At 36.2% G+C, this 105437-nt stretch carries 97 protein-coding genes, 14 tRNA genes, 1 riboswitch and 3 other annotated features; of the genes, 84 read left to right on the top strand and 27 right to left on the bottom strand.

The features are described from left to right. Positions 1-8 precede the first annotated feature (8 nt). The 14 genes from P2Q73_RS16230 (at position 9) to P2Q73_RS16165 (ending at position 1517) form a co-directional block, all read left to right on the top strand. Positions 9-85 (top strand) — tRNA-Arg (locus P2Q73_RS16230). 6 nt (positions 86-91) lie between these two features. Further along, positions 92-168 (top strand) — tRNA-Pro (locus P2Q73_RS16225). A 14-nt stretch (positions 169-182) separates the two neighbouring features. Next, positions 183-258 (top strand) — tRNA-Ala (locus P2Q73_RS16220). A 23-nt stretch (positions 259-281) separates the two neighbouring features. Further along, positions 282-355: transfer RNA gene (locus tag P2Q73_RS16215), tRNA-Met, on the top strand. Positions 356-361: 6 nt separating this feature from the next. Next, a tRNA-Ile gene (locus tag P2Q73_RS16210) sits at positions 362-438 on the top strand. Between the two features lie 10 nt (positions 439-448). Beyond that, a tRNA-Ser gene (locus P2Q73_RS16205) sits at positions 449-541 on the top strand. 63 nt (positions 542-604) lie between these two features. Then, positions 605-681, top strand: a tRNA-Met gene (locus P2Q73_RS16200). Between the two features lie 3 nt (positions 682-684). Then, a tRNA-Asp gene (locus tag P2Q73_RS16195) sits at positions 685-760 on the top strand. Positions 761-1024: 264 nt separating this feature from the next. Then, positions 1025-1100 (top strand) — tRNA-Phe (locus tag P2Q73_RS16190). Positions 1101-1106: 6 nt separating this feature from the next. Then, positions 1107-1180, top strand: a tRNA-Gly gene (locus P2Q73_RS16185). Positions 1181-1185: 5 nt separating this feature from the next. Beyond that, positions 1186-1262: transfer RNA gene (locus P2Q73_RS16180), tRNA-Ile, on the top strand. A gap of 4 nt (positions 1263-1266) precedes the next feature. Then, positions 1267-1341, top strand: a tRNA-Asn gene (locus P2Q73_RS16175). A 6-nt stretch (positions 1342-1347) separates the two neighbouring features. Continuing rightward, a tRNA-Ser gene (locus P2Q73_RS16170) sits at positions 1348-1438 on the top strand. Between the two features lie 7 nt (positions 1439-1445). After that, a tRNA-Glu gene (locus tag P2Q73_RS16165) sits at positions 1446-1517 on the top strand. A gap of 190 nt (positions 1518-1707) precedes the next feature. Here P2Q73_RS16165 and P2Q73_RS16160 read toward each other — a convergent pair. After that, positions 1708-2619: a 1,4-dihydroxy-2-naphthoate polyprenyltransferase gene (locus tag P2Q73_RS16160; protein WP_056832866.1), complete on the bottom strand. Its 912-nt coding sequence runs from the start codon at positions 2617-2619 to the stop codon at positions 1708-1710. Between the two features lie 154 nt (positions 2620-2773). Between P2Q73_RS16160 and P2Q73_RS16155 the strand changes: the two genes are divergently transcribed. The 5 genes from P2Q73_RS16155 to P2Q73_RS16135 all read left to right on the top strand — a co-directional run bounded on the left by P2Q73_RS16155 (position 2774) and on the right by P2Q73_RS16135 (position 8979). Further along, a complete protein-coding gene (locus tag P2Q73_RS16155; protein ID WP_275789101.1) occupies positions 2774-4135 on the top strand; it encodes an isochorismate synthase in 1362 nt (453 codons plus the stop codon). After that, complete coding sequence (gene menD / locus P2Q73_RS16150; RefSeq protein ID WP_275789099.1) at positions 4128-5837, top strand: 2-succinyl-5-enolpyruvyl-6-hydroxy-3-cyclohexene-1-carboxylic-acid synthase; 1710 nt, start codon at positions 4128-4130, stop codon at positions 5835-5837. The genes P2Q73_RS16155 and menD overlap by 8 nt, the downstream gene beginning before the upstream one ends. Further along, positions 5828-6649: a 2-succinyl-6-hydroxy-2,4-cyclohexadiene-1-carboxylate synthase gene (gene menH / locus P2Q73_RS16145; RefSeq protein ID WP_053588544.1), complete on the top strand. Its 822-nt coding sequence runs from the start codon at positions 5828-5830 to the stop codon at positions 6647-6649. The genes menD and menH overlap by 10 nt, the downstream gene beginning before the upstream one ends. 2 nt (positions 6650-6651) lie before the next feature. Beyond that, positions 6652-7470, top strand: a complete 819-nt coding sequence (menB, locus tag P2Q73_RS16140) for a 1,4-dihydroxy-2-naphthoyl-CoA synthase (RefSeq protein ID WP_053588545.1) — start codon at positions 6652-6654, stop codon at positions 7468-7470. Positions 7471-7551: 81 nt separating this feature from the next. After that, positions 7552-8979 (top strand): o-succinylbenzoate--CoA ligase, encoded by a 1428-nt coding sequence (locus tag P2Q73_RS16135; protein WP_275789096.1) that lies wholly within the window; start codon positions 7552-7554, stop codon positions 8977-8979. Positions 8980-9057: 78 nt separating this feature from the next. Here P2Q73_RS16135 and P2Q73_RS16130 read toward each other — a convergent pair whose 3' ends face one another. The 3 genes from P2Q73_RS16130 to P2Q73_RS16120 all read right to left on the bottom strand — a co-directional run bounded on the left by P2Q73_RS16130 (position 9058) and on the right by P2Q73_RS16120 (position 10537). Next, positions 9058-10077 carry a metal ABC transporter solute-binding protein, Zn/Mn family gene (locus tag P2Q73_RS16130; protein ID WP_275789094.1) on the bottom strand — a complete coding sequence of 340 codons (1020 nt, stop codon included), beginning with the start codon at positions 10075-10077 and terminating at the stop codon, positions 9058-9060. 100 nt (positions 10078-10177) lie between these two features. Further along, positions 10178-10411 carry a membrane protein insertion efficiency factor YidD gene (gene yidD / locus P2Q73_RS16125; protein WP_056832875.1) on the bottom strand — a complete coding sequence of 78 codons (234 nt, stop codon included), beginning with the start codon at positions 10409-10411 and terminating at the stop codon, positions 10178-10180. Positions 10412-10414: 3 nt separating this feature from the next. Further along, positions 10415-10537, bottom strand: coding sequence for a hypothetical protein (locus P2Q73_RS16120; protein WP_275789092.1), 123 nt, complete (start codon positions 10535-10537; stop codon positions 10415-10417). Between the two features lie 102 nt (positions 10538-10639). On the opposite strand from P2Q73_RS16120, the gene P2Q73_RS16115 reads away from it, so the two are divergent. The 8 genes from P2Q73_RS16115 (at position 10640) to P2Q73_RS16080 (ending at position 14529) form a co-directional block, all read left to right on the top strand. Continuing rightward, positions 10640-11089: a Dps family protein gene (locus P2Q73_RS16115; RefSeq protein WP_053588549.1), complete on the top strand. Its 450-nt coding sequence runs from the start codon at positions 10640-10642 to the stop codon at positions 11087-11089. A 50-nt stretch (positions 11090-11139) separates the two neighbouring features. Next, positions 11140-11319, top strand: coding sequence for a YjfB family protein (locus P2Q73_RS16110; protein ID WP_053588550.1), 180 nt, complete (start codon positions 11140-11142; stop codon positions 11317-11319). Between the two features lie 73 nt (positions 11320-11392). After that, a complete protein-coding gene (locus P2Q73_RS16105; protein ID WP_231687515.1) occupies positions 11393-11725 on the top strand; it encodes a transposase in 333 nt (110 codons plus the stop codon). Beyond that, positions 11718-11888 carry a hypothetical protein gene (locus tag P2Q73_RS16100; RefSeq protein ID WP_156316728.1) on the top strand — a complete coding sequence of 57 codons (171 nt, stop codon included), beginning with the start codon at positions 11718-11720 and terminating at the stop codon, positions 11886-11888. Before P2Q73_RS16105 ends, P2Q73_RS16100 begins: the two co-directional genes overlap by 8 nt. Before the next feature lie 83 nt (positions 11889-11971). Continuing rightward, a complete protein-coding gene (locus P2Q73_RS16095; RefSeq protein WP_231687516.1) occupies positions 11972-12616 on the top strand; it encodes a CPBP family intramembrane glutamic endopeptidase in 645 nt (214 codons plus the stop codon). A 202-nt stretch (positions 12617-12818) separates the two neighbouring features. Next, positions 12819-13319, top strand: a complete 501-nt coding sequence (locus tag P2Q73_RS16090) for an NUDIX domain-containing protein (protein WP_345798854.1) — start codon at positions 12819-12821, stop codon at positions 13317-13319. Continuing rightward, on the top strand, positions 13288-14076 hold the full coding sequence (locus P2Q73_RS16085) for an alpha/beta hydrolase family protein (protein ID WP_275789088.1): 789 nt from the start codon (positions 13288-13290) through the stop codon (positions 14074-14076). The genes P2Q73_RS16090 and P2Q73_RS16085 overlap by 32 nt, the downstream gene beginning before the upstream one ends. 3 nt (positions 14077-14079) lie before the next feature. Beyond that, complete coding sequence (locus P2Q73_RS16080) at positions 14080-14529, top strand: hypothetical protein (RefSeq protein WP_275789086.1); 450 nt, start codon at positions 14080-14082, stop codon at positions 14527-14529. 79 nt (positions 14530-14608) lie between these two features. Here the strand turns inward: P2Q73_RS16080 and pckA are convergent, their stop codons facing one another. Next, positions 14609-16195, bottom strand: a complete 1587-nt coding sequence (pckA, locus tag P2Q73_RS16075) for a phosphoenolpyruvate carboxykinase (ATP) (protein ID WP_275789084.1) — start codon at positions 16193-16195, stop codon at positions 14609-14611. Between the two features lie 195 nt (positions 16196-16390). Continuing rightward, a riboswitch (SAM riboswitch) is annotated at positions 16391-16504 on the top strand. 206 nt (positions 16505-16710) lie between these two features. Here pckA and metK point away from each other — a divergent pair. Continuing rightward, on the top strand, positions 16711-17907 hold the full coding sequence (metK, locus tag P2Q73_RS16070) for a methionine adenosyltransferase (protein WP_053588554.1): 1197 nt from the start codon (positions 16711-16713) through the stop codon (positions 17905-17907). A gap of 60 nt (positions 17908-17967) precedes the next feature. On the opposite strand, the gene P2Q73_RS16065 is transcribed toward metK, so the two are convergent. After that, positions 17968-18480: a gamma carbonic anhydrase gene (locus P2Q73_RS16065; RefSeq protein ID WP_053588555.1), complete on the bottom strand. Its 513-nt coding sequence runs from the start codon at positions 18478-18480 to the stop codon at positions 17968-17970. Positions 18481-18592: 112 nt separating this feature from the next. Between P2Q73_RS16065 and P2Q73_RS16060 the strand changes: the two genes are divergently transcribed. Next, positions 18593-19384 carry an alpha/beta hydrolase gene (locus P2Q73_RS16060; protein ID WP_056832883.1) on the top strand — a complete coding sequence of 264 codons (792 nt, stop codon included), beginning with the start codon at positions 18593-18595 and terminating at the stop codon, positions 19382-19384. Positions 19385-19572: 188 nt separating this feature from the next. Then, complete coding sequence (locus P2Q73_RS16055) at positions 19573-20895, top strand: NAD-dependent malic enzyme (protein ID WP_053588557.1); 1323 nt, start codon at positions 19573-19575, stop codon at positions 20893-20895. 19 nt (positions 20896-20914) lie between these two features. Here P2Q73_RS16055 and P2Q73_RS16050 read toward each other — a convergent pair whose 3' ends face one another. From P2Q73_RS16050 to mnmL, 4 genes are all read right to left on the bottom strand, one after another. Continuing rightward, positions 20915-21460: an isoprenylcysteine carboxyl methyltransferase family protein gene (locus tag P2Q73_RS16050; protein ID WP_371256580.1), complete on the bottom strand. Its 546-nt coding sequence runs from the start codon at positions 21458-21460 to the stop codon at positions 20915-20917. Between the two features lie 4 nt (positions 21461-21464). Beyond that, positions 21465-22547, bottom strand: a complete 1083-nt coding sequence (locus P2Q73_RS16045; RefSeq protein ID WP_275789081.1) for a type III polyketide synthase — start codon at positions 22545-22547, stop codon at positions 21465-21467. Between the two features lie 121 nt (positions 22548-22668). Continuing rightward, a complete protein-coding gene (gene mnmM, locus P2Q73_RS16040; RefSeq protein ID WP_275789079.1) occupies positions 22669-23238 on the bottom strand; it encodes a tRNA 5-(aminomethyl)-2-thiouridylate-methyltransferase MnmM in 570 nt (189 codons plus the stop codon). Further along, a complete protein-coding gene (mnmL, locus tag P2Q73_RS16035; RefSeq protein ID WP_275789077.1) occupies positions 23235-24194 on the bottom strand; it encodes a tRNA modification radical SAM protein MnmL/YtqA in 960 nt (319 codons plus the stop codon). Before mnmL ends, mnmM begins: the two co-directional genes overlap by 4 nt. Before the next feature lie 120 nt (positions 24195-24314). On the opposite strand from mnmL, the gene P2Q73_RS16030 reads away from it, so the two are divergent. The 7 genes from P2Q73_RS16030 (at position 24315) to leuS (ending at position 34193) form a co-directional block, all read left to right on the top strand. Next, the gene (locus P2Q73_RS16030) at positions 24315-25490 is read left to right on the top strand and encodes an MDR family MFS transporter (RefSeq protein WP_056833072.1); all 1176 of its coding nucleotides are present in this window, start codon (positions 24315-24317) and stop codon (positions 25488-25490) included. A gap of 868 nt (positions 25491-26358) precedes the next feature. Beyond that, the gene (locus tag P2Q73_RS16025) at positions 26359-27702 is read left to right on the top strand and encodes a sigma-54 interaction domain-containing protein (protein ID WP_275789074.1); all 1344 of its coding nucleotides are present in this window, start codon (positions 26359-26361) and stop codon (positions 27700-27702) included. 230 nt (positions 27703-27932) lie between these two features. Next, complete coding sequence (locus P2Q73_RS16020; RefSeq protein ID WP_056832894.1) at positions 27933-28622, top strand: CoA transferase subunit A; 690 nt, start codon at positions 27933-27935, stop codon at positions 28620-28622. A gap of 16 nt (positions 28623-28638) precedes the next feature. Next, positions 28639-29301: a 3-oxoacid CoA-transferase subunit B gene (locus P2Q73_RS16015; RefSeq protein WP_056832897.1), complete on the top strand. Its 663-nt coding sequence runs from the start codon at positions 28639-28641 to the stop codon at positions 29299-29301. A 35-nt stretch (positions 29302-29336) separates the two neighbouring features. Continuing rightward, positions 29337-30665 (top strand): GntP family permease, encoded by a 1329-nt coding sequence (locus tag P2Q73_RS16010; protein WP_056832899.1) that lies wholly within the window; start codon positions 29337-29339, stop codon positions 30663-30665. A 46-nt stretch (positions 30666-30711) separates the two neighbouring features. Continuing rightward, positions 30712-31479, top strand: a complete 768-nt coding sequence (locus tag P2Q73_RS16005) for a 3-hydroxybutyrate dehydrogenase (protein WP_275789070.1) — start codon at positions 30712-30714, stop codon at positions 31477-31479. Between the two features lie 43 nt (positions 31480-31522). Next, positions 31523-31737 (top strand) — a binding site (T-box leader). Positions 31738-31781: 44 nt separating this feature from the next. Next, positions 31782-34193, top strand: a complete 2412-nt coding sequence (gene leuS, locus P2Q73_RS16000; RefSeq protein WP_275789068.1) for a leucine--tRNA ligase — start codon at positions 31782-31784, stop codon at positions 34191-34193. Between the two features lie 374 nt (positions 34194-34567). On the opposite strand, the gene P2Q73_RS15995 is transcribed toward leuS, so the two are convergent. The 3 genes from P2Q73_RS15995 to P2Q73_RS15985 all read right to left on the bottom strand — a co-directional run bounded on the left by P2Q73_RS15995 (position 34568) and on the right by P2Q73_RS15985 (position 38084). Further along, positions 34568-35140: an anthranilate synthase component II gene (locus P2Q73_RS15995; protein WP_275789066.1), complete on the bottom strand. Its 573-nt coding sequence runs from the start codon at positions 35138-35140 to the stop codon at positions 34568-34570. Continuing rightward, the gene (gene trpE, locus P2Q73_RS15990) at positions 35137-36525 is read right to left on the bottom strand and encodes an anthranilate synthase component I (protein WP_275789064.1); all 1389 of its coding nucleotides are present in this window, start codon (positions 36523-36525) and stop codon (positions 35137-35139) included. The genes P2Q73_RS15995 and trpE overlap by 4 nt, the downstream gene beginning before the upstream one ends. A gap of 46 nt (positions 36526-36571) precedes the next feature. Continuing rightward, positions 36572-36797 (bottom strand) — a binding site (T-box leader). Positions 36798-36821: 24 nt separating this feature from the next. Continuing rightward, a complete protein-coding gene (locus tag P2Q73_RS15985; RefSeq protein ID WP_053588569.1) occupies positions 36822-38084 on the bottom strand; it encodes a BaiN/RdsA family NAD(P)/FAD-dependent oxidoreductase in 1263 nt (420 codons plus the stop codon). A 104-nt stretch (positions 38085-38188) separates the two neighbouring features. On the opposite strand from P2Q73_RS15985, the gene P2Q73_RS15980 reads away from it, so the two are divergent. Both P2Q73_RS15980 and P2Q73_RS15975 read left to right on the top strand, forming a co-directional pair. Further along, positions 38189-39802 carry a putative polysaccharide biosynthesis protein gene (locus P2Q73_RS15980; RefSeq protein WP_053588570.1) on the top strand — a complete coding sequence of 538 codons (1614 nt, stop codon included), beginning with the start codon at positions 38189-38191 and terminating at the stop codon, positions 39800-39802. Between the two features lie 9 nt (positions 39803-39811). After that, positions 39812-40534, top strand: a complete 723-nt coding sequence (locus tag P2Q73_RS15975) for a pseudouridine synthase (protein ID WP_275789061.1) — start codon at positions 39812-39814, stop codon at positions 40532-40534. Positions 40535-40563: 29 nt separating this feature from the next. On the opposite strand, the gene P2Q73_RS15970 is transcribed toward P2Q73_RS15975, so the two are convergent. Then, positions 40564-40785 carry a DeoR family transcriptional regulator gene (locus P2Q73_RS15970; RefSeq protein WP_053588572.1) on the bottom strand — a complete coding sequence of 74 codons (222 nt, stop codon included), beginning with the start codon at positions 40783-40785 and terminating at the stop codon, positions 40564-40566. Between the two features lie 408 nt (positions 40786-41193). On the opposite strand from P2Q73_RS15970, the gene pepV reads away from it, so the two are divergent. Genes pepV through P2Q73_RS15935 form a run of 7 tightly spaced genes read left to right on the top strand, consistent with a single transcriptional unit; the run spans position 41194 to position 47441 of the window. Continuing rightward, a complete protein-coding gene (gene pepV / locus P2Q73_RS15965; protein WP_275789059.1) occupies positions 41194-42609 on the top strand; it encodes a dipeptidase PepV in 1416 nt (471 codons plus the stop codon). Then, positions 42602-43453: a D-amino-acid transaminase gene (gene dat / locus P2Q73_RS15960; protein WP_275789057.1), complete on the top strand. Its 852-nt coding sequence runs from the start codon at positions 42602-42604 to the stop codon at positions 43451-43453. Before pepV ends, dat begins: the two co-directional genes overlap by 8 nt. After that, complete coding sequence (gene thpR / locus P2Q73_RS15955) at positions 43450-43992, top strand: RNA 2',3'-cyclic phosphodiesterase (RefSeq protein WP_275789055.1); 543 nt, start codon at positions 43450-43452, stop codon at positions 43990-43992. The genes dat and thpR overlap by 4 nt, the downstream gene beginning before the upstream one ends. A 4-nt stretch (positions 43993-43996) precedes the next feature. Continuing rightward, positions 43997-44977, top strand: coding sequence for a nuclease-related domain-containing protein (locus P2Q73_RS15950; protein WP_275789053.1), 981 nt, complete (start codon positions 43997-43999; stop codon positions 44975-44977). Beyond that, positions 44970-45929 carry a diacylglycerol/lipid kinase family protein gene (locus P2Q73_RS15945; protein ID WP_275789052.1) on the top strand — a complete coding sequence of 320 codons (960 nt, stop codon included), beginning with the start codon at positions 44970-44972 and terminating at the stop codon, positions 45927-45929. The genes P2Q73_RS15950 and P2Q73_RS15945 overlap by 8 nt, the downstream gene beginning before the upstream one ends. Continuing rightward, positions 45913-46554, top strand: coding sequence for a tRNA (guanosine(46)-N7)-methyltransferase TrmB (gene trmB / locus P2Q73_RS15940; RefSeq protein WP_056832927.1), 642 nt, complete (start codon positions 45913-45915; stop codon positions 46552-46554). The genes P2Q73_RS15945 and trmB overlap by 17 nt, the downstream gene beginning before the upstream one ends. A gap of 41 nt (positions 46555-46595) precedes the next feature. After that, positions 46596-47441, top strand: coding sequence for a YtnP family quorum-quenching lactonase (locus P2Q73_RS15935; protein WP_275789049.1), 846 nt, complete (start codon positions 46596-46598; stop codon positions 47439-47441). Between the two features lie 161 nt (positions 47442-47602). Here P2Q73_RS15935 and P2Q73_RS15930 read toward each other — a convergent pair whose 3' ends face one another. After that, complete coding sequence (locus tag P2Q73_RS15930) at positions 47603-47917, bottom strand: hypothetical protein (protein ID WP_056832930.1); 315 nt, start codon at positions 47915-47917, stop codon at positions 47603-47605. 172 nt (positions 47918-48089) lie between these two features. Here P2Q73_RS15930 and P2Q73_RS15925 point away from each other — a divergent pair, with 172 nt between their 5' ends. Then, entirely contained in the window at positions 48090-49163 is a 1074-nt protein-coding gene (locus tag P2Q73_RS15925) for a M42 family metallopeptidase (RefSeq protein WP_275789046.1), read from the top strand. Between the two features lie 102 nt (positions 49164-49265). Here P2Q73_RS15925 and P2Q73_RS15920 read toward each other — a convergent pair whose 3' ends face one another. Beyond that, positions 49266-49589, bottom strand: coding sequence for a hypothetical protein (locus P2Q73_RS15920; RefSeq protein ID WP_275789044.1), 324 nt, complete (start codon positions 49587-49589; stop codon positions 49266-49268). Between the two features lie 196 nt (positions 49590-49785). Here P2Q73_RS15920 and P2Q73_RS15915 point away from each other — a divergent pair, with 196 nt between their 5' ends. The 9 genes from P2Q73_RS15915 (at position 49786) to P2Q73_RS15875 (ending at position 58238) form a co-directional block, all read left to right on the top strand. Beyond that, a complete protein-coding gene (locus P2Q73_RS15915; RefSeq protein ID WP_275789041.1) occupies positions 49786-50307 on the top strand; it encodes a DUF84 family protein in 522 nt (173 codons plus the stop codon). Between the two features lie 128 nt (positions 50308-50435). Beyond that, positions 50436-50948, top strand: coding sequence for a hypothetical protein (locus P2Q73_RS15910; protein ID WP_053588584.1), 513 nt, complete (start codon positions 50436-50438; stop codon positions 50946-50948). 13 nt (positions 50949-50961) lie between these two features. Next, positions 50962-51273, top strand: a complete 312-nt coding sequence (locus P2Q73_RS15905; protein ID WP_053588585.1) for a thioredoxin family protein — start codon at positions 50962-50964, stop codon at positions 51271-51273. A 60-nt stretch (positions 51274-51333) separates the two neighbouring features. Further along, positions 51334-52149: a DUF1444 family protein gene (locus tag P2Q73_RS15900; protein ID WP_275789038.1), complete on the top strand. Its 816-nt coding sequence runs from the start codon at positions 51334-51336 to the stop codon at positions 52147-52149. Then, positions 52146-52751: a YtpR family tRNA-binding protein gene (gene ytpR, locus P2Q73_RS15895; protein ID WP_275789036.1), complete on the top strand. Its 606-nt coding sequence runs from the start codon at positions 52146-52148 to the stop codon at positions 52749-52751. Before P2Q73_RS15900 ends, ytpR begins: the two co-directional genes overlap by 4 nt. Before the next feature lie 228 nt (positions 52752-52979). Beyond that, positions 52980-55454, top strand: coding sequence for a DNA translocase FtsK (locus P2Q73_RS15890; protein ID WP_481747164.1), 2475 nt, complete (start codon positions 52980-52982; stop codon positions 55452-55454). A gap of 125 nt (positions 55455-55579) precedes the next feature. Then, a complete protein-coding gene (murC, locus tag P2Q73_RS15885; RefSeq protein WP_275789032.1) occupies positions 55580-56884 on the top strand; it encodes a UDP-N-acetylmuramate--L-alanine ligase in 1305 nt (434 codons plus the stop codon). Between the two features lie 290 nt (positions 56885-57174). After that, positions 57175-57633, top strand: a complete 459-nt coding sequence (locus tag P2Q73_RS15880; RefSeq protein WP_056832944.1) for a DUF948 domain-containing protein — start codon at positions 57175-57177, stop codon at positions 57631-57633. 17 nt (positions 57634-57650) lie between these two features. Next, positions 57651-58238, top strand: a complete 588-nt coding sequence (locus tag P2Q73_RS15875) for a YtxH domain-containing protein (RefSeq protein WP_053588591.1) — start codon at positions 57651-57653, stop codon at positions 58236-58238. A 302-nt stretch (positions 58239-58540) separates the two neighbouring features. On the opposite strand, the gene P2Q73_RS15870 is transcribed toward P2Q73_RS15875, so the two are convergent. Beyond that, complete coding sequence (locus tag P2Q73_RS15870) at positions 58541-60679, bottom strand: cell division protein FtsA (protein ID WP_056832946.1); 2139 nt, start codon at positions 60677-60679, stop codon at positions 58541-58543. A 164-nt stretch (positions 60680-60843) separates the two neighbouring features. Between P2Q73_RS15870 and P2Q73_RS15865 the strand changes: the two genes are divergently transcribed. Both P2Q73_RS15865 and ccpA read left to right on the top strand, forming a co-directional pair. After that, on the top strand, positions 60844-61929 hold the full coding sequence (locus P2Q73_RS15865; protein ID WP_053588593.1) for a bifunctional 3-deoxy-7-phosphoheptulonate synthase/chorismate mutase: 1086 nt from the start codon (positions 60844-60846) through the stop codon (positions 61927-61929). 143 nt (positions 61930-62072) lie between these two features. Continuing rightward, positions 62073-63071, top strand: a complete 999-nt coding sequence (gene ccpA / locus P2Q73_RS15860) for a catabolite control protein A (RefSeq protein ID WP_056832949.1) — start codon at positions 62073-62075, stop codon at positions 63069-63071. 62 nt (positions 63072-63133) lie between these two features. Here ccpA and P2Q73_RS15855 read toward each other — a convergent pair whose 3' ends face one another. The 3 genes from P2Q73_RS15855 to P2Q73_RS15845 are packed head-to-tail and all read right to left on the bottom strand — an operon-like array spanning position 63134 to position 65623. Beyond that, positions 63134-64336, bottom strand: coding sequence for an acetoin utilization protein AcuC (locus P2Q73_RS15855; RefSeq protein ID WP_275789027.1), 1203 nt, complete (start codon positions 64334-64336; stop codon positions 63134-63136). Next, positions 64306-64953: an acetoin utilization AcuB family protein gene (locus tag P2Q73_RS15850; protein WP_056832953.1), complete on the bottom strand. Its 648-nt coding sequence runs from the start codon at positions 64951-64953 to the stop codon at positions 64306-64308. Before P2Q73_RS15850 ends, P2Q73_RS15855 begins: the two co-directional genes overlap by 31 nt. A 37-nt stretch (positions 64954-64990) precedes the next feature. Beyond that, positions 64991-65623 (bottom strand): GNAT family N-acetyltransferase, encoded by a 633-nt coding sequence (locus P2Q73_RS15845; RefSeq protein WP_275789025.1) that lies wholly within the window; start codon positions 65621-65623, stop codon positions 64991-64993. Between the two features lie 165 nt (positions 65624-65788). Here P2Q73_RS15845 and acsA point away from each other — a divergent pair, with 165 nt between their 5' ends. Further along, positions 65789-67507, top strand: a complete 1719-nt coding sequence (gene acsA / locus P2Q73_RS15840; RefSeq protein WP_275789023.1) for an acetate--CoA ligase — start codon at positions 65789-65791, stop codon at positions 67505-67507. Between the two features lie 544 nt (positions 67508-68051). Here the strand turns inward: acsA and P2Q73_RS15835 are convergent. Further along, positions 68052-70955 (bottom strand): transglycosylase domain-containing protein, encoded by a 2904-nt coding sequence (locus tag P2Q73_RS15835; protein WP_275789021.1) that lies wholly within the window; start codon positions 70953-70955, stop codon positions 68052-68054. 100 nt (positions 70956-71055) lie between these two features. Next, positions 71056-71251, top strand: a binding site (T-box leader). A gap of 50 nt (positions 71252-71301) precedes the next feature. Between P2Q73_RS15835 and tyrS the strand changes: the two genes are divergently transcribed. After that, positions 71302-72567 (top strand): tyrosine--tRNA ligase, encoded by a 1266-nt coding sequence (tyrS, locus tag P2Q73_RS15830; RefSeq protein ID WP_275789018.1) that lies wholly within the window; start codon positions 71302-71304, stop codon positions 72565-72567. Between the two features lie 49 nt (positions 72568-72616). Here tyrS and P2Q73_RS15825 read toward each other — a convergent pair whose 3' ends face one another. After that, entirely contained in the window at positions 72617-72781 is a 165-nt protein-coding gene (locus P2Q73_RS15825) for a hypothetical protein (RefSeq protein WP_156316730.1), read from the bottom strand. A 222-nt stretch (positions 72782-73003) separates the two neighbouring features. Here P2Q73_RS15825 and P2Q73_RS15820 point away from each other — a divergent pair, with 222 nt between their 5' ends. The 8 genes from P2Q73_RS15820 (at position 73004) to xylF (ending at position 82596) form a co-directional block, all read left to right on the top strand. Beyond that, complete coding sequence (locus tag P2Q73_RS15820) at positions 73004-73258, top strand: DUF3006 domain-containing protein (RefSeq protein WP_056832960.1); 255 nt, start codon at positions 73004-73006, stop codon at positions 73256-73258. A 293-nt stretch (positions 73259-73551) separates the two neighbouring features. Continuing rightward, positions 73552-74619, top strand: coding sequence for a sugar ABC transporter substrate-binding protein (locus P2Q73_RS15815; protein WP_481747165.1), 1068 nt, complete (start codon positions 73552-73554; stop codon positions 74617-74619). Between the two features lie 87 nt (positions 74620-74706). Next, the gene (locus tag P2Q73_RS15810) at positions 74707-76227 is read left to right on the top strand and encodes a sugar ABC transporter ATP-binding protein (protein WP_275789013.1); all 1521 of its coding nucleotides are present in this window, start codon (positions 74707-74709) and stop codon (positions 76225-76227) included. Between the two features lie 13 nt (positions 76228-76240). Then, on the top strand, positions 76241-77416 hold the full coding sequence (locus P2Q73_RS15805) for a sugar ABC transporter permease (protein WP_275789011.1): 1176 nt from the start codon (positions 76241-76243) through the stop codon (positions 77414-77416). 123 nt (positions 77417-77539) lie between these two features. Next, positions 77540-78520, top strand: coding sequence for a substrate-binding domain-containing protein (locus tag P2Q73_RS15800; RefSeq protein WP_275789009.1), 981 nt, complete (start codon positions 77540-77542; stop codon positions 78518-78520). Continuing rightward, the gene (locus tag P2Q73_RS15795) at positions 78517-79986 is read left to right on the top strand and encodes a sensor histidine kinase (protein ID WP_056832971.1); all 1470 of its coding nucleotides are present in this window, start codon (positions 78517-78519) and stop codon (positions 79984-79986) included. The genes P2Q73_RS15800 and P2Q73_RS15795 overlap by 4 nt, the downstream gene beginning before the upstream one ends. Beyond that, positions 79964-81514 carry a response regulator gene (locus tag P2Q73_RS15790; protein ID WP_275789007.1) on the top strand — a complete coding sequence of 517 codons (1551 nt, stop codon included), beginning with the start codon at positions 79964-79966 and terminating at the stop codon, positions 81512-81514. The genes P2Q73_RS15795 and P2Q73_RS15790 overlap by 23 nt, the downstream gene beginning before the upstream one ends. Positions 81515-81525: 11 nt before the next feature. Beyond that, positions 81526-82596 (top strand): D-xylose ABC transporter substrate-binding protein, encoded by a 1071-nt coding sequence (xylF, locus tag P2Q73_RS15785; RefSeq protein WP_056832975.1) that lies wholly within the window; start codon positions 81526-81528, stop codon positions 82594-82596. A gap of 604 nt (positions 82597-83200) precedes the next feature. Here the strand turns inward: xylF and rpsD are convergent. Then, positions 83201-83803 (bottom strand): 30S ribosomal protein S4, encoded by a 603-nt coding sequence (rpsD, locus tag P2Q73_RS15780; RefSeq protein ID WP_053588607.1) that lies wholly within the window; start codon positions 83801-83803, stop codon positions 83201-83203. A gap of 392 nt (positions 83804-84195) precedes the next feature. On the opposite strand from rpsD, the gene P2Q73_RS15775 reads away from it, so the two are divergent. Beyond that, entirely contained in the window at positions 84196-86052 is a 1857-nt protein-coding gene (locus tag P2Q73_RS15775; RefSeq protein ID WP_082461095.1) for a sensor domain-containing diguanylate cyclase, read from the top strand. A 304-nt stretch (positions 86053-86356) separates the two neighbouring features. Beyond that, on the top strand, positions 86357-87550 hold the full coding sequence (gene megL, locus P2Q73_RS15770; RefSeq protein ID WP_056832977.1) for a methionine gamma-lyase: 1194 nt from the start codon (positions 86357-86359) through the stop codon (positions 87548-87550). A 655-nt stretch (positions 87551-88205) separates the two neighbouring features. Here megL and P2Q73_RS15765 read toward each other — a convergent pair. Next, positions 88206-88685 carry a GAF domain-containing protein gene (locus P2Q73_RS15765; protein ID WP_056832979.1) on the bottom strand — a complete coding sequence of 160 codons (480 nt, stop codon included), beginning with the start codon at positions 88683-88685 and terminating at the stop codon, positions 88206-88208. A 2-nt stretch (positions 88686-88687) separates the two neighbouring features. Then, the gene (gene hisJ / locus P2Q73_RS15760) at positions 88688-89497 is read right to left on the bottom strand and encodes a histidinol-phosphatase HisJ (RefSeq protein ID WP_056832981.1); all 810 of its coding nucleotides are present in this window, start codon (positions 89495-89497) and stop codon (positions 88688-88690) included. 147 nt (positions 89498-89644) lie between these two features. Between hisJ and ezrA the strand changes: the two genes are divergently transcribed. The 6 genes from ezrA (at position 89645) to rarD (ending at position 96937) form a co-directional block, all read left to right on the top strand. Further along, positions 89645-91345 (top strand): septation ring formation regulator EzrA, encoded by a 1701-nt coding sequence (ezrA, locus tag P2Q73_RS15755; protein WP_275789000.1) that lies wholly within the window; start codon positions 89645-89647, stop codon positions 91343-91345. Between the two features lie 197 nt (positions 91346-91542). Continuing rightward, positions 91543-92685, top strand: coding sequence for a cysteine desulfurase family protein (locus P2Q73_RS15750; RefSeq protein ID WP_275788998.1), 1143 nt, complete (start codon positions 91543-91545; stop codon positions 92683-92685). Then, a complete protein-coding gene (gene thiI, locus P2Q73_RS15745; RefSeq protein WP_056832987.1) occupies positions 92682-93884 on the top strand; it encodes a tRNA uracil 4-sulfurtransferase ThiI in 1203 nt (400 codons plus the stop codon). The genes P2Q73_RS15750 and thiI overlap by 4 nt, the downstream gene beginning before the upstream one ends. An 81-nt stretch (positions 93885-93965) precedes the next feature. Continuing rightward, complete coding sequence (locus tag P2Q73_RS15740) at positions 93966-94169, top strand: alpha/beta-type small acid-soluble spore protein (protein WP_053588614.1); 204 nt, start codon at positions 93966-93968, stop codon at positions 94167-94169. Between the two features lie 144 nt (positions 94170-94313). Then, a complete protein-coding gene (mbcS, locus tag P2Q73_RS15735; protein ID WP_275788995.1) occupies positions 94314-95897 on the top strand; it encodes an acyl-CoA synthetase MbcS in 1584 nt (527 codons plus the stop codon). A gap of 134 nt (positions 95898-96031) precedes the next feature. Further along, positions 96032-96937 (top strand): EamA family transporter RarD, encoded by a 906-nt coding sequence (rarD, locus tag P2Q73_RS15730; RefSeq protein ID WP_275788993.1) that lies wholly within the window; start codon positions 96032-96034, stop codon positions 96935-96937. A gap of 334 nt (positions 96938-97271) precedes the next feature. Here rarD and P2Q73_RS15725 read toward each other — a convergent pair whose 3' ends face one another. Beyond that, a complete protein-coding gene (locus P2Q73_RS15725; protein WP_053588616.1) occupies positions 97272-98072 on the bottom strand; it encodes an NAD kinase in 801 nt (266 codons plus the stop codon). A gap of 154 nt (positions 98073-98226) precedes the next feature. On the opposite strand from P2Q73_RS15725, the gene sppA reads away from it, so the two are divergent. From sppA to P2Q73_RS15700, 5 genes are all read left to right on the top strand, one after another. Beyond that, positions 98227-99237, top strand: a complete 1011-nt coding sequence (gene sppA / locus P2Q73_RS15720; protein ID WP_056832991.1) for a signal peptide peptidase SppA — start codon at positions 98227-98229, stop codon at positions 99235-99237. 15 nt (positions 99238-99252) lie between these two features. After that, positions 99253-99831, top strand: a complete 579-nt coding sequence (locus P2Q73_RS15715) for an RDD family protein (protein ID WP_275788990.1) — start codon at positions 99253-99255, stop codon at positions 99829-99831. 36 nt (positions 99832-99867) lie between these two features. Further along, the gene (gene tpx, locus P2Q73_RS15710; protein ID WP_053588618.1) at positions 99868-100377 is read left to right on the top strand and encodes a thiol peroxidase; all 510 of its coding nucleotides are present in this window, start codon (positions 99868-99870) and stop codon (positions 100375-100377) included. Between the two features lie 47 nt (positions 100378-100424). After that, positions 100425-101354 carry a class I SAM-dependent methyltransferase gene (locus tag P2Q73_RS15705; protein WP_275788987.1) on the top strand — a complete coding sequence of 310 codons (930 nt, stop codon included), beginning with the start codon at positions 100425-100427 and terminating at the stop codon, positions 101352-101354. Between the two features lie 68 nt (positions 101355-101422). Next, on the top strand, positions 101423-102613 hold the full coding sequence (locus tag P2Q73_RS15700; protein ID WP_275788985.1) for an acetate kinase: 1191 nt from the start codon (positions 101423-101425) through the stop codon (positions 102611-102613). A 31-nt stretch (positions 102614-102644) separates the two neighbouring features. Here P2Q73_RS15700 and P2Q73_RS15695 read toward each other — a convergent pair whose 3' ends face one another. Next, positions 102645-103097 carry a universal stress protein gene (locus P2Q73_RS15695; RefSeq protein WP_053588625.1) on the bottom strand — a complete coding sequence of 151 codons (453 nt, stop codon included), beginning with the start codon at positions 103095-103097 and terminating at the stop codon, positions 102645-102647. Between the two features lie 213 nt (positions 103098-103310). On the opposite strand from P2Q73_RS15695, the gene ald reads away from it, so the two are divergent. The 3 genes from ald (at position 103311) to P2Q73_RS15680 (ending at position 105215) form a co-directional block, all read left to right on the top strand. After that, positions 103311-104426: an alanine dehydrogenase gene (gene ald / locus P2Q73_RS15690; RefSeq protein WP_056832996.1), complete on the top strand. Its 1116-nt coding sequence runs from the start codon at positions 103311-103313 to the stop codon at positions 104424-104426. Positions 104427-104505: 79 nt separating this feature from the next. Then, positions 104506-104871, top strand: a complete 366-nt coding sequence (gene crcB, locus P2Q73_RS15685) for a fluoride efflux transporter CrcB (RefSeq protein WP_275788982.1) — start codon at positions 104506-104508, stop codon at positions 104869-104871. Beyond that, on the top strand, positions 104868-105215 hold the full coding sequence (locus P2Q73_RS15680) for a fluoride efflux transporter FluC (RefSeq protein WP_275788980.1): 348 nt from the start codon (positions 104868-104870) through the stop codon (positions 105213-105215). The genes crcB and P2Q73_RS15680 overlap by 4 nt, the downstream gene beginning before the upstream one ends. Positions 105216-105437: the final 222 nt, after the last annotated feature.

Raw genomic sequence — 105437 nt, 5'->3', positions numbered from 1 at the left:
AGATACATGCGCCCGTAGCTCAATTGGATAGAGCGTCTGACTACGGATCAGAAGGTTGTGGGTTCGACTCCTGCCGGGCGCGCCATATAGACGGGAAGTAGCTCAGCTTGGTAGAGCACTTGGTTTGGGACCAAGGGGTCGCAGGTTCGAATCCTGTCTTCCCGACCAGTATTTATTAATATGGGGCCTTAGCTCAGCTGGGAGAGCGCCTGCCTTGCACGCAGGAGGTCAGCGGTTCGATCCCGCTAGGCTCCACCATATTATAAAAGATTTAAAAACTTGGCGGCGTAGCTCAGCTGGCTAGAGCATTCGGTTCATACCCGAAAGGTCGTGGGTTCGACTCCCTCTGCCGCCATCTTAAGGACCTTTAGCTCAGTTGGTTAGAGCAGACGGCTCATAACCGTCCGGTCGCAGGTTCGAGTCCTGCAAGGTCCACCAACAATATTTCGGAGGAATACCCAAGTCTGGCTGAAGGGATCGGTCTTGAAAACCGACAGGCGGGTCAAACCGCGCGGGGGTTCGAATCCCTCTTCCTCCTCCATTTCCAAATTGTTGATGAAAGAATTAATTTCTTCATTCTACAAAACTTAATATATATTATTATCGCGGGGTGGAGCAGTTCGGTAGCTCGTCGGGCTCATAACCCGAAGGTCACAGGTTCAAATCCTGTCCCCGCAACCAAATGGTCCCGTGGTGTAGCGGTTAACATGCCTGCCTGTCACGCAGGAGATCGCCGGTTCGATCCCGGTCGGGACCGCCATTTAATAATTAAACTTAAAGATTTGAAATAAGCAAGTAGGTCTAGAAAGCAATTGAGTGAAGATAGGAACGTACTAAAGTACATAACTGACTGAACAAATACAGCTGACGAAGAGATACTAGCTTAGTGCAAATCGAATAGAGATTTAGGATAAGCAAGCAAATCGAGGAAGCAATCGAACGAAAGAAGGAGCGTACTAAAGTACGTGACTGAATGAGTGAGTGAAGCTGACAAAGAGTTGCGCGGCTTAGCATAAATCGAAGAGGCTCAGTAGCTCAGTCGGTAGAGCAAAGGACTGAAAATCCTTGTGTCGGCGGTTCGATTCCGTCCTGAGCCACCATTTAATGCGGGTGTAGTTTAGTGGTAAAACCTCAGCCTTCCAAGCTGATGATGAGAGTTCGATTCTCTTCACCCGCTCCAATAATGGGCCTATAGCTCAGCTGGTTAGAGCGCACGCCTGATAAGCGTGAGGTCGATGGTTCGAGTCCATTTAGGCCCACCATTATTCCGAAGTAGCTCAGTGGTAGAGCAATCGGCTGTTAACCGATCGGTCGTAGGTTCGAGTCCTACCTTCGGAGCCATCATATGGGGAAGTACTCAAGTGGCTGAAGAGGCGCCCCTGCTAAGGGTGTAGGTCGGGCAACCGGCGCGAGGGTTCAAATCCCTCCTTCTCCGCCATATGTTTGGCCCCTTGGTCAAGCGGTTAAGACACCGCCCTTTCACGGCGGTAACACGGGTTCGAATCCCGTAGGGGTCATATTAAAAAGCATGTTTCCAATTCGGAATCATGCTTTTTTTTGTATATTTTTGTTTAATAACTATTTCTTTATTCTTTTCTAACTTACACAAAAGAAAATAGGATTCATTTATATCCTTTTTAATTATTTTGTAGTGGGCAATAAAAAAGCAAGGAAGTGTATAAACTTCCTTGCCTATTTTTGTTTTGCTTAGATGAAATAACCTATTAATAAGCCAATTCCAAGTAAGAAAACAAAAATTGTATTTGTAAGTGCTGTATCTTTCATTGCTAAACCAACTTCAAGTGGGTTTTCTTTCTCTCTAAAAAGTTTTATGGCATGTATTGGTTTCTTCAAACTTAATAGGACTAATAAAGCCCAAGGAGTAACATCTTGTAGAATAACTAACACAACAATCCAAAGGTAGGACACAAGAAAGAAAGATGTTAAAATAGTAATCGCATTTTTTCTTCCTACGAGGATAGCCATTGTTTTTCTGCCACCTTTTTTGTCTTCAACAATATCTCGAATATTGTTAGATAGCATAATTGCAGCTACAAGCAATGCACTTGGTATCGATAATAGGATCGCAGAGTTTGGTACAGAACCTACTTGAATGAAAGTAGATATTAGTACTATTAGCATTCCCATAACAATACCACTAAAAAGTTCTCCAAATGGGGTGTACGCTATCGGATAAGGTCCGCCAGTATATAAATATCCAATTAGCATACTGATTCCACCAACGACTAGTAACATCCAGGAAGATTCGTAGCATATATATATACCTAGTAAAGCTGCAAGTCCATATAACATTAATGCAAGTTGCAAAACAGTTTTAGGCTTTACACCATTTCGGACTATTGCTCCTCCAATCCCGATGGATTCCTCACTGTCTAATCCTCGTACAAAATCATAATATTCGTTAAACATATTGGTAGCAGCCTGTATAAAAAGACAAGCGAATAACATTGCTAAAAAAATAAGCCAGTTAATATTTGTGTAATAAAGTGCAATCATCGTTCCTAAAAATACAGGAGCAAATGAAGCTGTTAATGTATGGGGTCTTGTTAATTTCCACCAAATTCGCCAACCTCTATCGGCTTGAAGTTCATGAGACATAGGTTTTTCTCTCCTTTTAAAGAATCAACCTCAATTTTAGCATATATTCATTGCTAAATGTGTGCCGAAAACGGTAGAAAGTTGTATGATTAAGGGTAGAGTAATTTAATAGATAATGAATGCATCATAAGGTTATTTAACGGAGGTAATATTTATGCCGAACACCACCGGTCAACAGAAAACAACATTACGTTTTTATACAGAAACTATCGAAGTATCAAGATTGTCAGCTCATGCTTTTTTCGAGGCGGGAGATGAAAGCTATAAAGGAAAGCGATTTTTCTGGCAAAATAAAGAGAAGTCTTTTACATTAGTCGGTTTAGGACATGCTCATATACTTACTAATGAACTAGAAGATACTAGATATACGGATATCGCTACTAAATGGAAAGAGTTATGTGAGACTTCATTAAAAGAGAAAATTGACGTTTCTCCTATTCTATTTGGTGCTTTCTCTTTTGATCCTAAAAATAACATTTCATCTGAGTGGGATACATTCCCATCTAGTTTTTTTGCTGTTCCAACATTTCAGCTTGTAATTAAAAATGAACAAGCATTTGTAAGTGTTCATTATATTACAGAGGAAGAAGATAGTATGGAGCCCTTTGAGCAATTACGGATGGAACGTGATGCTTTGATTCATACTGCACAGGTAAAAGAACTAAAAGTTCATGAAAAGCCTCATTTAATTGGACGTGAAGACCGATTAAAAAATGAATATTTGCAAGCTGTAGAGAAAGTAACAAATCAAATTCGGAACAACGAAGTTAATAAGGTAGTAATAGGTCGTTCTCTAAAGCTTACCTTTGATAAAAACTTCTCCTCTTCCACAGCAATTTATAATGCATCATTAGAGCAACCAGAAAGTTATTTATTTGGATTAGAGAAGGATGATAAAATCTTTTTAGGAGCTACACCAGAGAGATTAGTAAAAGTAGAAAGTGGCCACGTATTATCAGCAGGACTTGCTGGTTCTGTTAGACGTGGTAAAAATTCGATGGAAGACAAACAACTAGGCGAAGGCTTATTGGCAGATAGCAAAAACCTTGGAGAACATCAATTTGTTGTTGAGATGATTCGAAAAGTGTTTAATCAATATTGTGAAGATGTTAGGATTCCATCAAGGCCAAAATTAATGAAAATTAGAGATATACAGCACTTATTTACTCCAATTGAAGGGAAAGTAAAAAAAGGAGTATCCCTATTTGAATTTGTTGAGGCGTTGCATCCTACACCTGCATTAGGTGGGGAACCTCGAAAAGAGGCAGTAGAAATTATTAGAGAAGCGGAAAAGATGAATCGTGGTTATTACGCAGCACCTATTGGATGGATCAATACAGATGGTGATGGAGAATTCGCGGTTGGTATCCGATCAGCATTAATAGAAAATGATCAGGCTTATCTATTTGCAGGCGGTGGAATTGTTGCAGAGTCATCTTCTATAGAGGAATTTGAAGAAACTCGTGTGAAGTTTCGACCAATGCTTCGAACACTTGGAGGAAACATGAATGAATAACAGCAACTATTTAACAGCTTATGTAAATCATTTTGTAGAAACAGTGAAACAGTCGGGTGTTAAAGACGTTGTTATTTGTCCCGGCTCTAGATCAACTCCGTTGGCATATGGCTTTGCGAAAAGTGAAGGATTTGAGTTCTATCGTCAAATTGATGAAAGATCTGCTGCATTCTTTGCTTTAGGAATTGCAAAAGCAAAGAAATCCCCAGTCGTATTACTTTGCACATCGGGAACTGCAGCAGCGAACTTCTTTCCAGCAATTGTGGAAGCTTATTATGCACGAATCCCTTTGTTAGTTATTACAGCTGACAGACCACATGAATTAAGAGAAGTTGGTGCTCCTCAAGCGATTGATCAAATCCATTTGTTTGGAAAGCATGTGAAATGGACAGTTGACTTTCCGATACCAGAGGCAGATGAAGAAAGTTTGCCCTTTATCGAACGTCATATTCAACGGGCGATTACTACTTCAAAAGCTTTTCCGATGGGTCCCGTGCATATTAATGTTCCATTTCGTGAGCCACTACTGATTAATATGGAGCAGCAACAACCCTTAACTCAGATTAGTCAGTCCGAGGTGGGGCAGCTTGTCCCTAGTCAACAATTTATTTCTTGGTATAAAGAGCAGTTGCAAAAAGAAGACAAAGGATTATTCATTGTTGGTGATTCACTTCCTACAACCGAAGGATTTTGGGAATTTGCTAGAACAGTTCAATGGCCAGTTTTAGCAGATCCGTTATCTAATTTACGAAGTTCAGTTCCAGAGGATTGTATGCATTTATGTATCGATCAATATGATGCGCTATTAAAGGATAATTCCTTTAAAAAATACGCGGCACCAAATATAGTCATTCGTTTTGGTGCACAGCCTGTTTCAAAACCATTGACACAATTTTTAAAGGCATGTAAACCAAACGTATTCATCGCAGTAGATGAAAGTTCTGTTTTCCGCGACTCCCTACATATTGTGACACAGCATGTGCAAGTCGGTGCAGCTACCTTATGGAATCCAATTGAAGAAAAACAAGCTTCTACTTACTTAAAAGATTGGTCAAAAGCAAATGACATTGCAACAAAACATGTACAAGCTTATTTGGAAACAGAAGAAGACGAAGGTGCACTCGCTGCCACATTGTTTGAAGTATTATCAGATGGCGATTTTTTATTTGCAAGTAGTAGCATGCCAATTCGAGATGTAGATACCTTTTACAATAAAACAACGAAGGATATTCAAATATATGCAAATAGAGGGACTAACGGGATAGACGGTGTAGTTTCTACTGCTTTAGGGGTATATGCAGCTACTAAACGTCCTGGATATTTGCTAATTGGCGATTTAGCTTTTTTACATGATGTAAATGGGTTAATCGTAAGTAGGTTCCAAAAAACGGATCTAACTGTTGTAGTGATGAACAATGATGGGGGAGGTATTTTCTCTTATTTGCCACAATCAACAGAAACAAATTATTTTGAGCACTTATTTGGAACACCTACGGGTCTTAAATTCTCACATATTGCAGCTATGTATGATGCACAATATGATGCTGTACATACAAAAGAAGACTTCCATAAGGTGTTAAGTGAGCAAAAACGAAAAGATATTCGGATTATTGAAGTATTTACAAATCGTCAAGTGAATACAGAAACACACAGAAAGCTATGGACTGCTATTTCGAAGGAGTTAGACTCAGTTTGGAATTAATAAACTTAACTATACGAAATATTAGCATGCAAATAAAACGGTATAATTCGGGAGCAAAAAATAAGGTAGTTTTTCTTCATGGGTTTACTGGCTCTAGTGATACTTGGGAAGAAGTAATTACTTGTCTGCCAACATCTATGGACATCCTTACAGTTGACCTAATAGGTCACGGTCAAACATCAAAGCCAACTGATTTTGAACGCTATTATGTGGAAGAACAAATAGAGGACTTACACAGCCTATTTAAACAAATAAATTGGACTCATTTTACACTCGTTGGCTACTCTATGGGTGGTCGTTTAGCGCTTGCGTATGCAGCTAAATATCCAGTGTATAAATTGATACTTGAAAGTAGCTCACCAGGATTAGAATCTAAGGAAGAACGAATAAAAAGAAAGCAGGCAGATGAGATACTTGCGGAAAGAATAATAAATGAAGGAATTAGATCTTTTGTTGATTATTGGGAGAGTATTCCTTTGTTTCATTCACAAAGGTCTTTGTCTCTTGGAAAACAGATGAAAATTCGCGAAGAGAGATTAGCAGGATCCAAAACAGGTCTCTCGAATAGTTTAAGGGGATTTAGTACAGGAGTGCAGCCTTCCTATTGGAATAAGTTAAAAGAGCTGAAAAATCCAACTGTGCTGCTTACTGGAGAGTTTGATCAAAAGTTTTATGAAATAGCAAAAAAAATGCAAAAAATACTTCCAAATAGTGCTCACAAGCAGGTTAATAATGTTGGACATGCAATTCATGTGGAAAAACCTGAATTGTTTGCTACAATAGTAAAGGATATTATTTTAAAGGAGGAATAAAAATGACTCGTGAATGGACAACATTACATACATATGAAGACATTAAGTATGAATTCTATAATGGAATCGCTAAAGTGACGATCAATCGTCCTGAAGTACGAAATGCGTTTCGACCAAAAACAGTTATGGAGCTTATTGATGCTTTCTCACGTGCTCGTGATGACAAAAATATTGGTGTTATTATTTTGACTGGTGAGGGTGAGCACGCGTTCTGTTCAGGTGGGGACCAAAAAGTCCGCGGACATGGCGGATACGTGGGAGAAGACGAAATTCCTCGTTTAAATGTTTTGGATTTACAGCGTTTAATTCGTGTCATTCCAAAGCCAGTAGTAGCAATGGTAGCGGGATATGCAATTGGTGGAGGTCATGTATTACACGTAGTTTGTGACTTGACTATTGCAGCTGACAATGCAAGATTTGGTCAAACAGGACCTAGAGTTGGTTCTTTTGATGCTGGTTATGGTTCTGGCTATTTAGCACGTATTGTTGGACATAAAAAGGCTCGTGAAATTTGGTATTTATGTCGTCAATACGATGCACAGCAAGCGCTTGATATGGGCTTAGTAAACACTGTAGTCCCATATGCACAATTAGAGGATGAAACGGTTCAATGGTGTGAGGAAATGCTTGAAATGAGTCCTACTGCACTTCGTTTCTTGAAAGCTGCTATGAATGCAGATACAGATGGTCTAGCAGGTCTGCAACAAATGGCAGGAGATGCTACACTTCTTTACTACACAACAGATGAAGCAAAAGAAGGTCGCGATGCTTTTAAAGAAAAACGTAAACCTGATTTTGGTCAATTCCCTCGTTTTCCATGATTTTTTAATGGAAAAAATGTTAGCAATGAAGCTGTCCTACTTTAGGGCAGCTTTTTTCTCTAAAGGAGATGAAGGTAAAAAATGTACCCAAATTTATTATTAAAACGTGCAAGCTTGACCCCAAATCGAATCGCACTAAGCTTTGGGGAGCAAGAATGGACATTTGCTCAATTGAATGAGGAGGCAACTTTATTTGCCAAACGACTACATTCTAAAGGTGTATTACCTGGAATGAGAGTAGCAATCTTAGCATCCTCTAGTGCTCAGTTAGTAATTGTTTTACATAGTTGTATGCAGCTTGGTTGTGAGCTAGTTCTGCTGAATGAACGTTTAACTGAGGAAGAATTAAGCTATCAATTACAAGATAGTAAAGCTGAATTTTTATTAGTTGATTCTTTTGACAAAAGAAATCTTTTTCATGTAAACAAGCTTTCCTTTACAGAGGTTGAAAGTGTAGAAGGAGTTTCGTTCAACTTAGAAACTGAGTGGCCAAAAGATCGCACCGTAACCATTATGTATACTTCAGGTACTACAGGCAAACCAAAAGGGGTACGACAATCGCTTGATAATCATGTAATGAGTGCTACTGGATCCGCATTAAATTTAGGTGTACAACCAAATGATTGTTGGTTATGTACAGTTCCATTATTTCATATTAGTGGCTTCTCTATTTTAATGAGATCAGTTTTGTATGGTATGACTGTCCGTCTTCATACTAAATTCGATGCAGAAAAAGCAGTAGAGGAAATCTTAGGTGGGATAGTTACGGGAATGTCTCTTGTAGCTGTAATGCTCGAAAGAATAATTACCGTACTAGAAGAGAAAGATTTATCTTTCCCAAGTACTTTTAAATCAATGCTTGTTGGTGGTGGACCAGTACCTTTAAATTATTTAGAAAGAGCAATTGAACGGAACATTCCAGTTCTTCAAACATATGGTATGACCGAAACAGCCTCTCAAACAACAACTCTTTCATGCGAGGATGCTATTCGTAAATTAGGATCAGCCGGTAAACCATTGTTCTTTGCGGACGTCCGAATAGATGGGGAAGAAAACATCGGTGAGATTTGTATTAAAGGCCCCCATGTAACAAGAGGATATGTCGGAGCTTCAGAATCGAAAAATCCATTAGTTAATGGGTGGCTTCATACTGGAGATGTTGGATATATTGATGATGAAGGATATTTGTTTGTTTTGGATCGTCGTTCTGATTTAATCATATCTGGTGGTGAAAATATATATCCAGCAGAAGTAGAGCAGGCTCTAATAGAACATCCAGCAGTAAGAGCAGCGGGTGTTACAGGAAAACGAGATGATAAATGGGGACAAGTTCCAATAGCATTTGTAGTTTTAAAAGAGAACGTGACTGAGGACGAATTAAAAGATTTCATGAAGACGCAAATTGCTTCCTATAAACAACCGGTGGATTACTACTTTGTCGAGCATTTACCTCGAAATGCCTCGAATAAGTTAATGCGTAGAGAGCTGATGAAGCTTATCATCGATTAAATAAAAAATGGAAACAAGCTCCTTGTCTTATTGAATTATAAAAGCCCAAAGAATTTTAAAATTTCTTTGGGCTTATTATTATTGTAAAGCAGTTCTCAATGTTTCTAGATTTTTGTTCATTAATGTGAAGTAGGTTTCCTTGTTTTTAATATCTTCTTTGGATAGTACACCTAAATTGTGTAATACTAAGCTTTTAGCTCCAACTTCTTGTTGAATTACTTCCGTTAGCTTGGATGAGACATTTTGTTCAAACAATATATACGATATGTTTTTAGCCTTTGCAATGTCAATTATTTCTGTAAGCTCTTTTTGAGAAGGTTCGTCTTGTGAATTAAGACCAGCAACTGCTACTTGCTCTAAATCATAGGTATTTGCAATATAACCAAATGCTGAGTGTGAAACGAAAAATGTCTTGTTCGGTGAATTTTGTGCCATTTCACTAAAATCTGCATCCAATTGTTGTAACTCTGCAATCAATTCCTCGTAATTATTTTCAAAAGCATCTTTTTGTGAAGGAGCAGCTTCTATAAGAGAATCTTTTATAGAAAGAGCAAGATTTTGACTTATTTTTGGAGAAATCCATACATGAGGATCTACCCCGCCATGATCGTGATCTTCGTGACCCTCTTCCGTATGCTCACTTGTTTCTTCCGATCCTTCGTCATGCTCGCTATGATGGTCTTCGTCCGTTGTTTCCTCATGCTCGCTATGAGATGCATCTAATTGATCGTCCGAAACTGCATCAATCGTTGCTACCATTTTAACATTCTCGTTTGCTAAAGTTTTTTTGGCATTCTCCACAAATCCTTCTAAACCTAGTCCTATATAGAAAAATAAGTCCGCATCCGCAAGTGACATCATATCTTGTTGAGTAGGTTCAAATGTATGTTCATTGGCACCAGCAGGATATATCGAGGACACAGAGACTGCATCTCCACCAATTCTTTCAGCAAAATATTGAAGAGGATAAACGGTCGTATAAATTTGTATTTCCTCGTTCTTTTCTTGAGTTGTTGCTTCTTCGACTTTATTATTACCGCAAGCTGCTGTAAATAAAATCAGTAGAACTATAAAAAATAGTAGAAGTGTCTTTTTCATTTGGTCATCTCCTAAATAGTAATGATTACGTTTTAATATTTTTGAACTTTTTAATCTTACAAGACAATATAAATAAAAGCAAGAAAAAAAACCTTTGAAGTTATTTTTTCTTCAAAGGCCATTCATCTGGAACAGGATCAATACCACCTTCATGAAATGGGTGACATTTAGATATTCTTTTTACAGTCAAGTATCCACCCTTAATTGCTCCATGCTTTTGTACAGCTTCTACACCATAATGAGAACATGTTGGATAAAATCGGCAATTTGGTCCTGTCATAGGAGAGATAAACTTTTGATAGAAACGAAAAATTCCAATGATAATATATTTCATGACTTATTCAGCATCCTTAGGTTGTGCATTAATACCAGTTGGCTTTTCATTCATCGCTATTTTATATAAAAAGATAAATCCGAATATACTCAATATAATTGCGCAACCTAAAATCCAAAATACCATATTATTTTCACTCCAATGTACTATTCATTATGTTTATTGTAAGTAATTGAGTGGTATATGAAAAGTGATTACAACTATTTGTCTAAGGAGAGTGTCGAAATTATGTCAGCAGCACTAAATAAAGAATTAAATAAACAAGTAGCAACTTGGTCGGTGATGTATACCAAATTACACAACTTTCATTGGTATGTAAAAGGGCCATCCTTTTTTACTTTACACGCAAAATTTGAAGAGCTTTACAATGAAGCAACGCTTAATATGGATGAAATTGCAGAGCGTCTTTTAACTCTAGGTGGTAATCCAGTTGCAACGTTAAAAGAACATTTAGAGCTTTCAGATGTAAAGGAAGCTACTAACCAGGAATCTGCCGATCAAATGGTAGAAGCAGTAGTAGCTGATTTTGATAAAATTATGAAGTCTCTAAAAAAAGGGATGGAAGAGGCAGCGAAAGATGAGGATGACATGACTGAAGATATTTTAAATGCTATTTACCAAAAAATCGAAAAACATCAATGGATGCTAAATGCATTTTTAGGTGATTCAAATAAATAAACTTTTTACTAAAGTTTCCGATATTAAACTTGTAAAAAGGAGGAATGATTATGGATATTAATTCCATTATGTCTTCACAGTTAATGGAGCTACAACAAACGGTTCAAATGAGCGTGTTGAAAAATGCTTTGAATATGGAAACAGTAGCTGCTGTAGGACTTTTAGAAAACATGCCTCAAACTTCTGCTCCACATCCTTATAAAGGGTCTGTTGTAGATATTCAAGTTTAATAAAAAAACATGTACCCAAGTGGTGCATGTTTTTTTTATTTGGAGACATACTTAACAAAAAGGATGTGTGCAAATGGATTTGAAGAAAGTGTATGTTTCAGTTTCACACCGGAAAGTTTATATTTATCCGGATGAATCTCCATGGGAATATGAAATAGTAGCGGATCGTGAAATAATTCCTGTATTTCAAAAGCTTTTTGAGCAATTAAGTGATGCAGAAATGAGTAACTTTTGGAGAGCACATATTCCAATAAGATTATATCATTTAGATAAAGAAAATGATGAGTATGATATAAGAATGAAGAAATTATATGCGCTGATTCATGAATTTAGCAATGAAGAATCAAGATCACTAATTGAGTCACTTCCATATTTTAATGAAAGTAGGAGAGTATTCGTTGAGTAGAAAAAGTGGTTATATCAAACGCAAAGGCAATGAAAATAATACGAACTATCGTAATGTGAGTTCCCTATTGAACCAATCGCCTCAACTTAAATCGAAACAAAATATTGCACAAAATAGAGAAGAAGGAAATGAACATTATAAACTAGACCAACAATCGGAATAAGAAGCGAAAAGACTTAGCAGGAAGCTAAGTCTTTTTTCATATTTATGCTAACATAGTTAAATAAGGATACACTGGGAGGGCCTATGATAAAACAAATAATATTATTGATTGCTCCAACGATTATGATTTTCCTTGGGCTTGCTGTATTAAATAATGTTTTAATCACTTTTTTTCTTTTTTATGGGTGGTTATTGTTTGTTCCTCTAATTATCAGATTTTGGGATAAAAAAAGCAGATATCGTGTAATGCTACCACTAACCAAAAAGAATATTGTAGTAGGGCTTATTAGCGGTTTAGTGTGTTTATTTTCCATCTATAGTTTTGTATCTTATTTTCCAGTTATCGATATTACACATTTGAAGAGTTTGTTGGAAAAATGGGACTTTGTAGGAGCAAAGGTTATTTTATTTGTGCTAGTGTTAGTACTAATCAATCCTTTTTTAGAAGAATTTTATTGGAGAGAATTTATCTATTCTCGATTATTGGATAGAGTAGGCAATATTATGTCTATATTCATTCCCTCCTTTTTCTACAGCTTATATCATTTAATCATTGTAATAGAAATTTTTACTTTTCCTTTTAATGTGTTAGCAATACTCCCCGTTTTTTTAGCAGGCTGTATGTGGGGAATATTTCGATTTAAATTAAATTCTTTAACAGCACCAATTATCAGTCATAGTTTAGCTGATATAGGAATCATGCTCGGATATTGGTCTATTATCAATTAATTATTACGGTTAAATAGAGAACATGGATGTAAGCTCGACATACGAAACGTATGTAAATTCAGAGAATCAGTAGGTTCCCGGTACCTATCCTTTTCATCAACATTACACGTTTGCGATGAGCTTTGCACAGTACCGTTTAATAGCTTGGCATATCAACAATGAAGAATAACTAGGCGTAAAAAAAGACTTAGTAGTGAGGGAAATGATGATAATTTCTTTTAAAGATTTAAATGGAATTCAAGTGGATTTGTCTTTTGAAAAAAATACTTTCTCTATTGAAGCTCGACATGTTTTAGTGTTAGCAAAACATCAAAAAAAATGGCTATTAACAAAGCATCCAAAGAGGGGTTTAGAGTTTCCTGGAGGAAAAGTGGAAGGGAACGAATCTATACTAGAAGCTGCTATAAGAGAAACTTGGGAAGAGACAAATGTGGAGATAATAAATGTAGAATGGTTGGCAGAATACCTTGTACATGATGAGAAACCATTTTGTAAGGCAGTGTTTATTGCAGAGGTTGGGTATATTGAAGAGAAGAGACCAAATTTCGAAACTGACGGTGCTCTTTGGTTAAGTACAGATGATTTTTTACATAATAATAATAATAATAATAATTTAAGCTTTCACATGAGAGATGCTGGTATGAAGGCGATATTAGAAAAGGTGAGCGCGCTTGAAGGAAAATGGAACAATCGAGAGAATTAAAAGTTATCCATCACCAAATCCGCGTATTAAGCTATCTGAAATTACTTATTGGTCCTGCGGGTATCGGGTAAAAGGAATGCTTGCGGAGCCTATAAAAAATGGTTCTTACGAGGGTATTTTATATTGTAGGGGCGGTATGCAAAGTATAGGAATGGTAAGACCAGCCAGAATTGCACAAATTGCCTCTGAAGGTTTTGTCGTATTCGCTCCTTATTACCGTGGAAACCGAGGAGGGGAAGGAAGAGATGAATTTGCTGGCGAGGATCGGTGGGATGCAGTTTATGCAGTAGATGTTTTAAAGCAGTTTTGTCTTATAAATCGAATTCACTTATTTGCCTTTTCAAGAGGTGGTATTATGGCTCTTTGGATTGCAATTTTACGAAATGATATTACTTCCCTTGTAACATGGTCTGGTGTTTCAGATATTTTTTTAACCTATGATGAACGAACCGACATGAGACGAATGATGAAGCGTGTTATAGGAGGTACACCGACTAAAAACGTAGAAGCATACGAAAATCGTAATGCCCTTGCACATATTAATGAAATAAAAGCAGCATCGCTAATCATTCACGGTAAAAAGGATTTGAATGTATCATTTGAACATGCGAAGGTTTTAGAAGAAGCGTTATTAGGGAATGATAAGGTTGTAGAGACATGGTATTTTCACGACTTCACGCATTTCTTTCCAAGTAAAGTCAATCGACAAGTGGTGAAGGATGCTTGTATGTGGATGAAAATGCAGAAAGGGGTTTAATAGATGGGGAACATTGTCGTATCTATTGAAACAACAAGTACAAATGATAAATCTTCGTTCGCAACTAATACGAGTTTTTGGACAGATCTTTGGGATAATTATACTTCGGATTTTCAGGAAGTTGTCATTCATTGTTGGAAAGAAGAATTAGCTTCGATTGAAGAACTAAGTGCCAGAGCTATTTCGGTAATGGATGAAGGATTAATGAAGGTATTAACAATTAATCTGAATGAGGATAATCGACTTTTTTTGAGAAGTCATTCAATTGATGTAAATGGCGGCTTGAAATGGTTTGCTATGTTCTTTCACGTAGACGGTGATGAACAGTTAGAGATAAGTCATTATGGATCAGAAATCATATTGTATAAGGTAGACGAAGAAGAGGCGAAGAATTTTATATCCATCTTTTCTCCTTCGGTTATAACGCATTATTATGATGATTATGCAGACTAAAAAAGAGGATGTCACCATATGAATGGGACATCCTCTTTATTCTTTGGAAAACTACATTAAGCAGCTTTGCACTTTTTTATTATGCTAAAGGTCCACCTTTTAGCGTGATATCTTCCGATACAGTTCCAAACTTTTTAAAGTTTTCACGGAACGCTTGAGCAAGCTCGCTAGCTTTTTGGTCGTATGCAGCTTTATCTTCCCATGCATTACGTGGTACTAATACTTCAGAAGGAACACCTTCTACTTGTGTAGGAATTGATAAGCCAAATACTGCGTCAGTTTCTGTTTCTACTTCATTTAGCTTACCTTCAATTGCAGCACGAACCATTGTACGTGTGTAAGAAAGCTTCATACGACTTCCAACACCGTATTCTCCACCAGTCCAGCCAGTGTTTACTAAAAATACTTGTGCACCGTGTTCATCGATTTTCTTCCCAAGCATTTCAGCATAAACAGTTGCATGCAATGGTAGGAATGGAGAACCGAAGCAAGTTGAGAAAGCTGGTTGTGGAGAAGTTATTCCACGCTCAGTACCTGCTAATTTAGACGTGAATCCACTTAGGAAGTGGTACATTGCTTGTTCTTTCGTTAATTTACTGATTGGAGGCAATACGCCGAAAGCATCAGCAGTTAAGAAAATAATTGTATTTGGGTGACCAGCTACAGATGGGTCTACTATATTTTCTATATTTTGGATTGGGTAAGCAGCACGTGTATTCTCAGTTAAAGAATTATCGGCATAATTAGCAATACGTGTTTCTGCATCTACTACGACGTTTTCTAAAACCGTTCCAAATGTAATCGCGTCAAAAATTTGAGGCTCATTTTCGCGAGTTAGGTCGATACATTTAGCGTAGCATCCACCTTCAATGTTAAATACTCCATTATCAGACCAACCGTGTTCGTCATCACCGATTAATTTACGTCCTGCATCTGCAGAAAGTGTTGTTTTTCCTGTTCCTGAAAGACCAAAGAATAATGCTACATCACCATCTTCACCAACGTTTGCAGAACAGTGCATAGGTAAAATGTTTGCTTCTGGCAGTAAATAGTTCATAATAGAGAATATAGATTTTTTCATTTCTCCAGCATATTCAGTACCACCGATTAATACAATGCGTTTTTCCATTGAAACGATAATAAATGTTTCTGATTTTGTACCGTCCACTGCTGGATTTGCTTTAAAGTTAGGTGCACTGACAATTGTGAAATCTGCTTTATGGGTTGTCAGTTCTTCTTCTGAAGGACGAATGAATAACTGATGGGCAAATAGATTGTGCCAAGCATATTCATTTATTACTTGAATTCCTATGCGTGAATCCTTATCCGCACCTGCAAATCCTTTGAACACAAATAGTTCATCTTGTGTTGCAAGGTAGTCTGTTACTTTTTTATAGAGTGACTCGAAAATTTCAGAAGAAATTGGTTGGTTTACAGGACCCCAATCGATTTTGTCTCTTGATATAGGTTCATCTACAATGTACTTATCTTGTGGAGAACGACCTGTATATTTACCTGTTTCTGCTTTCACTGCTCCTGTAGATGTTAAAACAGCCTCACCTCTTGATGTTGCTTTTTCCACAAGTTGCGGCACTGATAACTGAATGTGTACATTCTCTCCAGCTAACAATTCGTTCAGTTCACTCACAGTATCGATTGAATTCATATTGGTATACCATCCTTTTTATTGTTTTCCCTAAAAAAATAAAGGGATATAGCATTCATATGTGAATTAGTATAACACATTTAACTTAATAGTCTATACTAATGGATTGATTATTTTTTGTTTGTGAATAAATTGTCAACAAATAAATATTGACTTCTCGTTACAACTTACGTATGATGGTAAATTGAACGGATACTCTTATCCCGAGCTGGTGGAGGGGTCAGGCCCTATGAAACCCGGCAACCTGTAATTTTTTTATTGCAAAGGTGCCCAACCTGAGACAAGGTGAGATTCCTTGATTGATAAGAGTGAAAGGTGCTTATGATATTAATAGCCTTTCCTCATGTAATCAAACGTGAGTGAGAGGTTTTTTTTATAACATCGCCCTTTATCCTTGTGTGCCAAGTCCGAAACGGCTTCAAGTTTAATCTATTTGATTTGAAATGGCTTGACATGGGAATGAGTACCGTATCAATTCTTGAGAGAGATCTCGCAGGATATAGGAGGAATATTCTATGACACAACGCAGATTATTTACATCTGAATCAGTTACAGAAGGGCATCCAGATAAAATTTGTGATCAAATTTCTGATGCAATTCTAGATGCAATTCTTACGGAAGATCCAAACGCACGTGTTGCTTGTGAAACAACAGTGACTACAGGGTTAGTATTAGTTGCAGGGGAAATTACAACATCCACTTATGTTGATATTCCAAAAGTTGTACGTTCAACTATTAAAGAAATCGGCTATACTCGTGCAAAATATGGTTTTGACTCTGAAACTTCTGCAGTATTAACTTCTATAGATGAGCAATCAGCTGATATTGCTCAAGGGGTTGACCAAGCTTTAGAGGCACGTGAAGGATCTATGACAGATTCTGATATTGAAGCAATTGGAGCAGGAGACCAAGGTTTAATGTTTGGTTACGCGTGTAATGAAACACCTGAACTTATGCCACTTCCAATTAGTTTAGCTCATCAGTTGGCTCGTCGTTTAGCAGACGTTCGTAAAGACGAAACTTTAGACTATTTACGTCCAGATGGTAAAACACAAGTAACTGTGGAGTATGATGAAAATAACAATCCTGTTCATATAGATACAATTGTTATTTCGACTCAGCATCACCCAGAAGTAACGTTAGAACAAATTCAAAAAGATTTAAAAGAAGTAGTTATCAATCCAATTGTTCCTGCTAATTTAATTGATGAAAATACTAAATATTTCATTAACCCAACTGGTCGTTTCGTAATTGGTGGACCACAAGGGGATGCAGGTTTAACAGGTCGTAAAATTATTGTAGATACTTACGGTGGATATGCTCGTCATGGAGGCGGTGCGTTCTCTGGTAAAGATCCAACAAAAGTAGACCGTTCTGCAGCATATGCAGCTCGTTACGTTGCAAAAAATATTGTTGCAGCAGGACTTGCAGATCGTTGTGAAGTACAACTTGCCTATGCAATTGGTGTAGCACAACCTGTATCAATCGCAGTAGACACATTTGGTACTGGGAAAGTAGAAGAGGCAAAATTAGTTTCACATATTCGTGAATTGTTTGACCTTCGTCCAGCTGGTATTATTAAAATGCTAGACCTTCGTCGTCCTATTTACAAGCAAACAGCTGCGTATGGACATTTTGGTCGTACTGACATTGATGCACCATGGGAAAGAACAGATAAAGCAGATTTGTTAAGACAAAAAGCTGGTTTATAAGAAATAATAAAGAAGAGGCTTCCTGTTATAGGATAGCCTCTTTTTTAAAGAAAATTAGTTTTATTTTTGAAGTGATTTATAATACTGCCCTTTTTCTACGTATTCACGAATAATACGTTGCACATCTTCTTTGTCTTCCTCAGATAGCTCCCGAACAACTTTTGCAGGACTACCTATGGCAAGTGAATTAGGAGGAATTTTCTTACCTTGGGTTACTAAACTTCCAGCACCGATAAATGCACCTTCACCGATCTCAGCTCCATCCAAAATAATAGAGCCCATTCCAACCAAAGCACCTTTTCGAATAGTACAGCTATGTAACGTAACTTGGTGTCCAATTGTCACTTCATCTTCAATAACAAGAGGGTTATTAGGACTTTGATGCAAACAACATAAATCTTGGATACTCACTCTTCGTCCAATAATCGTAGGAGCAACGTCCCCTCTGATTACCGTATTAAACCAAATTGTAGACTCTTGTCCGATTGTCACATCGCCTGTAATTGTGACATAATCAGCAATAAATGCAGATTCATCTATTGTTGGATATTTGCCTTTAAATGGATAAATCAATATGCTCACGCTCCTTATGTAAATAGAATATAATTAATGTTATCAAATGAAGAAAAATAATCAAATAATTGAAGTAGACATTCGGTACAAAACAAAACAAGAGGTGATGTTCATGTGGAAATGGGAAGCAGAAGAAAAACCTAAAGCAGTAATTGTCATTGTTCATAGTGCATATGAACATCATAGAAGATATGCTTGGTTAATTGAAAAGTTTAGAAGTTCTAACTGTCATATTGTAATGGGAGACTTACCAGGACATGGTGAACAGACAAGAGGAAAAAAAATACATAATGAATCTTTTGAACAATATAAAGAATATATAACGCTTGCTTTACAAGTAGCCGTTACTTATAATTTACCAATTTTTATTCTTGGCCATGGACTTGGAGCAACCCTGCTTATTAAAGTGCTACACAAATTACAAATAGAATATGCTGGTGTCATTTTAACGTCTCCTTGGTTGCAATTAAAGAAACAGCCATCTAAATGGACAAATGCACTGGCAAAATTACCAGTACAACAAAAGATTAACCATGATATTCAGCTAAAGGAATTAACGAGAAACTATGATATTTATCAACAATTTATTGATGATCCTACTTACCATACGATCGTTTCGAATGATTGGTACATAGAACTCCAATTACTTATGAAAAGTATTTTACAATCAACGGAATCAGTACCGAATGTTCCGTTATTATTAATGACTGCTGAAAGAGATAAGATTGCAGATATCACATATACTGCAGCGTGGTTTAAAAAGCAAGAGCTATCTGAGTATCAATATAAGTCATGGAAAAATTGCTTTCATGATTTGCATCAAGAACCTGAAAGGGAAGAGATTTTTGAGTATTCTCATGCCTTTATAAATAATGTTCTAAGATCCATTGGTTATATTGTATGACTATAAATAATTCAATTTAACAGTAATATAATGAGAATTTTTAGGGTTTAGAAGTGTAATATAAAATTGGTTGAGATGCTATTACAAAGGAATATACTAATCAATGAAACCTTTCGTATATTTATTACGAATAAAAGATATTTATGTTATAATTTATGATTGAATGAGAGAAAGTAAGGAGAATTTACATGCAAAACCAACATATTATACGAAACTTCATTGTTGAAACATCTTCTAGACCGGGTAATTTTGCAAAAGTAGCAACTGCAATTGGAATGGCAGAAGGAGATATTGGTGATATTACGACGTTAAAGAGCGGTGCTTTAACAACTGTTCGTGATATTTCTATCACTTTTAAATCGGAAGAACAATTGCAACAAGTTATTTCTAATATTGAAGCCATTGGAAATGGTGTTAAGATACATGCTGTTACTGATGATGTACTGAAAGCTCATGAAGGCGGAAAAATCGCGATGAAGAGTCAGCTGGATGTACGATCATTAGGAGATTTACAAAGAATTTATACACCTGGTGTAGCGAGTGTTTGTATGGAAATTGTACATAATCCAGAGAAAGCAAATTATTTTACATCCATTGGAAGCTCAGTAGCTATCGTTACGGATGGTACAGCTATCTTAGGTCTAGGTAATATTGGTTCAGTAGCCGGTATGCCTGTAATGGAAGGGAAAGCCGTGTTATTAGATCAGTTTGTTGGTTTAAGTGGAATACCTATTCTATTAAATACAAGTGATCCAGATGAAATCGTTGAAACTGTAAAGCATATACATCAAGGATTTGGAGCAATATTACTAGAAGATATTGGTTCTCCTCATTGCTTCGAAATAGAAGAACGTCTTAAAGCGGAACTTCCTATTCCGGTAATGCATGATGATCAGCATGGTACTGCTGTTGTGGCACTTGCTGCAATATTATCTGCATGCAAAGCAACAGGAGTTGATCCTAAAACTGCGGTAATTGGTCAAGTTGGACTAGGTGCTGCAGGGTTGGCTATCTGTCGTATGCTAATGGCTTATGGTGTAGAAGAAGTGTACGGTTTAGATAGACAAGAAGAAGCTCAAAATCGATTGGTTAATTATGGTGGACAAACGATTGCTTCATTAGAAGAGATGATGGAGACTTGTGATATTATCATTGCAACTACTGGAGTTTCAGGATTGATTAAGCCAGAAATGGTAAGAAAGGGTCAAATAATTTTAGCTCTATCTAATCCAAATCCAGAGATCTTGCCATCTGCTGCAATAGCAGCAGGAGCAGCCTTCGCAGCAGACGGACGCTCAGTTAATAATGTTATTGGCTTCCCAGGGATATTTAAAGGAGCTTTAGATGCAGGTGCAAAGGAAATTACATACACGATGTTAATTGCAGCAGCACAAGCTATTGTGAGCCATACCAAACCTGGTGAGTTAATACCAAACCCTCTAGATCCTATGGTGCATCATTTAGTAGCTAGAGCAGTAGAAGAAGCAGCAAATAATGAAATGAATAGATAAATAAAAAGAAGATTTCAGTTTAAGACGCTGAAATCTTCTTTTTAAATTCTTCATTATAATTAGTAGCTTCACTTAAAGCTTTTTCTTCCAAAGGTATTCGAACGGATAGCATAGCAAGATTTAGAAGAGTAAAACAAAGAGCGGTCATATAAGCTTGAAACATTAGTGGTAGTAGCACAATTTCAATACACACAACCACATAATTTGGATGTTTGATAAAAAGATATGGACCCTTAGAAACAACACGTGCTCCAGGCAGAATAATGATTTTCGTATTCCAAAAAGTACCTAAAGTTGTTAAACACCAAATACGTAAACCTTGTACAAATAAAAAAATTAGAAGAAATAAAGGGAATAGAGGAGAAATGCCTCGCTCAAAAATTAGAACTTCTGCAATCAAGCTAACAAAAAAGCTGACGTGAAGAGCTACCATATATGGATAATGAGCAGCACCTACTTCATATGCACCTTGTGCAAGCATCTTTTTTTCATTTTGTTTAGCTATAAATACTTCCGTTATTCTTTGAATGATTACTAGTGAAATAATAATGTAAAATAACAGCATGTTGTTAATCACTCCAATTTAGTAAGACTGCTTCCCCACAAAAACCAGGTCCAAGAGCTACTAATAATCCCATTTCATCCTTCTGATGATCTTTTAACATAAATTGCTCTAAGACATAAAGCACAGTAGGAGAAGACATGTTACCGTGTTTTTTTAATACATCACGTGAAATAGCTGTTTGATTTTCCTCGAGTTGAAGTGTTTCCTCGTATGCATGCAATACCTTTTTTCCACCAGGATGAGCAATAAAGTTCTTAAGCTGGTCTACTGAAATTTGTTGTTCCTCCATAAATTCATGAATGAATGGACCGAGCCAGCTTGAAATGATAGAAGGTATACTCTTTGAGAAAACAACATGTAATCCATTATTTTTAATATCCCATCCCATTACATTTTCGGAATCAGGCATCCACTTAGAGGCAGTATATATAATAGAAGGTACTCGTTTCTGCGTGTTCAATAATACTTCATCACCACAAACTAATACACAAGCAGCTCCGTCAGCAAAAAGAGAAGCACCTATTAGATTACTTTTAGAATAATCATTAGGCTGAAAAGTGAGGCTACATAATTCCACACAAACAACTAGCACTTTTGCTTTAGGATGAGCTTTACAATAATCAAATGCTCTACTAACTCCTGAAGCTCCACCAGCACAACCTAGCCCCCATATCGGAATCCGTTTAGTTCGGTCAGAAAATGGAAGATGATTCATCACTCGAGCGTCGATACTTGGGGTAGATATGCCAGTACTACTTACAAATATGATTGCATCTATTTCATCTGGCTTAAGAGAATCTTTTAAAAAAGAAGTATTACTTAGGCAAGCTTGGATTACTTCAACACTATATTTTGTCGCTAGCTCAATATAAAGATTATTTCTTTCTTCAAAGGTGTGCTCTTTCTGATGCCATTCTAACGGTACACAAAAATAGCGGGTATCTATGTCTCCATTTTCAAAAACTTTTAATAATCTATCTAATTGTGCAATTTTATCTTGAAACAATTCTTTTGTTAATTGTTCAATATTGGATTGCTCCAAAGCATATGGAGGATTATATGTACTAATAGAAGCGATTTTAGGCATGGGATTCTCCTTTATAAATTGATCAGAAAAAACTATTAACAATATTCTTTCCGTACGCCTAGGCTTTTTCTAATTAGTTTCTCCATGCTCTTTCAAAATATGCAAAGTAATGACAGAGAATTTAAGATGTTTTCATCTTTTCTATAGCGATGATAAAAGGTGGGTTATTTTGTTGATTTAAAAACTGATAGCATAGCACATGGACGTAGGATTGAGGTAATTGTTTAACATAATTTGTAATTGCATCTTTTTCTTCTTTACCACCAGCATGTCCGTGATAAACAACTAATACAATTAAACCTCCTATTTTCAACAATTCTAAGAGAGATTCCATAGCTAGAATTGTGGAGTTTCCTTTTGTCACGATATGATGATTGCTGCCAGGTAAGTATCCGAGATTGAAAATGGCAGCTGAAACTTCCTTTTGAACATAGGTTGAAACATGTTCATGACCATCTAATATTAAAGTAGTTCTGGACTTTAAATTTGCTTCGACTAATTTCTGCTCTGTTGACTTTAAAGCCTCAGATTGTACATCAAATGCATAAACATGCCCAGTTTCTCCTACCAATTCTGCTAAATATAAAGTGTCATGCCCGTTTCCTGCAGTTGCATCTACTACGTAATCTCCGGGCTTAATGACAGATGCCAATAAATCTTTTGCAAATGGTAAAACTCTTTTTAATTTCATTTCATAACACCAGTCTCTTGATAATATTTTCCCTGATAACTTTCACGCTTAGCTAATTCTGCATCTATTCCATTTAAAACATCCCATTTGTTTACGCTCCACATCGGTCCAATCATTAAGTCAATAGGACCGTCACCAGTGATTCGCTGTACTACCATTTTAGGAGGTAAAATTTCTAATTGATCTGCTACGAGTTGAATATACGCATCTCGTTCCATAAATTCTAGTTTGCCTTTTTCGTATTGTTTCACCATAGGTGTTCCTTTAAGTAAATGTAATAAATGAATTTTTATACCTTGGACATCAAGCTTAGATACTGCTTTAGCAGTTTCCATCATCATATCTCTATCTTCCAAAGGTAATCCATTGATAATATGGGTACATATTTGAATGCCATGTTTTCTTAATTTATTTACCCCTTCTACATAAGTTGGATAATCGTGAGCTCGATTGACTAAATTAGCGGTTCTTTCATGTACAGTTTGAAGACCAAGTTCTATCCATAAAAAAGTGCGTTTATTTAGTTCAGCTAGATATTCGACAACATCATCAGGTAAGCAGTCTGGTCTTGTTGCAATGGAAATCCCAACAACGCCTTCTAAGGCAAGGGCAGCTTCAAATTTTTCTTTTAAAACAGGCAATGGAGCGTGGGTATTTGTATATGCTTGAAAATAAGCAATGTATTTTCCAGCTTTCCATTTTTCGTGCATTTTAGCTTTTATTTTTTCAAACTGCACAGGAATAGGATCGACTTTATTACCTGCAAAGTCACCACTACCTGCAACGCTACAAAACGTACAGCCGCCATATGCAACAGTGCCATCTCTATTTGGACAATCAAACCCTGCATCTAAAGCTACTTTGAAAATTTTCTGGTTAAATGTATTTCGTAAATAGCGATTCCATGTATAATATCTTTTCCCATCAGAAGGAAAAGGAAATTGATATTCGGTCATTTTGACTCCTCCTTAAAGGATTATTTTATCATGTCTTTGGTAAGTTTGTTGCAACATCTTGAAGTGCCATCTGAAAAGGAATACAATGTTCAGAGTGCAAGGAGAAATGAGGTGTTATTATTGCCAAAAGTAGTGTGGCTTTTAATTGTTGGAATGTTTATTAATACGACTGGAAATTCTTTTTTGTGGCCATTACATACGATTTATATGCATGATCATTTGGGGCAATCTTTAACTGTTGCTGGATTTGTTCTTATGATAAATGCTGGAACTGGTGTTATTGGTAATCTATTAGGAGGATACTTGTTTGATCGTATTGGTGGATATAAATCTATCGTTTTCGGTATTATATTATCCATTATTCCTTTAATACTATTAACATTTTGGCACGGTTGGCCAGAATATATTTGGTTCGTAGCCATTTTAGGTTTTAGTGGAGGTATTATATTTCCCAGCATGTATGCATTGGTTGGAAGTGTATGGCCAGAAGGGGGAAGAAAAGCGTTTAACGCAATTTATCTGGCTCAAAATTTAGGGGTCGCTATAGGACCGGCAATAGCGGGTTTAGTAGCAGATCGTAATATAAATAATATCTTTCTAGCTAATTTGCTAACATATGTATTATTTTTATTTATCGCTCTATTCTTTTATCGTAATATGTCAGCATCATCTAATAAGCATGTAGCTGTTTTGAATGAACAAAAGAAAATCAATCAAAAAGCGCCTTTTTATGCAATGATGATTATAACTGTTGGTTATATGTTAACATGGATTGTTTATGTTCAATGGACTTCGACGATTTCTACATATGTGCTCGATTTAGGTATAACATTAAAACAATATAGCTTATTATGGACAATAAATGGTGCGCTTATTATTGCGGGTCAACCTCTTATTAAACCAATTATTAAGAGATTGGAAAACAAGATTAAAGCACAAATGATTTTAGGAATAGTTATTTTCATGGGATCATTTGTAGTAGTTGCATTTGCTGAAAGCTACGCTATGTTTATTACTGCTATGGTTATATTGACTATTGGAGAAATGTTCGTTTGGCCAGCCGTACCAACACTTGCTGATAAGTTAGCTCCGAAAGGTAGAGAAGGTTTTTATCAAGGAATTGTTAATAGTATGGCGACAATAGGTAGAATGATAGGACCTTTCATCGGAGGTATTTTGGTAGAAGCTTATGGCACACCAGCGATGATTCTAATTCTAACGAGCTTGATGGTCTTTGCGATAGTTACAAGTCTACTTTATGATCTTCCTCTTAAAAAGGTAGCGGATAATGAATAAAGAAAAACACCGTTTCCACGGTGTTTTTTTATTTGATGATTCTTAAATTGCGGAACATATGTAGTAGTTAAATATATTATGTTTTAAAGCAAATGAAAGATTTCATACACGGATGTGCGCTAGCCGCACGCTACGCAAGAGCCTCCGCAGGATGAGTCGCTCCTTCGTCGCTCGCCCATCCTTTACGGGGTTTCATTCTTCGCGCTCCAGCGGCTTGTAAGGCGCACATCCTGGACATTATCCGATAAGATATACAAATCTATGAAAAAGTAAGCCTTCATTCTATTCTCAGATAATTGTTTATCAATGAAATAGAGTTTGAAACAATTTAAAGGATTATTAATTAATAAGATTATAAATAGAAACTTCTTTATTCATTGAATAGCAGACACTGGCCAGCGCGAATGCCAATAGATAAGTAGTATTCCCTTTTGACAAAAGTTAAATTAATCTTCTAATTACAGAGTAGAACTCGTATGTGCGCTAGCCGCACGCTACGCATGAGCCTCCGCAGGATGAGTCGCTCCTTCATTTAAAGTATTATTTTTTAACAATCTAATAATAAAATCTACATTTTTTATCTAGAGGATACACTGGCAATCGCGCCTTACCAGCCGCATGACGTGCCGTATGAGACAGATGGATGCGCTTGCGCATACAGCGGCTCATGCGGACGTGCGGCCAGCGTGAATGCCACTAGATAAGTAGTATTCCTAATTAAGCTTTGGGTGGAAAAGGGTTATGAATTTACAAGATGACTCTCTTCTTTTTCAATAGTGAGAATTAGATAATCAAGCAAGGGAATTGATTAATTGTCTAACTTTTGAGATTATAAGACAGAAGTTGTTTCCAAGAAGGAGGGGAAAAAATGGATAGTTTATTGGGAAAATTGTCAGTATCAGTGCTGGCACAAATATTAGAGAATGCATTCCAGTGGTTTGTTGTTGTCGATAAAGATTCAAACATACTTTATATGAATGAAGATTATTGCAGGTTTCTTGAAGTTACGAAAGAAAATGCAATTGGACAGCATGTTGCGGAAGTAATTGAAAATACAAAAATGCATGAAGTAATCAAGTCAGGGGTTGCAGATATAGCATCACCTCATTACATAAAGGGAACGTACATGCTGGCGAACCGTGTTCCACTTGTTGTCGATGGTGAAATTGTCGGTGCATTCGGTAGTGTTATATTTCGAGATATGTCAGATTGGAAAAAGCTAAGCTCGCACGTTCGTACAACGATGGAACGCATACAGTTAAATAAAGAAGATAATAGTTATAAAGAGTACCATTTAGTAGATATTAAAGGCACTTCTGTCGCAATGCGTAAAATAAAAGAAACAATTGAAATGATAGCTCCGAGTGATTTGCCGGTTTTAATCGAAGGAGAAAGTGGTACGGGAAAAGAAATGTTTGCACATAGTATTCATCAGCTTTCTGATCGATCAGATGAACTTTTTGTTAAGGTGAATTGTGCTGCAGTTCCTCCAGAACTATTAGAGGAGGAATTATTCGGTAAGCTCGATGTGATTACAGGACATTTACGAAAAGGAAGATATCAGCAAGCAGATAAAGGGACACTCTTTATAGATGAGATCAGCGCACTTCCTGTAACACTGCAAGCAAAGCTTTTACGGGCAATGCAAGACAAAGAAGTTGTATGTATGCACTCTGAGAAGGGGGAACAAGTAAACGTTCGAATTTTGGCAGCATCTAATGTGTCCCTATCTAAATTAGTGGAGGAAAAGAAGTTTCGAGAAGATTTATTTTATCGAATCCAAGCAATTACCCTATCCATCCCACCACTTCGAGAGCGTATGGAAGACTTCACAGAGCTATTGAACCATTTCTTGCAAAAATTTGTTGTTCAGGCAGGACGTCGTAAAGTAGTTTTAGCTACGAAGACAAGAGAAATACTACAATCCTATCATTGGCCAGGAAACGTTACCGAATTGCAAAATGTTCTTCAAGCTGCAGTATATTTAGCAGAGGATGATATTATTTTACCTAACGCATTACCAGCGCAAGTAAAGAAAAGGAATGCTTTATCTTTTCAAACTTCAGGTAAGCTAGCAAATATTTTACTAGATGTTGAAAAAAATGTGATTCGAGATTTACTAGAAGAAGAGCCTAATAAAGCGGTGATTGCTGAGCAATTAGGTATTAGCCGTTCCACACTTTATGAAAAAATAAAAAAATACAACTTATGACCTAAATTCCGACTTATCGGATTATATTCCGATTTACCGGAAAAAAATTTGTGTTGTAAAATGTGATTATAATTTATTTTAATGCAAAAGTTGTCCAGTTTTTCAGAATTATTATGTGATAAATTGACTAATAGTTGTCACAAATGGTATTGCGTGAAAATTTAGAATCTGTTTTAATTACATGTGAAAGCGCTTTTATTTCGCATCAAAAATGTAAGGAGGAAATGCAAATGAAGCCGATTTATTCTTCTGCAGAGGAAGCGGTAAAAGAAATACAAGATGGTGCAACATTGATGGTTGGAGGTTTCGGCTTAGTCGGAATTCCAGAAAAATTAATTCTTGCATTAGTTGAGAAAGGTGTTAAGGATTTAACGGTCATTTCTAACAATTGTGGAGTGGACGATTGGGGTTTAGGACTTTTATTAAATAATAAGCAAATTAAAAAAATGATAGGTTCATATGTTGGTGAGAACAAAGAATTTGAACGTCAAGTGCTAGCGGGGGAAATTGAAGTTGAGTTAACCCCTCAAGGAACACTTGCAGAAAAAATAAGAGCTGGTGGAGCAGGAATTCCAGCATTTTTCACACCGGCTGGAGTTGGTACTACAATAGCTGATGGAAAAGAAATTCGTATTTATGATGGAAAAGAATATGTTTTGGAAGAATCACTACGTGCAGACTTTTCTCTCATTCGAGCTTCAAAAGCAGATAAATTTGGAAATCTTATCTATAACAAAACGGCTCAAAACTTCAATCCTATGATGGCCGCAGCAGGAAAGATTACTATTGCAGAAGTTGAAGAAATCGTGGAAACAGGAGATTTAGACCCTGCCATTATTCATACACCAAGCATTTATGTACAAGGCCTGTTACAAGCCAATCAAGAAAAACGGATTGAAAGATTAATGACACGTTCATAGATGGGAGAGATTTCAAGTGACAAAATTATCAAGTAGAGAACTAATTGCTATTCGAGCAGAGAAGGAAATAGAAGATGGAAATTATGTGAATTTAGGTATTGGAATACCTACATTAGTTGCCAATTATATTTCTCCAAATAAAACAGTAGTATTACAATCAGAAAACGGACTACTTGGGATTGGACCGTATCCGACTCAAGAGGAAGTGGATCCAGACCTAATCAATGCAGGTAAAGAAACAGTTACGACTATTCCTGGTTCTGCTTTCTTTTCAAGTGCAGAATCATTTGCAATGATACGTGGTGGTCATGTGGATGTTGCAATCCTAGGTGGAATGGAGGTTTCTGAAAAAGGAGACCTTGCAAACTGGATGATTCCTGGGAAGATGATTAAAGGGATGGGCGGTGCTATGGATTTAGTGCATGGTGCCAAAAAAACGATTGTAATCATGGATCATGTTGCAAAAGATGGTTCTCCAAAAATTAAAAAAGAGTGCTCTCTTCCGTTAACAGGAAAGGGAGTAGTCGACAAAATTATTACAGACCGTGCCACTATAGAAGTGACACCAGAAGGACTTGTACTTAAAGAGGTGTACGAGGGGTACACCGTACAAGATATTATTGACTCAACAGAAGCTTCTTTAAATGTTGATAATGTAAAAGAAAATGTTGAGTTTTAATACTTCTTTATAAAACAATTCGGGGGGATTTGTTCATGGAAGCATTAAGTATGATCGGCCTTATAGGAGGCCTGGCTTTACTTATTATCTTGACGATGAAGGGTGTAAATATATTAATCGCTGGTCCTATATCAGCATTATTAGTGGCGTTGACGAGTGGAATGCCACTGTTTCCGCAATTGGCTGCTGAAGGGGAAGCAAATTTTGTAACAAGTTACATGACAGGTTTTACAGGATTTATTATGTCTTGGTATTTAATGTTCTTACTAGGAGCTGTCTTTGGGAAAGTTATGGAGGATAGCGGTGCGGCAGATTCCGTTTCAAAATGGATCGTCGATAAATTAGGAATGAAGTATGCAGTATTAGCTATCGTAATTGCCTGTGCAATCCTTACATATGGAGGCGTAAGTTTGTTCGTTGTTGCGTTCTCTGTATATCCAATGGCAATCTCATTGTTTAAGCAAGCAGACTTACCGCGTCGTTTTATACCAGCAACATTAGCGCTAGGCTCAGTTACGTTTACGATGACATCTGCAGGTTCACCTGAAATTCAAAACTGGATTCCAATTCAATTTTTAGGTACAGACGCTTATGCTGGTTGGGAAGTAAGTATTATTGTAGCAGCATTCATGGCGATTTTTGGGTATTGGTGGCTGAAACGTATTATCCAGAAAGCTGTTAATAAAGGGGAAAGATTTGAGGATCGTGAAAATGATCCAACATTTGATACGACAAGAAGTCTGCCTAATCCATTCTTAGCAATGCTTCCGTTAGCTGTAGTATTAGTGATCTCATTTATTTACCATGATAAGCTAGCGCAATCTGCATTGATCATAGCGTTACTTGGAGGAGTTATTGCTACTTACTTCGTAGGTAGAAAATATTCGAAAAATTTCTGGGAAGCGTTTTCGGCAGGAACTGTTGGGGCTATTATTGCAATCGGTAATACAGCTGCAGTTGTTGGTTTCGGTGGAGTTGCGAAAAATGTTCCAGCATTTACAACTGCTGTAGAAGCAATGACGAATATTCCTGGTTCGCCTTTAATCGGTGCAGCTATTGCGGTATCCGTAATTGCTGGTATGACTGGTTCTTCCTCTGGCGGCCAATCTATAGCATTACCATTATTGGCGCCACATTATATGGATATGGGTGTAAATGCTGAAGCGTTGCACAGGGTAGTAGCAATTTCTTCTGGTGCACTTGACTCATTGCCACACAATGGATATGTAGTAACTACTATTCAATCAATCTGTGGAGAAAAACATAGTGCCGCATATTGGTCCGTAGCAGCAACCACTGTAGTGGTACCAGCGATTGGAACAGCTATTGCAATTATATTATTCTCTCTAGGTCTAGGTATATAATTTTTCAGTCCAATGAGCTTAATGGCTGATTTTGGAGGTAAAACGTATGGTAAAAGATAGAGTACTTCTCATCACTGGAGCTGCACAAGGAATTGGGTTTCAAATTGCGCAGGAATTTTATCAGGCTGGTGCGAAGGTAGTATTAACTGATATTAATGAAGAGAAGGTTAAAGATGCTGCTGCTTCACTAGGTAGTGACGCTCTTGGTATTAAATGTGATGTGACAATCGAGGAAGATATTATTAATTCTATTGATTTAACTGTAAAAGAGTTTGGACAAATAGATATATTAATAAACAATGCAGGAATGCAGCATGTTTCTATGTTAGAAGATTTTCCTACGGAACGCTTTGAATTATTAGTGAAGATTATGCTAACTGCTCCGTTCATGGCGACTAAACATGTTCTTCCTCATATGCGAAAAAGAGGGTTCGGAAGAATTCTCAATATGGCTTCTATTAATGGTTTAGTAGGTTTTGCTGGTAAAGCAGCTTATAACTCTGCTAAGCATGGTGTAATTGGCCTAACAAAGGTTGCTGCATTAGAAACAGCAGCAGATGGCATTACAGTAAACGCGATCTGTCCAGGATATGTTGATACACCTTTAGTGAGAAACCAATTCCAAGACTTAGCAAATACACGTAATGTTCCTTTAGAGTCAGTACTGGAAGAAGTTATTTATCCATTAGTACCACAAAAAAGATTGTTAGATGTAAAAGAAATTGCTGATTTAGCATTGTTTTTAGCAAGTGATGCTGCAAAAGGTATGACGGGTCAAGCAGTTGTATTAGACGGTGGATATACTACTCAATAAAAACTTGCTATTTAAACGTATTTCCTCTAAAATACGAAGTAATAGCAAGACGCAGATAAGGATTAGTAAATAGATTGTATTTCTATAGAGAGCTAACGGTTGGTGAAAGTTAGTGGAATGCCCTATTGAACTCGCCTTTGAGTCTGTATGAGTGAACTGTCAGTAGCTTATACCGTTTTCCGCGTTAAGGAATCAAGTTGAGTGATGTTTTTCACTAATTTGGGTGGTACCGCGTGAGGTTAATCTCTCGTCCCTTAGTTTTTTTTAAGGGGCGAGTTTTTTTATTTTGAGGAGGAATTACAATGAGCTTTAATCATCAAGCAATTGAAAAAAAGTGGCAGAATTATTGGCAACAGAACAAGACATATAAGATGACTGATGATCCATCAAAACCTAAATTTTATGCACTTGATATGTTCCCTTATCCTTCTGGGGTTGGCCTACACGTTGGGCATCCACTTGGTTATATCGCTACAGATATTTTAAGTGCATTTAAACGTAAGCAAGGATATAACGTTCTTCATCCAATGGGATGGGATGCTTTTGGACTTCCTGCAGAGCAATATGCAATCGATACAGGTAATGACCCAGCAGAATTTACTGCAAAAAATATTGCTACATTCAAACGTCAAATGACGGATTTAGGTTTTTCATTTGATTGGGATAGAGAAGTCAACACAACGGATCCTTCTTATTATAAATGGACGCAATGGATTTTCATTCAACTATATAAAAAAGGCCTAGCATATGTAGATGAAGTGCCAGTAAACTGGTGTCCTGCATTAGGAACTGTTTTGGCAAATGAAGAAGTAATTGATGGAGTATCCGAACGTGGAGGGCACCCTGTTGAACGCCGTCCAATGCGTCAATGGGTGCTTCGTATAACTGCTTATGCAGATAGACTTTTAGAGGATTTAGATGATCTTGATTGGCCAGAAAGTTTAAAAGAAATGCAACGTAATTGGATTGGACGTTCAGAGGGTGCTGAGCTTACATTTGAAATAGATGGCATAAACGAATCATTCCGTGCTTTCACAACTCGTCCTGATACTATTTTTGGTGCCACTTATGCTGTATTAGCGCCAGAGCACAAGCTTGTGGATACAATTACGACAGCAGAACAACTAGAAGCAGTGCAAGCCTACAAAGATCAAGTAAAATTAAAAAGTGATTTAGAGCGTACAGATCTTGCAAAACATAAAACAGGTGTTTTTACCGGTGCCTACGCGATTAATCCGATTAGCGGCGAAAAAATGCCAATCTGGATTGCAGACTATGTATTGGCAACTTATGGAACAGGGGCTATTATGGCAGTTCCTGCACATGATGAGCGTGATTTTGAGTTCGCCAAACAATTTGATCTGCCAATCGTCGAAGTTGTGTCTGGTGGAGAGATTGAAAAAGAGGCTTATACAGCAGATGGAACGCTTATTAACTCTGACTTCTTAAATGGTTTAAACAAACAAGAAGCGATTGCGAAAGCGATTGAATGGTTTGAAGCAAACGGTAAAGGCGAAAAGAAAATTACGTATCGTCTTCGTGACTGGTTATTTAGTCGCCAACGTTATTGGGGGGAACCAATTCCAATCATCCATTGGGAAGATGGTACTTCTACTCCAGTAGATGAATCTGAATTACCTTTGATGCTTCCAGTAACAACAGATATTAAGCCAAGTGGTACAGGTGAATCTCCATTAGCGAATATTACGGAATGGGTAAATGTTGTAGATCCAGTAACAGGTAAAAAAGGTCGTCGGGAGACAAATACAATGCCTCAGTGGGCAGGTAGCTGTTGGTACTACTTACGCTATATTGATCCAAACAATGACGAAGCACTTGTGGATCCAGAATTAGCAAAACGTTGGCTTCCGGTTGACATTTACGTTGGTGGAGCAGAACATGCAGTACTGCATTTGTTGTACGCTAGATTCTGGCATAAGTTCCTTTATGATATTGGTGTAGTGACAACAAAAGAACCTTTCCAAAAACTATTTAACCAAGGCATGATCTTAGGTGAAGGTAACGAAAAAATGTCTAAGTCAAAAGGGAATGTTGTAAACCCCGATGATATCGTGATAAGTCATGGTGCAGATTCCCTTCGTCTTTATGAAATGTTCATGGGACCTCTTGATTCTTCAAAACCATGGTCTACAAACGGATTAGATGGTTCACGAAGATTCCTAGATCGTATATGGCGATTGTTAGTTGATGAAGATGGTAAATTGAGCTCTAAAGTTACAGACAGTTCTTCTGACAATATGGAAAAAGCCTATCACCAAACAGTGAAAAAAGTAACGGAAGATTTTGAAGCAATGCATTATAACACGGCCATTTCACAAATGATGGTATTTATTAACGAAGGATATAAAGCCGAAAAAATTTCAAAAGAATATGTAGAAGGATTTGTGAAGCTTATTTCTCCAATCGTTCCGCATATTGCTGAGGAACTTTGGAGTATTCTAGGACATGATGATACAATCGTTTACGAATCATGGCCAAATTTCGATGAATCTAAATTAGTAGACAATGAAGTAGAAATTCCTGTTCAAATTAAAGGGAAAGTTCGTGCGAAATTACTTGTTGCAAAAGATGCAACAAAAGATGAGCTTGAAGCATTGGCTCTTGCTTCTGAACAAGTGCAACAATGGTTGGAAGGGCAACAAGTGAAGAAAATCATTGCTATCCCAGGTAAAATGGTGAATATCGTTATTTAATAAAGCTCTATTTTTCGCTTCTTTACTTATCAACATTAAAGTTTAACTGAGCAAAAAATAAAAAATACTAACATTAGTAGTGCAAACCACGGCCATGGTTTGTGCTACTTTTTTTATTGTGAAAGTGAAGGAGTTGATTTTCGTTTCAGGCGGCGACTCCAGCCGGAATAGCAAATGTTTTCTGCACCGAAAGCGAAGCGGCAGGTGCATGAGCGAAAAGACCCTGGACTGAGCGTAGTGAGGGAAGCGGCTGAAGCCATGCCGGCGGAAAGCGTCCGTCCTGAACGGAAATCTATCGCACTTTTTAATAGAAGCTAAAAAGAAAGAGACTGCCCTTAAAAGTCATTCTTTATGACTTTCAGGACAGCAGTTTTTTATTGAATAATATCCAGAAAACCCTGTATCATTTGATCTCCTTGTATTGTCCCAATTGATTCGGGATGAAACTGAAGTCCATATAAGGGATAATCTCTATGCTTGATTGCCATGATTTCATTATCATCTTTTGCACGTGCAAGCACTTCTAATTCTTCGCTTAATGTTTGCTCATCAATTACAAGAGAATGATAACGCATGACCGAAATTGGTTCTTTAAATGGTTGGAATAAAGAATCAGCGGAATGCTCTACAATCGATAATTTCCCATGCATAATATTTTTCGCTTGAATAATCTTTGCGCCAAATGCAGCTCCAATGGATTGGTGACCTAGACATATTCCGAGAATTGGATATCTATTGTGTAGCCGTTGAACCAGTTCAATCGATATCCCTGCTTCCGAAGGGCTACCAGGGCCAGGAGATATAATTATCGCTTCTGGATGTAGTTCTTCAATTTGTTTGATAGTAATAGCGTCATTCCGAACGACCATAACTTCTTTGCCGAGCATACTTACTTGTTGATATAAGTTATACGTAAAAGAATCATAATTATCGATTAATAGGATCATCGTTGCACCTCCAAAAGAGCTTTTGCTTTATTTAGGGTTTCTTCGTATTCGCTTTTTGGAATAGAATCAAAAACTATCCCTGCTCCAGCTTGAACATGTGCGAGTTGATCCTTTACAACCATAGTGCGAATAGCAAGTGCCAAATCCATATTGCCTGTTATGGATATATAGCCTACTGCACCTGCATATACACCACGTTTAGATGTCTCAAGTTGATTTATAATCTGCATCGCTCTAATTTTAGGCGCACCAGAGACGGTTCCAGCTGGTAAGCATGCTGATAAAACATCTAATACATGTGTGTCCTTTTTTAGTAGACCAGTTACTTCTGAAACGATGTGCATCACGTATTTATAGTATTCTATCTTCATATATTTTTCGATTGAGACTGAACCAATTTCTGAGATGCGTCCAATATCATTACGTCCTAAATCTACAAGCATCCGATGTTCTGCAACTTCTTTTTCGTCGTTTAATAGATCCTTCGAAATTTGTTCATCCTCTTGTATGGATTGACCACGGGGTTTCGTTCCAGCTATTGGATTTGTAGTCACTAATCCATTTTGTACTTTTACAAGGCTTTCTGGTGAAGTTCCGAGTATAATATAATGCTCAAAGTCTAAATAAAACATATATGGAGATGGATTGGATGTACGTAGCTTACGATATAATGCAAATGGATTTCCTTCATAGGGAGAAGAAAATCGTTGGGACAATACAACCTGAAAAATATCGCCTTTTATAATATGTTCTTTTGCTTTTTGAACCATCTCTATAAATGTCTGCTCATCTATCATGGGCTGAAATGCAAGCTTTGCTTCATTTTCCTTGGATGAAATGGGACCTTTTTTTAAATCTGAGCAGATAGCTTCAATTGCTTCCGTCATTTTGTTATGGGTACGACCATTGTGGAATAAATCGATTGCAGCTATTGTAGCAGTTTGCTTTAAATGATCATAAATCACAAATGTATCGTAAAACATTAAATGAATATCTGGCATTTCTAAGTCATCGTGGAGAAACTCTCCAATTTTTTCACTGTAAAAAGCTGTCTCATATCCAAAATAGCCGATTGCACCGCCAAAAAATGAAAAAGGAAATGTTTCTTTGTGAATAGGCATCATCGATTTTAGTTTTTCGATGATGGATTCTGTTCCTTTTTCCTGGCTACCACTTTCATAAAGGAGTGAATATCCAGATTGATTTCCGGTTATTTCTGCAATGGGATTACATGCGATAAATGAATATCTACCACTTTCTTCATGTTTTGCGGATGACTCAAATAACGTCTTTTTCTTTCCATTTAAAGCATGATAAATGGATATAGGGGTCATCATATCCCCTTGGATTTCTTTCAATTCGTAACTTCTCGTCTCAACTGTCATAGCTCTGCTCTCCTTTTCTCAACTAAACACAAAAAGGCCCTCCATCACAAAGGACGGAGAGCCGTGGTGCCACCTTTTTTGATTACTATTGTAATCCACTTACTGCAAGATATATATTGCAAGTCCTGTAACGTAGACATACGCCAAAGCTTACTTATTGTTCAGCTTTGGAGCTCAGAAGCCCATTCACTAAATGTCATGCACTGATTTGCACCAACCATCAGCTCTCTAGAGCATTTCATAAAGTTACTATTCTTCCTCAATGCTTGTTACAAAACATTGTATAATAAATAGTTTCATAATTCAATCGATTTCGCAGCGCTCATTCCAGCTATTTTTCCAGTCACGAGTGCTGAAGTAATATTATAGCCACCTGTATAGCCATGAATATCAAGTATTTCTCCGCAAAAATACAGACCAGCTTTTTTCTTCGAAGCCATTGTTTTAGGTTCGATTTCTTTAATAGAAACACCGCCTCCCGTTACAAATGCTTTATCAAGGGGCTGTGTTCCATATACATTTACCGTAAATTGTTTCAACAAATGAGCAAATGAGCGAACCTTTTCGTGTGAAAGATTTTGCCCGTCTTCACTTTCTTGAATACCAGCTTGTTGTAATAAAAACAAAAGCCATCTTTCTGGTACAAGTCCTTTCCACACATTTTTTAAAGCTTTTTTTGGTTCCTCTTTAATAGAAGAGAGGAGAGATTGAAAAGTTTGTTCCTCGTTTTTGTCGGGTAGACTATCTATACGAATTTGGACAAGCTCACCACCATTCTTCTTTTGCTCTTTTACAACGAACTGGCTGCAACGTAATATAGCAGGACCACTTAATCCAAAATGAGTGAAAAGCATGTCCATTTGATGAGTAATAATTGCTTTACCTTTTTTATTTAAAACTGAAACTGCAACATCTCGTAATGCAAGCCCTTGAAGTTCTTTTGATTTTATAAATGACTCGTTGGATAGTAAAGGAACCTCTGTAGGATATAGATCAGTAACCGTATGTCCAGCCTTTTCTGCCCATGGATATCCATCACCCGTAGAGCCAGTTTGTGGTACTGCCTTTCCACCGACTGCAACAACTATAGCGCCGGCGGTAATTTCTTCACCAGTTTCAAGACGAACTCCAATAATTTTCTCATCATTCATTAATAATTTAGCAACTGGTGCGTTTAATTTAATTTCAACTTTTAACCGTTTTAATTCGTCCAGAAGAGCATTCACTACATCCATTGCTTTATTGGATACTGGAAACATTCTTCCATGATCTTCTTCTTTTAGTTGTACCCCAAGATTTTCGAAAAAGGCAATAATATCTTCATTATTAAAAACAGAAAAAGGGCTATATAAAAATCTTCCGTTTCCAGGAATATTTTTGACGATTTCTTCTTGAGGGAGTCGATTGGTCACATTACAACGACCGCCTCCTGATATTGCTAGCTTTTTGCCAAGCTTATTACCCTTTTCTATTAATAATACTTGTTTATTTTCTGCTCCAGCAGCAGCTGCTGCCATTAGGCCAGAGGGACCCCCGCCGATTACAATAACGTCATACATAATAAGTTCACACTTTCATTTTTTTCTTTAGTATACATCATTGTGGTTTTGTTTCGACAGATGTAAACTGTAAGATAGACATTTCTTAGGATTGGACGGTTTTTATGGCTTCGAATTTATTAAAAGGGACGATGATTTTAACAATTGGTCTCTTATTATCTAGAATATTAGGCGTTCTCTATGTAATTCCTTTTTATCAATTAATTGGGGAAGAGTATGTAGTACTCTATCAGTATGCATATGTTCCTTATTCAATTATGTTGGCAATAGCAGTATCGGGAGTACCTATTGCAGTTTCAAAATTTGTTTCGAAATATAATGCACTAGGGGATTACGCAACAGGACGAAAATTAGTCCAATCAAGTATGCTGCTTATGTGTGTTACAGGTGTACTAGGATTTCTTCTTCTTTATATATTGGCGGAACCTATCGCTCAACTTGTCATAAAAGACAAAGATGCTATCTTCTCCATTGAGGATGTTGCATCCGTTATTAGATATGTAAGTTTTGCGGTGATAGTTGTACCTGTTATGAGTTTAATTAGAGGCTTTTTTCAAGGGTATCAACATATGACCCCAACTGCTGTATCTCAGTTATTTGAGCAAGTTGTACGTATTTTGTTCGTTCTAGCTGGTGCTTTCGTTGTCATGAATGTATTTAAAGGCTCGGAGAAAACTGCTGTTTCTTTTGCAGTTTTTGCAGCATTTTTAGGAGCGATTGCTAGCTTAGTTGTGCTGTATTGGTATTGGAAAAAGTTAAAGCCAGAATATAATGCACTTCTAGAAAACAGCGGAAATTTAACATCAGATGTATCGTTAAAAAATATTTATAAAGAAATCTTAGTCTATACGGTTCCATTTGCTTTAGTAGGGGTAATCAATCCTCTCTTTCAATTTATCGATATGATTACTTTTAACCGTGCAATGACAATGATTGGGAAAGCATCAGTTTCTGATACATATTTAGGTATGTTGAACTTCACAACACATAAGCTTGTGATGATACCAGTAATGTTGGCTACAGGCTTTTCGATGACGCTCATTCCTCTTATTACTAGTTTTTATGCGAAACAGGATTTTATGAATGTTAGAAAATCTTTAGATCAGGCATTTCAAATTTTATTATTTTTAACTTTGCCGGCTGCATTAGGTATTTCAGTTTTAGCAGATGAATTTTATACAGTATTTTATGAGACAAGCGATGTAGGGGCTACAGTGCTTGCGCATTATGCACCTGTTGCGATACTGTTTGCTCTTTATCCAGTAACTACTTCTATTTTACAAGGAATCGATCGCCAAAAATTAATTATCCTCAATTTATTAATCGGAATTTTAACAAAGCTCGTATTAAATACCCCGTTTATTAAAATGTTTGAAACGGATGGTGCTATTTTGGCCACTTCTGCTGGTTACATTGTTGCTATTGCTTTAAATATGGTTGCTATAGGAAAAACATTGCATTATCAATCTACAATGGTAATTAGACGTATTTTCCTTATATCTATATTAACGGCAATTATGTTATGTATAGTATCCATCGTAAAATGGGGAATTGGGCAAGTATTTACGATTGATGGGAAAATAGAATCATTATTAGTTATCTTTGTTTGTGCTTCCATTGGAGCAGTTTTTTATGGATATGTCACGCTAAGATTAGGACTTGCACAAAAGCTTTTCGGCGAGAGAATTACACGTTTTACGAAAAAAATTGGTTTTTAGGAGTATGACATGCGATTAGATAAATTTCTAGCACATATGGGATTTGGTACGAGGAAAGAAGTAAAAGAATTAATTAAATCTAAAGCTATCCAAGTAAATGATGTCATAGTAAAAGATAGCTCTTTGCATGTGAACGAACATGTAGATAAAGTTTCTGTTTATGGAGAAGAAATTGAGTATAAAGAATTTATCTACTTAATGCTAAATAAGCCTGCAGGAGTCGTATCTGCCACAGAAGATACGAGAGATCGAACTGTGATTGACTTATTAGAGGATGATGTACGTCATTTTCAGCCATACCCAGTTGGTAGACTAGATAAGGATACTGTAGGGTTGCTATTATTAACAAATGACGGTGCTTTAACGCATCGTCTACTTTCTCCGAATAAGAATGTACCAAAATTATATTATGCAGAGGTTGAAGGCATAGTTGACGAGAGTGACGTACAGGCTTTTTTAGAAGGAGTAATATTAGATGATGGCTATAAAACAAAGCCGGGAATTTTGACAATTTTAAGTAGAGGACCAGTGTCCGAAGTAGAATTAACAATAACAGAAGGCAAATTTCATCAAGTAAAAAGAATGTTCGAATCCGTTGGAAAAAAAGTAGTTTTTCTTAAAAGGCTTTCAATGGGACAATTAAAATTAGATGAATCTCTTAAACAAGGAGATTATAGAGAACTTACTGAAGAAGAGTTAGAGGGGTTACAGCAAAAGAATGACCAAGCTTAGGCTAGGTCATTCTTTTCATATGGGGAAATCTAAGATGTCATTTTAACGCGTTTGTTCGTCGTGGTCCATTTGCCTCTTGTTGGGCTTATGACTAAGTCATTAAAGGCAAGTACATTCAAATCTCGTTGAATCGTGCGAGGAGTGATGCCAAATTCATCGACTAAATCTTGTGTAGTAACAGTTCCGTGATCACGGATGAACATATACATATCTTTAATTCGATTGAGCATCCGATCAGTAGTTGGTTTCATAAGTAACCACTCCTTCATCATCATATCTCGTGGCAAGACTAGCGGACGACATGGGTGAAAAGCAACAAATTAATTGCAATTTACAGCCCCTTTACTATATTGGTAGTCAGTCATATATTTTCTGACAATTTAATTATAGTAGATTTTCGAGAAAATTTCTATAAAAAACAGCTAATTTACAAAAACTTCATATAAAGATTTATTAAAATGAATGAAAAAATAGATGTCCAAGCGAAAAAATTGATAGCAAACAAGTAGAAAAAATATAAAAAAAGGTTCGTTAGTACATGAAATATTAGAATTAAAAAAATCATCGAAAAAGAAGACTGAAAATGCCTTCTTTTTTGTGTTTTATACGCTGAAAAAAGTGTAGAATAACGTTAGAAGGATTGTGTAGGAGGGTTTATATTGAATTGGTTAGAACTTGCGGAACAAAAAAGAACTGAGATGATTGAAGAGCTTCAAAAATTAATTCAAATTCCTAGTGTTCTTGATGAAAAAGCTGCTACGGAAGAAATGCCTTTTGGGCCGAAACCTCTAGAAGCACTTAATCATATGTTAAGTGAAGGAAAAAATGAGGGTCTAGTTACTAAAAATATTGATAATATGGCTGGTCATATTGAAATGGGAGATGGAGAGGAAACTTTAGGTATTCTCTGTCACGTTGATGTGGTCCCAGTTGGAGAAGGCTGGACTTATCCTCCTTTTGAAGGCGTCGTAGCAGATGATAAAATTTACGGTCGTGGTGCAATAGATGATAAAGGTCCGACTATTGCAGCTTGGATGGCAATGAAGTTAGTAAAAGAATCTGGAATCCCTTTACATAAAAAAGTAAGACTAATCATTGGGACGGATGAAGAGAGCGGCTTTCGATGTGTAGAACGTTATTTTGAAAAAGAACCGATGCCTGAAATAGGCTTTGCACCTGATGCAGATTTCCCAATTATTAATGCAGAAAAAGGAATTGCAAACCTAATTTTTACGCAAACTGGATCAACTGAAACGGAAACTATTCAATTTTTTCAAGCAGGAAAGCGGACAAATATGGTTCCGGACGAAGCCTTTGCCCTTATTTTTGGTGGACTTCATTCCATAAAACAAAAGTTTAGTGAATTTTCTACTGAACATGGTTTTAATGGGGAAGTAACGCAAGAAGGTCCAATGGTTAAAGTGTTGGTAAGAGGAAAATCTGCACATGCTATGGAGCCAGATGAAGGGGTAAATGCAGCAATTTTACTTGCGAAGTTTTTACAAGTCGTTCCATTAACTCCTCACTCGAAAGCATTTGTAGACTTTTTAGTTATTGGCTTTGGTGATGACAGTAGAGGGCATGCATTATCTCTTAACTTTTCGGATGATGTATCAGGAGATACAACATTAAATCCGGGTGTTATTCATTATGCCCCAGCACAAGGGTCTTGTACACAAGTTAGTATGAGATATTCAGTTACTTACCCTTTTGAAGAAAAACTGAGTACATGTAGAGAGACTCTTCAAAATTTAGGGATCACGCTTGATCTTGGCTCTAATTCTAAGCCTCATTATGTCGATAAAGAAGATATACTTATTAAATCATTACAAAAAGTATATGAAAGACAAACGGGAGAAGAGGCAAAGCTGTTATCTATAGGTGGAGGTACTTATGCTAGGGTTCTGAAAAATGGGGTTGCATTTGGAATGCTATTCTCTGGAAGAAAGGACGTAGCGCACCAAGTAGATGAATATGTAGACATAGAAGATTTAGTTAAGGCAACAGCGATTTATGCAGATGCAATTGTGGAACTTGCAGGAAAAAATACTACAGAGGTGAAAATTGATGACTAAAATATTATGGAATGATCAAATCGTTAACGAAGAAGAAGTAAAAATAGGCTTTGAGGATCGTGGATACCAATTTGGTGATGGTATTTATGAAGTAATTAAAATTTATAACGGAGATGTATTTACTGCTAAAGAACATATTGACCGATTGTATGCAAGTGCTGATAAAATTCAGTTAGTCATTCCTTATACAAAAGATGTACTTTATAAAATGCTCTATGATTTAATCGAAACGAATGAAGTCCAAAACGGACATATTTATTTGCAAGTTACTCGTGGTACTAGCGCTAGACAGCATAACTTTCCGACTCCAGCTGTCGATTCTGTACTAACAGCATATACAAAAGAAACAAGTCGTCCTCACGCTCAACTTGAAAACGGAGTAAAAGCGTGTTTTGTTGAGGATATTCGTTGGCTTCGTTGTGATATAAAATCTCTGAACCTTTTAGGAAATGTATTGGCAAAACAAGAAGCTGTAAGCAAAGATTGCTATGAAGCTATTCAACATCGTGGGGAAGTAATAACCGAAGGGTCTTCATCCAATATATATGGCATTAAAGATGGTGTGCTTTATACACATCCAGTTAGTAATCTTATATTAAATGGAATAACAAGAAAAGTGATTTTAGATTGCTGTGAAGAAGTAGGGCTCCCGGTAGTAGAAGAAGCATTTACAAAAGCACAAGCTTTGGAAATGGATGAAATTATTATGTCTTCTACAAATGCTGAAGTAATGCCAATTGTTTCTGTCGACGAAAAACCAATTGGGAATGGTACACGTGGAGAATGGACTCAAAAATTACAACAAGCTTTTGAGAAAAAAATCCCTTCATCTATTGGCGTATGAACACACATTACTTTATAGGTATTAAAATTCCACCAACGCTCGGAACAGATATCATAGAAGCAAGAGATAAAACTAATTTACATGAGACGCATAAAACGTTGCCATTTAAAGAGGATTTGCACATTACTTTATTTTATATTGGGGCAATGGCGAGCGAACAAATAGAACATATCATCCAGTCGTTACGAAATATCGACTGGAGTTCTTTTAATCTAACAACGAATGGGCTCGCTCATTTTGGAAGCAATCGAACACCGAGAGTAGTTTATACTGACTTAGAAGAAAGTGACTCATTAAAGAGGTTACAAAAAGAAGTTGTGGAAACCTTGAGTGATTGTATAAAAACAGAACATACGAAGGATTTTAATGCTCATATTACGATTGCTAAAAAATGGGCGTCTAAGGGGTTACTGTCTATAGAAGATTTTCACTTGCCTAAATCGACATTTGAAGTAAGTTGTTTTAGTGTATTTAAGATAAACCCGAATAGTAAACCTCGTTATGAGGAGATTGCTTCTATTAGATGCAAAGGAGGGTAAGTGAATGGCTCAGTTAGTAAAACTACAGGACTATATTTCAAGATATCAAGTTGATTTAAAACGATATCCCACTCAATTTGTTCGATTAAAAAAACAGCAATGGGAACGTACAAAAGCTGAATGGGAAAGTGGATCATTTGACACCTCATGGATAGAAAAAGACGATGAGGTGGAAATACCTGAAAAGAAATCTATTTTCTCTAAGCTTTTCAACCGTAAACAGAACGAAGTTATAGAGGATTCTGTTTGGGAAGAATCAGAGTTGCAGGAAGAAGAGGTGATTCCGGAAGAATCTACGATGCTTAATTTTCAACCTAATATCGTTTACAATCCAAAATCAAAAGAAGAATTAAAGCGTCTGTATTTTAATCAGCTTTTTCATTTTCAACTGAAGTGGGCAAGCTCGACTTTACGAGAAAAATCTTATGTTGATCCAAAATTTTTGCGAGATACTTTACTACGAACGCTTACTTTACAGCTACCTGATAATTATTTTTTATTTTATTATCCTATTTTAAAACTTAAAAAAGCTCCAGTTGAATTAGAAATCATATTAATATTACCAACAGAGATTATATGCCTTGTTGTTTTAGAAAGAAAAGAATTGGATGCTTTTATAGGAAGTAGCGATCGTTTTTGGATTCAAAAAAGCGGTAAGGAAGAAAAGAAGGTATTGAGTCCAATGATAGGATTAAATCGAATGGAATCTATTTTAATGCAAATAATTAAAAAAGAAGAAATCGATTTGCCAATTAGGAAAGTAGTGCTTTCAAGAAATGGGTATATTGATTATCCAGGGACTTCTTTCAACACTCAATTTGTAGATACACGAAAGTTTCCGGAGTGGTTTAGATCATTAAAATCTTCTCCTTCCCCAATGAAGCATATGCAATTTAAAGCTGCACAAGCAATACTTGACTTAGCTCAAACAACGTCCTATTCAAGATCTGGTTGGGAAGTAGACAGTGAGGAAAGTGATGAGTAACGTAGTTTTTATTGTGAATGAACATGCTGGTCGTGGACGAGCAAAAAAAATATGGGCATCATGGAAAGAGAAAATTGATTTTCCTTATACTAGTTACGTGACTGAATATAGAGGACATGCTACGAATATAGCAAGAGATTGTGCACTATATAATGAGGAAGATTTGTTAATTGTAGCTATCGGCGGAGACGGTACTGTTCACGAAATTATTTCAGGAGTTACGCATTATAATCACGTTCGAGTCGGAGTTATTTCTGCAGGTAGTGGAAATGATTTTGGTCGGACTTTTTCTGTTTTCAAAACCGTAGAACAGTTACGGAATTATGCAAAGAACTACTATACATATGAAAAATTAGACTTTGGTATCTTATCAACGAAAGAAAAAGATTTTGGTTTTGTAAATAATGCAGGTTTTGGTTTTGATGCAAAAGTAGTTTATTCCGTAAATAATTCTTCATGGAAAAAGTGGTTAAATGTCTTGGGGTTAGGGAAAATAGCGTATATACTATATTTGGTTAAAGAGCTTATAACATTTACAAGATTTTCATTCACTTTACATACGGAGAAAGATGAGTTAAAGTTTGATGATGTTTGGTTCCTTGTTGTATGCAATCAGCCTTATTTTGGTGGAGGAATGAAAATATCTCCTAGTTCTCAACCAAATGATCAATTAATAGAAATGACAATCGTAAATAAATTAGCAAAATGGAAGCTTCTCTTTATTTTCGGTACGGTGTTTTTTGGGAAACATACAAAGTTTAAAGAAGTGAAACAGTTTCAAGCTAAAAATTTTAAGATTACGATGCATAATCAAGTATTTGGTCACGTGGATGGAGAATTCTCTTGCCTAACAGACCATAATCATCGTTATACTTTTTCGGTTCAATCAAAAGCTTGGAATTTAGCGAAACCAATAGTTAAAGGAGTTAAAAATAATGAGGTTAAGACATAAACCATGGGCAGAAGATTTTATCAATGCTCATCCTGAAATTATTATACAAAATCCGGAGGAATTGAAAGGCAAATGGGACTCTGAATTTAAAAATGCTCATCCCCTTCACATCGAGGTAGGAACGGGGAAAGGGCAATTTATAACAGGAATGGCCAAGCAAAATCCGGATATCAATTATATTGGAATAGAGCTATATGATAAAGTAATCGTTTCGGCACTTGAAAATGCGATAGCAGCACAGCCATTGCCAAATTTACGATTGCTAAAGGTAAACGGCGCAGATTTGGCAAAGTATTTTGAGAAAAATGATGTAGACCGTGTTTATTTGAATTTCTCTGATCCTTGGCCAAAAGTTAGACATGAGAAGAGACGTTTAACTCATGAAGGATTTTTGAAATTATACGAATCTATTTTAGTAGATAACGCCGAGATTCATTTTAAAACTGATAATCGAGGATTATTTGAATACTCTTTAGTAAGTATGTCTGCGTATGGTATGTTAATAAAAGATGTCTCACTAGATCTACATGTGAATATGCCAGAAGACAATATAATGACCGAGTATGAAGAAAAGTTTTCTGCAAAGGGACAACCAATCTATCGAGTAGAAGCAAAATACGTATAAATGTTTAAGTGTTGACGATATCGATTAGGGGGAGATGGGGAATGGATACGCTTCAATTTCACAATATGACATTAACTTGGCTTAAAGGCGGTACTACGTTCATGGATGGGGGAGCCATGTTCGGTGTTGTACCAAAGCCATTATGGGAAAAGAAATATCCAGTAAACGAATTAAATCAAATAGAGTTACCGTCAGATCCGCTATTTATCCAATACAATGGGCACAATATCTTAATGGAGGCGGGGCTTGGCTACGGTAAGTTTACAGAAAAACAAATAAGAAACTACGGTATAACTGATCAATCTCAAGTGGAGGACAACCTCGTTCAACTAGGTGTGTTACCAGAAGATATTGACATTATTATCATGACACATCTCCATTTTGATCATGCTTGTGGCCTAACAAAGTGGGAGAATGAGGAGCTAGTTTCAAGTTTTCCTAATGCGAAAATTTTCGTTTCAGATGTTGAGTGGAATGAAATGAGAAATCCAAATATCCGTTCACGAAATACTTACTGGAAAGAAAACTGGGAGCCAATTGAAGGACAGGTTATTTCATTTTCAGGTTCATTAGAAGTAGTGGATGGGATAGAGATAATCCATACGGGCGGACATAGTGATGGGCATAGTATTGTTTTATTGAAACAAAACGGAGAAACGATTATTCATATGGCTGATTTAATGCCAACCCATGCACACCAAAATCCATTGTGGGTGTTAGCGTACGACGATTATCCGATGACTTCCGTTTTTGCAAAAGAAAAATGGGTGAACGAAGCACTTAGTAATAATTATTGGTTTAGTTTTTACCATGATGCTTTTTATCGTATGATCAAATGGACAGCGGATGGAAAAGAAATAGTGGACAAATTAGACCGAACTCGATAAAAAATTAGCTGCACGTTTGTTTAGTGCAGCTGATTTTTTATATTTTGGCTTGCTTTATAAATTGTGTTTTTCAATTTAGATTGCAGAACATGGATGTGCGCTTGCCGCACGCTACACATTAGTCAACAATAATATTTAACAAATTCACTATTATATATCTATTAAACTTTTACTAACTCCACAACTGTTCCTGTTTTAGTATCTGCAGAAAATTCAAATTGCTCGAGCTCGCCATTTCGAACACGAGAAATACCACCTTTATATACATTCGTATGGATTGCCTCATTAGCAAAAGGCTCTGGGCTCATATAAATCCATGAACCATCTATTGGACCTTCTTGTTTAAATGAATTTTTTATTTCTCTTAAAACAAGCTCTGGTGATCGATTAATATTCAATTTATTAGTTGCCTGACTAGCAATCATCCCTATTACAATTCCTGATCCAAGACCCATCATATAGTCACGAAGTTTCAATGTTCTACTCCTCCTAACGTCTTTTTTTTAGTGTATCATATATTTTCAATCAAATAAATTTTTCGAATGTCGAAGTTTTTAAGTAGTAAACGATTCAAGCATTTATTACAATAGAAGAGGAATGTAAATTTTATTATTTAAATTTGACCAAAGCTTTAGGAGGCTTTTACAAATGAATGAAGAAACGCGCTCGCTTTTTAAAACTCTAACAGAATTACCAGGAGCACCAGGAAATGAACATGCAGTACGTTCTTTTATGCGAAGTGAACTTTCCAAGTATTCAGATGAAATCGTGCAAGATAATTTAGGAGGCATTTTCGGATTAAAAAAAGGGTCCGAAAATGGTCCGAAAATTTTAGTTGCTGGACATATGGACGAAGTTGGCTTTATGGTATCAGGTATCACAGATAATGGAATGATTCGATTTCAACCATTAGGCGGTTGGTGGAGTCAAGTATTACTTGCACAACGCGTAGATATCGTAACGAAAGAGAGAACAATTCCAGGAGTCATTGGATCTATTCCGCCTCATCTATTAAGTGATGAAATGAGAAACAAACCAATGGACGTTAAAAATATGTTAATTGATGTTGGTGCAGACGATCAAGAAGATGTGAAGCGTATGGGAATAAGACCAGGAGATCAAATAGTCCCTGTTTGTTCGTTCACACCGATGGCGAATGATAAAAAAATCATGGCTAAAGCTTGGGATAATCGATATGGTTGTGGACTTGCAATTGAGCTATTAAAAGAAGTACAAAATGAGCAATTGCCTAATATGCTTTATTCTGGTGCAAATGTTATGGAAGAAGTTGGTTTGCGTGGTGCACAAGCATCAGCAAATATGATTCAGCCAGATTTATTCTTTGCATTAGACGCTAGTCCTGCAAATGATGCTTCAGGTAATAAAAATGAGTTTGGGCAACTTGGAAAGGGAGCTCTTTTACGTATTTTTGACCGTACAATGGTAACACACCGCGGTATGAGAGAATTTGTATTAGATACGGCGGAAACAAATAAAATTCCTTACCAATATTTCATCTCACAAGGTGGTACAGATGCTGGACGAGTGCATACTTCCAACGAAGGTATACCTAGTGCAGTTATAGGAATCTGCTCTCGTTATATCCATACTTCTGCTTCAATTATTCATACCGATGACTACGCAGCAGCTAAGGAACTTATAACTAAATTAGTGAAAGCATGTGACCGAACAACTTTAGAAACAATTAAAGCAAACGTATAATAAAATAAAAAGAAGGAGCCGAAAAATTAATTTCGGCTCCTGATTTTTTAATTGTTGAAAATTAAAATTATCATCTAGTTATTATAAATCTACTAATTAATTCTATATAAAATAAGGATAATATGAAAGGATTGCAATAAAAAAACTAACTAGTGTAAATAGCAATAGACCTAATGTGATTGGTGATATGTTAAATCGAAATGGTTTAACACCATCATTATCTAATCTATTCCAACCTTTTATGTGTGCATTTAATTCATTAGTTGTTTGGTTCGTATATAATTGAAACAACCAAACAGATCCGAATATTACAAGACTACCTAAAAAAAGTGTATCGATCAATGCCCATCCAATAATAACTGAAGCTAGCGAGAGTATGATTGCTTCTATAGATACCGTAAGAAGTACAACATAACCTTTTTTCAAAAAAATACACCACCTAAAATTGTTTACACTTCATACGAATAAAACTTCCAAAAGTTTCAATAATTCTTTATTTTGGATAATATAACTCAAATTACTATTTATGAATAAGTCGAAATAGCACTTGAGGTATGAGTGCTATTTTTCAGATGAATCTGCCAACATCACGAGAACGTTTACAAGTTAGGAGAGAATATGTTTGAAAATATTAATCGGAACCAATAATAGAGCTAAAACCAAAGCAGTCATTACTATTTCAACGAAATATTATCCAAATGCCGAATTTGAAAATAAGGATGTCCCATCACTTGTATCCAATCAACCAATGGGTGATGAGGAAACAAGGCAAGGTGCTATTAACCGTGCAAAGCACTTAATGGTGGAGAATGTTGACGCTGAATTTGGAATAGGATTAGAAGGTGGCGTAAAAGAGATAGATGGGACGATGTATGTCTGCAATTGGGGTGCCCTTGTAACAAAAGATGGGAGAGTTTTTTCTGCAACAGGGGCAGGTGTACCTCTTCCAAATGAAATTGCTGTTTTGCTAAAGGCAGGTTCGGAACTTGGTCCTGTAATGGACGTCTTTACTAATAAGAATGATATTCGTCATGATGAAGGGGCAATCGGTGTATTTACGAATGGTCTTGTGTCTAGAAGCGACATGTTTGCGCATATTATGTTATTACTTATAGGTCAATACGAACTTTCTAAGAAGCTCTAAATAAGAATGAACTTGCCTCTTAGATTTCTAATTCTTCTATAAAGAAAATGGAAAGTATCCTGTAGTTGCAAGTGACTGAAATCATCTATAAAATATATAGCAGTTATGCTTTGAATGGAGGAAAGTAAATGGCTCGAAATTGGATGCGGTTATGTATCGCGTCACTAGCTGTCTTGTTATTAGTTGGCTGTTCTTCAGTTGAAGAACAAGCGGAAGATGGCATGGAAAATGCAAAAGAAGTGTTTCAAGGGGATGCGGAAAAGCCCAACAAAACAGTAGATAATTTGAAAATATTTTTGCCTAGTGGATTTTCTATTGAAGATGACTCTGATCAAACGAACATTATTTTATCTAAAGGCAATGATTCCTATATTTTATTTGTTAATCCCAATGAGCTTCCTGGAAGTCAATTATATTATGATTTAATGATGGATAATAAAAATTTAAAAATAGTTGAAAAAGATACATTTGAACAAAACGGAAGGTTTGGTTTTGCTGCAATTATTGAGAGTAGTGAAGAAAACTTTGAACTTATAGCAAGTATAGGCGGCATAAAGCTTACTACTATATCAAAACAACAAGATATCGCTTCTAATATAGAGAAAATGATGATGATTGTAAGGTCTATTTCAACTGACTAAGGAGGAAAGAAAAATGAAAAACCTAACTTCAGTGGAAGAATTCAATCAACTAATACAAGAAAGTAAGGTAGTGTTTAAATTTACTGCTGGCTGGTGTCCAGACTGTCATTTCATAGATCCATTTATGGATGAAGTAGAAGAAAAGTTTTCAGACTTTCAATTTGTTTCTGTGGATCGTGATAAATTTATTGATCTCTGTATTCAATTAGATGTTTTTGGAATTCCAAGCTTTATCGTATATGATAAAGGGGAAGAACAAGGACGTTTTGTTAGCAAAGATCGTAAAACAAGAGAAGAAATCGAATCATTTCTTCAAACAATCTAACAACAACAGAGCGGTTCACAATTAGTGGACCGTTTTATTTATGAGAAAGTAGGAATACGCATGAAAGCACAAGAACTAATACAGCTTATGAAAACAAATTTATCGGAAGATACATTTCTTTACGAATTTAATAGAGAAACGAATAAACTTAGATTAACTCATAAAGCACTTAATAAGGGTATAGATATTTCTATCCCACCAATTTTAGCGAAGGTTGAAACAAAAAAAGAATTGGCCGTTGAAGAAGTTGTGTATACCATTCATCAAACTTTTCAAGCGATGGAAAAAGAAATTTCTGGGGATATTGATCCTTCTTCTTCCGTATACCCGGTCATTCGTTCCTCCTCTTTCCCTGAAAAATCAAATGAAGGCAATCGATTTGTTACGAAAGAACATACAGCAGAAACAAGAATTTATTATGCATTAGATCTTGGAAAAACTTATCGGCTACTAGATGAGAAAATGCTGCAGAGTTGGGGTATACGGGAAACTGAAATACGTGAAAGAGCTCTATTTCAAGTACGAAATTTAGTAAATAATTTTAAAAAAGATGAAGTAGCAGGAAATGTATTTTACTTTTTTAATAATAACGATGGCTATGATGCAAGTAGAATACTCAATGAGTCTCTTTTAAAAGATATGAAAAAGTTAATTGTTGGAGATATGACTATTTCTGTACCCCATCAAGATGTTATGATAATTGGTGATATAAGAAATGAGACGGGGTATGATGTTTTGGCACAAATGACGATGCACTTTTTTACAGTTGGAACTGTACCTATTACCTCTTTATCATTTATATATGAAAATGGAGATTTAGAGCCAATATTTATTATGGCAAAAAATCGAGTAGCGAAGGAGAAAGAAGAAAAATGAATGTTTTTTACAACCTTAATGGAGTTGGAGATGTATTGTTACTTCAATTAACATCAGAAAAAATTGAAAAAGTAGTTACAGAATCCAAAGGTGATGTAACACTTATTAAAAATGCGAATACTAATGAGGTTTTAGCAATTAATATTTTCGAATTCAGTAAATATGCTGACATTCAGGAAAATGGAAATATAACTTTAACGGAAGAATTTGTAGCCAAACTAGAACAAGCTCTCCAATCGAATGAAGTAGATTATAAACTAAATGTAGACCTTTCACCAAAGTTTGTAGTAGGTTATGTAGAATCATTAGAACAACATCCAAACGCAGATAAATTAAAGGTTTGCCAAGTAAACATCGGTGGTAGCACGTTGCAAATTGTTTGTGGAGCACCGAACGTGGATGCGGGACAAAAAGTAGTTGTTGCAAAAGTAGGGGCTGTAATGCCATCTGGTATGGTTATTAAAGATGCAGAATTACGAGGAGTGGCGTCTAGTGGAATGCTATGTTCAGCAAGAGAACTAGATTTACCAAACGCTCCAGAAGTAAAAGGGATTCTCATCTTGGATGAACAATCAGAAATTGGAAGCTCATTTTTTCAATAAATAAGAGAAAATACACCTAATATGGTGTACTTAAGACTGTTGGCAAACGCTCGCACTGAAAAGCGGTTACAACACAGTCTAAGGAGAAATTTACCAAAAATGATTTTATCTACAATCAGAAGTACACCTATTATGGTGTACTTCTTTTCAAATTCATTTCAAATTCTTTAAAATAAGGACGCTAAGCGTTTTTATTGGTAAAATAAATGTATCTATTAGAAAGAGTTGATGAAATTGAATTGGTTAAAAAAACTATTTGCTAAAAATGAAGAAGAATATAGAGACATCGAACAATTGGTAGAACAGGATAGACCAGATTCTATCTCTAAATCGAAAACACCTTTTCGTTTTCCACTAATACCAGATGAAGAAAAAGATCAATTTCTATTTGGAGAGCCAAAAGAAGAACAAAATGTAGAACCAGTGATGAAAAAACATATAACAGAACAAGAAACTTATAGACCTCTTCATACACAAGAGCTGTGGCAACAAAGAAAACTACAACCTGTCGTCGTACACAGAGCTCCTAAAAAGGAAATTCCAGTTATACCACGAACTCCCAAAAAAGAAATAATAGAAGAGACCATTACTGAAACACGGAAAAAGGCGTTTACACCTACAGATGTTCCTTCACCAGTTTTTGGATTTTCGAAAAGACGTGGAAATAAAACGGAAGAGTCGATGGAATATAAAGATGCTGAGCAGAAAGCATCATATAAAGAAATAACAGTTTATCCTACACAAGTACCTTCACCAGTTTTTGGATTCTCCAATAGACGGGGAAATAAAGCGGAAGAGTCAATGGACCATATAAAAACTGACGAGGAGTCACCATATAAAGAAGAAACAGTTTCTTCTACTCAAGTGACTTCCCCAGATGTTGTTTTTACGAAAAAACTGGAAACTAAAATAGATGCAAGTACACCAATACAAGCTGAGCAAGAAATAGTTACGAAAGAAATTGCGGTAACTGTTGTTCCTCAGGAAGTAGAGGTTCTTGAAGTTGAAATAGATCCTATAGTTACAGAACCTATTGTTGAAGCAGAAGCAGAAGCTGAAGTAGAGGTTAAACATGAAATAATGGACAACCCAATAGAGTCAGTTGAAGAAACAAAAATAGTACCGAAAGAAAACATTCGACCATTTAATGTACTAATGCTTAAATCAGATAAGGAAAAAATGAATAAGCTAATAAAAGAACCGACTAAGAATGCTCCAGAAGTAAAAGCGGTGACTTTACAACCGATTCAAAGTCAAATTGATTTAAACACGCAATCTCAACCAGAGCATTCCAATTATGCAAGACCCGATCTTAGCTATTTATTACCTCCAGAAATGAAAAATGAAGATAGAGAGTGGATGGAGGAACAAGCATTTACACTTATAGAAGCATTATCCCATTTCCAAGTTTCAGGTGAAATTGTTCAAATGGTTCAAGGTCCTGCAGTAACTCAATTTGAGATAACAGTAGGTCATGGGACAAAAGTAAGTAAAATTCGTAATTTAGCGGATGATCTAAAACTTGCGCTTGCTGCAAAAGATATACGTATCCAAGCACCAATTCCAGGGAAAAGTTCAATTGGAATCGAAATCCCTAATAGAAAATCAAGAGCTGTACGATTATCAGAAGTGATTAATACAAATGTGTTTCTGGAATCAGATTCTCCTCTTGAAGCAGCATTAGGGTTAGATCTTACGGGAAAACCAGTAACGCTTGATTTGAGAAAAATGCCTCATGGCTTAATTGCAGGTGCAACAGGATCTGGTAAGTCAGTATTTATTAATTCGTTACTCGTAAGTCTTTTATATAAAGCAACTCCAGATGAAGTGAAACTTCTATTAATTGATCCCAAAATGGTAGAACTCGCGCCGTTTAATCATATTCCTCATCTTGTTAGCCCAGTTATTACAGATGTGAAAGCAGCAACTGCCGCATTGAAGTGGGCGGTAGAGGAGATGGAAAGACGCTACCAATTATTTGCCCATATTGGTGTAAGAGATATTAGTAGATACAATACATTGGCAACAGAAAAGAGACAATTTGCTCAGAAATTGCCTTATATCGTCATCGTAATAGATGAACTTGCAGATTTGATGATGATGGCCCCTACTGAAGTGGAAGATGCAATCTGTCGAATCGCCCAGAAAGCGAGAGCGTGTGGTATTCACTTAGTATTAGCGACCCAACGACCATCGGTAGATGTCATTACGGGGCTTATCAAAGCAAACATTCCAACCCGAATTGCTTTTTCTGTTTCTTCACAAATTGACTCTCGAACTATATTAGATCAACAAGGAGCAGAAAGATTACTAGGGAAAGGGGATATGCTTTACCAAGGAAATGGCATGTCCAGTCCAGTACGAATTCAAGGGACATTCGTAACGGATGATGAAATTGAAAATATCATTGATTATGCAAGAACTAAAGGAACTCCTGAGTACATGTTTGAGCAAGAAGAATTGCTTCAAAAGGCAGAGAATGTAACAGAACAGGATGAACTTTTTGAAGAAGCATGTCGATTTGTTGTAGAACAAGGTTCTGCATCTACCTCTTTATTACAAAGAAAGTTCCATTTAGGCTATAACAGAGCAGCTAGATTAATAGATGCTATGTATGAAAATGGATATATTACGGAGCAAAAGGGAAGTAAAGCGAGAGAAGTGTTACTAACTAACGAGAGTCTAGAACAAATATTTAGTTAATATAGTTTATTAATATAACCGATTAAATAATGATATAATTGGGAATACGTCTACTAAGACGAAGTATACTATTGATAACTGATTTATGTATATAAGTGGGGATAATCCCAGGAGGTTTACAACGTATGACAAAATATCATTTTACAGGCATTAAAGGGTCTGGAATGAGCCCGTTGGCACAAATATTACATGATGTAGGTAATGAAGTACAAGGCTCTGATATAGAGAAGTATTTTTTTACGGAAAAACCATTACACGAACGAGATATAAATGTTTTGTTATTTGATGAAGATAATATTAAAGAAGGCATGACCGTTATTGCAGGTAACGCATTCCCAGATAACCATCCAGAGATAGTGAAGGCAAAAGAGCTTGGTTTGGAAGTAATTCGATATCATGATTTTTTAGGTGACTATATGGGTCAATTTACTTCCATAGCTGTTACAGGTGCACATGGTAAGACATCAACAACAGGTTTACTTTCACATGTGTTAAGTGGTTATAAACCAACATCTTATTTAATTGGTGATGGAACAGGAAAAGGGATGAAGGATGCTTCCAATTTTGTTTTTGAAGCATGTGAGTACCGAAGACACTTTTTAGCGTACAATCCAGATTATGCGATTATGACTAATATTGATTTTGATCATCCAGATTATTTTAACGATATTGAGGATGTCTTCCAAGCTTTTCAATCTATGGCTATGCAAGTGAAAAAGGGAATAATTGCTTGTGGAGATGACACGTATCTGCAAAAAATTAAAGCGCCTGTTCCAGTGCTTTACTACGGTTTTGGGGAGCACAATGATTTTGCTGCTAGAAACTTAGAAAAAACAACAGAGGGCACTTCATTTGATGTGTTTGTTCGCAACGAGTTTTATCATCGTTTTTCAATTCCAATGTTCGGAGATCATGCAGTGCTAAATTCTTTATCTGTTATATCTCTTTGCCATTATGAACATGTACCGGCAGATATTATTCAAAAAGGTTTAGAAACGTTTGAAGGCGTTAAAAGACGCTTTACAGAGACAGCTATAGATAATCGTGTTCTTATTGATGATTATGCTCACCACCCTACTGAGATAACAGCAACGGTACAATCAGCAAGACAAAAATTTCCAACTCGAAAAATTGTTGCTATTTTTCAACCGCACACATTTACAAGAACTCAAAAGTTCTTAACTGAGTTTGCAGAAAGTTTAAGCCTAGCTGATCAAGTATACCTTTGTGAAATTTTTGGGTCTGCTAGAGAAAATGCTGGAGACTTAACTATTCAAACGTTAGCAGATATTATTGAAGGAAGCCATATTTTAAACGAAGAAACGGTAGATCAGCTGCTAGCTCATGAAAATGCCATCTTCTTATTCATGGGTGCTGGAGATGTTCAAAAGTATCAACAAGCTTTTGAACAAAAACTTTCAGACTGTTGACAAACGCTTTAAATTTTCCTCTTTCGATTACTCGTCGCAAAGTAACTTTGCTGGTGAGCCTGAATATATGTCGTGGGTCGTGCAACTGTTGTTACACGGATGTCGCGAATTATAGAAATTATTATAAGCATCTCCAATTTTTAAGAAAGTTAAAAAATGCTTAATCCATTTAGGATTAAGCTTTTTTTAAAGGATTTTTATAAGAAACGTAGTATAGTAATATAGAGAAAGAAGTTTAATTTATTTCTTTTGGGGTAAAATTATGTATAACAACTGAAGGAGGATACAAAATGGAAAATCTCTTATACATAGCCGCTATTATAGCCGCAATAGCATTCTTGGTACTTTGTATAAGCCTTGCAGTTACGTTGTTTTCTGTTAAGAAGACATTAAATAATGTTGCAAATACGCTAGAAGGGCTAGATACAAATTTACAAAATGTCACGAAAGAAACTGCAGAGCTACTTCATAAAACAAATGAATTAGCAGTGGACATTCAAGAAAAATCAGAAAAATTAAATACTGTAGTTGATGCAGTAAAGAACGTTGGAACTTCCGTAACAGGTTTAAACAATTCTATTCAACGAATTACTACTTCTGTAACAACGGAAGTAGAAAAAAATGAAGAAAAGATTGCACAGGTTGTCCAATGGAGTAATATCTTGTTTGGCATACGTGACAAATGGAAAGAGCGTAAAGCATTAGAAGAAGCAGGATATTATTCTTATGAATCAGAAAAAAATTTATAATTATTGGAGGAATTTAAATGAGCAACTATGACCACAATAAACCAAATTATAACGATTCAAAGTACAATGCAGAGTATTACGATAATCCGGCATCCTATAACAAGCAGGTTCAACCAACCTATCCACCTCAACCATATTATAACGAAAGTAGAGATTATATTTATCGCGAGGAAGGATCGGGAGGAAAAGACTTTATATTAGGAATGTTCGTAGGTGGAATCATCGGTGCTGCAACTGCTCTATTATTGGCACCAAAGACTGGTACTGAGCTACGAGGAAATATTTCAACGCAAGCGAATCAGTTAAAAGATAAAACAATGGATCTATCTTCCACTGCGAAAGAGAAGACTACTCAATTGTCTAAACAATTACAAGAACAATCTGGTCAAATCGTGGATAAAGTAAAGTCTATTAAAGGTACACCAACATCTCCTTTAGACGATGGAACTGCATCTTATGAAGGTGAAGAGCCAATGGATTTTATGGAAACTATTTCTCATACGACGGAAGAGTTAACGGCAGAACAGGATAAGCAAGAAGAAAATTCAACAGTTGTAGCAGAAGCAATAAAAGAGGCAATCGTAGAAAATAAATCAAATAAATAAATAAATAAATAATAAAGTGGTAGTCCTTTAGAAAAAGGATTCCCACTTTTTTTACGATTAAAAGGAATGTGTTCTAGTAATGAAAACCTGTCATCCGATAAATAAGAAAATCGTTGAAACGGCTCCCTTCCCCTCAACTGCGGGATCTGCGGTTAACGCTATTCCCACAGGAGTGTCGCCTTTTTCAACGATTTTCAATAAACTATTGAAAAAATTTAAGTGATAAAAACTTACTCTATTTTTACTTACGAAGTAAATTCGATAAACTGGACAATAAAATGTCCATGTATTATATAAGAATCTTAATTATTAAATATTATTTCTAAATGGTCTCCACCAAATATTTCTTCGTCGAAACCAGATGTTTGCCCATTTTTCAATATTTGAAATGAACTAGCTACATCTGGTAAAGTCCAATTGGAGAAACGAAATACATCTTGAAAGATCCAAGGAGATGTATTTATTTCTTGCCATAGAAGAATAGATTCATTTGGAATGATGTCCTGTGAGGTAAGTTTAATATCACCTGAGGTAACAATTGCACACTCTTTATACAATTCTATTTCCTCGTTTTGAAAAATAACTTTTATTCGATTATCTAAACTTTTATCTAGTTTATTAGCAATCTCTTGAAGGGAAGGGGCGCTAACAATTTTTATTTGTATGTTGTCATTATCTTGGACTGGGTATTGCAGTTTCACTGGATTTTCATTTAACAGAATATGAGAAGTAAAATCAGGTATATAGTGATTCTTTTCATTTATTGTAATCGTATAAGGTTTTAGCTGTGTAAGATAGCTTCCTTTTTGAATAGCTAGTAATACTTGTTCAACGGTTTGTGGAGTTTCAACAATAACCTTGTCCCTTTCTTTCAATGGTGTATCCAGAGTGACCTTTTCTCCATTTACTCGCACTATAGGCTCCACAATATGCATAACCCCTTGGAAGGTAACAGTTTTAACGGATGCATCATCTAGAAGGTCACGAACAGTAGCTTCTCCTGGTCTTCCATCTTGGCCTTCCAATAGCTCAATACGGTCATTGCTTTGAATGATTGTTTTCGTGTTTGCTTCTTGTCCATTTAGATGAATAATTGCTGGCTTTCCATGTTCTCCAGGAATATAAATATCTTGTCCATTTACTTGAACAGCAAGGGCAGCTCCCGGTTTTCCATATAATTTTCTTGCAGAAATATTTGCTGCAAGAAAAGCGTCTCCAACTGTCATTTCCTTCAATTCGAAAAGACGTACTATTTGTTTGTTTACTTCAATAGACATGTATTGTATTGGCGCACGCTTAGCGGCAATGGCTATACCGATAGGAGTAACTAGCTCTGGAGTTACCGGAATATGTTCTTCCTTAGTTAAGTTTTGAATAGCATCGATTCCTCGTACAGCTACTCGATTTTCTGGCAAGTTCAATTCTTCTGCAAGTATAGTTGTAAGTTCAGGAGTCAAACTGCCTCCACCGACTAGCATTACTGCTTTCGTTGGCTTATTATTGTTCAATCGTAATATTTCCGAAGAAATAGCAGCCGCTAACACTTGCGTTGCTGGTCGAAGAACATCAATTACTTCGTCCTTAGGTATTTCCTGGTCAAAACCTAAAATATCTTTAATATGTATACACTCGTTTTGATTAATTGATCTTTTTGATTCCTCAGCAAAAGGAAAATCTAATAAATAATGATCACTTAATGCTTCTGTTATTTCATCTCCAGCTATTGGAACCATTCCATAAGCTACTACTGTTCCATGATCTGTTATAGCGATATCCGAAGTTCCTGCACCTATATCGACTAATGCTACATTTAAACGTCTCATTGATGAAGGAATTAGAACATTTATGGCCGCTATCGGTTCAAGTGTTAATGCTTCCATTTCTAAATCTGCACGTTTTAATGCAGATAACAACGACTCTACAACTACCCGTGGTAAAAATGTAGCAATTACTTCAATGGATGCTTCAGTTCCTTGCTGATCCACTAAGCTTCCAATTTCTTCTCCATCCAATCGATAGTATAATACACTATATCCTACACAATAATAATGACTAGACTGCTTATCGATATCTTTTTGTACTAAATTTGTTTGTGCTTTTTGAACGGCGGAAAGCTCCAAACGACTAATGTCTTCTTCAGAAAATATTGGTCGATTTTTAATATCCATTTGGACAGACGCTTGTTCTGTTTTTAAAGCTCTCCCAGCAGCTGCCACACTAACTTTTTTAAGTGGACCATGTTTTTCTTCTAATTTTGTTTTTATCGTGTTAATTGCTTCTGCTACTTTCAATACATTATGTATTTGACCATCCACCATTGCACGTTCTTTATGCTCCTCAACTAAAATATCTACAACATGAAATGATTGGTCTCGTTCTTCTAAAATAATTCCAACTACAGATCTCGTTCCAATATCGAGTGCAAATAATTTAGGTAACAATTTCCCACGTCCTTTTTAGACAAATACTTTAGCGAGTTGAAGCGCTAAAATAAAAAGCGTGACTTTCTCGCAAGCATTGATTATAATAAGTCTTATAACTAAAAATGTATCATAATTTTCAGGCGATAGAAAGTGTCGATGAAGAGAAAGAGAGGAGAAGTATCATGAGTCATGTAGATTTAGATGGATTACGCGCACGTGTAGATGAGATTAACGTAGAAATCCTACAGTTAATTAACGAAAGAGCAGGAGTAGTACAAGAGATTGGAAGAGTAAAAGAAAAGCAAGGTGTAAACAGATACGATCCTCTTCGTGAACGACACATGTTAGATCACTTAAAAGAGAATAATTCTGGGCCACTACCACAGTCAACTGTTGAGCATATTTTTAAGGAAATTTTTAAAACAGCTCTAGAATTGCAAGTGGATGATCAAAAGAAAGCACTTCTTGTTTCACGTAAAAAGAAATCAACTGATACAATTGTTGAGATCAATGGTGAGAAAATTGGAACTGGAGCACCATCTTTTGTATTTGGTCCTTGTGCGGTTGAATCTTATACGCAAGTTGCTGAAGTAGCAGCTGCAATTCAATCAAAAGGGTTAAAGTTAATCAGAGGTGGGGCATACAAGCCACGTACGTCACCATACGATTTCCAAGGACTTGGATTAGAAGGTTTAAAAATATTAAAACAAATTTCCCAAGAATATGGTCTAGCTGTCGTATCAGAAATTGTTACCCCTAGCCACTTAGAAGAAGCGCTTGACTACGTTGATGTTGTGCAAGTAGGCGCTCGTAACATGCAAAACTTTGAATTATTAAAAGCAGTTGGTTCTATTAACAAACCGGTATTACTAAAACGTGGTATCGCAGCTACATTAGATGAATTCATTCATGCCGCTGAATACATTATGTCTCAAGGAAATGACCAAATCATTTTATGTGAACGAGGCATTCGTACTTACGAAAGAGCGACAAGAAATACATTAGATATTTCAGCTGTTCCTATTTTAAAGCAAGAAACACATTTACCGGTATTTGTGGATGTAACCCACTCAACTGGACGAAGAGATATTTTGTTACCTGCTGCTAAAGCCGCTATTGCTATCGGTGCTGACGGTGTTATGGCTGAGGTTCATCCTGATCCAGCTGTTGCATTATCGGATGCAGCTCAACAAATGAATTTACAACAATTTGATGAATTCTATGACTCCCTGCAAAAATTCATGAAAACTCATGAAGTGCATGCATAATTAGAAAATCATTAGTTTTGACAGAGAAATGCCACAAAACCGACTCTTTTTAGGGTCGGTTTTACTATTTGATTGAAAGTTACATAGGAAATGAAGTATTATTTAAAGTATAATTATTCAGAGTAGTGAAGGAGGGGTATGCATTGACTATTACTATATATGATGTAGCGAGAGAAGCAAATGTGTCGATGGCAACCGTTTCACGTGTAGTAAATGGGAACCAAAATGTAAAACCGGCAACTCGTCAAAAAGTTTTAGCAGTGATAGAACGATTAGATTATCGTCCAAATGCAGTTGCAAGAGGTTTAGCAAGTAAAAAAACAAAAACAGTTGGGGTAATTATCCCGGATATTTCAAATGTATTTTATGCTGAACTTGTGCGTGGTATAGAAGATATTGCAACGATGTACCGATATAATATTATTTTAACGAATTCCGATCAACAAGAAGATAAAGAAGTACAGCTTTTATCCACTTTGTTCAGTAAACAAGTAGATGGAATAGTTATGATGAGTGACCAAGTAACAAATGACATGCTACATGAGATGGAAAGATCTCAAGTGCCTATCGTTTTAGCAGGCACAATTGAAACGACTAATGCATTTCCTTCTGTTAATATTGAATACCATGAAGCAGCAATTGATGCAGTCAATCGTTTACTACAAAACGGACATAAACGAATTGCTTTTGTATCGGGCTCTATATCTTCGACGATTAATCGACTATATAAACTTTCTGGCTACGAAAAGGCGCTTGATGCAGCTGGTATCGAATTAGATACAGATCTAATTGTTGGCGTCGAAAATACATATGACGACGGTCTTCTAGCTTGGGAAGAACTAAGTAAATTAAAAAACCCTCCGACTGCATTTTTTGCAGGTAATGATGAAATAGCAATCGGATTGATCCATGGGGCACAAGACAGTGGATTAAAAGTGCCAGAAGACATTGAAGTAATCAGCTTTGAAAATTCCAAATTAGCTCGTATGGTAAGACCGGAACTTACGAGTGTTGTATTACCTTTATACGACATTGGAGCAGTTTCCATGAGACTATTAACAAAGTTTATGAATAAAGAAAAAATAGATGAACATACAGTAGTTCTTCCATATCGTATTGAAGAAAGAGATTCTGTTAAATAATCTATTTAGTATCAAGAAAGTGAATGTAATTGCATAATATTAAAACACCAGAACCGTTTAGGCTACTGGTGTTTTTTGTATGAACTCTGTTGACGTAATAAAAATAACGCCTTGTCTAACATTTGTTTATTTTTCTCTGTTATCTCCGCTTTTCGAGGAATCGGTTCAAATAACGGATTAGGATCCATCCATGTTGGTATAAGGGGGATAGGAGATTCCTTAGACCAACGTTCGAGCCAGGCTTTCGGTAGTTCTCCTTCGGGTGTTTTAAAGTCATTCATTTCCATCCAAAGCAATGACCATGCACGTGGAACTACTCTCCAAATATCATAACCACCACCACCGACTGCAATCCATTTTCCGTCACAATACTTATGCGCCAACTCATGAGCAAGTTTAGGAATTTCTCGATATATCTTCATTGAACCATACAAATGTGTTAAAGGGTCAAAATAATGCGCATCAGCGCCATTTTGACTTAAGATAACATCTGGTTTAAATGATTCTATAATCTCGCTAAGAGCTGTACGATAAACCTCTAAAAATGAATCATCCTCTGTAAAAGCATCTATAGGAAAATTAAAGGAAGTACCATACCCTTCTTCAGAACCTCTTTCTGTAATATTACCTGTACCGGGGAATAAATATCTTCCCGTTTCATGAATTGAAATAGTGCATACATTAGGATCATCGTAAAAACTCCATTGAACACCGTCCCCATGGTGGGCGTCTGTGTCAATATACAGTACACGAGCATTATATTTTTCCTGCATATATTTAATGGCAACTGAGCTATCATTATAAATACAGAAACCCGATGCCCGTCCTTTAAAACCATGATGAAGTCCACCGCCTAGATTGAGGGCATGTGATGCTTTACCTTCCATCACATAGTCTACGGCAGTTAGCGTTCCACCTACTAAACTGGCACTAGCTTCATGCATATGGGGAAAGATTGGTGTATCTTCAGTGCCAATCCCATAGCTTTCATAAATACTTGTGTCACCAGTCTCTAAGCTTGCTTTTTTAACAATATCAATATATTGGGTGTCGTGTATTAAGCTTAATTCTTCCTCCGTTGCAGTTCTTGGTGCGACTATATCCGATAATGATAACGCATTCATTTCTTTTAATAAATCAACAGTTAATGTTAATCGTTTTTGGTTAAATGGATGCGTGTCAGAAAATTTATAGCCTAACTGATTTTCTGAAAAGATAAAAACGGCATTTTTCTTCATACGTTCATTCCTGGATGGTTTGGCCATAATACCTCAAATCCTTCTGCTTTAATCGCTTCAATAAGCTTTAGAGGATTCATGGTTTTTACACGCAATACTAATATTTTATGATCATTATGCACTTTATCGGGATATACAAGAACGCTTAATACATTTAACTTCTGCTCGTAGAAAATTTTTGAAACCTCAAATAATACCCCTGGTCTGTTGGGTACACGGACTTCGATTTGAGAACCGGGTTGATGAACTCCAGTTAGTTCAATAAACTTATACAATAAGTCAGATTCGGTAATCATCCCTACTAATTTACCTTTACTGACAATTGGCAGACACCCAATTCTATTATCATAAAAAATACTAGCTGTCTCTTCGACAAAGTCTAAAGGATGACCGGTAATGGGGTTCTTAGTCATAATTTCTTCTAATGGACGTTCATATATATCATTATGAAGAACGCTTTGAAGAGTGGAAGGGGTTGCTTCCTTTAAATCTCTGTCCGTTACCACTCCAACTACTTCTCGGTCTTTGTTTATGATAGGTAAGTGACGTATTTTTTTTACTTTTAATAGCGTGATTGCATCGTTGATCGTATGTGAAGGGGTTAATGTTGGAACCGATGTATTCATAATTTCTTCTACTAACATTAGAATGAACTCCTTTTCTATCTGTATCGCTTCACCTTTAATACATAAAACGATTCATAAAGCGTAACTGATCAAATTGCTGAATAGATTCATTGTCCACTCTGCTACCTATTTTAGCCATTAAGCAATTGGCAGGGTGAGAACTAATTTCTGGATCATCTGTGGCAAAATATTCGAGTCCACCAGCTTGCATCATTTTTTCCATAACTTTTCGATATTCCCATACATTCAAGCCCGTTCCTTTTAAATCCCAATGCCAATAATATTCGGTCGTGATTGTAATATAGTCTTCCATTGCATCATCCATCATTGAAACACGGAGAAGTGTTTTTCCAACTCCTGTTCCTCGAAATTTCGGAATAACTTCGATTGCCCCTAATTCTATTAAATTTTTCATATTACCTTGGGACCAACGTTCAAGTGGGTCGGGGTATAGAAATGTACAGTATCCAACAATGATATTTTCATCTCGAACAATAATAATTCTTCCTTCTGGTAGCTTTGCAATTTCGATGAGGGCTTTGTGTTGTTGAGCAGGAGCTCTAAAAGATACAAGATCCTCATGGAATTCTAATTCAGCAATAATGTCTGAAGATATCGGTCCTTCGATAGTAACAGTACCATGCTTTGTTTCTAATTCCGTAGCATTATACATTTTATTGTGTATCACAAATTCACCACCTAAATAAATAAATGCAATTTACTAACATTATACCTTATTTTAAAGTGACAAGGTGTATGGAAAAAGAAATATAATAAAACATTCAAAACATTAGCAAAAATAGAAAAAAGTATTGTAGAATAGAAGAGTATATTTATCGAAAGGGTGAAGAGGATGAAAATAGAAGTTTTACCAGTTTTAGAAGGGGATTATCAATTAAAAGATTATGAACAAACTGTAAAGACTTTTCAATGGGAAGATGCAGAGAAAAACTTTTCATGGAAACAAACAGGTAAAGTGAATATGGCCTATGAAGCCATCGATAGACATGCAGAATCTGATAAAAAAGAAAAAGTAGCTCTTTATTATCAAGATGCGAATAGAAAAGAATCCTATACATTTCTTGATATGAAGAATCAAAGCAACAAAGCTGCAAACGTTTACAAAAAATATTCTAACCTTCAAAAAGGGGATCGTCTTTTCATTTTTATGCCTAGATCACCCGAATTATATTTTGCGTTACTTGGTGGAATTAAAATGGGCGTCATCGTTGGACCACTTTTCGAAGCATTTATGGAAGGTGCAGTATACGACCGATTGCTAGATAGTGAAGCAAAAGCAATTGTTACTACTCCTGAACTGCTTGAAAGAATACCTCTAGATAAATTACCTAACTTAGAAACAGTCTTTCTAGTAGGGGAAGCAGTAGAGGAAACCGAAAAATTTATCGACTTTAATAAAGCATTAGAAGGAGCATCCGATTCATTTGAAATAGAGTGGGTTGATAAAGAAGATGGACTAATTTTACATTATACTTCTGGTTCTACTGGAAAACCAAAAGGTATATTACATGTACATTATGCGATGGTACAACAGTATCAATCGATGAAATGGGTAATGGACATTAGAGAGGATGATATTTATTGGTGTACTGCAGATCCTGGCTGGGTTACAGGTACATCCTATGGAATCTTTGGACCTTGGCTAACTGGAACTACTTTCTTAATTCTTGGAGGACGTTTTTCTCCAGATGCGTGGTACAATGCGATAGAACAATATGGAGTAACAGTTTGGTATAGTGCGCCAACCGCATTTCGTATGTTAATGGGAGCAGGGGATGCAATAGTAAAAGAGCATGATCTAAGCTCTCTTCGACATATTCTATCTGTTGGGGAACCATTGAATCCGGAAGTAATTAAATGGGGAATGCAAGTGTTTAATAAAAGAATTCATGACACTTGGTGGATGACCGAAACAGGTGCTCAGGTTATTTGTAACTTCGCTTGTCTACCGATTAAACCTGGTTCAATGGGGAAACCATTACCTGGTTTAGAAGCTGCCATCATTGACAATCAAGGGAATATTGTTCCTCCTTATACAATGGGTAATTTGGCAATTAAAAAAGGATGGCCATCCATGATGCGTCAAGTTTGGAACAATAAAGAAAAATATGAATCTTACTTTATAAATGACGAGTGGTATTTCTCAGGGGATTCTGCCTATATGGATGAAGAGGGTTACTTCTGGTTCCAAGGAAGAGTGGACGATGTGATTATGACCTCTGGTGAACGAGTAGGTCCATTTGAAGTAGAAAGTAAATTAATTGAGCACCCGGCTATTTTGGAGGCAGGAGTAATCGGAATTCCAGACCCTGTTCGCGGTGAAATTATTAAAGCGTTTGTCGCTTTAAATGATGGATATGAACCATCAGAAGAACTCATCGCAGATATTCAGCAGTTTGTTAAAAAAGGACTTGCTGCACATGCGGCACCTAGAGAAATTGAGTTCAAGGACAAGTTACCAAAAACGCGTAGTGGTAAAATTATGCGTCGTGTATTAAAAGCTTGGGAATTAAAATTACCAACTGGTGATTTGTCAACAATGGAAGATTAAGAAAAGCCGCAGCGACCTGTAATATCAGGAAGCTGTGGCTTTTTTCTAATCATAAGTACACCTTTCGAGAGTAGAAAAACGGATGTGCGCTTGCCGCACGCTACGCATGAGCCTCCGCAGGATGAGTCGACATCCTTGAAATATCCGATGATACAGTACATTTCAATAAAAAGAGTGATAGCAGAACATATAATAGAATCTACAAAAATCATTATTAAGAGAATGCACTGGCATTTACGCCTTGCCAGTCGCATGACGTGCCGAATGAGACAGCGAAATGCGCTAGCGCATTCAGCGGCTCATACGGACGTGCGGCCAGCGAGAATGCCTATAGTTGGTGAAAAATATTTTAAGTCTATGTATATAATTTGTACTTAGAGATCAGAAAGACGGATGTGCGCTTGTCCACAGTTTTATAATTAAAAAAAGAGAGGAAGGAAGTGACTGAATTCACTTCCTTCTTCTCTAGATACTTCGTAATATTGTATTTTGCGTTTCTTTCAATGTGAATAAACGCTAAATCAGAAGATATTTGGTGCTTGTTTTATGGTGTACCTGATTCTTCACCCTCTTCCGGTGTAGTTGTCTCACCAGTTTCAGGAGGAGTTGGTTCAGTAATTACTTCCTCTGAACCCTCTTCAGGAGCAGTTGGAGGAATAACTTGTTCAGGTGGTTCTGGTGTCTTCTCTTCGATTGATACGATATTCGAAGCGCCCGATTGCAAACCTGTAATATCAACAGAAACAATGATGTATTGACCACTACCATTAATAACAAAGCTCTTATCTTCTGCTTCTAGTTTAGTAGCAGCAAGTACTCTATTTCCATTTACAACTTGATAAACTCTGTATCCTACAACATCAGGTGAAGCAGCGTCTGTCCAGGTAATTGTATTTCCTGAAAGAGTTGCTGTTACTGCTGCTGGTGGACTTCCATCAGCTTGGAATACTTCTTCTGAAACAACATTACCAGCAAAACTAGATTTCTCAGGGAATAGTTTGCTAGCATTACCACCGAATTTGCCTAGCATCCGTTTAATAAACTGTTCGTTTACTCCGTATCCGCCTTGTACAACAAATTCACTAGGAGTTGAATCTAATGAACGATATTTATTGCCATTAATCACAACATAGGATGATGTGATTAGACTGTCATCCGAAGCAGTAGGTAACATAGCAGCCGCATTAAATAAATCTGACTTCACTAATCCTGCTTTGCTACATCCATCAGATACTGCAAGTCCAGATATACCACAGAAAGATCTAGTCACTACACCCTCAGGAACCGGAAAAGGATTTGGTGCATCTACTAAGTCTGGATTTACATCATACATAGCATTCATCATATTTGACCAAAGCATGTTTATTCGAACACTCGGATGATTATAACGATTATTCATATAGAATAGGGTTTCATTGTAATCGTAACCAAGCCATACACCTAGAGAAACATTTGGGTTATATCCAACTAGCCATGAGTCATTATGATCTTGAGTAGTTCCAGTTTTTGCAGCAAAATCTGATTGGAATTTTAATCTAGATTTTGCTAGTTTTGCAGTTCCATCCGATAAAACATCACGAAGCATATCGGTAATAATATAAGAAGTAGCTGGGCTAAATACTTGAACAGGTTCAGTCTTATGTTGGTAAATGATATTCCCATCTACGTCTTCAATTTTTTCAATCATATAAGCATCAATAAACTGTCCATTATTAGCAAATGTTCCAAATGCATTCGTATTTTCTTCAACAGTTGCACCATTTGTCATACCGCCGATAGATAATGCATGATTGGCGTATTCGTTTTCTTCAATATGCTCGAAGCCCATTTTGTATAAGAAATCAGTAGGCTTTCTGTCCATGATCAAATCATATAAACGAATAGTTGATAAGTTTTGAGATGTTTTTAAAGCATCACGAGCTGAAATAATCCCTAACTCTTGTTCTTTCGTATAGTTCTGAGGAGATTTAGTCCAAGTTGTACTTCCTAGATTCTCTAATTTAACATCGACAACTGGACTTCCAGCGCCAATTACTCCATATTCAATAGCTGGTGCATACACTAATAATGGCTTCATAGTAGAACCTATTGGACGAACGGCTTGTGTTGCGTGATTTAATTGTTCTAAATTATAATCACGACCTCCAAGGAACGATAAAATTCTACCTGTACCATTTTCAATTAGCATACTTCCAACTTGTACAGGATAATCTTGAGTAATGGTTTCTCCTGTATTTGGATCTTTTACTTCTTTTGTGAATGTATGTCCATAAGTATCAAACTGATCTTTTACTTGAATCATTGCCTCGTACATATCTTTATTAATAGTTGTGTGAATTCTATAACCGCCAGTACTTACGGCACGTGCTGCTATGATATCATATTTATCGTATAGTTTTGACTCCGATTTTAATCTTTCAGGGTCTATCCCATCTGCTGAAGCAAACTGTTCTCGAAGAATTGCTTTTACACGGTTTTCTATCTCAAAAGTTAGCCATGGGTATTTATCTTCTGGTACAATTTCGGGCTGTCTAAAATCCTTTGTAATATCGTAATTAATAGCAGAATTATATTCTTCCTCGGAAATATAACCAGTTTCTTTCATTCGAAACAAAACAGTCTTCATACGTTCGATTCCAGGTTTTAATGCTTCTCCTTCTTTTAATACACCACCTTTTCTAAATGGTGTATATGCAAATGGTGCTTGGGGAATACCTGCTATATAAGCAGCCTGAGGTAAATTTAAGTCCTTTGCTTTGACATTAAAAATTCCTTGAGCAGCTGTTTCGATTCCAGCAATATTTCTTCCGTTTGCATTTCTGCCGTAAGGAATAATGTTCAAATAAGCTTCTAAGATTTCGTCTTTCGTCATAAAGTGTTCCAAACGCATAGCCAGTAATATTTCCTTAGCTTTTCGTTCATAGGAAACTTCATTTGTTAGTATTTGGTTTTTAATTAACTGTTGAGTTAAAGTAGATCCACCTGTTTGTGTATCAGAGTTTGTAACATCCTGTAGTAATCCTCGGAAAATTGCTTTTGGTACAATTCCATTATGTACTTCAAAATATTCATCTTCCGTAGCTAGAACAGCATCTAAAACATATGGTGAAACTGCTGATAATTTAGTTTCTGTCCGTTCAAGATCTGTGCGTAATTTACCTAAATAGACATCTCCGGCAAAATATATTTCGGAAGTCTCTTCATAGTTAAATACTGCTGCTCTCATTTCTTTCTTTTCGCGTAATGGCTCCTCTTTAACTAGAGATGCAAAGTAACCCGCACCTACCGATGCTGCAAATACACCTAAAGTGATGCAGACAATTAAAAAGAGTAAGCTTAAGTTCCAAATAACACTAGATGAGATACGCAAGCCTTTTGCCCATTTAGTAGACTGCCATTCATCAAATTTATCTTTATAAAATTGGATTTTCTCTATCCATTTATCCATTAACATTTCAACCCCCAAATCAAGAATTATTATACCATAATCGTTATTCATTAGACGATAGTTATTGACAACCGTTTTAGTTTAGGTAAAATAGTTATATATTTTAACGATGAAAAGTCCGAAGTAGTTGTTGCACATACTGTATAGAGAGCTAGCGGTTGGTGAAAGCTAGTCAGTGTTCAACGATGAATTACAGTCTTGGAGTTAGACGTATTCACAACGATATCGTGATTGAAGCGGAAGGATTTTCCTTCAAGCTGGGTGGTACCGCGCTATTATAAATAAGCGTCCCTGCATGATTTATTTCGTGCAGGGACTTTTTTATTTTAAAAAGGAGGAACTTATTATGACAAATGCATTATTAGAGGATTTAACATGGAGAGGTCTTATTTATCAGCAGACAGATGCAGAAGGTTTAGAAAGTTTATTAGATAGCGAAAAAATTTCACTCTACTGTGGTGTTGATCCAACTGCAGATAGTATGCATATCGGGCATATCGTGCCCTTACTGACTTTACGTCGTTTTCAAATGCATGGACATCGCCCAATCTTATTAGTAGGTGGAGCAACAGGAATGGTGGGAGATCCATCAGGACGTTCAGAAGAGCGTGTTTTGCAAACAACTGAACAAATTGATAAAAATGTAAAAGGAATCAAAACGCAAATGGAGCGCATTTTTGATTTTAATGCTGAGAATGGTGCTAAAATGGTTAACAATCATGATTGGATTGGACCGATGACAGTAATTGAATTTTTAAGAGACTTCGGAAAGCTTGTCAACATCAACTATATGTTAGCGAAGGATTCTATTGCCTCTCGTTTAGATTCAGGGCTTTCTTTTACTGAGTTCGCATACACATTAATACAAGGAATCGACTTCAATCATTTATTCAACACATATAATTGTAAAGTGCAGGTTGGTGGTTCTGACCAATGGGGTAATATTACAACTGGTCTTGAGATGATTCGTAAAACGCATGAGGAAGAAACAAAAGCATACGGAATAACAATTCCATTAGTAACTAAGGCGGATGGAACGAAATTTGGAAAATCAGCTTCTGGTTCTGTTTGGTTAGATGCGAAAAAGACATCTCCATATGAATTCTACCAATTTTGGATTAATACTGCAGATGCAGATGTGATCAAATACATGAAAATTTTTACTTTCTTAGAACGAAGTGAAATTGAAAGTTACCAAGAAACTGTGGAAAATGAGCCACATTTACGCAAAGGACAAATGAAACTTGCTGAAGAAATGACTCGACTTATCCATGGTCAAGAAGCTTTGGATCAAGCTATCCGTATTTCCCAAGCGTTATTTAGCGGGAATTTAAAAGAGTTGACAGCTGGAGAAATGAAGGATGCATTTAAAGATGTACCTTCCGTTGAAATGACAAAAGATTCGAAGAACATTGTAGATTTCATCGTGGAAGCTACTGTCTCGCCTTCGAAAAGGCAAGCTAGGGAAGACGTTGCTAACGGGGCTATTTCTGTTAATGGAGAAAAAGTTACGGATGTAACTTATGAAGTTGGGGAAAAGGATCGTCTTGAAGATGAATTCATGATTATTCGCCGAGGAAAGAAAAATTATAAAATGATCAAGTTTATTTAAAATGAAAAAAGCTACTTCCCTATATATCAAGGGAAGTAGCTTTTTTCAATTAAAAACCACCGCGTTCATCAACATGATGATTATTTTGACCATCTTTTACTTGAAGTTTTTCCTTTTCCTCGTCATTTAACTTTTGTGGTTCTGTAAAATTTTCACTTATACTTTTGTCGTCTTTAGAGTTGTTGTTGGAAGTATTCGTTTTATTATTTTTCACTACATATCCTCCTTTTTTTTTCTATATTCATCTTTTATTATTCCCCATTAATAGACAAATAGTCATGAAATTATTAAAAAAATGAAAAAGTAAACAAAATAAGATGAAAATTGAGTAGTATATAGTATAGAATGATAATATTGAACGAATTTCCTACTATTCATGAAAAATTATATAACTACATTTAATTTTAATTTAATTTTGGTCAAGGGGCTGTTTTAAGTGTGTGAAAATAAATACGTGGTCGATCGATTCGATGATTTTTTTGTTGTGCTTTTTGAAAAAGATAATAAAGCAAACAAACTCGTCATTTTAAAAGATAAGTTTACGATTAATGCAAAAGTAGGAGACTTATTGGAAATACATTTCAATAAAGAAAAATCAGGCTATGATTTTAAGGCGTTGAAGGAAGAAACTGATGATGCTAAACAACGTTTGCTTGATTTAATTGAAGGAATGAAAATGCAAAAAAATTAATATTTTTTGAAATTGGCGATTTGCTCTATCTAGAGTAAATCGCTTTTTTGCATTTCTTCTAAAATATTTCTCATGAAGGGGTGTTTTTTTATTTGATGAAGAGTTCCTCTAGGAATAATAATGTTTTTTTACAAAAGGTTAAAAAAGTATAGGTAAAGCTAAAAGAATGCTAATGAATGCGCTTTCATATAAGTGTTCTCAATTTATAATTTAATTGTAATCATTTTTTTCAAAGGGAGAGGGGTAAAAAAATGTTCAAGAAATTCAAGGGAGTAACTTTTTTAATAATCTTGATGGCGTTCGTATTATTCATTGCAGGATGTAACAACAGTGGAGGTGGTTCTTCAGTAGATGTAGGTATCGTGTTACCTACAAAGGACGAACCTCGCTGGGTACAAGATGAGCAACGTTTTAAAGATGCTCTAGCAGATTCAGATTATTCAACGGAAATTCTATTTAGCCAAGGGTCATCAGCTAAAGAGAAAGAAAATGTGGAAGCTTTATTAAATAAAGGGATCAAAGTATTAATCATCACTCCTCATGACGGTGCAGCTGCAGCGTCTGCTGTAGAAGCGGCGAAAAAAGAGGGTGTTACTGTTATTGCTTATGACCGCTTAATTACAGACACAGATGCAGTAGATTACTATGTAACATTTGATAGTTTAGCAGTAGGTGCTGCACAAGCTCAGTACTTAGTAGACAATGCTGAAGGTACTAATGTTCCGCTTTACTTATATGCAGGAGCAGCTTCCGATAATAACGCATTTTTATTCTTCGAAGGAGCATGGAAAGTACTTCAACCGAAAGTAGCAGATGGTACTTTTAAAATTGCCAACTCAAGTGAAGCAGAAGCATTAAAAGAGTCAGCAGATCTATCACGCGACCAACTTGGAAAAATTATTGGTCAAATAACAACGAACTGGGATGCAAACGAAGCAAAAAACAAAGCACAAACTCACTTAACTGCAGCTGGCGATGATGTAAAAGGGGATGTTACAATTCTAGCTCCGAATGATGGGACAGCTCGTTCAATCGCAGACGTATTTGCCTCTGACAGTGCAATTACTAATTACTTTGTAACTGGGCAAGATGCAGAGAAAGCCTCAATTCAATACATTATCGATGAAAAACAATCGATGACGGTATTCAAAGATGTTCGTACATTAGTAAAAGATGCGATGGGCATGGCAGTAGAAATCTTAGATGGTAAAACACCAGAAACAACAGGTTCATATAATAATGGTGCGGTAGACGTTAAAGCGAAACAAACAGACGTTATCGTTGTAGATAAAGATAACGTAAAATCAGAACTTATCGATTCTGAATACTATGAAGCAAGTGAATTCACAGGTTTAGAGTAAAGATATCATATAGAAAAGGAAAAATAGTGATAGTAGTATCTATCACTATTTCTCTTATTTTATTTTGATTGGTTAGGAGGCGATAGAATGAGCAATTATATTTTAGAGATGAATGACATATCTAAAGAATTTCCCGGAGTCAAAGCCCTTTCGAATGTGAACTTCAAGGTGAAAAAAGGAGAGATTCACTGTTTGGTCGGAGAAAATGGTGCAGGGAAATCAACACTTATGAAGGTGTTGAGTGGAGTCTATCCATATGGTGCATACGACGGTGATATCGTTTTTAATAATGAAGTTCTAAAATTCCATGAGATTAACGATAGTGTAAAGGCTGGTATTGGCATCATTTATCAGGAACTAGCGCTTTTTCCGGATTTGACAGTCTATGAAAATATTTTTGCAGGTAACGAAGTAAAGAAGGGTCCTTTCGTAGATTGGAATCAAACAATCGTCCAAGCAACGCAGTTATTAAAAAAGGTAAACCTGAAAGTAACACCAGAAACACTTATTAAGGAACTAGGTGTAGGTAAACAACAGCTCGTCGAAATAGCCAAAGCTTTAAGTAAAGATGTGAGTTTGCTAATTTTAGATGAACCAACAGCAGCACTGAATGAAGATGATAGTGAGAATCTTTTAGACCTTTTAAAAGAGTTAAAAAGCCAAGGTATTAGTTGCATTATGATATCGCATAAGCTGAAGGAAGTTATCAAAATTGCTGATAAAGTAACTGTTATTCGAGATGGAAAGACAATATGTACGCTGGATGCAAGTAAAGGGGAAGTTGCAGAAAATATCATAATAAAAAACATGGTAGGCCGCGACATCGAAGATATTTACCCTAAACGTACAGATATGAAAATTGGAGAAACAGTACTCGAATTGAACAATTGGACGGCATATGATACCCAGCTAGGGAGAAATGTTGTGAAAAACGTTAATCTTCACCTTAAAAAAGGAGAGATTATTGGTATTGCTGGCCTTATGGGTTCAGGTCGGACAGAACTTTCAATTAGTATATTTGGAAATCCAAAAAACTATAAACTACAAGGAAGTTTAACTATTCAAGGAGAACAGAAGGGCTTTAAGCATACAAGTGATGCTATTAAGGCTGGCATTGCGTATGTAACGGAGGATCGAAAAGGTGATGGATTGTTTTTATTACAGGATATTAAGAGCAATGTCTCTGTAGCTCATCTAACAGGTATTTCTTCAAAGGGGGTTCTCAATTTAAACGAAGAAGTGAAGGTTGGGAACGAATACAAAGACTCCTTGTATATTAAAGCAAGCTCATTAGAACAAGTAGTCGGCAAATTAAGTGGTGGAAATCAACAAAAAGTATCACTTGGAAAATGGTTGTTTACTGGACCTAGGATTTTAATATTAGATGAACCGACACGAGGAATTGATGTCGGAGCGAAATTTGAAATTTATTCGATTATGAATAAGCTCATTCAAGAAGGTATGAGCATAATCATGATTTCCTCTGAACTTGGTGAAGTATTAGGAATGAGTGATCGAATATATGTCATGGCGGACGGAGCAATTAAAGGAGAACTGACTAAGGAGGAAGCGACACAAGAAACAATTATGGAACTTGCGACGCAATAGGAGGGGGATAACGATGAACTTTTATCAAGAAGCTAGAGCGCTCGTAAAAGCGAATATACGAGATTATGGAATGTATATTGCGTTAATCGTTATTATGCTTACATTTACGATTATGACGGACGGCTTGTTTATGTCTTCAAGAAACATTAGTAATTTATTGGATTCAGCTGGTTATATTGCTGTTTTGGCAGTGGGGATGACATTGGTCATCGTCATCCGTCACATTGACTTATCTGTTGGATTTTTAGCAGGATTTTTAGGTGCAATTTCTGCTATTTTCTTGACCCAAATGGGCTTGTCTGTATGGATTACAATTCCAATCATTTTAGTTTTTGGTGCAGTTATTGGTTTATTTAATGGGGTGTTAGTCGCGAAGATAGGCATTCCATCATTTGTTGCTACATTGGCAGGAATGTTAATTTTCCGAGGTGCGCTTCTACAGGTGACGGAAAAAACAGGGACGATAATTATTAAGGACGACCAATTCAATGCAATTGGTAATGGATTTATTCCTTCTATTATGCAAATAAATGGCTTGCATTTACTTACTTTAGTAGTAGGGCTTGTCGGAATTTTTTTGTATATTTACAATGAAATCTCCATACGTCGTAACAAGTTGACATATGGATTTGATGTGATGTCTAAGGGAATTTTTAGCGTAAAGCTTATATTAATATCTGCTATTATTGCATATATTACTTGGATTTTAGCTGGGTATAACGGATTTTCCTGGACTGTTGTCATTATGATTATCGTTGTATTAATCTATCATTTTTTAACGACTAAAACAGTGCTTGGGCGTCACATTTATGCAGTCGGTAGTAATCCTGAGGCAGCGCATTTAAGTGGGATAAACGTACAAAAGATTACATATATCGTCTTTGGGTCAATGGGGATGCTCGCAGCTTTATCCGGAATTCTATTTACCTCTCGTCTTCAATCTGCAACGACCACAGCCGGAACTCTGTTTGAGCTTGATGCTATAGCGGCAGCTTATGTTGGCGGAGTATCTTCCGCAGGTGGAGTCGGTAAAGTAACAGGTGCTATTATTGGAGCGATCGTAATGGCCTCCTTATCAAGTGGGATGAACTTACTAGGTGTCGGGATCTCCTATCAATATATGATTCGTGGCGGCGTTTTAGCTGGAGCAGTAATTTTCGATGTAATGACACGTAAGCAACGTGGTTAAAAAAGAATAATAGAATAACAAGGCATCCTAATTGTAGGGTGCCTCCTGTTGTTTTGTTGGTCATTGTTAATTTTTGGACAGGTGGTAATATGAAAGGAAAAGGTATCGGGATGGGGAAGGTGCATGAGAAAAAAAGTTATTCTTTCTTTAGTTGTTCTAATTGTTATTTTTAGCTATTTGACTATAGTTTCGGCAACGAAGGCTTTTCGTTTAACTAGTGATATGCCTACTAACCTCCCTTCCGCTAAGGATTCTTTCCGTCTCGTACTCATTACGCAAGAACTTGATACCCCTTTTTGGAATAAGGTTGGTCAAGGTGCAATTAAGCAGGCGCAGGAAGAAAATGTACAGCTTGAAGTATGGGGAAGCTATGGAAACAACCAAGACGACTTTTTAAAAAAGATGGAGATTGCTATTCATTCAAAGGTGAATGGGATAATCGTACAAGGATTAGATAATGAAGAATTTAAAGAGCTAACAAAAGTAAAGGCAGCTTTTTATGGCATTCCTGTTATTACCGTTGCAAATGATGTGCCGGTACAAGAGAGCTTGAGAAAAACATATGTAGGATCAGATCAGTTTTTAGCAGGTAAATTAGTTGCTAGTCAATTAATAAAAGAAATGGGAACAGCAGGAGAAGTGATAATACTTGGTGATCAAGAGCAAGCGTATTATCAAAAGGAACGGTTAGCAGGTATTCGAGATGTATTAGACAGATATCCAGATATAAAAATTTTTGTTAGAGGGACGGCAGAGACAAAGGAACAGGTATTGGCAACTACTCAACAGTTAATGAATGAAGTGCCACAAGCCTCTGCTTTTATAGCCATCAATGCAAATCATGTAGGTCCCATGATCCAAGAAATAGAAAGACGTACACAGGTGGAGCCGTATCATATATTTACATTTGATGACGGGGTTGAGTCAGCTATTCTCCTAAAACAAGGAAAACTTGACGGGGTGTTGGAGCAAATGCCTGAAGAGATGGGTAGGGAGAGTGTGAAATTGTTGCTGGAGTGGATTACAGACGAGACCGTACCACTCGATTCAAATGGTTACCTCACCGAAACTCGTATTGTGAAAGCTAAGGGTGACGGTAAATGACAACGATTCAAAAGAAGATTTGGATGCTCGTTTCCGTTGTTTTGCTCATTATGGGCGTTATTTGGTTGACGCTTACGTATTACAATCAAAAAACACAGGAACAATCCAATGAGATTTTACAGAGATATTTACGAATGAATGAAGTTACTACAGCTAGCCAGCAATTGATTACGAATTTAAATAATTATCTATTAAACCCAACAGATAATCATAAAAAACAGGTAGAGAAAAGCATACGTGTCATTGAAGAGGTACAGCAAGATGTAGCTCAACTTCGGACCGCGGATAATGAGTTCTCTGTCACCAATTATATTCATTTAATCGATAGCCTTATAGAGACTACTAATCGATCTATTATGTTTTCAGAAGATAAAGAAATGGAAGGATCGACAAATGAATTTAATGAAGCAAATCGAATATCCGCGTACATATCGGAGATGACCTTGACGATTTTAGATCGAGAGTTGAAGACGTATAATCTTGTTTATCGAGATATTATCAGCCAATCAGAGGAGTTAGAAAAGCTAGGAATCTGGTTATTACTTTTAATTACTGTCGTGTTATTATTGGCTACTTATTGGTTTTCACTTACTATTACAAAGCCAATTCATCAGCTGACTAAGGCTGCTAACGAATTATCGGAAGGGCGTTTTAACCAACAAATTCAAGTCAAATCAAATGACGAGATTGCTTTTTTAGCAAAGACCTTTGATAAGATGCGTATTAATATTAATGATCTAATTGTGGAAATTCAGCAAAAGGCTCAGCTAGAACATGAGCTACAGCAAAGTAAGCTTTTGTTGAAGGAGAGTCAATTAAAAAGCCTGCAAAGTCAGATAAATCCACATTTTTTATTTAATACGTTAAACACACTTTCAAAAAAGGCATATTTGGATGGAGCAGAGGAAACAAGTGATCTGTTAGTCAGTGTAGCAGGCTTGCTACGTTATAATCTGAAGCGAATAGACCGATCTGTAACGTTATTTGAAGAAATGATTGTTTTAAATCAGTATATGGAAATTCAAAAGGCACGTTTTACAGATCGTTTAAAATTCGAGTCGTACATCGATGAGTCGTGTCTCCATGTGAAAATTCCAGGTCTCACCCTTCAGCCTATTATCGAAAATGCAGTTATCCACGCTATTGAGCCCGAAGAGGACGGAGGTACCATTTTCTTTAGGATAAAGAAGAAGGAAGATAATGCATGGGTCATCATTGAAATAGAGGATAGTGGAAAAGGAATGTCCCAAGAAAAAATGGAGCGGTTATTGAAGGGGCGTGTAGTACCTGGCGAAGGGCATTCTACAGGAATTGGCTTCCAAAATGTAGTAAAAAGATTGGATTTATTTTATGGAATGGAGAACTTAGTTACGATTGATAGTAAAGAAGGTCGAGGCACGAAAGTGATTATACAAATACCTAATTCATTGGAGGAGCAATATCATGATGAAGCTTCTTATTGTTGATGATGAACCGATTGAGCGAGAAGGAATGGAGGCTATTTTACAAAAAGCTTTTCCAGAGCTGATCATTCATCAAGCAAAAAATGGCAAATTAGCAATAGAATTAGCAAATCAGATACAACCAGATTTAGTGTTAATGGATATAATGATGCCAGGAATAACAGGTCTTGAAGCGATTGAAAAAATTCAGGAAGAACATTCTGTTAGTAAATTTGTTATGGTGACAGCGTTTGATATGTTTGATTATGCAAGGCAGGCTATCAAGCTTGGTGTGAAGGATTATCTGCTAAAACCTAGTAAGGTAAGCGAAATTGTTGCAACCGTCGGAAGAGTATTAGAGGAATGTAGACAGGAAAGTGAGCAACAGGATACAAACAAGTGGCAACAAGAGAATTGGGAAAAGACGTTGACTCTAGTAGAAACAGACATTGTAACACAATTATTATTTGATCATGTACATGAAGTACATATCGATATGCTTCTAGAAATGCTGGATATTCGTTCTTCTAATGAAAAATTTGTTGTATTGGTTGTATTGCCTGAGGGAGCACAGTCCTATTATGTGCCAATAAAGGAAAAGGTACATGAGACTGGAAACGCTTGGGTAGGGGCGTTATACGGGAGACAGCTTCCTATTATCGTTTTTCGCGATCAAGAAAAGTCCTTCCGTTTGCAAGCGATTACATTGGCAAAAGCAATATTATCATTAGATAAGGAAAAAATTGGATTAGACTGGTTTGTAGGGATTGGTCAAGTTTATGAGGAACTGGATGAAATTCGTCAATCTTACCAAGAAGCACTCATTGCTACTATGGATACAACGCCAAAGGTCAAATACAGATTTTATAACGATGTACCAGCTCATAGCCTAGAATCTGACAATCAGACTATGAAACAACAGCAAAAAAACCTTTTTGACCAAGTTCGCTTAGGAGACTGGGTTTCTATTCAGTCTGGTGTGTTAAATTTGATACAGCAACATGAAAATGAGGGAAACTCACTAATATATGCTCAGCAAAGGGTCCTTGAACTGCTTTGGATTGCTACACGAGTGATGGATGAAATGGGAATGGAAACTGATGCACCCTTCTTCTCATTTCAAACCCAGGACTACCGCCAATTGAGAGCGGAAACACTTTTGCTTCTGAATCATATGAATACGATCTATAAAGCACATTATAATCAAGTGGAAGCGGATAAAATACACCAAATAAAACAATTTATTCGAGAGCATTCACATGAGGATATATCTTTGGAGATTCTGGCACAAAGGGTTAACTTAAGTCCCATATATATTAGTAAAATGTTCAAAGAGAAGCTGGGAATTAACTACATCGATTTTTTAACAGAGTGCCGAATTGAGAAGGCAAAGACACTTTTAAATGATTCTGAGCGTAGTTTAAAAGAAATTACGTATGAGGTCGGATATCACGAACCAAATTATTTTAGCAAGGTGTTTAAGAAAGTATGTGGAGTATCCCCTAAGCAATATCGAAAAACATTATGGAGTAATAAAGCGGAAGTTCGATAGGAGGTAAACGGATGAAAAGAAAGGCTATAATTTTATGGTTTTTAGTAATAGCCTCGTTTCTAATTGCTTGTACAGATACGCAAAAGCTACAACAGGAAACCGACGAGCCAGAAAAAATAACACCTCTTGTTAAGGACGATGATTCAATCCGTATTGGATTTTCGATGGATACTCTACTGGAAGAGCGATGGTTAAGGGACCGAGATTTATTCAAGGAAGAAGTTGAATCACTAGGAGCAGAAGTTAAGATTGTAGCAGCTAATGGAGATGATGCTCTACAAATTTCACAAGCAGAGGCGCTCATCAGTAGCGGAATTGACCTTTTAGTAATTGTACCGCATAATGCTGAAGCAACAGCGGCAATTGTGCATAAGGCACATTTAGCAGGGATCCAAGTAATTGCCTATGACAGGCTTGTGAAAAATGCAAACCTCGATTTGTATGTGTCTTTTGATAATGAACAAGTAGGTGAGATGCAAGCAAAAGCTATCACTGCAATCGTACCGAAGGGTAATTATGTGATTATCGGAGGGGCAATTACTGATAATAACGCACACTTATTAAAAAAAGGTGTATTCAACGTGCTACGTCCATATATTGAAAGAGGCGATATTAACATCGTTTATGATCAGTGGACGAAGGATTGGACTCCTGCTAATGCAAAAACTAATATGGAAGAAGCTCTCCATACTACAAAGGGGCAAATTGACGCAGTGATAGCGGCAAATGATGCCACTGCAGGCGGTGTTATACAAGCACTTGCTGCAAAAGGATTGGCAGGAATCGTGCCAGTTGCAGGGCAAGATGCGGATTTGGCTGGAGTACAGCGGATTGTTAGTGGAGATCAGACGATGACAGTGTATAAGCCAATTCGGATGCTCACACAAGAAGTAGCGAAATTAGCGGTAGCTATGGCAAAAGGGGAGGAAGTCCCTGCTTTCCAAAAAGTTAATAATGGGAAAATTGAAGTTCCTTCCGTGTTACTATCGCCAATTGCTGTAAATGTTCACAACATAGAAAGCACGGTTATTGCGGATGGGTTTCATTCTTCGGAGGATATTTATAAAGACACTTCGAAGTAAATAGTATGTCATTTTAATTTCAATAGATCTATATATGGAATAATTTAAGTTCACTTTTTGGATGATTGTATTCAAAGGAGGCGACTCCAGTGAGAAGTGCTTGTCCAGGTGAGAATCCTCAGGTGCTAACAAAGGAACTAGGGTTTTCAACCTTTATTGCTAACACTGCTTTAGATTTATTAACATAATTCAAGTCAACAGTAATCTTTTGGTTTTATGACGCATATGGAACATATTGCGTCGTAGGAAATAAATAGAAGCATTGGGGGCATCGTTTTGGTGTCATTTTATTATATACAAAGGTGTGAGAGGATTACGAAAGTGAGTAAGTTATATGGTATAAAATTTCAGAGGTGCAAGGTAAAGGCCAACCACAAAAAGTGGAAGGGCATTGATTATTTCTATTTACTGTATGATGACTTTCATTTCTGTTAATTTCAATACCTGTTCACTTATTTAAAATAGTCCCACAAAACTCCCCCAATTGTTAACGATTATTTAAGGAAGTATACACTCACTTTTATCAAAATATAAAAAAACCCTAAAGCCTTGGGTTAACAAGGACTTTAGGGCTTCTAAAAATACTCTTAGAAGAGTATTGCTATTAACGAGAGTAGAACTCAACGATTAGAGATTCGTTAATTTCAGCAGAAAGTTCTCCACGTTCTGGAAGACGAACGAATGTACCAACTTTTTTGTCTGCATCAAAAGAAAGATATTCAGGTACGAAGTTGTTTACTTCGATTGATTCGCTTACAACATTAAGGTTTTGAGATTTTTCACGAAGAGAAATTTCTTGACCTGGTTTTAAACGGTATGAAGGAATATCTACACGTTTACCATCAACCATAACGTGACCATGGTTAACTAATTGACGAGCTCCACGACGTGTGCGAGCAAGACCTAAACGGTAAACGATGTTATCAAGGCGAGTTTCAAGAAGAATCATGAAGTTTTCACCATGTTTACCTTGCATTTTACCAGCTTTATCAAATAGTGTACGGAATTGACGTTCGTTAACACCATAAGTGTGACGAAGTTTTTGTTTTTCTTGTAATTGAAGACCGTACTCTGTTAATTTTTTACGTTGGTTTGGACCGTGTTGTCCTGGTGCGTAAGGACGTTTTTCTAATTCTTTACCAGTACCGCTTAGTGAGATACCAAGACGACGTGATAATTTCCATGATGGACCTGTATATCGAGCCATGAATGACTCCTCCTTTTATTGGTTTTATTTTGTTGTAAAATAAGACCAGATGTATCCAAACTAGTAGACATTTTGTTTTCATGTATCATCGCCCATGCAGCCAAGGGTTACAGGATACACCATCTATAACTATAGAGGAACAAAATGAGCAATCTAGATCATACAACTGCTGCATTTATTTTACACAAATTCTATTGTAACTTTTTATAATTTGTAAGTCAACATATAATAAACTTTAAGTCATTAATTACATTGATATATAAAAGATTTTACTATTCTGATTAGTCGTATATTAATTGACAAATTATGTGAAGTATAGTCAAATAGAATTATAAAGAGTATGTGATAAAAGTAATGTATTTACACTTGGAAAGTTAAGAGGTGTTAAATGGATGGACGTTAAAATAGTGGAGCCTATAAAGAGCCGTATTTTAGATATTTGGTATGAAAATGTCTTTAATCATGAGTCTAGTTATGACTGGTTCGAAGATTTAAAAGAAATACTTTCCGAGTTTTTTAATGTTCAGGTGGCAAATTACTTCATATTTGATACAGATACATTTTTACAATTACAATGGAATCATTCATTAGCTAAAAAATTAAATGCAATTAAATGGTTTGAAGTCGAAGGATATTTTTGTGGTCAAGACTTTAATGAAATACCATTTTTACAAAAAAATAATTTGTCAGATGGCGAAGTATCTATTTTGTTAAGGGATGAAGAAAATAAACCCTTAGGCTTGTTAATAATGGAATCGACTCAAAAATGGAAGGAATTTTCCCAAACAACAGAAGTAATCAGTTTTATAACTAGTATTAGTACATTGGTTCAAAAAATAAAAAAAACCGTCTATTTAACACAGCAAGAACATCAATATCGAAACTTGTTCAATGTTACGAAGATGTTTTATTCAACACTTGATATTGGACAAATATTAGAAGGTACATTAAATGCTGTACAAGAGGCGTTTCCAAATTTTAAAGCAATCTTAATATTGTCCAATGATCAAGATCGAAAGACTTCGGTTCCGTATAAACTTTTTGACTATACATCTGAGAGACCAGCAACAGTTGAAGCATATGTTTCAGGGGAAATCACAACAGAGTTAGCAACAGATTTAGGAGCCCGTTTATTAAATGTACCTATTAAAGGGAAACAAGGTATCTATGGCATAATGCAATTGTCTACACCTCTGGATTATTTATTTTCAGTCAGACAAAAAGAATTTGCATCCTTACTTGCTACAGCAGCTGGAAATGCATTAGAAAATGCAAAACTATATATTCAATCACATAGATTAGTATCTGATTTGCAATTAATTAATGAAACCTCCCATAAGCTAAATATGAATCTATCTTTAGAAGATATGCTCTCCTTTTTACACAAACAATTTAATAAATCTTTTAAGCCTGAACAAATTGGGTTCGTTTTTTTAAACGACCAAGGGCCTGAAGTTTCTTCCGCCAGTTCAGAATTTTTTCATACATCGAATGGACAAGAATATATAAAATATGTAGTCAACCATTTTGGAAAAGTTCAGGATGCTCTGTTCATTGCAGATCTTAATAGACTAGCAGAACAAAAATTTGATTTCCAATCGCTCATTGCAATACCAATTAAAGAGCAAAATCTTATTACTGGATTTAGCATTGTGTTACATAAAGAACCGTATTTCTTTTCATTTGATAGCTTCAAATTAATGCAATCTCTCATACAGCATTCTTCTCTAGCGATTAGCAATTCTAAATTGCGTAATAAACTGCAGGAAATGGTGAATCGTGATCATTTGACTAATCTTTTTGCACGTAAATATTTAGATAAATACGTGGAAACGTCTATGAAAAATGACGAGCGTGGCGTCTTCATCCTCCTGGATATTGATAACTTTAAATTAGTCAACGATACACATGGCCACCAGGTTGGAGACGAAATACTGAAGCAAATCGCGAGTGTTATTAAAAAGCGAACAGAAGGAATTGGTATTGGAGCAAGATGGGGTGGAGAGGAACTAGCTGTATATTTGTCTCAAATGACGATTGAAGAAGGCATAGAAGAGTCCAAAAACATAATTAAATTAATTCCTGACAATACAAATCCGAGTGTAACTGTATCCATTGGAGTTTGCGGATGGGATAAAAATGAGCTTCCTTCTTTTCATCATTTGTTCCATAATGCAGATACAGCTCTATATGAAGCGAAAAATAGTGGTAAAAACCAATTACGTATTTATAAGGCATCTTCACTTTAACAAGGTGAAGATGCCTCAGACTGTTGACAAACGCTCGCATTCTTCGTTGCTTGCTCCTGCGCAAAGCTCGTCGCAAACAAGAGCGTTTGCACTTCGTTGTAAGCTCATGAACTCAAGTTCTATTCGCTTCCGCCTAGTGCTGGCGCGCCTCGAATGACAAGCGTTTTCAAGACAGTCTGAAATGAACCCTACTAAATTTGTCTACAACCCGAGGCATCTTCACTTTAACAAGGTGAAGATGCCTATCTTTTTTATTTTATTCATTGTAAAATAAATGTAAGCGTTTACAAAGGAGTGTATTTGCATGACAAATGAAAAGCTACAAAAGGAAACATTATACATTCATAAGGGATATAATTCGGACCAGCATCAAGGTAGTTTATCTGTACCTCTTTATCAAACTTCTACCTTTGCATTTGAAACAGCAGAGCAAGGTGCTAGAAGATTTGGAGGTGAAGAAGCTGGTGGAATCTATTCAAGACTTGGTAATCCAACTGTTCACGTCTTAGAAGAACGAATGGCGGCTCTTGAATATGGGGAAGGGGCATTGGCTTTTGGATCTGGAATGGCAGCAGTTAGTACTATATTAGTTCATTTAACAAAAGCAGGAGATCATATTCTTTGTACTCGAGGAATTTACGGTTGTACATTTGGTCTCTTGAACATTTTAAAGGAAAAATATAATATCTCGCATGACTTATCCTTATTAGCAAGCGAAGAAGAAATTGAGGCAGCTATTAAACCGAATACTACTTGCATTTATATCGAAACACCGATTAATCCAACTATGGAAATTGTGGATCTTGAACTAATTACAAAAGTAGCTAAAAAACATGGAATACAAGTAGTAGTCGATAACACTTTTAGTTCACCTTATTTACAAAATCCTTTGCAGCTAGGTGCAGATTTTGTTTTGCATAGTGCGACAAAGTATATTAATGGGCATGGAGATGTTATTGCGGGAATTTTAGTAGGTAAACAAAAACAGGAAATAGAAGCGATACGAATGTCTATTCAAAAAGATTTTGGTGGAATCATATCCCCATTTGATGCATGGTTACTGATCAGAGGATTGAAAACGCTACATGTTAGAATGGATAGACATACTAAAAATGCGGAGGATATTTTGTCCTTTTTAAAAACGTGTGAGTTGGTAGAAAACATCTACTACCCTTATGATAATCAGAATCCTCAATTTGAGATAGCTAAAAAGCAAATGAAAGCTGGAGGAGGACTTATTTCATTTACGGTTCAAGGCGGTCTAAAAAGTGCTCAAAAGCTAATGAATGAACTACGTTTAATTAAAATTGCAGTTAGTTTAGGAGATGCAGAAACATTAATACAGCATCCCGCTACGATGACCCATTCAGTAGTACCTGAAAAAGAAAGAATGGAGATGGGAATTACAGATGGTTTACTACGCTTATCTGTTGGTCTAGAGAATTCTACTGATCTAATAGAAGACTTGCAGATAGCTTTCTCCAAACTAAAAAGCTGAGGGATATCCCTCAGCTTTTTTATGATTAGGTACGCATACTACACGGCTGTGCGATTATGCATGCTACGACTAAGCTTTCAATGACGAGTCATTTTGCCTCTCTCATCCGTATGAAGTCTATAGAATTTGACTTTTTATATAAGCTCTTTCAATCGTTGAAACGGCTCCCTTTCCGCGGGCGTTGCCTTAGCCTCCTAGGTCAACACGATGTTGGTCATGCAATCGTTGCCGCAAAAGTTCTTTTGCGACGAGCTTTGCGCAGGAGCAGGATGCCGCGAACTTAGATTGCCTTCCCCTGAACTGTGGGGTCTTCGGCAAACGCTATTCCCACAGGAGTATCATCTTTTTCAACGATTTTCTATAAATACTAATTGTAAAAATATAAGGAATAAAAACTTGCCCTATTAATGGCATAAAGGTTTTCTAATTGAAAAGCGGATAATAGTTGATTGGAGTGGAAGGCGGCGACTCCAGCCGGAATTTTCTGCACCGAAAGCGAAGCGAAATTAATTTTTGCGACGAGCTTTGCGCAGGAGCATTGTTTTTTGCGACGAGCTTTGCGCAGGAGCAAGGGAAGCGGCTGAAGCCATGCCGGCGGAACGCGTCCGCCTGGAACCGATAGTATCCATTTAAATTTTATCTAATCAACAGTTTTTTATATATGTTTTACTAAAATTTGTACGAATTGCTCTAAACCTTGCTTATCCTGTTCGGAAAAACGATTTTTAATAGGACTATCGATATCAAGTACACCTAACAGTTCGCCGTTTTTCTTAATTGGAACAACAATTTCTGACTGAGATGCCGCATCACAAGCGATATGACCTGGAAAAGCATGTACGTCAGGAACAATTACTGTTTCTTTCGTATTTGCTGCTGTTCCACAAACCCCTCTACCAATAGGTATTCTTACACATGCAGGCAAACCTTGAAATGGTCCTAACACTAGTTCCCCGTCTTCCATCAAATAAAAGCCTACCCAGTTAATTTGGTCGAAAAATTGATTTAAAAGTGCCGATGCATTGCTTAAATTGGCGATTGCATTTGTTTCGCCTTCTAATAATGCATCTAATTGCTTGCTTAACATCGTATAATTTGCAGATAAATCTTCTGAATACGTTGATTGAGTAAACATGATTATTCTCCATTCTCTATATATTTATTTACTTCGTTATAAAATTGATGTAAATCTTTTACTTGATGCGCATCTGACCCAAAAACCAATTCAATTCCTAACTCTTTTGCCAACATAATGTAGGAAGGAGGAGGATAGCTTTCTAAACAATACGTTTTTGCCAGACCAGCGCTATTTACATCCAATTGAAGGTGTTGATTTTTCATTTCTTTTAAAATAGATACGATAGCATCGTGATCATCTACTTTTTCTGTTAAGGCATGTTGGAATTTATGTATTAGCGTAATATGACCAATTCTTTTTGGTTTAAATTTTCCTAAATCACTCGTTATTGAATCCATGAGTGTTTTATAATACAATTTGTACATAGACATCGGATTTCCAACTTGTTGAGCGAATTCTAAATAAGTAGCCTTGGAATAGTCGATACATGTATATTTATTTTCAAAACGCAAAAAGTGAACAGATAAGATAGAATCATCTAAATATTTACCATACGTATTTAAAAAAGAAGTTGTTTCTTCTTCAAAGCCTGAAATAAAATCTACTTCCAACCCCGTTGAAATAATAATATCTTTTTCATATTGTTTTTTCAAATCATGTATATCAGACAAATATGATTCGAGCCTAGTGAATTCCATCCCACTGTCTTGCTCGGGAGTAGGGTCGATGAAATTTTTAGGTAATGGGGCATGTTCTGTAAACGTCATTTCTTGGAACCCGTTTTGAATCGCTTTTTCAATGTATAAGTGAAAAGAATCGAGTGTACCATGAGGACAATATGGTGAATGAATATGGCCATCTTTTCTCAAAAAATATACCTCCAATTGAATAAAATACAATTATTTCAAAGAATTCATTGCTTTTCTCTTGTTTTATGAAACAATAACATAAAAAGAATGGTAAAATATATAGTAATAGTTAAAATAGAACTCTTGATCTTGGAACGGGGGCTTACGATGAAGTATATCATCCCAGTGGTTATTATACTTTTAGTCATTGCAGTTTTTGCATTTATTATAAGACGAAAACATAATACTGAAATTGAACGGTTAGAACATGAAAAACACCAGATACAGAATAAACCGATTTTAGAAGAAATGACGAAAGTAAAACAGCTGAACATGAATGGTCAAACGGAAGAAATGTTTGAGCGTTGGAGGAATACATGGACAGAGGTAATGGATGTACTGATGCCTAAAATTGATGTTCTATTATTTGATGCGGAAGAAAACGTGGACAAGTTTTTCTTTATAAAGGCTTCCAAGACTGAAAAAGAAATTCAGTCATTAATTACTTCATGTGATCAGAAAATGTCTACGATTCTAAAAGAACTAGAAGAATTAATTGGTAGCGAAGAAAAGAATCGCATTGAAATGGAACAGTTGAAAGAACAGCATCGCGCTGCTAGAAAAACGTTACTTGCACATCAGTATTCATTTGGGGATGCAGTTCCAGTACTTGAGGCTAAATTAGAATCATTTAATCCTCATTTTGAAGAATTTGATAAATTGACAGATTCAGGAAATTATTTAAGCGCTCGTGAGATTGTCATATCTGTACAAAATGAAGGACAAAAGTTTTTTCATATTTTACATGATATCCCTACAGTGCTATCAGAAATTCAACACAAGATCCCTGCAAGTATTCACGAATTAAGAAACGGTCAAAAGGAAATGGAAGAGAGCTCTTATTACTTGCAACATCTAGAAATGACAGCAAAATTAGATGCTATAGAAGAAGAACTAAAAGTTTTGAAAGAAGCTATTGTTGAACTAAAAGTGACCAAAACAATTGAACGTGTAGAAGAAATAAAAGATGAAATTGAAACTTTCTATGATTTACTTGAAAAAGAAGTATTAGCAAAAAAATACGTAGACCAGCATAAAGAAAAAACGGCTGATCGTCTTAGAGAAGTTACATCCGTAACTCTTGCAGTAAACGAAGAAGCAACCTACGTGCAACAAAGTTACCGTTTACCAGAAAAAGAGGCAGAGATTCCTCAAAGCTGTTTAAAAGAGTTAGAAGAGTTGCAAAAGAAATTTGAGTTACTTTCTAGCCGGGTTGAGGAAGAAAAATCTGCTTATTCTAGTCTTCAAGAAGAATTGAACGAAATTGCAGAAGATATTGACCGTTTATATGAAGAACAAGATCGATTTGCAAATAGTTTAAAAAACCTTCGAATTGATGAAAACAAAGCTCGCGCGAAACTAGAGGAATTAAAAAATTTGTTGCACGATACAGACCGAATGTTACAAAAAGCTAATATCCCTGGAATTCCAGAGGATATGGATGTTCGCTTAGAAGAAGCGGAAGAACATATTTATGTAGCGATGCAAAGCCTGCAAGAAGTTCCTCTCAACATGTCTTTAGTCGAAAATTATTTATCAAAAGCTGAAGCTTGTATGGAAGAAGTGCATCAAAAGGCAAAGGAAATGCTTGAAAATGTATTATTAACAGAAAAGATAATACAATATGGAAACCGATATCGCGCAAATCATCCAAATGTTCACATGCGCTTACTGGAAGCAGAAGAAGCATTTAGACAACTTAGATATGCAAAAGCTTTGGAAGATGCTGCAACTGCGGTTGAAGAGGTTGAACCGGGTGCTTTAAAGAAAATTGAAGTTCTAGTGAAAGAAGACGCTTGGCGTACATAATTCAGAAGGTTTCAGAAATACTTTCAAACTTTGTAGCTGCTGCAAAAATCTTATTTCAGTAAGAAGCACTTCAACGGAGAAGTGTTTTCATACAGTTTAACAACGATCTATTTAATTTTTTTAGACTTTGTATACTAATGTGAACCGCCTCACACTATTGTGAAGGTGGTTTTTTTCCGAAAAGGAGGGTATAACACATGATTTATTTTGATAATAGTGCTACAACTAAAGCACATAAAGAAATAATGGATACATTTATATCGGTAAATGAAAATTTTTGGGCAAATCCTGCATCTATCCATGAATTTGGGCATCATACAAATGAATTGCTACAATCAGCAAGAACACAAGTTGCAGATGTACTAAAAACTGCAAGCGAAAAAATATATTTTACATCTGGTGGAACAGAATCGAATAATTTAGCCATATTCGGTTTAGCAAATAAATATAAACTGCGTGGTAATCATATTCTCATATCAGAAATCGAACATCCTTCTATATTAGAAGCAGCAAGAATGCTTCAACAGCAAGGATTTATTGTGGAAGAAATTCCTATCAATAAGGATGGGGTTATTTCTATAGTCGATTTAAAAACATTAATTCGTAAAGATACAATTTTAGTTAGTGTTATGCATGTTAACAATGAAATAGGATCTATCCAACCGATAAATGAAATATCCGCACTTATTAAATCAAATAGTCGAGCTGTATTTCATATGGATGCCGTTCAAAGCTTTGGAAAGATGCTTGTAAATTTTGATGAGCAACATGTCGATGCTATTACTATTTCTTCTCATAAAATTCATGGTCTCAAAGGTTCGGGACTTCTAGCATTAAAAAATTCGATAGAAATTGATCCAATTATATATGGAGGCGGACAAGAATCTGGGATTAGAAGCGGAACAACGCCAGTTCCTCTTGCTGTAAGTACTGCAAAAGCAGTAAGATTAGCGAGTATTAATCTTAAGGAACATATAGAAAGCTTAAAAAAAATGACAGAGGAACTTAAGCGTTTTTTAAAAACATTTTCTTCCATAAAAATCATTTCCCCGGAAATAAGAGCACCTCATATCATTTCTTTTTCAGTGAAAGGTGTAAAAGGAGAAGTATTTATAAATGCTTTGCAAAAGGAAGACGTCATTGTCTCTACAAGCAGTGCATGTTCATCTAAACAAACGAAAACGAGTCATGTATTAAAAGCTATGCATCTAGAAGATGACTATATTAAAGGTGTCATTAGATTGAGTCTTTCGTATACGAATACAGATACTGAAGTGGAGCAATTTAAAAAAATATTTACGAAAGTAATGAATGTAATAAAAGGAGACATAAAAAGATGAAATGGGAAAAAATATTAGTTCGATACGGTGAATTATCAACAAAGGGTAAAAACAGAAAGGCATTCATTACACATCTTAGAAACAATATAAAATTTTCATTTGTTGATTTACCTAATGTAAAAATCACAGCTGAAAGAGATCGAATGTTTCTTAGCTCGAAAGAGGATGCAGAAATTGATGAACTGATCAAACGTCTTCCAAAAATATTTGGTATTCAATCATTCAGCCCAGTTGCTTCTTGTACGCAAGAACTGGAGGATATAAAAGAAACTGCTATAAAGATTATCGACAGTTTAGACTACGAAGATAAAACATTTAAAGTAACGGTAAAGCGTACCGATAAACGATTCCCACTAGATACGTACGAACTTCAAAGAGAAGTTGCAAATCATGTGCTAAGACAATTTACTACCTTAAAAGTGCAAATGAAAAAGCCAGAAATTGAATTACGAATTGAAGTTTTATCAGATGCAGTATACATGATGGCACAAGTTATACCTGGTGCTGGTGGAATGCCTCTTGGTTCCAATGGTCGCTCATTGTTGATGCTCTCTGGAGGAATCGATAGTCCTGTAGCAGGCTATATGTTATTGAAACGTGGAGTTCGATTAGATGCAATTCACTTCCATAGTCCACCTTTTACAAGTGAACGTTCAAAAGAAAAAGTGATGGATTTAGCCAATCAATTAAGTCATTTTGGCGCAACAGTAAGATTGCATGTCATTCCTTTTACCGCAATCCAACAAAGTATTCAAGCTCAAATACCCGATAATGTATCAATGACAACGACTAGAAGAATGATGTTGAAAATCGCTGATCTTGTAAGGGAAGAAATTGGAGCACTAGGAATAGTCACAGGTGAGAGCTTAGGACAAGTTGCAAGCCAAACATTAGAAAGCTTAACAGCAATAAATGCAGTATCCACAACACCAATTTTTAGACCACTTATTTCTTTTGACAAACTTGAAATAATTGATATAGCTCGAAGTATTGGGACATATGAGACCTCTATATTGCCTTATGAAGATTGTTGTACAATTTTCACTCCATCCTGTCCAAAAACAAAGCCAAAGCTTGAAAAAGTGGAATACTATGAAAGCTTTAAGGATTTTGATGAATTGATAAAAGAAGCAGTAGAGAATAGAGAAGTGTTTTCATTTCCAAGTAAAAAGAAAAACGAGTTTGAAAATCTGCTTTAATAATTAACAAAATATACCTCATCGCCTTGTGTATGATTTAAAAGAAATCGACCAATCTATATTCACAAGGAGGTGAGAGACATGCCAAACAACAATTCTTCAAACCAACTTTTAGTACCAGGAGTAAGACAAGCACTTGATCAAATGAAATATGAAATTGCTCAAGAGTTTGGAGTACAACTTGGGGGAGAAGCATCATCGCGTGCCAACGGATCCGTAGGCGGAGAAATCACTAAGCGATTAGTTGCTCAAGCTCAACAACAAATGAATGGTTTCAGCAAATAAGAAAACAACGGACCGGTAGCTTAGGCTGCCGGTTTTTTATTTTGGCTAATTTTTTTATAAATAAAGGTTTCTGAAAATTAATTTTATATATAAAACTCAGTTAATTTCCTTTATAATTAAAGTGTATAAAAAGGAGGAGTTAGGATGAATAAACAAGACTTAATTGCACCTCAAAATTATAACCTAGTTAGTGAATTTGAAAAATATAGTAAAGATGAAAGTAAGCTAGCACTTATTTGGGAATCCGATAAGGGTGAAGTGAAGACTAGTACATATAATCAACTAATGAAAAGATCAAATAAAATAGCAAATCTTTTTGGACGAAAAGGTCTCCAAAAAGGTGATGTAGTATTAATCATGGTTCCTCGATTAATAGAGGCTTACGAAGTTTATATCGCAGCATTAAAAGCGGGGTTAGTTGTAATACCGAGTTCAGAAATGCTTCGAGCAAAGGATATTGAATATCGTCTTGTGCATAGTGAAGCAAAAGCTATAATTGCATATGAGCCATTTTTAGACCAATTCGATGATGTCTCTCACTTAGATGAAAAATTACTATTAGTAATAGGTGAAAGTAAAGATAACTGGGTATCACTAACAAATGAAATTGTAGCAGAATCAGATGAGTTTCAAGTAGTAGATACTTTAAAGGATGATATGGCATTTCTATCTTATACAAGTGGTACAACTGGAAATCCAAAAGGTGTAGTGCATACACATGGCTGGGCTTTTGCACATTTAAAAACATCTGCTCCAAATTGGCTTGGGATTCAAGAAGGTGATATTGTTTGGGCAACGGCTAGTCCGGGATGGCAAAAATGGATTTGGAGTCCGTTCCTTGCAACTTTAGGAAGTGGTGCGATTGGTTATGTTTATAATGGGAAATTTGATCCAAATACGTATTTAAAAAATATGCAAGAGAAAAAAGTAAATGTTCTTTGCTGTACACCCACTGAATACCGAATTATGGCTAAAGTAGATGGATTAAAAGATTATGATCTTTCCTCACTTCACAGTGCTGTTTCAGCAGGGGAGCCTTTGAATAGAGAAGTTATTGAAACATTTGATCGATTATTCAATTTAGAAGTACGAGACGGCTACGGTCAAACAGAAAATACATTATTAGTTGGAACAATGAAAGGGACAGAAGCTCGTCCTGGTTCTATGGGAAAACCTACTCCTGGAAATACAGTAGAAATAGTGAATGAATTTGGAGAAATTTGTGCTCCAGGAGAAGTTGGAGATATTGCAGTGCATATAGAAACTCCAGCTCTATTTAAAGAGTATTTAAAGGATCCAGAACGAACATCTATGCAATTTAGAGGAGATTACTATATTACAGGCGACCAAGCGAAAAAAGATGAGGATGGATATTTTTGGTTTGAAGGTAGAGGAGACGATATCATTATTAGCTCTGGTTATACCATTGGACCATTCGAAGTGGAAGATGCACTTACAAAGCATCCTGCTGTTCAAGAATGTGCAGTTGTTGGAAGTCCAGATGAGCTTAGAGGAACGATCGTAAAGGCATTTGTTGTTTTACGTGATTCATCCATTCAAGGCACTGAGGAACTAGTGAAAGAACTTCAAGAGCATGTGAAATCCATGACAGCGCCATATAAATATCCGCGTGAAATAGAATTTATCAAGGAATTACCAAAAACTACTTCCGGTAAAATTAGAAGAATAGAGTTAAGACAGCAAGAACAACAACTCAAAACTAAATAATAAATTAGCACGGAGAATAATATGTTCTCCGTGCTTTTTTGTCTGACTGGATGAATATGTCCATTTACTTCAGTGAAGTAAAGTATTATAATGTTTCTTGTGTTTCGAGTTCCTAAATATGTGGGGTGATAGTTTTGCAAAATGAAGAAAAACAAGGGATAGTAATCGTAGCTGTTGCCTATATTTTTTGGGGTTTTATGCCAATATATTGGAAGTTGCTTTTGGATGTTTCCAGCGACGAAATCTTAGCAAGTCGAGTAATATGGTCCTTTATATTTACGTTTTTAGTAGTAATTCTAATGAAGAACTTTCGGGTATTAATAAGTGATTTAAAAGAACTTTGGAAAAATAAGAAAGCCTTTTGGAGTCTTGTTCTAGCTTCTTACTTAGTAACGGGTAATTGGTTTACATACATATTTGCAGTAAATGCAGGATACATTGTTCAAACAAGTCTAGGTTATTATATTAACCCATTAATTTCAGTGCTATTAGGTATTATTTTTTTAAAAGAAAAATTATCAAGAGCCCAGCAGCTTTCCGTACTTATAGCGGCTGCAGGAGTGGCAATTTTAACTGTCTCCTATGGAGAAATCCCATGGATTGCTTTTATTTTGGCGTTAACATTTGCTTTTTATGGACTAATTAAAAAAAGTTTAACGATTGATCCATTGAGAGGATTAACTCTAGAAACTTTGTTCGTTTTACCAGTGGCTCTTATATATTTTGGCTATTTGTTAATTACTGATAAAGCAGTCTTTTTTCATTCTAGTACTCCTACAATGATATTGTTAGCTTTTACTGGTGTAGCAACTGCGGTACCGCTTGTGTTGTTTGCCAAAGGTACTAAAACGATGCCACTTTATATGTCTGGTTTTCTTCAATACATAGCTCCGACTCTCATGTTGGTTATCGGAGTTTTTATATATGACGAAACGTTTAGTAAAATTGAATTCATATCATTTTCCTTTATTTGGCTTGCGTTAATCTTATTTACTGCATCAAAAATTGTAGAGGTACGAAAAAAACAGGTAGTGCTTTGACTACCTGTTTCTATTTATAAAAAGCTTTATTTACTCCACGTAATATGTTGAGAAGATCTAGACGTAAGTTTCTATTCTGTTGAGAATCTATTGAATATATCTACAACGAACAAGCCAAAGAAAGCAGAACACGGAAGTGTGCTTGCCGCACGCTACGCATGAGCCTCCGCAGGATGAGTTGCTCCTTCGTCTCTCTCCCATCCTTTACGGGGTCTCATTCTTCACGCTCTTGCGGCGTGTAAGGCACACTTCCTAGATATATCCTTTAATACAGTACTATTTCATTAGAAGAATTAGACCCAGCACTTTGTTTTGAAGGTAAAACAACATGCCCTTATAAAAAAGAACGTTTTACTTTTTCCCAGTAGCTATTATCTTTTAATTTTACGGTTTTGATGATTTTATTGCTTAAAGCAATAGAGACAGTTTCTACATGCTGTATGCTTAAAGCTTCGTTGTCGGTGCTCATAGATGGATAATCATTCCAATCCTTATGTAAACGGAGTTCGAGAGATCTATTGCCGCTCAATATAAAAGAAGTGCCAAGAGTTCTGAATTCATTGCTATTGACGGAAGCAATCTCTGTTACTTGGATACAAGGGAGAAGTGGATCTACAACTGCACCGTTTAACGATTTGTTGTAGGCAGAGCTTCCAGTTGGTGTTGAAATAACCATGCCATCTCCTCTAAACGTCTCGAAGAGCTTATCATCAATAATAATATCTAATACAAATGTTTTTATGATATTGGATCGAATCGCAAACTCATTTAAACAATAAAATTTTGGATTATGATTGACCGATATTTCCATTAACGGATATTTTCGAACTTTTATTTGATCATTTAATACTGCATCTGCCATCGCTTCTATATCTTCTATTAAAAAGTCACAGTACATACTTAATGTGCCAGTTGTTGATATTCCAGCATAAAGACAATCTTGACGAAAACCAGTTTTGCGAACGGCCTGCAAAAAAGATCCATCTGTTCCAATACTAACAATAATAGAAGCATCTTGGTGGTTGTCTACAACCTGAAAGCCGTACGATTGAATCGCATCTGCTAAAACATCTTTTTTTTCTAATGATTCTATGTCATTCTTAGTATAAAGAAATATTGTATTTCTTGAGGTCATTAAGCTTTCTCCTTTTAATTAAATAATATTTTTGTCATATGAAATTAATTAGAAGTATGTGATCTTCTGTATATGCATTTATTTTAACATTTCATGAAACATTTAGACATTTTTTTCGTATGTAAGAATGTAAACAAAAGGAGGAACAAGGTATATGAATATGAAACGTTGGTTTGCCATTTTAGGGGCATCCGTATTATTAGCAGTTTCTATTTTTGTCAATACGTTATCGAGTGCATTTTCGACGGATTGGACAGCAATGATGGAGGAGTTTGCATCAGTTTCAAGCTCTGAATTTTATGAAACAGTAATTGAAGAGGGTAATATGAATGAGCGTGTTGCACTCCTTACAGTAAATGGAGTTATACAGGATACAGGAAGTACTGGATCACTTTTTGCTACGGAGACTTATAACCATCAATTCTTTTTAGAGCAATTAGAACAAGCGAAAACAGACGAATCAGTTAAAGCTATCGTACTTCAAGTAAACTCTCCTGGTGGTGGAGTAGTTGAATCAGCGCAAATTTATAAAGAAATTAGAGAGATACAAGAGGAAGCTGGTAAGCCGGTTTATGTTTCGATGGGCAGTATGGCAGCATCTGGTGGTTATTATATCTCAGCATCTGCGGATAAAATTTTTGTAAACAAAGAAACAATTACAGGATCAATCGGTGTAATTATGCAAAGTGTCAATTATGGTAAGCTTGCAGAGAAATACGGTGTAGAATTTGTTACCATCAAATCAGGTCCATATAAGGACATTATGAGCCCATCAAGAGAGATGACAGAAGAAGAGAGAGAACTGTTACAGGTCATGTTGAACGACTCCTATGAGGATTTTGTAGATATTATCGAACAAGGACGTAATATGACGGAGGCTGAAGTTAAAAAAGTAGCGGACGGAAGAATAGTAAATGGTCGTCAAGCAGTTGAAGCAGGATTAGCAGATGAAATTGGATTTATAGAAGATGTAATTCAAGCGATCAAAACAGACAATGATTTGGAAGATGCAGAGGTTTTTGAATATGGATACTCGCCAAGCTTTTCTTCATTGTTTGCGATGAAGGCACAATCATTCTTTGGTGTTGATATGGAGTCTAAATTAATCGGTAAACTGATTGCAGATAATAGTGCACCTCGCATGATGTATTTATACGGTGAATGATAAGGAGGGAATATGATGAGTGAAATTGAACAGCCAGAAGAACGTATTGTGCAAGTAAGTGAAGCTCCAACTCAACCAGTCACTAAGCCAACTGATCAATTTGAGCACAAAGCGGCAGGCTTTTGGATACGTTTTTGGGCATATGTAGCGGACCTGTTAGTTTTGGCTTCTATTGGAATGTTACTAATAAAACCTATTTTCCGTTTACTTTCATTGGAGATAAATGATCCTACTTGGTATGCTCCTTTTACGTTAATTACATCAATTATATTTTATGCTTATTTCGTGTTGATGACGAAATTTTTCAACCAAACAGTTGGAAAAATGATTTTTGGTATTAAAGTAATCACAAAGGATCGAGAAAAGTTAAAATGGAGTACGGTTTTATTTAGAGAATGGGTTGGTAGAATTATCTCGGTGATTCCACTAAATATTCCATATCTTGCAGTTGCTTTTACTCCTAAAAAGCAAGCTATTCACGACTTTATTGCAGATACTTTAGTAGTACACGAAGCTGTATATGATAAAACTCAGAAAGTTGAATATACATGTCCTCCTGCTGCAAAAGAGTTGCAAGAGCAGAACATATTCTAGTAAGATGAAGATATTGAAAAAGGAGGCTACATATTTATGGCTCAAGTAACATTTAAAAACAATCCAGTAACTTTAGTTGGAAAAGAAGTAGTAGTTGGAGAAAAGGCGCCAGACTTTACAGTTCTAGCAAATGATTTATCACCAGTAACACTTCAAGACTCTGCTGGTAAAGTTCGTTTAATAAGTGTAGTTCCTTCCCTTGATACAGGAGTATGTTCTACACAAACAAACAAATTCAATCAAAGTGCTGCTAGTTTAGGTGAAGATGTAGTAATCTTAACAATTTCAGTAGATTTACCATTCGCTCAAAAACGTTGGTGCGGAGCTAATGCTGCTGACGCAATTCAAACTCTATCTGATCACCGTGACCTTTCATTTGGTAGAGCATACGGTGTTTATATGGAAGAACTACGATTACTAGCTCGTTCTGTTTTTGTAGTCGATAAAAATGACGTGGTTACTTACGCTGAATACGTTAGCGAAGGTACCGATCATCCAGACTATGAAAAAGCATTAGAAGCGGTTAAAGCATTAACGAACAAATAAAACATTTAAGCCCACTCTTAGAGTGGGTTTTACTATGAGGGATAAATATGCACACAAATGTAGAAAAAATTTTTACGTTTATCGATCAAGAGAGTAGCTTTATAGAAGAACAAGCATCTGTTACCTATTTAGAGGGAGTTATTTATGCACTGGAATTATGGTTAACAGACAAAAAAACGCCTTCCATCATTAATACTAGCAAGGAGCAAATAAGAAAAGCTGTACAACTGGCGATACTTAAAGGTATGAAAAAATCTGCTCAAGTCAATCATCAAATGACCCCAGATGCGATTGGATTACTAGTAGCTTATTTTGTGAAGGAAATGTCGAAAGACAAAAAGGAATTGGCAATTTTAGACCCTGCCTTAGGAACAGGTAATTTACTTTATACAGTAATGAATGCATTACCAACAGAGAACCATGCATTTGGAGTGGAAATTGATGATTTGTTAATCCAGTTGGCTGCACAAACAGGAGAGTTATTAAGTTGCGACGTACAACTATTTAGACAAGATGCTCTACAGCCTTTACTAATCGATCCTGTTGATATTGTTGTAAGTGATCTGCCAGTTGGATATTATCCTGATTCAGAATCAGCAAAAGACTACTTCCTACATAGTGAAGAAGAGATGTCTTATGCACATCACTTGTTTATCGAGCAGTCGATGAAACATGTGAAACCAGGTGGCTTGTTATACTTTTTAGTACCTGAAACAATTTTTGAATCGAAACAAGCTCCAAAACTGCATAAATTCTTGAAAGACAATGGTTGGATTCAAGCTGTTATCCAATTACCGTCAACTATTTTCAAATCAAAAGGACAAGAAAAAAGCTTATTAATCATACAAAAGAAAAATGAGACTTTAAAAGCTCCAAGAGAAGTTTTACTTGCAAAAGTACCTAATATGTCGAACAAAGAAGCAATGGAACTCTTTTTTAAGAAAATTGACATATGGCAAGAAGAAAACGCTAAATAATGATTGTTGCTCGCTCCTTCTGTGAAAGGTACAATTAACGTACTAGAATATAGAAGGGGCGTTTTTTTATGGCAAATATTTTAGCAATTAATGCAGGAAGTTCTTCTTTAAAGTTTCAATTGCTCAAAATGCCAGAAGAAGAAGTAATTGCAAAAGGGTTAATCGAGCGAATTGGTTTGAGCGAGCCAATTTTTACGATGACGACAGAAAGTGGACGTACTCAATTAATTGAACATGTTGAAAACCATACACAAGCTGTCAAATTAATCATTCGGCAGCTGTTAGAAAAAGATGTCATTCACTCTTTAGAGGATATCCACGGAGTTGGACATCGTGTTGTTCATGGTGGGGAAGTCTACAGTGATTCTATACTGATCGATGAAAAGGTTATGGATAAATTAGATGAGCTATCTGAGCTGGCACCATTACATAATCCAGCAAATATTACAGGTATACGTGAGGTTGCGAAAGAATTACCGCATGTTCCTGCTGTAGCAGTTTTTGATACTGCCTTTCATCAAACAATGCCAGAGAGCTCATACTTATATTCCATTCCTTATGACTATTATAAGAAGTATGGCATCCGTAAATATGGTTTCCATGGGACCTCTCATAAGTTTGTTGCTTATCGTGCAGCAGAGATGTTAAATCGACCTATTGAGACTACACGATTTATATCTTGCCATTTAGGTAATGGAGCAAGTATCGCTGCTATCAATCGTGGAAAATCAATCGATACCTCAATGGGATTCACACCTCTTGCCGGAGTAACGATGGGTACAAGATCGGGGAATCTCGACCCAGCACTCATCCCTTATTTAATGGAAAAGACGGGTAAAAGCGCAGAAGAAGTTCTAGATATATTAAATAAAAAATCTGGTATGCTAGGAGTATCTGGATTTTCCAGTGATCTTCGTGATATCGTTAACGAGGCTTCTAAAGGAAATGATCGTGCTCAGTTAGCCCTAGATGTATTTGCAAATCGTATTCACAAATATATTGGCTCTTATGCTGCTCGAATGAATGGAGTAGACGCAATAATATTTACTGCAGGTATCGGAGAGAATAGCTCGGTCATTCGAGAAAAAGTTTTAAGTGGACTACAATTTATGGGTGTTTATATGGATCCTGATTTAAACAAAATACTTGGAAAAGAAACGTTTATAAATTACCCACATTCACCAGTAAAAGTAATTGTTATTCCGACGAATGAAGAGATAATGATTGCGAGAGACACGATGAGATTGGCGGAATTATAAAAAAGGTAACCCAAGGGCTACCTTTTTTTATTTAACTTTCTGTTTCTTCTGTACGAACTACTAGAACATCACATTTTGAGGAGCGAACGATGTATTCAGATACACTACCGATAAGGAAGCGTTCTACTGTGTTTAAACCAGTTGCCCCACAGATGATTAAATCTGCTTCTACTTTGTTTGCGATGTCTTTTGAAATCATTGTTTTTGGTGAGCCATACTCAACGATTATGTTCACATTTGCAACGCCGCCTGCAAGAGCTTCTTTTTTATATCCATCTAATAATTCTTCCGCAAAAACTTGAGCTCGTTCAGCGATAGAGCGGTCATAAGCCTCGATTGCAGCAAATGATCTTGTATCAATAATGTTAATCAAGTTTAAAGTGGCATTGTTTCTTGCTGCAATGGATACAGATTTTTTAAAAGCAAGCTCCGCCTCTTTAGAACCATCTACTGCAACTAGAATTTGTTTGTATTTTAATGTCATAATTAAAACCTCCTATTCTTGTTTTATATATATATTTCGTGATTTCTTTTTGTATTCCTTCTACTTAGAGTAAGATTTTAAGAACAACTTGTGAACTTATCCATATAATTATTATTTTATTGAAGTAATTTTCCTATATAAATGTTAAAATGGAAGTGTTTTAAAACGTTTTCATTTTTATTACTTAAAATATGTACATAAGGGGATATGGAAATGCGTATTGGTGTACCAAAAGAAACTAAAAATAACGAAAATCGTGTCGCTATGACGCCTGCAGGTGTTGTTACTTTAAAACATCACAATCATGAAGTTATTATTGAAACTGGAGCGGGATTAGGTTCAAGTTTTACTGATGAGGATTATATAGCAGCAGGTGCAACAATTGTAAATACTGCACAAGAAGCATGGAATCAAGAAATGGTTATGAAAGTAAAAGAACCAACTCATGATGAGTTTCATCTGATTAAAGAAGAATCCATCCTTTTTACTTATCTACATTTAGCACCTGAAGAAGATTTGACAAAGGTCCTATTAGAAAAGAAAGTAACTGCTATTGCTTACGAAACGGTTCAACTTCCGAATAATTCATTACCACTATTAACGCCAATGAGTGAAGTTGCTGGTCGTATGGCAACACAAATTGGTGCTCAATATTTAGAGAAAATTAATGGCGGTAAAGGAATTTTACTTGGTGGTGTTCCAGGAGTACCACGTGCGAAAGTTGCAGTTGTTGGTGGGGGAATTGCTGGAACAAATGCAGCTCACATAGCTGTAGGTATGGGTGCACAAGTTACAATCATCGATTTAAATCCTGATCGTCTTCGTCAGTTAGAAGATTTATTTGGTAGTAATGTTCAAACATTAATTTCAAATCCTTATAATATCGGACAAGCAGTAAAAGAAGCAGACTTAGTAGTGGGAGCAGTTTTAATTCCTGGTGCAAAAGCTCCAAAACTTGTTTCAGAAGAGATGATTAAATCGATGTCTCCTGGCTCTGTTGTAATTGATATTGCAATCGACCAAGGTGGAATTTTTGAAACTTCTGATCGTATCACAACGCATGATAACCCAACTTATGAAAAGCATGGTGTTGTTCATTATGCAGTTGCTAATATGCCAGGAGCAGTTCCTAGAACTTCTACAATGGCCCTAACGAATGCAACTGTTCCTTATGCTTTGCAAATTGCTAACAAAGGATATCAACAAGCTTGCTTGGATAATCTTGCATTACAAAAAGGTATCAATACTTTAGCAGGTCATGTTACTTTTAAAGCGGTTGCGGAAGCACAAGGTCTTCCTTATGTGGATGTTACAACGCTTTTAAACTAAAATATTTTGCTGTGAACACCCAAAGATATTAAAACTTTGGGTGTTCTGTTTTTTATTTATTAAGATGGAGTGTTGAAAAATGGCATATTTACTTGTAGGAGTAGCTGGAGCATTAGGGGCATTATTAAGGTATCTAATCGGGCTTCTATTGTTTACAGACTCTATTTTCCCGTTTGCCACATTAGCTATAAATTTAATCGGTTGTTATATACTCTCTTACTTATCATCAGTAGTACTGCCAAAAAGTAGGCTACCTTTGACTTTACAAACTGCCATAACTTCAGGGTTTTTAGGTGCTTTTACAACTTTCTCCACATTTAGTTTGGAAACAGTGGAATTAGTTAATAGAGGTGAATATCTATTGTCTATAGTATACGTATTGATCAGTATGATTGGTGGCATTCTGATGAGTAAATTAGGTTGGAATAGTGAGGGGGGTAAATGAGTATTTTACATCTTGGAGCTGTAGCTATTGGAGGGTTTATAGCATCCATCGTTCGATTTTACATATCCCAAAAGCTTAACAATCCTGATCGAAAATTACCATTTGGCACACTTCTTGTTAATTTAAGCGGATCTTTCTTATTGGGATACAGTATTCATTTAGGTCTTGATAAATATCTTATTCTACTTCTAGGAATAGGATTTCTAGGTGCTTTTACAACCTTTTCAACCTTTAATAAAGAATTACTTACACTTCAAAAATATCCTCGAAAATGGCTCATCTATTTTGCCGCTACTTATTTGGGAGGCATAGGCTTAGCATTTCTAGGATTCTATATAGGATAATAAAAAAGCATCCCGTAGGATGCTTTAGTTCGTCTACAAACTAGTGTAAATATCCATCACATTTTATTGGATATGAGAAGCGTCCGCTCGACTCCTGCGGGAAAGCGAGACAGACGAGACCCTGCAGAAGCGTAGCGACGACACTGAAAAAGTCTATAGATTTGACCTTACTAATAATGTCGTCCGGTATATAAGAATATCGTTGAAACGGCTCCCTTACCG

This window comes from Bacillus sp. Cr_A10 (assembly GCF_029222665.1).
GTDB lineage: Bacteria > Bacillota > Bacilli > Bacillales_A > Planococcaceae > Psychrobacillus.
Note: the sequence above shows the minus strand (reverse complement) of the source record. Positions and strands in the feature narration are given on the sequence as shown.

Coding starts and splice junctions, on each gene's coding strand:
- P2Q73_RS16160 (WP_056832866.1), bottom strand. CDS start 2,619: ATGTCTCATGAACTTCAAGCCGATAGAGGTTGGCGAATTTGGTGGAAA.
- P2Q73_RS16155 (WP_275789101.1), top strand. CDS start 2,774: ATGCCGAACACCACCGGTCAACAGAAAACAACATTACGTTTTTATACA.
- menD (WP_275789099.1), top strand. CDS start 4,128: ATGAATAACAGCAACTATTTAACAGCTTATGTAAATCATTTTGTAGAA.
- menB (WP_053588545.1), top strand. CDS start 6,652: ATGACTCGTGAATGGACAACATTACATACATATGAAGACATTAAGTAT.
- P2Q73_RS16135 (WP_275789096.1), top strand. CDS start 7,552: ATGTACCCAAATTTATTATTAAAACGTGCAAGCTTGACCCCAAATCGA.
- P2Q73_RS16130 (WP_275789094.1), bottom strand. CDS start 10,077: ATGAAAAAGACACTTCTACTATTTTTTATAGTTCTACTGATTTTATTT.
- yidD (WP_056832875.1), bottom strand. CDS start 10,411: ATGAAATATATTATCATTGGAATTTTTCGTTTCTATCAAAAGTTTATC.
- P2Q73_RS16120 (WP_275789092.1), bottom strand. CDS start 10,537: ATGGTATTTTGGATTTTAGGTTGCGCAATTATATTGAGTATATTCGGA.
- P2Q73_RS16115 (WP_053588549.1), top strand. CDS start 10,640: ATGTCAGCAGCACTAAATAAAGAATTAAATAAACAAGTAGCAACTTGG.
- P2Q73_RS16110 (WP_053588550.1), top strand. CDS start 11,140: ATGGATATTAATTCCATTATGTCTTCACAGTTAATGGAGCTACAACAA.
- P2Q73_RS16105 (WP_231687515.1), top strand. CDS start 11,393: ATGGATTTGAAGAAAGTGTATGTTTCAGTTTCACACCGGAAAGTTTAT.
- P2Q73_RS16095 (WP_231687516.1), top strand. CDS start 11,972: ATGATAAAACAAATAATATTATTGATTGCTCCAACGATTATGATTTTC.
- P2Q73_RS16090 (WP_345798854.1), top strand. CDS start 12,819: ATGATGATAATTTCTTTTAAAGATTTAAATGGAATTCAAGTGGATTTG.
- P2Q73_RS16080 (WP_275789086.1), top strand. CDS start 14,080: ATGGGGAACATTGTCGTATCTATTGAAACAACAAGTACAAATGATAAA.
- pckA (WP_275789084.1), bottom strand. CDS start 16,195: ATGAATTCAATCGATACTGTGAGTGAACTGAACGAATTGTTAGCTGGA.
- metK (WP_053588554.1), top strand. CDS start 16,711: ATGACACAACGCAGATTATTTACATCTGAATCAGTTACAGAAGGGCAT.
- P2Q73_RS16060 (WP_056832883.1), top strand. CDS start 18,593: ATGTGGAAATGGGAAGCAGAAGAAAAACCTAAAGCAGTAATTGTCATT.
- P2Q73_RS16055 (WP_053588557.1), top strand. CDS start 19,573: ATGCAAAACCAACATATTATACGAAACTTCATTGTTGAAACATCTTCT.
- P2Q73_RS16050 (WP_371256580.1), bottom strand. CDS start 21,460: ATGCTGTTATTTTACATTATTATTTCACTAGTAATCATTCAAAGAATA.
- P2Q73_RS16045 (WP_275789081.1), bottom strand. CDS start 22,547: ATGCCTAAAATCGCTTCTATTAGTACATATAATCCTCCATATGCTTTG.
- mnmM (WP_275789079.1), bottom strand. CDS start 23,238: ATGAAATTAAAAAGAGTTTTACCATTTGCAAAAGATTTATTGGCATCT.
- mnmL (WP_275789077.1), bottom strand. CDS start 24,194: ATGACCGAATATCAATTTCCTTTTCCTTCTGATGGGAAAAGATATTAT.
- P2Q73_RS16025 (WP_275789074.1), top strand. CDS start 26,359: ATGGATAGTTTATTGGGAAAATTGTCAGTATCAGTGCTGGCACAAATA.
- P2Q73_RS16020 (WP_056832894.1), top strand. CDS start 27,933: ATGAAGCCGATTTATTCTTCTGCAGAGGAAGCGGTAAAAGAAATACAA.
- P2Q73_RS16010 (WP_056832899.1), top strand. CDS start 29,337: ATGGAAGCATTAAGTATGATCGGCCTTATAGGAGGCCTGGCTTTACTT.
- P2Q73_RS16005 (WP_275789070.1), top strand. CDS start 30,712: ATGGTAAAAGATAGAGTACTTCTCATCACTGGAGCTGCACAAGGAATT.
- leuS (WP_275789068.1), top strand. CDS start 31,782: ATGAGCTTTAATCATCAAGCAATTGAAAAAAAGTGGCAGAATTATTGG.
- P2Q73_RS15995 (WP_275789066.1), bottom strand. CDS start 35,140: ATGATCCTATTAATCGATAATTATGATTCTTTTACGTATAACTTATAT.
- trpE (WP_275789064.1), bottom strand. CDS start 36,525: ATGACAGTTGAGACGAGAAGTTACGAATTGAAAGAAATCCAAGGGGAT.
- P2Q73_RS15985 (WP_053588569.1), bottom strand. CDS start 38,084: ATGTATGACGTTATTGTAATCGGCGGGGGTCCCTCTGGCCTAATGGCA.
- P2Q73_RS15980 (WP_053588570.1), top strand. CDS start 38,189: ATGGCTTCGAATTTATTAAAAGGGACGATGATTTTAACAATTGGTCTC.
- P2Q73_RS15975 (WP_275789061.1), top strand. CDS start 39,812: ATGCGATTAGATAAATTTCTAGCACATATGGGATTTGGTACGAGGAAA.
- P2Q73_RS15970 (WP_053588572.1), bottom strand. CDS start 40,785: ATGAAACCAACTACTGATCGGATGCTCAATCGAATTAAAGATATGTAT.
- dat (WP_275789057.1), top strand. CDS start 42,602: ATGACTAAAATATTATGGAATGATCAAATCGTTAACGAAGAAGAAGTA.
- thpR (WP_275789055.1), top strand. CDS start 43,450: ATGAACACACATTACTTTATAGGTATTAAAATTCCACCAACGCTCGGA.
- P2Q73_RS15950 (WP_275789053.1), top strand. CDS start 43,997: ATGGCTCAGTTAGTAAAACTACAGGACTATATTTCAAGATATCAAGTT.
- P2Q73_RS15945 (WP_275789052.1), top strand. CDS start 44,970: ATGAGTAACGTAGTTTTTATTGTGAATGAACATGCTGGTCGTGGACGA.
- trmB (WP_056832927.1), top strand. CDS start 45,913: ATGAGGTTAAGACATAAACCATGGGCAGAAGATTTTATCAATGCTCAT.
- P2Q73_RS15935 (WP_275789049.1), top strand. CDS start 46,596: ATGGATACGCTTCAATTTCACAATATGACATTAACTTGGCTTAAAGGC.
- P2Q73_RS15925 (WP_275789046.1), top strand. CDS start 48,090: ATGAATGAAGAAACGCGCTCGCTTTTTAAAACTCTAACAGAATTACCA.
- P2Q73_RS15910 (WP_053588584.1), top strand. CDS start 50,436: ATGGCTCGAAATTGGATGCGGTTATGTATCGCGTCACTAGCTGTCTTG.
- P2Q73_RS15905 (WP_053588585.1), top strand. CDS start 50,962: ATGAAAAACCTAACTTCAGTGGAAGAATTCAATCAACTAATACAAGAA.
- P2Q73_RS15900 (WP_275789038.1), top strand. CDS start 51,334: ATGAAAGCACAAGAACTAATACAGCTTATGAAAACAAATTTATCGGAA.
- ytpR (WP_275789036.1), top strand. CDS start 52,146: ATGAATGTTTTTTACAACCTTAATGGAGTTGGAGATGTATTGTTACTT.
- P2Q73_RS15890 (WP_481747164.1), top strand. CDS start 52,980: ATGAAATTGAATTGGTTAAAAAAACTATTTGCTAAAAATGAAGAAGAA.
- murC (WP_275789032.1), top strand. CDS start 55,580: ATGACAAAATATCATTTTACAGGCATTAAAGGGTCTGGAATGAGCCCG.
- P2Q73_RS15880 (WP_056832944.1), top strand. CDS start 57,175: ATGGAAAATCTCTTATACATAGCCGCTATTATAGCCGCAATAGCATTC.
- P2Q73_RS15875 (WP_053588591.1), top strand. CDS start 57,651: ATGAGCAACTATGACCACAATAAACCAAATTATAACGATTCAAAGTAC.
- P2Q73_RS15865 (WP_053588593.1), top strand. CDS start 60,844: ATGAGTCATGTAGATTTAGATGGATTACGCGCACGTGTAGATGAGATT.
- P2Q73_RS15855 (WP_275789027.1), bottom strand. CDS start 64,336: ATGGCCAAACCATCCAGGAATGAACGTATGAAGAAAAATGCCGTTTTT.
- P2Q73_RS15850 (WP_056832953.1), bottom strand. CDS start 64,953: ATGTTAGTAGAAGAAATTATGAATACATCGGTTCCAACATTAACCCCT.
- acsA (WP_275789023.1), top strand. CDS start 65,789: ATGAAAATAGAAGTTTTACCAGTTTTAGAAGGGGATTATCAATTAAAA.
- P2Q73_RS15835 (WP_275789021.1), bottom strand. CDS start 70,955: ATGGATAAATGGATAGAGAAAATCCAATTTTATAAAGATAAATTTGAT.
- tyrS (WP_275789018.1), top strand. CDS start 71,302: ATGACAAATGCATTATTAGAGGATTTAACATGGAGAGGTCTTATTTAT.
- P2Q73_RS15815 (WP_481747165.1), top strand. CDS start 73,552: ATGGCGTTCGTATTATTCATTGCAGGATGTAACAACAGTGGAGGTGGT.
- P2Q73_RS15810 (WP_275789013.1), top strand. CDS start 74,707: ATGAGCAATTATATTTTAGAGATGAATGACATATCTAAAGAATTTCCC.
- P2Q73_RS15805 (WP_275789011.1), top strand. CDS start 76,241: ATGAACTTTTATCAAGAAGCTAGAGCGCTCGTAAAAGCGAATATACGA.
- P2Q73_RS15800 (WP_275789009.1), top strand. CDS start 77,540: ATGAGAAAAAAAGTTATTCTTTCTTTAGTTGTTCTAATTGTTATTTTT.
- P2Q73_RS15795 (WP_056832971.1), top strand. CDS start 78,517: ATGACAACGATTCAAAAGAAGATTTGGATGCTCGTTTCCGTTGTTTTG.
- P2Q73_RS15790 (WP_275789007.1), top strand. CDS start 79,964: ATGATGAAGCTTCTTATTGTTGATGATGAACCGATTGAGCGAGAAGGA.
- xylF (WP_056832975.1), top strand. CDS start 81,526: ATGAAAAGAAAGGCTATAATTTTATGGTTTTTAGTAATAGCCTCGTTT.
- rpsD (WP_053588607.1), bottom strand. CDS start 83,803: ATGGCTCGATATACAGGTCCATCATGGAAATTATCACGTCGTCTTGGT.
- P2Q73_RS15775 (WP_082461095.1), top strand. CDS start 84,196: ATGGACGTTAAAATAGTGGAGCCTATAAAGAGCCGTATTTTAGATATT.
- megL (WP_056832977.1), top strand. CDS start 86,357: ATGACAAATGAAAAGCTACAAAAGGAAACATTATACATTCATAAGGGA.
- P2Q73_RS15765 (WP_056832979.1), bottom strand. CDS start 88,685: ATGTTTACTCAATCAACGTATTCAGAAGATTTATCTGCAAATTATACG.
- ezrA (WP_275789000.1), top strand. CDS start 89,645: ATGAAGTATATCATCCCAGTGGTTATTATACTTTTAGTCATTGCAGTT.
- P2Q73_RS15750 (WP_275788998.1), top strand. CDS start 91,543: ATGATTTATTTTGATAATAGTGCTACAACTAAAGCACATAAAGAAATA.
- thiI (WP_056832987.1), top strand. CDS start 92,682: ATGAAATGGGAAAAAATATTAGTTCGATACGGTGAATTATCAACAAAG.
- P2Q73_RS15740 (WP_053588614.1), top strand. CDS start 93,966: ATGCCAAACAACAATTCTTCAAACCAACTTTTAGTACCAGGAGTAAGA.
- mbcS (WP_275788995.1), top strand. CDS start 94,314: ATGAATAAACAAGACTTAATTGCACCTCAAAATTATAACCTAGTTAGT.
- P2Q73_RS15725 (WP_053588616.1), bottom strand. CDS start 98,072: ATGACCTCAAGAAATACAATATTTCTTTATACTAAGAATGACATAGAA.
- sppA (WP_056832991.1), top strand. CDS start 98,227: ATGAATATGAAACGTTGGTTTGCCATTTTAGGGGCATCCGTATTATTA.
- P2Q73_RS15715 (WP_275788990.1), top strand. CDS start 99,253: ATGAGTGAAATTGAACAGCCAGAAGAACGTATTGTGCAAGTAAGTGAA.
- tpx (WP_053588618.1), top strand. CDS start 99,868: ATGGCTCAAGTAACATTTAAAAACAATCCAGTAACTTTAGTTGGAAAA.
- P2Q73_RS15705 (WP_275788987.1), top strand. CDS start 100,425: ATGCACACAAATGTAGAAAAAATTTTTACGTTTATCGATCAAGAGAGT.
- P2Q73_RS15700 (WP_275788985.1), top strand. CDS start 101,423: ATGGCAAATATTTTAGCAATTAATGCAGGAAGTTCTTCTTTAAAGTTT.
- P2Q73_RS15695 (WP_053588625.1), bottom strand. CDS start 103,097: ATGACATTAAAATACAAACAAATTCTAGTTGCAGTAGATGGTTCTAAA.
- ald (WP_056832996.1), top strand. CDS start 103,311: ATGCGTATTGGTGTACCAAAAGAAACTAAAAATAACGAAAATCGTGTC.
- crcB (WP_275788982.1), top strand. CDS start 104,506: ATGGCATATTTACTTGTAGGAGTAGCTGGAGCATTAGGGGCATTATTA.
- P2Q73_RS15680 (WP_275788980.1), top strand. CDS start 104,868: ATGAGTATTTTACATCTTGGAGCTGTAGCTATTGGAGGGTTTATAGCA.